The organism is Micromonospora siamensis (assembly GCF_900090305.1).
Lineage (GTDB): Bacteria > Actinomycetota > Actinomycetes > Mycobacteriales > Micromonosporaceae > Micromonospora > Micromonospora siamensis.
On record NZ_LT607751.1, the window covers coordinates 5,441,707 to 5,553,603 of the forward strand.

Consider the following 111,897-nt stretch of genomic DNA (forward strand, 5'->3'; position numbering starts at 1 on the left):
CTTCACCCGGGCCGCGCAGGAGCTGGGGCTGGCCCAGCCGTCCCTGTCGGCCCGGGTCCGCGCCCTGGAGGCGGAGCTGGGCGTGGAGCTGTTCTCCCGGGCCCGCCGGCAGGTCGAGCTGACCGACGCCGGCCGGGAGTTCCTCGACCACGCCCAGCGGCTCCTCGCCGCGGCCGACGAGGCGGTGCGCTCCACCGCCCGGGCGGCCGGCGGGGCCACCGGCCGGCGGATGGCGCTGACCACCCTGGCGGCGAGCATCGACGAGGGCAAGGCCGGGGTGGTGGTGGCACTGCGCCGGCGCGCCCCGCAGCTGCGGGTGACGCTTTCCGGCGTACCCTTCGCCGACCATGTCCGGGCGGTCCGCGACGGGCGGGCGGACGCGGCGTACGTGTGGCCGCCCTACACCGCCGCGACCCTGGCCGGCCTGCACGTGGAGCCGCTGCGTGACCACCCGCGCCTGCTGGCCGTCGCCGACCGGCACCCGCTGGCCCGGGCCGGGGCGGTACGCGTCGACGACCTGGCCGGACTGCCGCAGGTCCCGCTCCCCGACGACGTCGACCCGGTCTTCGTGGCCGCCTGGCGGCTGGTGCCCGCGCCCCCGCTCGCCGCCGTCGCCCCGGCGCCCACGGTGGCCGCCCTGCTGGACGCGGTGGCCGCGGACGCCGGCTGCGCGCCGGTGCCCGCCCCGCTCGCCGCCACCGCCGCCACGCCCGGCGTCAGCTTCGTGCCGATCGACGACGCTCCCCCGGCGACGCTGGCGCTGGCCTGGCGGCGGGACGCGGCCGGGCCGGCGCACGCGCTGCTCCACGACGTCGCCCGCGAGCTGCTGGCCGGCTGAGAACCGCCTCAGCGGCAGAGCATCGGCCCCAGCGGGGCGCCACCGAGCAGGTGGGCGTGGACGTGGAAGACCTCCTGGCCGCCGTGCGCGCCGGTGTTGAACATCAGCCGGAAGCCGTCGGCGTCCAGCCCCTCCTCCTCGGCGACGGCCGCGGCGGTGGCCAGCAGCTCCCCGGCCAGCTCCTGGTCGTCCAGGGCGAGGGTCGCCACGTCGGCGTAGTGCTCCTTGGGGATCACCAGCACGTGGATGGGCGCCTTCGGGTCGATGTCCCGGAAGGCGAGGGTGCGGTCGGTCTCCCGCACGATGGTGGCCGGGATCTCCCCGGCGACGATCCGGCAGAACAGGCAGTCGGTTCCCATCGGGGCATCGTAGGTCCCCCTGCGGCATGATGTGCCGCGTGACTTCACGAGCGGTACTGGTGACGGGGGCCTCGCGCGGCATCGGCGCGGCGGTGGCGCGGGCGTTCGCGGCGGGCGGGGACCGGGTGGCGATCCACCACCGGGACTCGGCGGAGCTGGCCGAGAAGGTGCGGGCCGAACTGCCCGGCGACGGGCACGTCGTGGTCCGCGCCGACCTGGCCGACGCCGACGGCGTACGGGCCATGGTGGACGCGGCGGCGCAGGCCCTGGGCGGGCTGGACGTGCTGGTCAACAACGCCGGCGTGTACGGCCCGCGGGAACTGCCGCACCCGGTCTTCGGCAACACCTACGAGCAGTGGCGGGAACAGTGGCGGCTGGTCGTGGAGACCAACCTGACCGGCGCCGCCAACGTCACCTGGTGCGCCGCGCAGCACATGCGGGAGCGGGGTGGCCGGATCGTCAACGTGTCGTCCCGGGGCGCCTTCCGGGGCGAGCCGGAGCAGCCCGCGTACGGGGCGAGCAAGGCCGGCCTGAACGCGCTCGGCCAGTCGCTGGCGCTGGCCCTGGCGCCGTACGGGATCGCGGTGGCGACCGTCGCGCCCGGCTTCGTCGAGACGGACATGACCACGACGCACCTGGCCGGTGAGCGGGGCGACGCGATCCGGGCCCAGTCGCCGTTCAACCGGGTGGCCCGTCCGGACGAGATCGCCGCCGCCGTGCACTGGCTGGCCAGCCCGCAGGCGGAGTGGGCGTCCGGGACCATCGTGGACCTCAACGGCGCCTCCTACCTGCGCAGCTGAACGCTCAGCGAACGGTCAGGGTCGCCGCCGGGAGGACGCCCGATCGCGGGTGAGGGTCACCGGCATGACGGAGACCGCCCCGCTGCACCTCACCGCCGACCCGTCCCCGTCTTCCCCCGCCCCTGACCGGGCGGCCCGCTCACCAGCGGCGCAGGCGGGTGGCCAGCACGCTCAGGGCGGCGACGCCGGCGGTGGAGGTGCGCAGCACCGTCGGGCCCAGCCGGACCGGCCGGGCGCCGGCCTCGCGGAACGCTGCCAGTTCGGCCGGGGCGATGCCGCCTTCCGGGCCGACCACCAGCACGACCTCCCCCGCGTCGGGCAGCTCGACGGCGGTCAGCCGCTCCTGCGCCTCCTCGTGCAGCACGAACCCGGCGGCGGCCCCAGCCAGCCGGCGTACCACCGTGGTGGTGGACTCGTCGGGCGTCCCGGCCACCACCGGCAGCCACGCCCGGCGGGCCTGCTTGGCGGCCTCCCGGGCGGTCGCCGCCCACTTGTCCCGGGCCCGTACGCCCCGATCGCCGCGCCACTGCACCACGGAGCGGGACGCCGCCCAGGGCACGATCTCGTCCACGCCGACCTCGGTCATCGCCTGTACGGCCAGCTCGCCCCGGTCGCCCTTGGCGATGCCCTGCACCACCACGATCCGGGGGACGGAGGCGTCGACGTACCCCCGGGAGGTGACCCGGAGGTCGAGGGTGCCCTTGCCGACGGCGGTGACCTCGGCGGCGGCCGTGCCGCCCCGCCCGTCGGCGAGCAGCAGCTCCTCGCCGACCCGCAGCCGCTGCACGGTGGCGGCGTGGTGGCCCTCCGGTCCGTCCAGGGTCAGCGTGTCCGCGGTGGGCAGCGCCTCGACCAGGAACAGCGGCGCCGACACCTCAGGCGTGCCCGTTGAAGGCGTCGCGCATCCGGGAGAAGAAGCCGCCCTGCTTGGTCAGCTCGGCGACCTCCTCGCCGCGGGTCTTGGCGAAGTCGCGGAGCATCTTCTCCTGGTCGGCGTCGAGCTTGGTGGGGGTGCGGACGTCCAGGTGGACGTAGAGGTCGCCCCGGCCGGTGCCACGCAGGTGCGGCACGCCCCGGGCCCGCAGCCGCAGCGTGCTGCCCGGCTGGGTGCCCGGCTTCACGTCGACCGGCTCCTCGCTGTCCAGGGTCTTGATGGTGAGCCGGGTGCCGAGCGCCGCGGCCGTCATCGGCACGGTCACCCGGCAGTGCAGGTCGTCGCCCTTGCGGGAGTAGACGTCGTGCGGGCGCTCGTGGATCTCGACGTAGAGGTCGCCGGCGGTGCCGCCACCCGGGCCGACCTCACCCTGCTGGGCCAGCCGGATCCGCATGCCGTCCTCGACCCCGGCGGGGATCTTGACGGTCAGCGAGCGGCGGGTCCGGACCCGGCCGTCACCGGCGCAGGTCGGGCAGGGGTGCGGGATGGTGGTGCCGTAGCCCTGGCAGACGGTGCACGGGCGGGCCGAGACGACCTGGCCGAGGAAGGTGCGCTGCACCGACTGGACCTCGCCCCGACCGCCGCACGCCTCGCAGGTGGCCAGGTGGGTGCCGGCCGCCGTGCCGGCGCCGGAGCAGGTGGTGCAGAGCACCGCCGTGTCGACGGTGATCGGCGCCTCGACGCCGAAGGCCGTCTCGTGCAGGTCGAGCTCCAGGCGCAGGATCGCGTCGGCGCCCGGCCGGGTACGCGGGCGCGGCCCCCGGGCGCCGCCACCGGCCGCGCCGCCGAAGAACGCGTCCATGATGTCCTGGAAGCCGACGAACGGGCCGGCCCCGCCCGGGCCACCCGGCCCGCCGGCGCCCCCGCCGCCCGGGGCGAGCGGGTCGCCACCCAGGTCGACGATCTGCCGTTTCCGGTCGTCCGAGAGGACCTCGTACGCGGCGTTGATGTCCTTGAACTTCTCCTGTGCCTCCGGGTCCGGATTGACGTCCGGGTGGAACTGCCGCGCCAGCTTGCGGTAGGCGCGCTTGATCTCGTCGTCGGAGGCTTCCCGGCTCACGCCGAGAATGCCGTAGTAGTCCCTGGCCACTGCGTTCCGTGTCCTCATGTTCGTGTCGCGTTGCGCGGTCGTCGGCCGGAGCCATCTGCCGGCCCGGTGTCGGGGATCAGTTCTGGGCCAGCAGCTCGCCCACGTAGCGTGCCACGGCCCTCACCGTGGCGATGGTGCCGGGGTAGTCCATCCGGGTCGGCCCCAACACGCCGAGCCCGCCGAGCGCGGTCGCCCCCGGGCCGTATCCGGTGCTGACCACGGAGGCGGCCCGCAGGTTGTCGATCTCGTTCTCGTCGCCGATCAGCACCCGGGTGGTGGTCGACTCGGCCTCGCCGATGAGCTTGAGCATCACCACCTCCTCCTCGAGCGCCTCGAGGATGGGTCGCAGCGAGCCCTGGAAGTCGAGCAGGCCACCCCGGGTGAGGTTGGCGGTGCCGGCCAGCGCGATGCGCTCCTCGTGCCGTTCGACGAGGGTCTCCAGCAGCACCGTGGAGAGGGTGGTCATGGCGCCGCGCAGCTGCGGGGTGGCCTCGTCGACCAGCGCCTGCACCAGCGGCGGGGTGTCGGTCAGCTGGCTGCCGACCAGCTTCTCGTTGACCAGCCGGCGCAGGTCGGTGACGTCGTCGGCGGGGATCGGGCCGGGCAGCTCGACCAGCCGCTGCTCGACCCGGCCGGTGTCGGCGATCATGACCAGCATCAGCCGGGTGGTGGAGATCGGCACCAGCTCCAGGTGGCGCACCTTGGAGCGGGCCAGCGACGGGTACTGCACCACGGCCACCTGGCGGGTGAGCTGGGCCAGCAGCCGCACGGTGCGGTGCACCACGTCGTCCAGGTCGACCGCGCCGACCAGGAACCGCTCGATGGCCCGCCGCTCGGCGGGGCTGAGCGGCTTGACCCGGGAGAGCCGGTCGACGAAGAGCCGGTAGCCGCGGTCGGTGGGCACCCGGCCGGCACTGGTGTGCGGCTGCCGGATGTACCCCTCCTCCTCCAGCACCGCCATGTCGTTGCGCACGGTGGCCGGCGAGACGCCCAGCTGGTGCCGCTCGACCAGCGCCCTGCTGCCCACCGGCTCCTGCGTGGCGACGTAGTCCTCGACGATCGCGCGCAGCACGGCGAGCTTGCGGTCGTCGAGACCCATCTCCCCACCTCCTCGCGCGCCCGCCCGGGGCCTGCGGCGCACCGGGGCGAGCATCTTGGCACTCGACTGTAGCGAGTGCCAGTCTACGTCGGCACCCCCGCCGACGCGATGATCACGACCCACCGGCCCGTCCACCGGCGTCCGCCCGTCGTGGATCCACGCCTGGCCGATCGGCGCGCCGAGGGGACCAGTGTCCCCTGGTGTCCCCTTGTCACCAGCCCCTACCGTGACGTCATGACTGAGCCACCTCGCCCACCGGGATCGGGGGAACCCGGCCCGTACCAGCCGGAACCGACCCCGCCCTCGGCCCCGTTCGGCCCGCCCGCAGGCGGCGAGCCCACCGCACCGCTGTCCGGGGCTCCCGGGCAGCCCACAGCCGGCGACTCTCCCCCGCCCGCCGGTGGTTACCCGCCGCCCGGTGGCCACCCTCCGCCGGGCGTCGGCTATCCGACCGGCGGGGCGTACGGCCCACCGGTCGGCTACGCCAACGGCGAGGACAAGACCTGGGCGCTGGTCGCCCACTGGGGTGGCGCCGCCGCCACCTTCTTCACCGCCTGGCTGGGGTTCCTGCCACCACTGATCGCCATGATGGGCCGCGGCGCGCAGTCCCCGACCGTCCGGGCGCACGCCGTGGAGGCGCTCAACTTCCAGCTCACCTGGCTGGGCGCGTCGGTCGCGCTGTCGATCGTGCTGTGCTGCGGCACGGTGGTCACCCTCGGCCTCGGCAGCGTGCTGTTCGTCCTGCTCGGCGGGCCCTGGCTGGTCGGGGTGATCTTCGGTGTGATCGCCGGGGTCAAGGCCGGTGAGGGGCAGCTCTACCGCTACCCGATGTCGATCCGCCTGGTGAAGTGACCCCGCACGGCGGGGCCCCGGCGTGAGGCGGGGCCCCGCCGGCTCAGGGCAGCAGGTCGCGGACCACCGCGTCGGCCAGCAGCCGGCCGCGCAGGGTGAGCACCGCCTGCCCACCCGCGTACCGGTCGGCGTCCAGCAGGCCGGCCGCCCGGGCCCGTTCCGCCCCGGCCCGGCCCGCGTCGTCCAGCGCGGAAAGCGGCAGGCCGGAGGCCAACCGCAGTCGCAGCATCACGTCCTCCATGTGCGCCTCGTCCGGCGTGAGCAGCTCGCGGGCCAGGCCGGGTGACTCCCCGGCGGCGAGCCGCTTCGCGTACGCGGTCGGGTGCTTGACGTTCCACCAGCGCACCCCGCCGACGTGGCTGTGCGCCCCCGAGCCGAGGCCCCACCAGTCGGCGCCGGTCCAGTAGAGCAGGTTGTGCCGGCACCGGGCGGCCTCCGAGCGGGCCCAGTTGGAGACCTCGTACCAGGCGAAACCGGCCGCGTCGAGGGCGGCCTCCGCGGCCAGGTAGCGGTCCGCCGCCACGTCGTCGGAGGGGTACGGCAGCTCGCCCCGGCGCATCCGGGCGGCCAGCCGGGTGCCGTCCTCCACGATCAGGGCGTACGCGCTGACGTGGTCCACCCCGGCGGCCACCACCTGCGCCAGCGAGGCGGCGAAGTCGTCGGCGCTCTCCCCCGGCGTGCCGTAGATCAGGTCCAGGTTGACGTGGTCGAAGCCGGCGTCCCGGGCCTCCAGGGCGGCGGCGGTGGCCCGGCCGGCGCTGTGCTTCCGGTCGAGGATCGCCAGCACCCCCGGCGCGGCGGACTGCATGCCCAGCGAGATCCGGGTGTAGCCGGCGGCCCGCAGCGTCCGCAGCGACTCCGGGGTCACCGACTCGGGGTTGGCCTCGGTGGTCACCTCGGCGTCGGCGGCCAGCCCCCAGGTGCGGTCGATGCCGTCGAGGATCCGGGCCAGGTCGCCGGCGGGGAGCAGGGTCGGGGTGCCACCGCCGACGAAGACGGTGTCCACCCGGCGCGGCGGGGTGTCGCCCAGGACCCGGGCGGCCAGCGCCAGCTCGGCGAGCACCGTGTCGGCGTACGACTCGCGGTCGGCGCCACCACCCAGCTCCGCCGAGGTGTACGTGTTGAAGTCGCAGTAGCCGCAGCGGCTGGCGCAGAAGGGGACGTGGACGTAGACGCCGAAGCCTCGCGCGCCGACGGCGCGGGTGGCGGTGGCGGGCAGCGAACCGTCCGCGGGGACGGCTTCGCCTTCTGGAAGAGCGCCGGGCATGGCCACTAGTGTGCCCGGCATGACCTCCTCCGACGCGCTCGTGCGGGTCTCCACGGCCCGCGGGGTGACCACCCTCACCCTGGACAGCCCGCACAACCGCAACGCGCTCTCCACCGCGCTGATGACCCAGCTGCTGGACGGGCTGGCCGCCGCCGTGGCCGACGACACGGTCCGGGTGATCGTGCTGGACCACACCGGGCCGGTCTTCTGCTCCGGTGCGGACCTGAAGGAGACCGCCGCCGCGTACGCCTCCGGCACGGTCCCGGCCGGGAAGCTGGGCGACGTGCTTGCCGCGGTCTGGGAGTGCCCGAAGCCGGTGGTGGCCCGGGTGGCCGGCCCGGCGCGGGCCGGTGGGCTGGGCCTGATCGCGGCGGCCGACCTGGCGGTCTGCGCCGAGGAGGCGACGTTCGCCTTCACCGAGGTGCGGATCGGGGTGATCCCGGCGGTCATCTCCGCCACCGTGCTGCCCCGGCTGCACCCGCGCGCCGCCGCCGAGCTCTACCTCACCGGGGACACCTTCGACGGCCGGCGGGCCGCCGAGGTCGGGCTGGTCACCGCCGCCGTGCCGGCGGACGGGCTGGACGAGGCGGTGGCGCGGTACTGCGCGTCGCTGGTCAAGGGTGCCCCGAAGGCGCTGGCCGGGGCGAAGGAGCTGCTGCGCCGGCCGGCCGACACCGACCTGCGGGCCGAGATCGCCGACCTGGCCGCCCGCTCCACCGGCTACTTCCTCTCCGAGGAGGGCCGGGAAGGGGTGCTGGCCTTCCGGGAGAAGCGCGCCGCCGCCTGGGTGCCCGCCGAGTGAGTTTCTGCGTCGCCGGCCGGGGGAACTCCTCCGCCCGGCGGCGCGAACACGCGGTGCGACCGGTCGGTCACGTAGCGCAGCTCGGCCGGTCGGACGACCCGAACGGTGGTTTTGGAGACGTACTCTTGTCGGACTGATGAACGGGAGGTGCGGGTGCGAACTCGGGCAATCGTGGCGGCCGGCGTGGCTCTGGTCGTCGTCGCCGTCATCGGGGTCTGGGTCGTCGCCCGTCACGTGGCCGACAACCTGCGCCTTCCCGTCGCCGACCGGTCGTGCACCGTACAGGCCGACGGCCGGGTCGTGCTGGACGGCGACCAGATGGCCAACGCGGCGACCATCGCGGCGATCGGCACCCAGCAGCGGCTGCCCGAGCGGGCCGTGGTGGTCGCGCTGGCCGCCGCGTACCAGGAATCAGGGCTGCGCAACCTGGCCGGCGGCGACCGCGACTCGGTCGGCCTGTTCCAGCAGCGCCCCAGCCAGGGTTGGGGCACCCCGACGCAGATCCGCGACCCGAGGTACGCCGCCAAGCGGTTCTACACGGCGCTGGGCAAGGTGCGCGGCTGGGAGCGGATGCGGGTCACCGACGCCGCCCAGGCGGTGCAGCGGTCGGCCTTCCCGGAGGCGTACGAGAAGTGGTCGGACGAGTCCCAGGTGCTGACCCGGGCGCTGCTCGGCGAGGCCACCGGGGCGGTGGCCTGCGCGGTCGGGCCGTACCCGACGATGCGCGGCCAGGCCGCGGCCGTGGCGCTGACCCAGGGGCTGACCCTGGACTGGGGGCTCGGCCTGGGCAGCGCCGCCGCCACCGACCTGACCGGCCTCGCCGTTCCCGCCCCCGACCTGCGCGACGGCTGGCGGTACGCGCACTGGCTGGTCTCGCACGCCCACGACCACGGGGTCAAGCGGGTGCGCTTCGGCGACCTGGAGTGGACCGCGACGGCCGGCAAGTGGAACAAGATCACCGATGACCGGCCGGACGACGCACGGGTGCTCGCCGAGGTCTTCGCCGACGCGTGACCCCGCCGCGGCGCGGCGACGTCAGGGGCGGGTGCCGGCGAGCCGGCGGCGGGCCTTCTCGCGCAGTTGCTCGGGCAGCTCGGTGGCCTCGACCAGCCGGGGCAGCAGCTCCGGCTCCAGGCTCATCGCCCGGAACACCTCGCCGATGGTGACCCCGTGCGCGGGCCGCTCCACCACCTCGACCGGGTCACCGGGGCCGAACTCGCCCTCGCGGAGCACCCGCAGGTACGCCCCCGGCAGGGCCCGCACGGTGAACCGCTTGATCAGGTCCGGCACCCCCCAGAAGCCGGCGAAGGTCGTGCACGGGGTGCGCGGCTTGGTCACCTGGAGCAGCGCCGAGCCGACCGCCCACTGCTCGCCGATCACCGCGCCGGTGACGTCCACGGCGTACGTGGTGAGGTTCTCGCCGAACGCGCCGGCCGGGACCGCCCGGCCCAGCTCGGCCGCCCACCAGCCGGCGTCCTCCTCGGCGTACGCGTAGACCGCCTGGTCGAGGCCGCCGTGGTGGGCCCGCTCGGCGATGAAGTCGCCGACCAGCCCGTCGCGGCGGACCGGCACCGGCCCGTCGGCCGGACGCTTGTCGATGCCGCTGCGACCGCTCGCGTCGCCCGCCCACTCCGCCTCGGTCACCGTGCCGAGGTTCACCGCCGCCAGCCTGCCCGTCATGCCGGTGAGCCTAGTGCGGCGGGTTCGCGGCGGGAAATGCGTTGGACGGGCCCCCTGCCGCACCGGAGGCGTCGAGAAGGGCCCTCCCACGTCCCTCAGCCCTTGACGGCGCCGGCGACCAGCCCGGAGACCATCCGGCGCTGCACCAGCAGAAAGAACACGATCACCGGGAGGGTGAAGAGCGTCGACGCGGCCATCACCGACCCCCAGGCCGTGTCGTCCCGGCCGAAGAAGAAGGTCATGGCGACCGGCAGGGTGTAGCGGCTCTGGTCGTTGATGAAGGTCAACGCGAAGATCAGCTCGTTCCAGGCGGTGATGAAGGAGAAGATGCTGGTCGCGACCAGGCCGGGCGCCACCAGCGGGAAGAGGATCCGGCGGAAGGTCTGCATCCGGCTGGCGCCGTCGATCGCCGCCGCCTCCTCCAGCTCCTTGGGCACGGCCGCGACGAAACCGCGCAGCATCCACACCGCGAACGGCAGCGAGAAGCCGAGGTACGTGAGGATCAGGCTGGGCAGCGTGTTGTAGAGGCCGAGCCGCTGGATCATCAGGAACAGCGGGATGACCAGCGCCTCCAACGGGATCATCTGCACCACCAGCAGCATGATCAGGAAGCTGGTCCGCAGCTTGAACCGGAACCGCGCCACCGCCGTCGCGGCGAGCAGCGCCACCAGCCCGCTGAGCAGCACGGTCGCCACCGCGACCAGCACGCTGTTCAGGAAGAAGTCGAGGAACGTCACGCCCGGGATCAGGTTGCCGGTGAGGATCTCCCGGTAGTGCTCCAGGGTCGGCTGGGCGGGCACCGGGCGCGGCGTCGACGCGAAGATCTCGCGGTTCGGCTTGAGCGAGGTGGCGACCATCCAGTAGACCGGGAAGGCGGCGAAGAGCGCGACCAGCAGACCGGCTCCGTTGAGCGCGATGCGCTTCACGCTTCCTCCTCCTGCCGGAGCACCATGCGGACGTAGATCCCGGTGACCATGAGCAGGATCAGGGTCAGGATGACCGCGATCGCCGCGCCCAGGCCGTACTTCGGCGGCGGCGAGAACGCCTCCGCGTAGGAGTAGATGGAGAGCATGAAGGTCGTCCGGTCCTGGGTGCCGCCGGCCAGCACGAACTGCTGGGTGAAGACCTTGAAGTCCCAGATGGTGGAGAGCACCACCAGGATCCCGAAGACCGGCCGGAGCATCGGGAAGGTCACCGACCAGAAGACCCGCCACGGGCCCGCGCCGTCGACCCGGGCCGCCTCGTGCAGCTCACTGGGTACGCTCTTCAGCCCGGCCAGCACACTGACCGCGATGAACGGGAACGAGTGCCAGACCACCACCAGGGTGAGGATGGCGAAGAAGAGCAGCGGCGAGTTGAACCAGCCGTACCCGGTCCAGTCGCTGCGCCCGAACACGGCGTTGGACAGCCCGTCGGGCAGCTTGTTGAACAACCAGGTGACCAGGCCACTGGTGTCGTCGAAGATCCACTTCCAGACGATGGTGCCGGTCAGCGCCGGGGTGGCCCAGGCCAGCATCACGCAGCTGGCGACGAAGGTGGCCATCTTCTTGCCGAGCCGGTTGAGCAGCAGTCCGACCAGGGTGCCGAAGACCATCGTCAGCAGCACGTTCGCGGCGGCGAAGAGCACCGTGTTGCGCAGCACCTTGAGGAAGAACGGGTCGCCGAGGATCTGGACGTAGTTGTCCAGCCCGACCCACGGCCACTCGCGCGTACCCCGTAGCTGCCGGACGTTGTTGAGCTTGTAGAACGACATCGCCACCACCTGGCCGAGCGGCCAGAGCAGCAGCACCGCGATGATCGCCAGGCAGGGCAGGAGCAGCAGGTACGGCAGGCGGTCGACGCGGGGCCGCCGCCGCGCGGGGGTGTCCCGCGCGGCGGCCGACTCCGGAGCCTCGGTCAGGGTGCTCACTTGGCGTTGAGGATGCTTTCCATCTCGGTGGCCGCGTCGGCGGTTGCCTGCTCGACCGTCTTCTGGCCCTTGATGACCGAGCTGTTCATCGCCTGGGTGACCGTCTTGGTCCGGCTGACCTCGACCCACTTCGGCGTGAGCGGCGTCAGCTTGGTCTTCTGCATCGCGGTGGCGAACGCGGCCATCACCTTGTCGTTGGTGTACTCACTGCCGCCGACCAGGTCGCTGTAGACCGGGAAGAAGCCCAGGCTGCTGGCGAACTCCTTGTCCTTCTGCTTGCTCAGCAGCACGGTGGTGTAGTCCCAGGCCAGGTCCTGGCGCTCGCTGTCCTTCCAGATGGCGATGTCGGAGCCACCGGCGAAGGCGGGGGCCGCCTGACCGTCCGGGCCGGGGATGGGGAAGGTGCCCCAGACCTTCTCGATCTCCGGGTTGTCCTTCTTCATCGCGCCACCCTGCCAGCTGCCGGCGAACGCCATCGCGGCCTTGCCGGTGGCGAACTGGGTCCGGGCGTCGACCTCGTTCCAGCCGGCGGCGGCCGGCGGGGCGACCTTGTGCACGGTGACCAGGTCGGTCCAGAACTTGACCGCCTTCTGGGCCTCCGGCGTGTTGTAGCCGGACTTCCAGGTGTCGCCCTGCTTGGTGGCGATCTCCGCGCCGGCACCCCAGAGGAAGGAGTAGAACGGCAGCTCGGAGTTGCCGGGCAGGGCGATGCCGTAGGTGCCGGGCTTCTTGGCCTGGACGGCCTTGGCGACGGTGACCAGCTCGTCCCAGGTCTTCGGCGGCTGCACGCCGGCCTCGGCGAACCAGTCGGTGCGGTAGTAGATGCCGCGCACGCCCGCGTACCACGGCACGCCGTACTGCTTGCCGTCGAGCTGGGCGTTCTTGACCAGGTCGGGAAGGATGTCCTTGCCCTCGGACCAGCCGTTGAACTTGTCGCTGACGTCGGCGAGCGCCTCCTGGGCGGCCCAGCCCTGGGTCTCGGTGTTGCCCAGCTCGGTGACGTCCGGACCCTCCCCGCCGGCGAGCGCCGCCTGGAACTTCTTCGGCGCCTCGAGCCAGGGGATGTACTGGACGACCACGTCGGTGTCCGGGTGCTTCTTGCGGAACTCGGTCTCGACGGTGTCGAGGAACGCGTTCTGCGCGTCCCCACCCTCACCCATCATCCAGACCGTCAGCTTGCTGTCGTCGGCGGCCTCGTCCTTGTCCGAGCCCCCACAACCGGTCAGCACCATCGCGGCCGACGCCACGAAGGCGGTGACCGGAGCCAGCCGCTTCCACCTGTTCACGCCACATCTCCCTCGCGCCGTCCTGGCACTAACCTTCTCCGCCGCACCTTAGTAGGAAAAATTCCTTTACGACAGGGGGTGGACGGGAAGCCACGGCGAGGCGACCGTACCGCAGCTCGCGGGGCCCCCGGCAGATCGGGACGAGTCACCACGGGACCGGCGGCACCGGTGCCGCGGTGTTATCGGAACGGAACCTGGACGGACCGCCACGAGAGCCGCTCGGGCCCGGATGCGCGCTTCCGTGGCCCCACGATCCGGCGGCGACCCCTGCGGTCCGGCGATGACCCTGCGGCCCACGGTGACCCCGCGGGCCTGACGGTGCGCTGCGGGCCGGGCCCCCGCCGCCGGCGGGGCGCGACCGGGTGGCGGACGCAACGCGAGCGGGCGCCCGACCCGGAGGTCGGACGCCCGCTGAGGTTGCGAGTGGATCAGTAGCGCGAGACGCTCCGGCGGCGGCCCACCCCGGCGACCAGCGCCACGGCGATGGCGGCCAGCACGACCTGGACGAACAGCTCACGCCAGTCGATGCCGGCGGTCTCGGTCGCGATGCCCATGGCCCGAGCCAGAACCGTACCGAGCAGCGCGGCGCCGACGCCGATCAGCATGTGCAGCCACATCGGCATGTTCTGCCGGCCCGGAACGACCAGGCGGCCCAGCGCGCCGACGATGAGACCGACGACGAGCGCGGTGATGATGCCCCAGACGGTGAGCTCCATGGTCGCCCTCCTCCTTCGAAGTTTCGTCACACGTTTTCGTGTGGTTCCTGTCGTGACCGCTTAGTTCCCGACCCGCCGAAAAACCAAACCGACTTTCGCCCCAGGAGGTCCGCAGATCCCCCGTTCGGGGACGAAGCAACCGCGTCCGCCCAGCTCACGAACCCGGCCCGGGCACCGCCGCACCACCCGCCCCCATTGACGCACGCCATCCTCACCCGCCAGTGGAGCCACAACTCCCCCGCCTGCCGGCGGTCGAACTCGCAGGATCCGACGAGTTCCCGCTGCCGCTACCCGGAACCGCAGGAAGCCACAGCTTCGGGGATGTCGTCGGCTCGGATCCGCAGGAGGCGACAACATCCCCGGTGCAGTGCGCCCGGCCCGCACGAGGCCCCAACATCGCTGACGCAGTGAGCGCGGATCGACAGGAGGCCACAAGATCCCTGAAGTTGTCGGCTCCGACCTACGGGAGGCGACAACTTCCCCGATGTAGTGGGCTCGGCCCGCACGAGCCCACAACTTCCCGGTGTAGTGCGCCCGGCCCGCACGAGGCCCCAACATCCCTGAAGCTGTCGGCTCAGGCCAGCAGAAGGACACGACATCCTTGATGTTGTGGCCTGGGTGGGGGCACGACGCGAGCGGGCGCCCGACCGTGATGGTCGGGCGCCCGCTCGAAGTCGCAAGGTGTCGCGAAATTACCGGGTGACGTGGTGGCGACGACGACCCACACCGGCCACCAGGGCGACGGCGATGGCGGCCAGCACGACCTGGACGAACAGCTCACGCCAGTCGATGCCGGCGGTCTCGGTCGCGATGCCCATGGCCCGAGCCAGAACCGTACCGAGCAGCGCGGCGCCGACGCCGATCAGCATGTGCAGCCACATCGGCATGTTCTGCCGGCCCGGAACGACCAGGCGGCCCAGCGCGCCGACGATGAGACCGACGACGAGCGCGGTGATGATGCCCCAAACGGTGAGCTCCATGGTCGCTCCTCCTTCTAAAAGATCCCGTTCACACGTTTTCGTGTGGTTCTTGTCGTGACCGCTAGATGCCCGAAGCGCCGAAAAGCCAAACCGACTCATCTGGCGGGAGACCGCCGTACGTCGATGGCCGAGGCTGCGTCGATCCGACAGGACCGCAGGTCGGGAAGGGTGCGACCGATCGATGGACGGCGTGCCGGAGACGTCAAAATTTCTTCGCCGGACCCGGGTTCAACCCCCGTTCCGCCACCAGGATGACCGCATCCCGGGGGTGCGAGACGCGTCGGAGGCCACGAGATGCCGCACTCAGCGACGGGGCGCAGCGCGGCCCGGAGCGCCGCACTCGGGCATGGGCCAGCTGGAAGCCCCGGGATGACCGCATCTCGGGCCGACGGGGCGGCGGGAGGCAAGGCCGCAGGAGGGCCAGGCGGCCGGACAGCGGGAGGCAAGGCCGCAGGAGGGCCAGGCGGCCGGACAGCGGGAGGCAAGGCCGCAGGAGGGCCAGGCGGCCGGACAGCGGGAGGGCGAGGCGAGGCCGCGCGAGGGCGTACGCCGAAAAGGCCGGCGCCGGAGGCGGTGCGGGACCGTCGCGGTCCGTGGCACCACCTCCGGCGCCGGCCCTGGAACGACCGGGTGCCTACTTCTTGCCGGCGGCCTTGGCGTCGCCGGAGTCGGACGAGAGGGCGGCGATGAAGGCCTCCTGCGGAACCTCCACCCGGCCGACCATCTTCATCCGCTTCTTGCCTTCCTTCTGCTTCTCCAGCAGCTTGCGCTTCCGGCTGATGTCACCGCCGTAGCACTTGGCCAGCACGTCCTTGCGGATCGCCCGGATGGTCTCCCGGGCGATCACCCGGCTGCCGATGGCCGCCTGGATCGGCACCTCGAACTGCTGGCGCGGGATCAGGTTGCGCAGCTTCGCCGCGATCGACGTGCCGTAGTTGTACGCCTTGTCCTTGTGCACGATGGCGCTGAACGCGTCCACCGGCTCGCCGTGCAGCAGGATGTCCACCTTCACCAGGTCGGACGCCTGCTCGCCGGAGGGCTCGTAGTCCAGCGAGGCGTAGCCCTTGGTACGGCTCTTCAACTGGTCGAAGAAGTCGAAGATGATCTCCGCGAGCGGGAGCGTGTAGCGCAGTTCCACCCGGTCGGCGGAGAGGTAGTCCATGCCGAGCAGGTTGCCCCGGCGCCCCTGGCAGAGCTCCATCACCGCGCCGACGTAGTCGTTCGGGGTGAGCACGGTGGCCCGCACGACCGGCTCGTACACCTCGGCGATCTTGCCGGTCGGGTACTCGCTCGGGTTGGTCACCACGATCTCCTGGCCGTCCTCCGTGATGGCCCGGTAGACCACGTTCGGCGCGGTGGAGATCAGGTCGAGGTTGTACTCGCGCTCCAGCCGCTCCCGGATGATCTCCAGGTGCAGCAGGCCGAGGAAGCCGCAGCGGAAACCGAAGCCGAGCGCGCCGGAGGTCTCCGGCTCGTAGTCCAGCGCGGCGTCGTTGAGCTTGAGCTTGTCCAGCGCCTCGCGCAGGTTGGGGTAGTCCGAGCCGTCGATCGGGTAGAGGCCGGAGTAGACCATCGGCTTCGGGTCCTTGTAGCCGCCGAGCGCCTCCTTGGCCGGGTTGCCGTTGATGGTGACCGTGTCACCGACCCGGGACTGGCGGACGTCCTTCACGCCGGTGATCAGGTAACCCACCTCGCCGACGCCGAGCGCCTCGGCCTTCACCATCTCCGGCGAGATGACGCCGATCTCCAGCAGCTCGTGCACCGCGCCGGTGGACATCATCTTGATCCGGTCCCGGGCGCTGATCCGCCCATCGACCACCCGGACGTAGGTGACCACGCCCCGATAGACGTCGTACACCGAGTCGAAGATCATCGCCCGGGCCGGGGAGTCGGCCTCCCCGGTGGGCGGGACGAACTGCCGGACGATCTCGTCGAGCAGGTACGGCACACCCTCGCCGGTCTTGCCGGAGACCCGGATGCAGTCCGCCGGGTCGCCGCCGATCAGGTGGGCCAACTCCTCGGCGTACTTCTCCGGCTGGGCGGCCGGCAGGTCGATCTTGTTGAGCACCGGGATGATGCGCAGGTCGTTCTCGAGCGCCAGGTAGAGGTTGGCCAGCGTCTGCGCCTCGATCCCCTGGGCGGCGTCGACCAGCAGGATCGCGCCCTCGCAGGCGGCCAGCGAACGGGACACCTCGTAGGTGAAGTCCACGTGGCCCGGGGTGTCGATCATGTTGAGTACGGCGGCCTCGCCGGCCCGGTCGCCCTCCCGGATCGTCCACGGCATGCGGACGGCCTGGCTCTTGATGGTGATGCCGCGCTCGCGCTCGATGTCCATCCGGTCCAGGTACTGCGCGCGCATCTGCCGGGGATCGACCACACCGGTGAGCTGCAACATCCGGTCGGCCAACGTCGACTTTCCGTGGTCGATGTGGGCGATGATGCCGAAGTTCCTGATGCGCGCCGGGTCGGTGGCACCAGGAGCGTTCGCGCCGGGATCGAGCGTCGGTGGCACAGCGGTCCGTTCTGGTCGGCTGACGTGAGCGGGCCGGCGTGCCGCCGGCCCCCTCTATGCTCCCACGTCGCTCCGGACGCGGTCGGATCACTCCTGGGGTGCGCGGCCGGTAACCCCGGCTCACTCCATCGGCGGCTCGACGAAGAGGGCCGCGAGCTTCGGCAGCCGGCGACGGGCCTCGTCCTCGTCGTCGAAGTCCCAGAAGTCGTTCAGGTCCGGCTCGGCGGCCGTGAAGGGCTCCGCCGGCAGCTCGGCCGCTGTCGCCTTCCGGTACGCGTCCCAGGCCACCGTGAGCATCGGCTCGCACTGGAACTCCTCGCCGCTGAGCGCGGCAGCCCGCACCCGGGGCAGCTCGGCCAGGGAGTCCGGCTGCCCCACCGCCCCGGCGAAGACCGCCCGGCCCTGGGTCATCAACCAGCCCCGGAAGTACGCGAAGCCGTCGGCCGAGACGCCACCGTTGATCAGGTACGCCGCGCCCCAGAGGTCGACCTTGTGCGAGGCGGTCAGCACCCGCCGCTGGTGCTCCGCGTACCCGGCGATCTCCTCCGGGTCGCGCTCGGCGAGCAGCGCGACCGCCCGGGCGGCGACCGCGTCGGCCTCTCCCCCGGCCCCGGCCCGGGCGTCGTCGATCAGCTGCCAGAACTCGTCGGTCCTCATGGTCAGGCAGTGTCGCAGAGCGGGCCGACATCCCGGACGCGGCACGACGCGGCCGGCGGCCGGTACGGCCCGACACGGCCGGTGCGGGAGCATGACGGGTGTGCGCGAGCCCGTCCTGCCCCCGGTGCCGTACGACGCCACCGCCGCCCGGCCGCACTGGCCGGAGCTGCCGGCGGAGCTGCGCGCCGCGGTGGCCGGCCGGCTCGGCGGCCCGGTGGTGGCGGCGCGGACCGCCGGGGCGGGCTTCACCCGCGGCTTCGCCGGCCTGCTGGAGACCGCCGGCGGCCGGGTGTTCGTCAAGGCGGCCGACCTGTCCCACCAACGGCACCTGGCCGACTGGTACCACCGGGAGGCGCTGGTGCTGGCCCGGCTCCCCGCCGGACTGCCGGTCCCCCGGCCGCACTGGGCGCTCGACGCCGCCGGCTGGTACGCGGTCGCCCTGGACGCCGTCGACGGCGAGCTGCCCCGGCTGCCCTGGAACCCGGCCGAGCTGACCGCCACCCTCGCCGGGTACGCCGAGGTGGCCGCCGCGCTCGCCGACCCACCACCGGAGCTGGTCGCCCTCGGCCTGCCGCACCTGGCCGACCTGGCCCGGACGGACATCCTGCGCTGGGGCGAGGTGGCCGCCGGCCGGGAGCCGACGCCCCGGCTACCGGACTGGGCCGTCCCGCGGCTGCCGGAGCTGGCCGCGCTGGAGGCCCGACTGCCGGCGTACGCGGCCACCGCGCGCGGGTTGATCCACTGCGACCTGCGACTGGACAACGTGCTGATCGACCCCGCCGGCCGGGCCTGGTTCTGCGACTGGAACTGGCTCTGCCACGGGCCGGCCTGGTTCGACCTGGCCGGACTGCTGATCACCGCGTACGCGAGCGGGCTGGACGTCGACGTGGCCTACGCCACCCACCCCGCCACCGCGGGCGCACCGCCGGACTCGCTCGACGTGACCCTGGCCGCGCTCGCCGGCTACCTTCTCACCAGCGCCGCCCACGGCCCCTCCACCGCCTCCCCGCACCTGCGGGCGCACCAGCGGTTCAGCGGTGGTCAGGCACTCGACTGGCTGGCTGCCCGCCGCGGCTGGGCGTGAGCGTTTTGGCTCGTCCGGGCCGACCTGGTAGCCTGGCTCTTCGCGCAGCGATGACGCATGCTCGTCGCGCGCGGAAGCAGACCAAACCGAGCTATCAAGACGAGGCTGTCGCGTGGCGAACATCAAGTCCCAGATCAAGCGCAACCGGCAGAACGAGAAGCGCCGGCTGCGTAACAAGTCGGTCAAGTCGTCGCTGAAGACCGCCATCCGCAAGTTCCAGGAGGCTGCGGAGGCCGGTGACACCGAGAAGGCCACCGTCCTCATGCAGGACGCCGCCCGCAAGCTGGACAAGGCTGCCAGCAAGGGCGTCATCCACGCCAACCAGGCGGCCAACCGGAAGTCGGCGATCGCCAAGCGCGTGGCGTCGTTCTCCGCCTGATCGGCCGAGTTCAGACCTGAACCGGAAGCCCCGGGGTGACCCCCGGGGCTTCCGGTCGTCTGTGTTCCACCGGACAGGTCGATCGCCCAACCGGCCCTCGTGCCGCGGTGCAGCACCGGCCTCGGGCGCGGTCCGGCCGGACCGCGCCGTCGGCTGGGTCCTGGGAGGCGGCCCGGTCAGCGGCGGAGGTCGCGCCGGTCGGTGAGGTCGTGGGTGGCAGGCAGCTCGCGTACCGGTCCGGCCGCGTGGAACGTCGGGTGGCTCGCCACCACCACGCCGGGGACCGTCCAGTCCACCCGCGCCCGCCCCACCACCGGCTCCATCTGCCGCCGGAACCGGTCGCGCTCCTGCTCCGGCACGAGGGCCGCGGAGCGGACCACCACCTCGGCGACCATGTCGTTGAGCTTCACCATCAGCGCCACGGCGGCCGGCAGCACCAGCACGGCCCACCAGCTGACCAGCTCGGCGAGGGCGAGCAGAGCGGCCAGCGCGACGGCGCCCTCGAAGAAGAGGAAGCAGAGCACTCCGCCCGGGTTGACGAAACGCAGCCCGAGCACCCGGGCGTAGAGCGGCCGGAAGCGCTCCTCGTCCGTCGGGATCGTCGCCCACGCCGTCCGCGGCGCCCCGGTCACCGGCCGCCGCCCTGACGTGCGGCGGCGACCGAGAAGACGGCCTTCTCCAGGGCGTACGCCCGGTCGTCCGCCCCGCCCTTGACGGCCGCGTTGCACTCGGCGGCCGCCCGCATCGCCTCGACCAGGCCCTCCGGGGTCCAGCCCCGGGCGCGTTGCTGGGCGTTCTTGATCTTCCAGGCGGGCATCCCGAGCGTGCCGGCGAGCTGGTACGGGTCGCCCCGGCCGGCGGCGGCCACCCGGGCCACCGTGCGTACCCCGTCGGCCAGGGCGTCGGCGATCGGCACCGGGTCGACACCGACGTGCAGGGCCCACCGCAACGCCTCCAGCGCCCCGGCGACGTCCCCGACCGTCGTGGCGTCGGCGACGGTGAAACCGGTCACCTCCACCCGGCCCCGGTAGTAGCGGGCGACGGTGTCCGCGCCGATCCGCCCGTCGGTGTCGGCGAGCAGCTGCGAGCAGGCCGCGGAGAGTTCCCGCAGGTCCGTACCGACCGCGGCGATCAGCGCCTCGGCGGCGTCGTCGGTGCACTTGCCGCCACCCCGGCGGATCTCGTCGCGGACGAACGCCACCCGCTCCCGGTGCCCCTTGAGCTTCGCGGCGGGCACCACGGTGGCCCCCGCGCTGCGCAGGCCGTCGGCGAAGGCCTTGCCCTTGGCCCCGCCGACGTGCAGGGCGACCAGTTGCACGTCCGGGTCGGGGTTCTTCGCGTACGCCAGCAGCGCGGTGACGAGGTCCTTGCGGGCGTCCTGGGCGGAGCGCAGCACGAGGACGCGGCGGCCGCCGAAGAGCGACGGGCTGAGCATCTCGGCGATCTCGCCCACCGTGAGCGCACCCGCCTGGTACTCGCGCACGTCCACCTCGGGGTCGACCCGGCGGGCCGTGGCCACGGCTTCGGAGACCGCGCGCGTGGCGAGCAGTTCCTCGTCACCCAGGACGAGCAGAATGGGAGGGAGGCTGGCGGCGGTCACGCCGCCCATAGTCGCACGGCTCCCGGCCGGATCGTGCCTGCTCATCGGCCGCTCGGGCGGCACAGCCCGCACACAACGCAAAACCCGACATTCACCACAGTCTACGCCTTCCCGGCAAGTCATACGAACTTGCCGCAGTGCGCCGGGCCCGGCACCGGAACAGGGCAGGCCGGGTCCACCCTGCCCGGCCGGGTGGCACGACCGATCGAGGCCAGATCGGGCCCGCGTCCAGCCGGCCAGCCCGGGGCCCTCACTGCCGGCGGCCCGCCGGGATGCCCCGTTTCGCGACCGCCAGCCCGCCCGGGCCGGCCCGCACCGCGACGTCTCCGTCGAGGTCGGTGCGGAGCACCCGGACGCCGCCCCGGGCGAGGCGGTCCAGGATCTCGGGGCTCGGATGGCCGTACATGTTGCCGACGCCGACCTGCACCAGTGCCACGGCCGGCCGGACCGCGTCAAGGAAGGCCGGGTCCTGGTAGGAGCTGCCGTGATGGGCCACCTTCAGCACGTCGGCCCGGAACGTCCCGGGTGGCGACCGCTCCAGCAGGGCCTGCTGCTCCTCGGTCTCCGCGTCGCCGGGCAGCAGGATGCTCACCCCGGCCACCGTGGCGCGCAGGACGATCGAGTTGTTGTTGGGGTCGGAGCGCGTGCCGTGCAGGGCGTACGGCGGGCCCAGCACCGCCAGCTCGACCGCTCCGGCGCGGTACCGCTGCCCGGGCAGGGCCGGCCGGAGCACCGTGCCGCCCCTGGTCGCCGCCGCGGCGACCAGGGCGTGCCCGGTGGCCGGCTCCCACCACCGGGGCACCAGCACGGTCGCCACCCGCCGTCCCCTGAACACCCCGGCCACCCCACCGATGTGGTCGACGTGAAAGTGGCTGAACACCAGCAACGGGACCTCCCGTACGCCGAGGCGGCGCAGGCAGCCGTCCACCGCCCCCGGCTCCGGGCCGGCGTCGACCACCACCGCCCGTCCCGGCCCGGCGGGGAGCACCAGCGCGTCACCCTGCCCGACCGAGCAGGCCACCACCACCCAGCCGCGGGGCGGCCAGCCGGCGGCGACCAGGCGTACCGGCAGGGCGCCCAGCACCGCCGCGACGGCGACCACCGCCACCAGCCGGCGGACGACCGGCCGCCGGACGGCCACCAGCAGCGCCACGGTCAGCGCGGCGAGCAGCAACGCGCCGGGCGTCCCGTCCGGCCAGGGCAGGTTGCCGGCCGGCATTCGGGCACCGTGCCGGGCCACCGTCACCAGCCACCACGCCGGCCAGCTCGCCAGCCAGGCGGCGAACTCGGCCCCGGTCGGCCAGACCGGGGACGCCACGGCGGCCACCACGCCGAGCACCGTGGCGGGTGCGATGGCCGGCACCACGAGCAGGTTCGCCGGTACGGCCACCAGGCTCACCGTCCCCGAGATGCCGGCCACCACCGGCCCGCAGGCCAGTTGGGCCGCCGCCGGCACGGCCAGCGCCTCGGCCAGCCCGGCCGGTACGCCCCGACGGCGCAGCCCGTCCCGCCAACCGGGGGCGAGCAGGAGCAGCCCGGCCGTGGCCAGCACGGAGAGCGCGAAGCCCGGATCGCCGGCCAGGTCAGGGTCGGCCACCACCAGGACGGTCACGGCGGCGGCCAGCGCCGGCAGCGCCGCCCGGGGTCGCCCGGCCGCCAGGGCGGCCAGCCCGATCGCGCCCATGGTGGCGGCCCGGACGACGCTCGGCGACGGCCGGACCAGGATCACGAAGCCCACCAGCGCCACCCCGCAGAGCGCGGTGGCGAGCCGGGGCCCGGCCCGGGCCCAGCGGGCCAGCAGCAGCACCGCGCCCAGGATGATCGCGACGTTGCTGCCGGAGACGGCGTTCAGGTGCGTCATCCCGGTGGCCTGGAAGTCCTCCGCGACGGTGGGTGGCAGTCGACTGACGTCACCCACCACCAGGCCCGGGAGCAGCCCGCCACGATCCTCGGGCAGTGGCGCGCAGGCCCGTTGCAGGCCGGCCCGCAGCACCCCCGCCGCGCGCTGCGGCCAGGACGGCCGGCCCTGCCCCGTCGGCGGGCCGGTCGCGGTCAGCACCAGCGCGGTGAGGTCGCCACCGCGAGGAGCGGCGGTCCGTCCCTGCGTGGTGAGCCGCTGGCCGGGCAGAAGCCCTCGCCAGGCCGGATGGGTGGCGAGCACCAGCACCCGTACCGATGCCGTGACCCGCCGACCGTCCGGGGTGGTGACCGCGCGCAGCTCGGCCGGGACCAGCAGGGTGGCTGGCCGTCCGGTGCCACCACGCAGCGGGCGCGGATCGTCCCGGACCACCAGTTCCGCGGTGACGCTGGTCCGCTCCTGCGCCAGGGCGCGGATCGGAGCGGCGTCCCGGGCGACCAGCCTGGTGGCGGTGACCCCGGCGCCGAGCGCCACGCCGAGAAGGACGGCGACCGCCGTCCAGCCGTGGCGACGGACGATCTCCCCGGGCCGGCCGAGGAGCCCGAGCAGGTGGCCGACGGCCGCGGTCGCGAGCGTGGCGGCGGCGCCGGCCAGCAGCGCCGCGGTCACGGCGGTCAGGTGCAGCGCGGCCAGGGCCGCCAGCCAGGCCGCCACGGCGAGCCCGGCCAACCGCAGGTCCGGTACGTCAGCCGCGGCCGACACCGGACCGGGCTCCTCGGGCGCCGGCGACCGACCTCGTTCGCCGCTCACACCGTCACCAGGTCCTTGAGCTGTTCGTACCGGGCGTCGCCGATGCCCTCGACCTGACGCAGGTCGCCGACCGACCGGAACCCGCCGAGCCGGTCGCGTTCGGCGATGATCCGTTGGGCCAGCACCGGCCCGACCCCGGGCAGCGTGTCGAGCTCGGCCAGGGTGGCGGTGTTCAGGTTGACCCGCCCGCCGGTCCCGGGCCCGACACCACCCGGACCCGCCGCACCGGGCCCCGCCGTGCCGGCTTGCCCGGGTGGGGCAGGTTGCCCGGGTGGGGCGGTGACACCGACCAGGATCAGTTCGCCGTCGCTCACCTTCCGGGCCGGATTGAGCAGTGCCACGTCCACCCCCGGCAGCGCGCCGCCGGCCGCGTCGAGGGCGTCCCCGACACGGGCGCCGGCCGGCACCCGCACCAGGCCGGGGCGGCGTACCTTCCCGGCCACCGCCACCACCAGTTCGGTGGCTGCGGGGGTGGCCTCGGGTGCGCCGGGGCCCGGATCGGCGGGGCCCGGATCGGCGGGATGCTGCGTACCGGTGGAGGGGGCCGTGGCCACCGACGGGCGGACCGGCTCGGCCCGCGGCCGGGACCACCAGGCCCAGAACGCCGCGCCGAGCACCACCAGGACGGCGACCACGGCCAGCGCCCGCACCCCGCGCCGCCCCGGGTCGAAGGCGCCCGGCCCCGGCAGCCGGGACCGGGCAGCGCCCGGCGGGGCTGCCTCCGTCGGAGCCGACGACCGGGACCGGCCGGCAGCCGGCAAGGCGTGCCGACCCGTTCCCGGGGCCGGATCCGGCGCGACGACGGCGGGGAACGGCCCTGGGGGTGGCACGGCGGTGGATCGCTGGGCGAGGCGCGGGACGGGTGGCTCCGGCGCGTCGACGGACCCCGCCGGCCGCTCCCCGGTCACCTGGAACAGCCGTCGCCGCACCCGCGCCTCCTCGTCGTCTGACACGACGCGACGCTAGGGCGGCCCCGGCCGACGCGGCCCACCCCACGACGTCCCCTGTGGACGACGGGGTCGCCTGTGGACGACCGCCTGATCATGAACGGGTCTGCTATGGGGCCGGACGTCACCGCGGGCGGATCATCGGCCGGACGGTCAGCGCGCCTCCGGGTCGAGGCCGAGCACCGCCCGCCCGCCGTCCACCGGCAGGGTCACCCCGTTGACGAAGCTCGCCTCCGTCGACAGCAGGTACGCCACCGCCGCGGCCACCTCGTCCGCCCCGGCTGTCCGGCCGAGCGGATGCAGCCGCGCCAGCTCACCGGAGATCCGTTCCGCCTCGGCCGGGTCCTGTCCGGCGAGGAAGGCGGCGTGCCGCTCGGTCGTCACCGAGCCGAGCGCCACCGCGTTGACCCGGACGCCGTGCGGTCCGTACTCGACGGCGAGGGCCCGGGTCAGACCCTCCACGGCGGCCTTGGCCGTGGCGTACGGCAGGGCGCCGGGGACCGGTCGGGCGGCCTGGTGGGAGGAGACGTTGACGATGGCGCCACCGGTGCCGGCGGCGAGGAACCGGCGTACCGCCGCGGCGGCGCCGGTCACCACGGGCCGCAGGTTCGCGGCGATCAGGGCGAAGACCTCGGCGGCCGGGGTGGTGTGCACGGAGGCGTCCCGGAACACCGCCGCGTTGTTGACCCAGCCGGCCAGCGGGGCGGCCCGCTCGGCCCGGTCGGCGGCGGCCCCGGCGACCTGCTCGTCGGCGGCGTCACCGACCACCACCACGATCCGGTCCCCGGCGGGATGCGTCCGCACCCACTCCACCGCGGCCGGGTCCTGCTCGATGACCACCACGGTGCCGCCGGTCGCGAGCAGCCGTTCCACCACGGCGCGGCCCACTCCCCGACCGCCACCGGTCACCACGTGGGACATCCGCACACCTCCTGACGGACGGAATGCCTCGCTCGCACCTCAGCGGCGGTGGACGACGACGCAGGCGAGGCCAGGGCCGGCGTGCGCGGCGACCACCGCGCCCGCCTCGGTGACGTACGTGTCGGCCAGCCGGTCGCCGAGCCGCTCGGTGAGCACCTGGCGCAGCTGCTCGGCCCGCTCGGGCGCGGCGAGGTGGTGCACGGCCAGGTCGACCGGGCCGTCGCCGGCCGCCTCGACCGCGAGGTCGACCAGCCGGGCCACTCCCCGGCTGGCGGTGCGGACCTTGTCCTTGAGCACGATCGCGCCGTCCGGCATGTGCATGATCGGCTTGACCGACAGGGCGGTGCCGAGCAGCGCCGAGGCGGCGTTGATCCGGCCGCCCCGGCGCATGAACTCGAGCGTGTCGACGTAGAAGTAGATGGTGGTGCGGTCGACGGCGGCCAGCGCCGCGTCGCGTACGCCGGCCAGGTCGGCTCCGGCCTCGGCGGCCGCGGCCGCGGCGAGCACCGGGAAGCCGAGCCCCATGCCGGTGGAGCGGCTGTCCACCACCTCGACCCGCCCGTCGAGCTCGGCGGCGGCCAACCGGGCCGCTTCGACGGTGCCGGAGAGTTCGGCCGACAGGTGGACCGACACCACGCCGTCGGCCCCGGCGTCGAGCAGCTCGCGGTAGGTGTGGGCGAACTGCTCGGGGGCGGGACGGGAGGTGCTCACCGAGACCCGCCGCCCACCCAACGCCTGGGTGGCGTCGGCCGGGGTGGTCTCCACCCCTTCCAGCCCTTCCGCGCCGTTGAGCACGACGGTCAGCGGAACGACGGTCAGCCGGTGCGCGTGCACCAGCTCGGGCGGCAGGTAGGCGGTGGAGTCGGTGACGACCGCGACGGGCATGCCCGGCACGCTAGCGGATCCGGGCCGCGTACGCCCGGGCCGGACGGCTCAGACCGCCTCGGTCGGCGCGCCGCGGGTGATCAGGCCGACATTGTGCGCCCGCAGCTGCCAGCCGCGGGTGTCGTCGAACCGCAGCTCGGTCCAGTGGCAGTTGGCCAGGCCACCGAACGTCCGCAGCACGGCGTGGTCCCAGCCGAGCAGGTGCCCGACGCCCTGCCGGGCCGCTCCACCGTGCGAGGTCACCACGACCGTGCCTCCGGGTGCGGCGGCCGCGGCGTCGACGAAGGCCGCAGCGACCCGCTTGCCGAGGTCGTCCAGGGTCTCCAGGCCGGCGCCGGGGTCCGGGTCACCGGCCCGCCAGCGGGCGAACTCGTCGGGGAACCGCTCGGCGGCCTCGGTGAGGAACAGTCCCTGCCACTGCCCGAAGTGCCGCTCCCGCAGCCGGTCGTCGCTCGTCACCGGCAGGCCGGTGACGCCGGCGAGCGCGGCGGCGGTGTCGGCGGCGCGACGCAGGTCACTGGCCACGATCGCGTCGGGGCGCAGGGCCGCGAGCAGCGGGGCGGCGGCCCGGGCCTGCTCCCGGCCGAGGTCGTTGAGGGGTACGTCGGTCTGGCCCTGGACCCGGCTGGTGGCGTTCCACTCGGTGTTGCCGTGCCGCCAGACGATCAGTCGGGTCATTCGGCGCTGGTGGTGCCGGCTGCCGAGTCGGCGAGGTCCCGGTCGACGAACGGGATCTGCGGGCAGTCCTTCCAGAGCCGGTCGAGGGCGTAGAACTCGCGCTCCTCGGTGTGCTGCACGTGGACCACGATGTCGACGTAGTCGAGCAGCACCCAGCGACCGCCCCGCTCGCCTTCGCGGCGGATCGGCTTGGCCTTCTCGGGCAGCTCGAGCAGGCGCTCCTCGATGGCGTCGACGATGGCCAGCACCTGACGCTCGTTGGGGGCGGAGGCGACCAGGAAGGCGTCCGTGATCGCGAGCTGGTCACCCACGTCGATGATGACGATGTCCTGCGCCTTCTTGTCGGCCGCGGCCTGGGCGGCGGCCATCGCCAGCTCGTGAGCGCGTTCGGAAACTGTCACCGTTCTCCTTCGATCAACCGTGCGACTCTCCAAGCGTCTCACACCCGGCGTTGTCCCGACTTGTCAGTTCTGGCGGGTTACCGGGATGAAAGGGGTCATACCGCCCCGACTTCTCCCTGGTAGAGCCGCCGTTTGGCGATGTACTGCACCACACCGTCGGGCACGAGGTACCAGACAGGCTCGCCCCGGGCCACCCGCGCACGGCAGTCGGTCGACGAGATGGCCATCGCCGGCACCTGGACCAGGCTGACCGTGTCGGCGGGCAGGTGCTTGTCGCTCAGCTCGAAACCGGGCCGGGTCACGCCGATGAAGTGGGCCAGCTCGAGGACCTCGTCCAGGTCCTTCCAGGAGAGGATCCGCTCCAACGCGTCGGCCCCGGTGATGAAGAAGAGCTGCGCCTTCGGGCCGTGTTCGGCGTGCAGGTCGCGCAGGGTGTCGACGGTGTAGGTGGGGCCGCCCCGGTCGATGTCGACCCGGCTGACCTGGAAGCGTGGATTGGAGGCGGTCGCGATGACCGTCATCAGGTAGCGGTCCTCGGCCGGACTGACCGGTTCGTCGGCCTTCTGCCACGGCTGCCCGGTCGGGACGAAGACGACCTCGTCCAGGCCGAACCGGTCCGCCACCTCGCTGGCCGCCACCAGGTGACCGTGGTGGATCGGGTCGAAGGTGCCACCCATGATGCCGATCCGCCGGATGTCTTCCTCCACCCCGCGATCCTAGGCCGGGGCCACCGGTGGCGCGGGACGGGCCGCCCGAGCCCGCCCCGCCCACCACCGGCTCCCGCCGCTCAGGCGCCCGCGGCGGCGACCGCGGTCCGGGCCACCAGGGCTCGACGCAGGTCGTCGTCCAGGTCGACGACCCGTCGGCGCAGCCCCGGGGTGAGGTCGTCGCGGGCCAGCAGCGCCGCGGCCAACTCCCGGGTGGGCTGCGCCACGGTGTAGCGCGGGAAGGCCAGGGCCGCCACCCGGTCGGCCACCCAGGGCGTACGCAGCCGCGCCGCGGCCGGCATGTCGGCGAAGTACCGCTCCACGTACCCGGCGGTCAACTCGACCTGCTCCGGCTGCCAGAACCCCTCGGCGGTCGCCTCCACCATCCGGTTGGACAGCTCGGTGTTGCTCACCACGATCTCCCAGGCGGCCCGCTTGGCGGCGGCGTCGGGGCGGGCTGCCCGGCACCCGGCGGCTCGTTCGGCCCCGGTGGCGCTCTGGTCGGCGGTGGCCTCGGCGGCGATCTCCGGTTCACCGGCTCCCCCGAGCACCACGAGCCGACGCAGCAACGCCCAGCGCAGCTCGGTGTCGACCGCCAGCCCCTCCGGCACGCCCTCCCCGGCCAGCCAGCCGGCCAGCAGTCCGGTGTCGGTGGTGGCGGCGATCAATCCCCGGGCCGCGGCGAGTTGCAGGGAGCCGCCCGCCGGGGCACCCGCCAGCAGCGTCCCGCACGCCCCGGCGATCCGCAGCAGGGCGGCCTCCCGGGCCAGCGGCTCCAGGTAGCGGTCGACCAGATCGCGACCGAGGGTGAGCACGTCCTCGGTGATGATCACCTCGGTCTCGGCGGGGAGCGCCGCACCGATCAGGTCGACGAGGCCGGACACCGGTCGTTCCCCGTCCGTCGCCGCGTCCAGCGCCTCGCGCCAGAGCAGCGCGCGGGCCAGCGGGTCGGCGAGACCGGGCAGCAGCATCGGCACCATCGCCGCCGACGCGGGGTCGAGGCGGATCTTGGCGAAGGTCAGGTCACCGTCGTTGGGCAGCAGCAGCGCGTCCGCCGGCAACCCGGCCAGCTCCGGCAGGACGGTACGACCACCGTCGGCGTCCGGGTCGAGATCGACCTCCAACCGGTTCACCTCGCCGTTCGGGGCGTACCGGCCGACGCCGATGCGGTGCGGGCGCAGCACCGGGTGGGCGGGCACCGCCGTCTGTCGTACCGCCACCTCCGCCCAGCGGCCGTCGGCGTCCACGGTCACCTCGGTGCGCAGCGTGTTGACCTGCGGGCGGCGCAGCCACCGCTGCGCCCAGTCGGTCAGCTCCCGGCCGCTGGCGCCGGCCAGGCTCTCCAGCAGGTCGACCAGGGTGGCGTTGCCGAACCGGTGCCTGGCGAAGTGCGCGTTCAACCCCGCCAGGAAGGCGTCGTCGCCGAGCCAGGCGACCAGCTGACGCAGCACGCTGGCGCCCTTGGCGTACGAGATGCCGTCGAAGTTGAGCAGGCCCTCGGCGGCGTCGGCGACCTCCTCGGGGGCCACCGGGTGGGTGGAGGGACGCTGGTCGGCCGCGTATCCCCAGCCCTTGCGGCGCAGCGCGAAGGTGGTCCAGGCCTGCCCGAAGCGAGTCGCCTCGGCGGTGACCCGGGTGCCCAGATATTCCGCGAAGGACTCGTTGAGCCACAGGTCGTCCCACCAGCGCATGGTGACCAGGTCACCGAACCACTGGTGAGCCATCTCGTGGGCGATGGTGGTGGCGCGCCGCTCGCGCTGGGTGTCGGTGACCGCGGAACGGAAGAGGTGGTCGTCGCGGAAGGTGACCAGGCCCGGGTTCTCCATCGCGCCGGCGTTGAACTCGGGCACGAACGCCTGGTCGTACTTGCCGAACGGGTAGCGCTCGGCGAAGAGCTGGTGGAAGCGGTCGAAGCACTGCCGGGTGACGGTGAGTAGCTCGTCGAGGTCGGCGTCCAGGTGCGGGGCGAGCGACCGACGGCAGTAGAACCCGAGCGGGATGCCGTCGTGGGTGTCCCGCCGGACGTGCCAGGGGCCGGCGATCAGCGAGACGAAGTAGGTGGCCAGTGGTCGCGTGGGCACGAACTCCCACCGGCCGGGGCGCGGGGTGTCGGCCACCTCGCCGTTGGCGGCCACGATCCACTCCGGCGGCGCGGTGACGGAGAGGGTGACCGGCGCCTTGAGGTCGGGCTGGTCGAACGCGGCGAAGATGCCCTGCGCCTCGTCCAGGAAGGACATGGCGTAGAGGTAGGTCTCGCCGTCGGCCGGGTCGACGAACCGGTGCAGCCCCTCCCCCGTGTTCGAGTACGCCATCTCGGCCTCGACGGTCAGCGTGTTGTCCCGGGCGAGCCCGGTCAGCGGCAGCCGGTTGCCGGCCAGCGCGGCCGGGTCCAGCCGCTGCCCGTTGAGGCTCGCCGTCCGCAGCGCGGCCGGTCTGAGCTCCACGAACGTCTCCGCGCCGTGGGTGGCCCGGAACCGGATGGTGGTGCTGGAGCGGAACCGCTCGCCGGGACCGGTCAGGTCCAGGTCCACCTGGTAGGACTCGACGGTAATCAACGCGCCACGCGCGGTTGCCTCTACACGGGTCAGGCTCGGCATCCGCTTATCCTGCCCGATGGGGAACGGAGGCGTTCCCGGACGACGCGTGGTGATGGAGGAACGACAATGGGTGCGCACCCCAAGGGCGACTTCGACCTGTCCCGGGCGGTCTGGCAGCGGGCCGAGGGTGACACCTCCGACAGCGCCGTCGAGGTGGCCTTCGTCGACGACCTGATCGGCATGCGGAACTCCGCCGAGCCGGAGGGACCGGTGCTGGTCTTCACCCAGGCCGAGTGGGACGCCTTCGTCGCCGGCGCGCAGGACGGCGAGTTCGACCTGGACTGAGCGGCGACGCCGGGGCGCCGGGGACGGCTCACCCGTCCCCCTCGCCCCAGCCCAGTCCGCCCGGGCCGGCGGCGTGGTGGAAGCCCGGATGCCCGGCCACGTCGGCGCAGCGCTCGCCGTCGGGACCGACGGCGCCGCAGAAGAGCCGCTCGGCGCGGTGCCAGGCGTCGGCCGGGGAGAGCGCCGCCGCCCCGAGGGCCAGCTCCGGGCGGAGCAGGCCGAGTGCCTCGGCGTACGCGACGGCCAGCTCGCGGGCCTGGTCCGGCCCGTCGGCCTCGAAGCCGAGGTGGGCGGTGAAGTGCCGGCGTGGCCGGGGCGTACGCCGGGCGGGCGCGACCAGCGGTGGGTCCGCCGCCGACGATCCGAGGCGGGCAGCCCGGCTGCCGCCGAGCGCCTCCACCACCCGCCGCGGCCGCCAGTACGGTGCCCCGTTCTCCCGCATCTGCCCCTCGCTCTCCTCGTCGCCCGCCGGCCGGCGGCGCCGGCTGCGGAGTCGAGCCAACCAGCTCACCGGCGTCCTGGGAGGGGCCCGCGGGCCCCTCCCCCGCCCGGCGCTGGCCGGCGGGCGGGATTCAGCCCCCCGGACCTGGGTAGACACGGCTGATCCGGCCGGTCCCGGCCGGCCGTCACCCGCGTCAGGAGAGCCGATGCCGACCCCCGCCGACCGCAGCCCGGACAGCTCCGTGGCCTTCCTGCGCGAGGGGTACCGGTTCATCGGCACCCGCTGCGACCGCTACGGCAGCGACATCTTCACCACGCGGCTGCTGCTCGCGCCGACGATCTGTCTGCGCGGCCGGGCGGCGGCGGAGCTCTTCTACGACCCGGAGCGGTTCGTCCGGGCCGGTGCGATGCCGAAGCGGGCGCAGCGGACGCTCACCGGTGTCGGCGGCGTGCAGGGGTTGGACGGGCCCGCGCACACCGACCGCAAGGCGATGTTCATGTCGCTGATGACCCCGGCCGCGGTGCGCCGGCTCGGCCAGCTCTTCGCCGACGAGTGGCGGGCCCGGATCCCGGTCTGGGAGCGGTCCGGCGTGGTGGGCCTCTACGACGAGGTGGGCCGGATCCTGACCCGGGCGGTCTGCGCCTGGGCCGGGGTGCCCCTGGCCGAACGGGACGTGGTCCGGCGCACCGACGAGCTGCACGCGATGATCGACGGCCCGGCCGCATTGGGGCCCCGGCACTGGCGCGGGCTGCTCGCCCGCCGCCGGGGTGAACGCTGGGCCGGGGAACTGGTCCGCCAGGTCCGGTCGGGCGCGCTTCCGACGCCGGCGGACGGGGCGCTGCGGGTGATCGCGGAGCACCGCGACGCCGGTGGCCGTCCGCTGCCCCGCCGGATCGCGGCCGTGGAGCTGCTGAACGTGCTGCGGCCGACGGTGGCGGTGGACCGGTACGTGGTCTTCGCCGCGCTGGCCCTGCACGACCACCCGCTGTGGCGGGACCGGGTCCGCGCCGGCGACGACGTCACCGAGTGCTTCGTGCAGGAGGTACGCCGGACATACCCGTTCTTCCCGGTGGCCGCCGCCCGGGTCCGGCGCTCCTTCGACTGGCAGGGGCACCACTTCCCCAAGGGCCGGCGGGTCCTGCTCGACCTGTACGGCACCGACCACCACCCGGACGTCTGGCCGGAGCCGGAACGGTTCCATCCGGAACGCTTCACCGGCTGGCGCGACGACGCGTACGGCTTCGTGCCGCAGGGCGGCGGTGACCACCTGGGCGGGCACCGCTGCGCCGGCGAGTGGCTCACCATCGAGTTGATGAAGCAGGCGGTCACCCTGCTCACCACGGCGATGCGCTACGAGGTGCCGCCGCAGGACCTGGCGCTGGACCTGGGCCGGATGCCCACCCTGCCGCCGAGCGGCTTCCGGATCACCGACGTGCGGCGCACCGCCTGACCGGTCGGGTTTCGGCGTACCCCGTACACGACAACTCGCGGCCACTTCCCGGCGAACGCCGGGAGTGACCGCGAGCCGCGGTAGGTGGTGACCCTGGTCAGTACCGCACCTGGTCGCGGGACTGCTGGGCGGAGTCCCTGACATCGTGCGCGGCGGACCGGGTGTCGTCCTTGACCGCGTGCACGGCGTCCTGGGCGGTGGAGCGTACCGACTCGGTGGCGTGCTGCGCCGGCTCACGCAGCTCGTCCTTGATCTCGCTGGTCACCTCGCCCAGCTTCTCCTTGACCGTGTCGGTGTGCTCGGCGGCCCGCTCCTTGACCTGCGACGCCACCTGCTGCTCGCGCCGGGTGGCCGGCAGCAGCGACGAGGCGAGCATGCCCACCCCGAAGGCGATCAGGCCGGCGGCCAGCGGGTTGCCCTGGGACTTCTCCCGCAGCGCGTACGGCGCCCGGTGGGCGGCGTCACTGACGGTGGAGGCCGCCGAGTGCGCCTTGTCGCTGACGGTGGAGGCCGCCGAGTGCGCGTGGTCGCCCACCGAGTGACCGGCGTGGCTGCCGGCGTGGCCCAGGTCCGAAGCGGTGCCCATAACCTTGTCCCTCACATTCTGCAGCGCGTTGCGCGCCCGCTGCTTGCGGTCGTCGACGATGCGGCCGGGGCTGACCTTGTACGCCAGCGCGTCCACGTCGGAGCTCAGGTTGCTGCGGGTGGCCTCGATCTCCCGGCGGATCTGGTCGGGATCGGTGCTCATCGGGTGACTCCCTCCGGGTGCGGCTTCAGCGCGTCGGGAACCCGCTGCACGCTGTCCTTGGTCTGGGTGAGACCGCGTACGGTCTCGGCGTTCTTCTTGGCCTTGGAGTAGAGGACGGCGGCGACCGCGGCCCAGACGACGGCCACGATCAGGGCCGCCAGCCCCTCATCCATCACGTTGTCGAGGAACTGCCAGATCGCGATGGAGACGAAGAGCGCCACCATGTAGCCACCGAAGCCGGCGCCGCCGTACAGGCCGGCGGCCTTGCCGGCCTTCTTGCCCTCCTGGCGGATCTCCGCCTTGGCCAGCTCCACCTCCTGCCGCATCAGCGTCGACATGTCGGTGGTCACCTGGCCCAGCAGCTGACCGATGGAGCTGCCGCGCACCTCGTCCGCGCTGTGCGGCGCGCCCGCGTATCCGGGGTCCACTCCGGGCCCCTGCGTCGGCATGGTCATGCCGTCGCCTCCCTTCGGATGCTCAGGTGGCTCACGGACGGTTCACGCCGCTCGACGGCACGCCCGGCAGCGGGTCGGTCTGGCTCACCGGCGGCAGCGGCTGGCCGGTGCCGGTCGGCTCGGCGTACCCGCCGGCGTAACCGGGCTGCGGGTCGGCGTAGCCGGTCTGCGGGTCCGCGTAGCTGCCCGGCTGCGGGTCGAGGTAGCCACCCGGCGGGACGGCGTCCGGCACGGCGCGGGGCGCGGGCGGGGTCGGGATGACGGCGGTGCGATCCGGGTCGGCGTACCCGCCGTAGACACCCTGGGTGTGCGCCGAATTGTCGCCGAGGGCGCTGATGTTGCGGGTGAGCCGGCCGGCGACCACGCCGAGCAGGGCCGCGCCGACCAGGAAGGTGCCCGGGTTGCGGCGGGCGTAGCTCTTCACCTCGTTGAGCAGGTCGCCCGGCTCACGCTGCTCCAGCCAGCCGGCCACGCCGTGCACCCGGTCCGCGGCCTGGTGGGCCAGTTCGGTCACCGGGCCGGACTGGCCGCTGCTCTGCGCCATCGACCGCATCTCGTCGGCCAGCGAGCGGAGCCCGCCGGCGGCGCGCTGCTGCTGCTGACTGGTCTGGCTGGTGAGCTGGCCACGGGCCTCGCCGTAGAGGTTGCGGGCCTGCCGCCTGGCCTCGCCCACGACCTCCTTGCCCTGCTCCTTGGCGGTCTGCCCGACCGCGCCACCGGCGTTGGCGGCCTCCGTGCCGACCTGGCGCGCCTGGTCGCGGACACCGCCACCGTTCGTCGACTCGTACGTGGAGGTAGTGGGTGAGAGATCGTAAGTCATGATGTCCCTTCCGCTCGGAAGATCGTCGCGGTTGTGCTGGGGGGATGCACCGGTCGTCGATCCGGCGTCGAACAATCACCTACCCTGCGTCGCCGGTTCCATGCCTGATTCGTCATTTCTCCGCACGGAGAGACGGAGCCATCACAGAATGTGAGCAGTGTCCGGCTGCGGTGGGCGGCACCGACGGAGGTGGCAGTGATGGCGCGGAACGCGCGTGGACGGCGCCCGGCGGGCCCGAGACCGCGGGTGCAGCTGGTCGCCGCCGCGGTGGCCGCGGTCTTCGTCCTGCTCGGCATCCTCGGCTTCGTCCCGGGGATCACCACGCACTACGGGGACATGACCTTCGCCGGGCACCACTCGGGAGCGAAGCTGTTCGGCGTCTTCCGGGTGTCGATCCTGCACAACGCCCTGCACCTGATCTTCGGCCTGGCCGGCCTGGTGCTGGCCCGCGGGCTCGCCGGGGCCCGGTTCTTCCTCGCCGGTGGCGGCGCGCTCTACCTGGGGCTGTGGCTGTACGGCTTCGCCGTCGACCGGGAGAGCGCCGCCAACTTCGTCCCGGTCAACGACGCCGACAACTGGCTGCACCTGTTCCTCGGCTTCGGCATGCTCGCGCTGGGCCTGCTGCTCTCCAACGACGCGGGCACCGGCGGCCGGCTGGACACCCCGATCGACCGGCCCTGACCTGCCACGTCACGGTCTTCGAGAACTGGGAGTCGGAGTTCCTCCAGATGGGCGGCTACGTGCTGCTCACCGCGTACCTGGTGCAGAAGAGCTCGGCCGAGTCGAAGCCCGAGGACCAGCCCGACCGCCCGGACGACGAACCCCGCCGGGCGCCCGGCCCGTGCCGCGCCGGACCGGATCACCGTCAGGCGGCGACCGGCAGCCGCTTGGCGAAGCACACGCTGTACGGGTTACCGACGTACTCGCCGTAGACCGGGATCGGCCGGTAACCCGCGGAGGTGTAGAGCCCGATCGCCGCCGGCAGGTACGTCCCGGTCTCCAGGCAGACCACCGTGTGCCCGTGCCGGAAGGCCAACTCCTCCAGGGCGGTGAGCAGCTGCCGGGCGATGCCCCGCCCCCGGTACGCCGGGCGGACGTACATCCGCTTCAGCTCCCCGGTGTCGCGGTCCAACGCCTGGATGCCGCCGCAGGCCACCGCCCGACCGCCCTCGACGACGGCCAGGTAGCGGATGTCGTCGTGGGTGACCGTCGCCTGCCCGTCGAGCCCACCGTCGGCCTGCCGTAGCTCACGCTGCTGGGCGTCGACCAGGGTGGCGATCTCCGGATCGGTGGTGGGACGAGACTCGATCAGCATCCCGTCACGCTAGGCGCGGCGGATTTCCGGCAGGTTTCCGGCCATCGTCGCGAACACGGACGGACAGGGGCTAGTCCCAGTCCTCGTCGTCGTCCGCCTCGACCGCCGCCTCGGCGTCGGCGGGGGCGGCCTCCAGCTCGTCCTCGGGGCGACGCCGCCGGGCCTTGCGGGCCTCCAGCCGCTCCGCCGCCGAGGCACGGGTGGACTTCTCCTCCAGCCGCACGTCGGTGCCCCGGTTGCCCGGCACGAAGTCCGCGCCGGCGTAGAGCGTCGGCTGCCAGTCGAACTCCCGCTCGCCGATCCGCACCAGGTCGCCGGGGTTCGCGCCGGCCTTGGCCAGCTTCTCCTCCACGCCGAGCCGGGCCAGCCGGTCGGCCAGGAAGCCGACGGCCTCGTCGTTGTCGAAGTTGGTCTGCTTGACCCAGCGCTCGGGCCGGCCGCCCCGCACGGTGAACGAGCCGTCGGCCTCGGCCTCGATGGTGAACCCGGCGTCGTCGACCGCCTTGGGCCGGATCACGATCCGGGTCGGCTCGGCCGGCGGCGCCGCCAGGCGGGACTGCTCGACCAGCTCGGCCATCGCGAAGGTGAGCTCCTTGAGCCCCTCTCGGGTGGCGGCGGAGACGTCGAAGACCCGGAAGCCGCGCTCCTCGAGATCCGGCCGGACGATGTCGGCCAGGTCCTTCCCGTCCGGCACGTCGACCTTGTTCAGCGCGACCAGCCGGGGCCGATCGGCCAGGCCGCCGTACTGGGACAGCTCGGCCTCGATGGTGTCGATGTCGGCCAGCGGGTCGCGGCCCGGCTCCAGCGTCGCGGTGTCGACCACGTGCACCAGCACGGCGCACCGCTCGACGTGGCGGAGGAACTCCAGCCCGAGGCCCTTGCCGGTGGCCGCGCCGGGGATCAGGCCCGGCACGTCGGCCACCGTGAAGGTGTGGTTGTCCACCCGCACCACACCCAGGTTGGGCACCAGGGTGGTGAAGGGGTAGTCGGCGATCTTCGGCTTGGCGGCGGAGATCACCGAGATCAGCGACGACTTGCCGGCCGACGGGAACCCGACCAGGCCGACGTCGGCGACGCTCTTGAGCTCCAGCACGACGTCGAGCTTGTCGCCGGGCTCACCGAGCTCGGCGAAGCCGGGGGCCTTGCGCCGGGCGTTGGCCAGCGAGGCGTTGCCCCGGCCACCGCGACCGCCCCGGGCCGCCTCGAAGGTGGTGCCGGCGCCGACCAGGTCGGCCAGCACCTCGCCGTCGAGGCTCTGCACGACGGTGCCGTTCGGCACCTTGATCACCAGGTCGCGGCCGTTGGCCCCGTCCCGGTTCGAGCCGGCGCCGCCCTTGCCGTTGTCGGCCTTGATGTGCGGCCGGAAGTGGAAGTCCAGCAGCGTGGTCACCGCCGGGTCGACGACCAGCGAGACGCTGCCGCCGTGCCCGCCGTTGCCGCCGTCGGGCCCGCCGAAGGGCTTGAACTTCTCCCGGTGGATGGAGACACAGCCGTGCCCGCCGTCGCCGGCCTGCATGTGCAGGACGACCCGGTCAACGAACGTCGTCACGACGCCAATCCTTCCAGCGGGGTACGCCCGCGCGGAGAAGAAAAACGAAGCGGGCCGGGACCCGAGGTCCGCGGCCCGCTTCGGAAGAGAACTACTGCTGGGGCACGATGTTCACGGTCTTGCGACCGCGCTTGGTGCCGAACTGGACCGAACCGGCGGCCAGCGCGAAGAGCGTGTCGTCGCCACCGCGGCCGACCAGGTCACCGGGGTGGAACTTGGTGCCACGCTGACGGATGAGGATCTCACCCGCGCTGACGACCTGACCACCGAAGCGCTTCACGCCGAGTCGCTGGGCCGCGGAGTCACGACCGTTACGCGAGCTGGACGCACCCTTTTTGTGAGCCATTTCCGACGACCTACTTCCCGCTGGAGATGCCGGTCACCTTGATCTGGGTCAGCGGCTGCCGGTGACCCTGACGCTTGTGGTAGCCGGTCTTGTTCTTGAACTTGTGGATCTTGATCTTCGGGCCCTTGGTGTGCGCGGCGATCTCGCCGGACACCGCGACCTTGGCAAGCTTCGCCGCGTCGGTCACCAGGTCGTCACCGTCGACGAGGAGCACCGCGGTGAGCTTCACCGCGTCACCGGGGGCACCGGTGAGCTTCTCGACCTCGATCACGTCGCCCTCGGCGACCTTGTACTGCTTGCCGCCGGTCTTGACGATCGCGTACATCGGAGGCGGACTCCCTGTCGTTGAGGCTGCTGGCGTCTTTCCCACCGTTGCCGGTGGGTCGTCCCCACGGCGGCTCGCCGGGTGGCAGGACACCTGGCCGTGACACCGGCGGCGCGGGCGCGCGGGAACTCGGCACACCAAAGTGCGCCGCAAGATAGCGTACGCCATCGGTGGCCCGGCACCCAAACCGGCCCACCGGCCGGACGGGCGCCGCGCTGGTCACCGGCCCGGCGCGCCACCTCCCAGGGTACGGCGAGGGCCCCTCCCCCGCCGGCGGTCAGCCGGGGGGAAGGGGCCCTCGTCACGTCGTGGTACGGGCCGGCTCAGGGCCGGGTACGCCGCCGCGCGCCGCCGCGCCGGGACCGGCGACGCCCGCCCCCGCCCTCGGTGGCCTCGTCGTCGCTCTCGCCGTCGCCGATGGCGTCTGGGTCGTCCGCCGCCGCCAGCCGGGCCGACTCGCCCTCCTGGCTGTCCGCGACCGCCGGCGCGGCCGGCGTCTCGGTCTCGTAGCGGGACAGGTCGTAGCCCATCGTGTCGTCGTAGTCGCCGCCCGCCGGGGCGTCGGTGGTCTCCACGACGGTCCGCTCCGGGGCGGCGGCCTTGCGGGCCCGCCGTCGGGAGGAGGCGCTGCCGCCCTGCTCGGCGGCAGGGGTGGTGACCGCCGCGGCGACCGCCTTGACCTTCTCCGCGCCGCCGGCGCGGGGCTTCTCCGGCACCGGCTCGGTGTGCACGATCAGGCCCCGGCCCTTGCAGCACTCGCAGGGCTCGCTGAACGACTCCAGCAGGCCCGCGCCGACCCGCTTACGGGTCATCTGGACCAGGCCCAGCGAGGTGATCTCGGTCACCTGGTGCTTGGTGCGGTCCCGGCCCAGGCACTCGGTGAGCCGGCGCAGCACCAGCTCCCGGTTCGACTCCAGCACCATGTCGATGAAGTCGATCACCACGATGCCGCCGATGTCCCGCAGCCGCAGCTGGCGGACGATCTCCTCGGCCGCCTCCAGGTTGTTCCGGGTGACCGTCTCCTCCAGGTTTCCACCGGAGCCGGTGTACTTGCCGGTGTTCACGTCGATGACGGTCATCGCCTCGGTCCGGTCGATCACCAGCGAACCACCGGAGGGGAGGAAGACCTTGCGGTCCAGCCCCTTGATGATCTGCTCGTCGATCCGGTACTCGGCGAAGACGTCCTGCGTGCCGGCGTGGCGGCGCAGCCGCTCGACCAGGTCCGGGGAGACGTGCGAGAGGTAGGACTCGACCATCGAGTACGACTCTTCGCCCTCGATCACCAGCTCCCGGAAGTCCTCGTTGAAGAGGTCCCGGACCACCCGGATGACCAGGTCCGGCTCGCCGTAGAGCAGCGCCGGGGCGCCGCCCTCGGCCGCCTTGACCTGGATGTCCTCCCACTGGGCCTGGAGCCGCTTGACGTCGCGGGCCAGCTCGTCCTCGCTGGCGCCCTCGGCGGCGGTCCGGACGATCACGCCCGCGCCGTCCGGGACCAGCTTCTTGAGGGCGTCGCGCAGCCGCTTGCGCTCGTTGTCCGGCAGCTTGCGGCTGATCCCCGAGGCGTTGCCGTTGGGGACGTAGACCAGGTGCCGCCCGGAGAGCGCGACGTGGCTGGTCAGCCGGGCGCCCTTGTGCCCGATCGGGTCCTTGGTGACCTGCACCAGCACCGAGTCGCCGGAGCGCAGCGCCTGCTCGATCGAGCGGGCCCGCCCCTCCAGGCCGGTGGTGTCCCAGTTGACCTCGCCCGCGTACAGCACGGCGTTGCGGCCCTTGCCGATGTCGACGAACGCCGCCTCCATGCTCGGCAGGACGTTCTGCACCTTGCCCAGGTAGACGTTGCCGGCCATGGTCGCCGACGAGTTGCGGGTCACGTAGTGCTCGACCAGCACGCCGTCCTCCAGGACGGCGATCTGCGTGCGGTCGCCGCGCTGGCGGACGGCCATCACCCGGTCGACCGCCTCGCGGCGGGCCAGGAACTCCGACTCGCTCAGGATCGGCGGGCGGGTTCGGCGCTGCTCGCGGCCGTCCCGGCGACGCTGGCGCTTGGCCTCCAGCCGGGTGGAGCCGGAGACGCCCTGCACCTCGTCGGCGGCCTTGCGCGGCTCACGGATCTTGACCACGGTCGGCACGCCGTCGTCGGCGGCCCCCTCGGCCTCACCCGCGCCACGGCGGCGGCGACGACGCCGGCGCCGGGTCAGCCCGTCGCCCTCGTCACCCTCTTCGGCCTCCTCCGCGGCCTCCTCGTCGGCGCGGGCGGCCTCCTCGGCGTCCTCGTCCTCGGCCTCGTCGGCGCCGCCCTTGCCCCGGCCACGGCCGCGACGGCCCCGGCGGCGGCGACGGCGGGCCGCGGCACTGTCGTCCTCGTCCTCGTCCTCCGCCTCGTCGGCCTCCTCGGCCTCGGCGGTGGGCTCCTCCTCGGCCGGTGCCGACTCGACCGGCTCCGCCTCACGGCGGGCCCGGCGACGCCGGCGACCCGTCTCGACGGGCTCCTCGACCGCCTCGGCCTCCTCGACCGCGGGCACGGCCGGCGGGACCGGGCTGACCCGGGCGACCGGGATCTCCTCCGGCAGCGGGGCCATGAAGAGCACGGTGGGCGCGGAGAGCGCGGCCCGACGCCGCCGGGTGCGCGCCGGCTCGACCGGCGGCTCGACGGTGCCGTCCTCGCCCGTCGCCCGGGCGGCCTCGGCCGGCGTCCGGGCGGGCGGGGTGCCCTCGGCGGCGGCGGCGACGGCGCCGGTCAGGCCCTCGACGTCCGGCGTCGGCTCCTCCTCCTCGGCGGCCTGCTCCGCGGCGGTGGGCTGCTCGGCGGCGGCAGGTTCCTCGGCCACGGCGGGCTCGCCGACGGGCGTGGCGGGGGCCCCGGTGGCGGCACCGGGCTCGGTGGCCCGGCCGGTCGGTGCGGGCGCCTCGGCGGTGGGCGCGGCCGCCTCGGCCGGCGCCTCGGTGACGGACTCGGCGGCCGGCTCCGCCGCGGCCGGGGCCGCCGCCTTCTTGCGGCGCGTCCGGGTCACCTTGACCGGCGGTACGACCTCCGCGGAGGTTTCCTCCGCTCCGGTGGCGACGACCGGCTCCTCGGCCGCCTTTGCCGGGGTGGCCTTGCGGCGCCGGCGGGTGGCCTTGGGCGGCGTCTCCAGCTCACCGGCGACCGGGGCGATCACCTCGGCCTGCTGCGACTCGTCGGTGGCGGACGCCACGGCGGGCGGCGCCTCGGCGGGCGCCTCGACCTGCTCCGGCTGGTTCAGCGGCGCGGCACGGCGGCGGGTGGCCCGCCGGCGGGCCGGCGCGGCCGGAGCGCCGGCCTCGGTGGTGCTGTCGGCGGTCTCGCCGGCCGGCTGTGAACCGGTCCGTTCGCCGCCCTCGGGCTCGTTCTCGAGCATGGACGTTCTCCAGTTCTGGCCGCCCCGGGCGCGGGTGAGCGCTGCCACGCAGGGTTGCCGCAAAGGTGTTTCCGCCGGGCGCGTACGCGACCGTCGAAGTCTGCCTGCCTAGAGCGCTGGCCGTCGGTCAGCGCTCACCGATGGATGTCCCGTCGCGGTCCGCCTCCAACGGATCCACGATCGCCCCCTGCGCGGTCAGCGTGCCCTGCGCCAGCCGGATCACCCGTGGGGAGACCGGCGGCTCCAGGTCGGCCACCGCGCGGAGGCCGGAAAGGACGTCATCGGGTCGTACGGACGGGGTGACCTGCCGCACGACCAGTTCGAGTATCGCACACGGCACGCCCGCGTCCCCGTAAGGCGTCTCCGCGGCCGGTACGACATCGATGCTCATGACGGCGGCGCGGGCGTCGAAGGTGCGCCGCCCCTGCTTGGTCATCCGCTCGACCGGCACCTGCGCCGCGGCCAGGAAGGCCGAAACCGCCTGCTGGAGCAGTTTCGGGTCGACCTCGGGCAGCTCGATGCGCCACCGCGAGGCCTCGATCCGGTCGGCGAGGCTGCCGCCGGCGGCCACCACCGCCTCCAGCACGTCCAGGCCGGGCGAGAGCGCGGCGTCCAGCGCCGCCCGCAGCTCACCCGGGTCGACCTCCTCGCGGAGGCCGATCTCCAGGTATTCCGCCTCGCTGGCCACCCCGGTGGGGGCGGCGCTGGCGTAGGAGATCTTCGGGTGCGGGGTGAAACCCTGGGAGAAGGCGATCGGTACGCCGGCCCGGCGCAACGCGCGCTCGAAGGCCCGGGCGAAGTCCCGGTGCGAGGTGAACCGAAGGGGACCGCGCTTGGCGTACCGGATCCGGACGCGCTGGACGACCGGGGCCTGCCCGCCCTCGGGTTGAGGCTTTCTGGCGATCGTGAGCTCCTCGATCTGGGCACCGCTGATCATGAAGTAGTTACCGGCGACACGCCGTAGTGCTGACAATAACGTCATGATCAACGAGGCGGGAGCGGTCGGTTCCTGCTCCCGCCCCCTGGACGGTCAGTGCTGGTGGGCGCCGGTGGGCACCTTCATGCCGTTGACCGGGGTCAGCGGGAGCAGCTTCTTGCCGGTCGGGCCGATCTGGATCTCGGTGTCCATCGACGGGCAGACGCCGCAGTCGAAGCACGGCGTCCACCGGCAGTCGTCCTGCTCGTACTCCGACAGCGAGTCCTGCCAGTCCTGCCAGAGCCAGTCCTTGTCCAGGCCGGAATCGAGGTGGTCCCAGGGCAGGACCTCCAGCTCCTCGCGCTCCCGGGTGGTGTACCAGTCGAGGTCCACCCCGAAGGTCGGCAGCACCTCGTTCGCGGCGTCCACCCAACGCCGGTACGAGAAGTGCTCGCTCCAGCCGTCGAACCGGCCGCCGCTCTCCCACACCTTGCGGATCACCGCGCCGACCCGGCGGTCACCGCGGGACAGCAGGCCCTCGATCAGCGACGGCTCGCCGTCGTGGTAGCGGAAGCCGATCGCCCGACCCAGCGAGCGGTCGCTGTTGATGGCCTGCTTGAGCAGCTTGAGCCGGTTGTCGATGACCTCCGGGCTCGACATCGACGCCCACTGGAACGGGGTGTGCGGCTTCGGCACGAACCCGCCGATCGACACCGTGCAGCGGATGTCCTTGGAACCGGTGGCGGCCCGGCCGGCCCGGATGACCTCGTGCGCCATGTCGGCGATCTCGAGGACGTCCTCGTCGGTCTCGGTGGGCAGGCCGCACATGAAGTAGAGCTTCACCTGCCGCCAGCCGTTGGTGTACGCCGTGACGACCGTGCGGATCAGGTCTTCCTTCGACACCATCTTGTTGATGACCTTGCGGATCCGCTCCGACCCGCCCTCCGGGGCGAAGGTCAGACCGGTACGCCGCCCGTTGCGGGACAGCTCCTGGGCGAGGTCGATGTTGAAGGCGTCCACCCGGGTCGACGGCAGCGACAGCGACACGTTGGTGCCCGCGTACTGCTCGGCGAGGCCGGAGCACATGTCGCCGATCTCGGAGTGGTCGGCCGACGAGAGCGACAGCAGGCCCACCTCGTGGAAGCCGGAGAACTCCAGCCCCTCCTTGACCATCTGGCCGACGGTGGTGATCGAGCGCTCCCGCACCGGGCGGGTGATCATGCCGGCCTGACAGAACCGGCAGCCCCGGGTGCAGCCCCGGAAGATCTCCACCGCATACCGCTCGTGCACCGTCTCGGCGAGCGGGACCAGGGGCTTCTTCGGGTACGGCCAGGCGTCGAGGTCCATGGTCGTGCGCTTGTGCACCCGGAACGGCACGTCCGGGCGGTTCGGCACGACCCGCTGGATCCGGCCGTCGGGCAGGTAGTCCACGTCGTAGAAGCGCGGCACGTAGACGCTCTCGGTGCGGGCCAGCCGCAGCAGCAGCTCGTCGCGGCCACCGGGCGAGCCCTCGGCCTTCCACTCCCGGACGATCGTGGTGATCTCCAGGACCGCCTCCTCGCCGTCGCCGAGCACGGCGGCGTCGACGAAGTCGGCGATCGGCTCCGGGTTGAACGCGGCGTGCCCGCCGGCCACGATCACCGGGTCGGCGTCGGTGCGGTCGGCGGCGAGCATCGGGATGCCGGCCAGGTCGATCGCGGTGAGCAGGTTGGTGTAGCCCAGCTCGGTGGAGAACGAGACGCCGAACACGTCGAAGTCACGCACCGAGCGGTGGGCGTCGACGGTGAACTGCGGCACGCCGTGGGCGCGCATGAGGGTCTCCAGGTCCGGCCAGACCGCGTACGTCCGCTCGGCGAGCACGTCGGGCAGCTCGTTGAGCACCTCGTAGAGGATCTGCACGCCCTGGTTGGGCAGGCCCACCTCGTACGCGTCGGGGTACATCAGCGCCCAGCGCACGGTCGCGGCGTCCCAGTCCTTGACCACCGCGCCCAGCTCGCCACCGACGTACTGGATGGGCTTGGTCACCTGGGGCAGCAGCGGCTCCAGCCGGGGCCAGATCGAATTGGCCGCGGCGGGGCGCGGCGTCGTGGACGGGGCACTCATGATGCCCAAGGGTACGCGGTCCTCCACCGGCGACCACGGCGCACCGCAGCCCGCGCTCTCCGCCGGGCACGGGATTCGGCGGTGGTGGCGCACCGGTACTAACCTCGCAACCTGGCGCGAGAGGAGATTGCCGCGATGTCGCAGCCGCAGCCGGCAGCAGACCGGCCGGCCGACGGGAGCACTCCGGTCCCCGGCCGGGACCGGGATCCGGCGGTCACCGACGGGGCGACCGCTGTCCCCGTACCGCCGGACGCCGCGCCCGTCGCGGACCCGGCGGACGGGCCCGCCGGTGAGCCGGTCACGGCCCCGACCTCACCCGCGGCGCCGACGGCCGACGAGGCCGCGCCACCCGCCCGGACCACGCCACCCGCTCGGGACGGGGCGCCCGCGGAGCAGGCCGGCCCCCAGCCCACCCGGGTCGAGCCGTCAGGTGCCTCGCCCGACACCGCCCGGCCCGCCGACCCGCAGGAGGCCGGCAACGAACCGGCGGCCGCTCCCGACCCGACCCGGGTCGAGTCGACCCGGGAGGAACCGGCGCCGCGGTGGAGCGGATCGGCCGCCGTCCCGCCCCCACCGCCGCGCAAGCGGGGCTGGGGCGAGTCCGCCGAACCGACGCCGGTCCCCCCGGTGGCGTATCCCGAGCACCAGGTGCCGGTGGACCCGTGGGCCGGTGCCGACACGGGCGGCTGGGACCTGCCCTCGACCGCGTTCCCGGCTCTGCCGCCGACCCTGTCGTACACCGCGCCGCACCCGGCGCCGCCGGTCACCCCGTCACATCCGCCGCCGGTCACCCCACCGCCCGGTGTCCCGGCCGCGCCGGTACCGCCGGTGGTCACCACCCGCCCGGCCCCGGCGCCCCCGCTGCCGGCACCTCCGCTGCCCGCGCCCCCGGCGCCGGCCCGGCCGCCGAAGCAGCGTCGGTCGGCCGCCCCACCGCCGGTCACCCCGCCGCCCGGTTGGCAGGCTCCCCGGGGGTACGTCCCGGTTCCGGTACGCCGCCGGCGCCGCTGGCCCTGGGTGCTCCTGCTCACCGTCGCCTGCTGCTGCGGGGTGCCGCTGTGGTGGGTGCAGCCGCTGACCACCCAGTACCCGGTCAGCGCGGCGCTGCCGGAGCGGGCCCTCGGCCTGAGCCTGCGCGACGACGCGGTCAGCAAGGCCACCGCCCGGAAGCTGGAGGCGGAGGTACGCGCGACGCAGTTGCTCTCCGAGGACACCTTCGCCGGGGTGTACGACACCACCGACGGCAAGCGGGTGACCCTGTTCGGCGGCACCGGCATCCGGTTCACCCCGGAGACCGACGCCGACGACGAGCTGACCCGGCTCACCGAGCGCTACGCGCTGGCCCCGTCGGTGCCGGTGGAGACCGGGGTACGCGGCCGGTACGAGCGCTGCGCGGTGGGACGCGAGGACGGCGACGCGGTGGTGGTCTGCACCTCGGTGGACCACGGCAGCATCGCCACCGCGGTGTTCACCCGGCTGTCGCTGGACGACAGCGCGGCCCTGCTGGACCGGCTGCGGCAGCGGGTCGTCACCCCGGACCAGTCGTCCTGACGGTCGGGCGCACCGGCCGAGGGTCGGAGTCGCCGGGTAGGAGCCGCCCGGGACGGACGCCCCGGCGACGGGATCAGTCGGCCGGGGCCGGGTCTGCCGGGGGCTGCTCGGCGCGCTTCGGGGCGTAGCGCGGCACGTACTCCTGGCCGGTGAGCTTCTGGATCTCCGCCATCAGCTCGTCGGTCATCTCCCGCAGCGAGGTGCGGTCGCCGGAGCGGCCGGTGAAGTCCAACGGCTTGCCGAACCTGATGGTGATCTTGGCCTTGCCCGGTCGGGGCACCCGGGTGCCGATCGGCTGGGCCTTGTCGGTGCCGGTCACCCCGACCGGGATGATCGGTACGCCGGCCGCCACGGCGAGCCGGGCCGCGCCGGTACGTCCCCGGTAGAGCCGCCCGTCCGGGGAGCGGGTGCCCTCCGGGTAGACGGCCACCAGGTCACCGGCCTTGAGCACCGGGATGGCCGCGTCGAACGCGGACAGCGCCGCCCGGCCGCCGGCCCGCTCGACCGGGATGGCGCCCAGCCCGGTGAGCACGAACCTGGAGAACCCGCCCTTGACCCCGGTGCCCGTGAAGTACTCCGACTTGGCCCAGAAGGCCAGGTGGCGGGGGACGACGGTGCCGAGGAGGAGTTCGTCGGCCACCGAGAGGTGGTTGCCGGCGAAGATCGCGCCGCCGGTCGCCGGGATGTGCTCCAACCCCTCCACGGCCGGGCGGAAGGCCAACCGGAGCGCGGGCGCCACGGTGAGCTTGCCGATGGTGTAGAGCAGGGGCACGGGTCCTCCGGCGTGTCGCGTGCTGAACAGGCGGTGTCACGTTAGCGGACCGTGTCACCCCCGACCGATCGGGTGGCCGGCCGTCCACCGGCGCGACCGCCCGACGTCATACCCGGCGGACGGTCACCGTCACCCGCTCGCCGTCGCCGACCTCCCCGGTGAAGCCGTCGAGCGCCTCGGCCAGCTCGACACCGTCGGCCAGCACCTCCCGGGCGACGAACCCGGTGTACGCGGCCACCGCCGCGCGGACGTCCGCCGGACCGGCCACCGCCACCCGGATCCGGTCGGTGACGTCCAGGCCGGCCTCGCGGCGGGCCTGCTGCACCACCCGGACCACGTCCCGGGCCAGTCCCTCGGCGGCCAGTTCTCCGGTGACCTCGGTGTCCAGCACCACCACACCCTCGCCGCCGGGCAGCGGCGCGGAGTGCTCGGCGTCGGCGGCGACCAGGCGCAGCTCGTACTCGCCCTCGGCGAGGGTGACCCCGGCGGCCACGGGCACGCCGTCAACGAGCTCCCACTCCCCCGCCCTGACCGCCTTGATCACCTGCTGCACCGCACTGCCGACCCGGGGGCCGAGCGCCCGCGGCACCACGGTCAGCACCTGCCGGCAGTACGCGGACACCTGGTCGGTGAGGACGACCTCCTTCACGTTCACCTCGTCGGCCAACAGGTCGGCGAAGGGCCGCAGCTGCTCCGCGACCGGGGAGGCCACGGTCAGCCGCGACAACGGCAGCCGGACCCGCAGCCCCTTCGCCTTGCGCAGCGACAGCGCCGCCGACGTGACCGCCCGTACGTCGTCCATCGCGGCCACGAGGTCGTGGCCGGCCGGGAACTCGTCGGCCGACGGCCAGTCGGTCAGGTGCACCGACCGCTCGCCGGTGAGGCCGCGCCAGATCTCCTCGGCGGTCAGCGGGGCCAGCGGCGCCACCACCCGGCAGAGCGTCTCCAGCACCGTCCACAGGGTGTCGAAGGCGTCGGCGTCGCCGGAGGAGAACCGGTCCCGGGAGCGGCGGACGTACCAGTTGGTCAGCGCGTCCAGGTAGGACCGCACGGTCGCGCAGGCGCCGGAGATGTCGTACGCGTCGAGCTGCGTGCCGACCGTCGACACCAGCTCGTTCGTCTTCGCCAGCAGGTACCGGTCGAGCAGGTCGCCGGCGGCTTCGCCGCCGCTGGTCGATCCAGCGTCGGTTCGCCTCTTGGCCTTGTGGCCGGCGGCGTTGGCGTAGAGGGAGAAGAAGTACCAGACGTTCCACAGCGGCAGCAGCACCTGGCGGACCGCGTCCCGGATCAGCGTCTCGGTGACCGCCATGTCGCCGCCGCGCAGCACCGGCGAGGACATCAGCATCCAGCGCATCGCGTCCGACCCGTACGCGTCGAAGACGTGGTAGACGTCCGGATAGTTGCGCAGGCTCTTGGACATCTTGCGCCCGTCCGAGCCGAGCAGGATGCCGTGGCTGAGGCAGTTGCGGAACGCCGGCCGGTCGAACAGGGCGGTGGCCAGCACGTGCATGGTGTAGAACCAGCCGCGGGTCTGTCCGATGTATTCCACGACGAAGTCGCCCGGGTAGTGGTGCTCGAACCACTCGGCGTTCTCGAACGGGTAGTGGACCTGGGCGAACGGCATCGAGCCGGACTCGAACCAGCAGTCCAGCACCTCCGGCACCCGACGCATCATCGAGCGCCCGGTCGGGTCGTCCGGGTTGGGCCGGACCAGCTCGTCGACCACCGGCCGGTGGAGATCGGTGAGCCGTCCGCCGCTGAGCAGGCCGCTTCGGGTCGCAAGCTCCCCGAAGTCCCGCTCGATCTCCGCGAGCGAGCCGTACACGTCGACCCGGGGATAGGTCGGGTCGTCTGACTTCCAGACCGGGATCGGCGAGCCCCAGAACCGGTTCCGGCTGATCGACCAGTCCCGGGCGTTGGCCAGCCACTTGCCGAACGAGCCGTCCCTGATGTGCGCCGGGGTCCAGTTGATCTGCTGGTTCAGCTCGACCATCCGGTCGCGGAACCGCGTCACCGCGACGAACCAGGACGACACCGCCTTGTAGACCAGCGGGGTGTCGCAACGCCAGCAGTGCGGATAGGAATGGGTGTAGGTGTCCTGCCGCAGCACCACCCCCCGCTCCTTCAGCTCCCGGATCACCGGCCGGTTGACGTCGAAGACCTGCTCGCCGGAGTAGGGCGGCACGAGCGAGGTGAACCGGGTGTGGTCGTCGACGGTGACGACGGTCGGGATGCCGGCGGCGTTGCAGGTGTTCTGGTCGTCCTCGCCGAAGGCCGGGGCCAGGTGCACGATCCCGGTGCCGTCCTCGGTGGTGACGAAGTCCGCCCCGAGCACCTGGTACGCGTGCTCCCCGGCCCGCTCGACCAGGAAGTCGTGGAGCGGGGTGTACCGGCGCCCGACCAGGTCCCGGCCGTACACCGTGCCGACCTGCCGGTAACCCTCCAGCTCCTTGGCGTACGCGGCCAGCCGCGCCGCGCCGACCACGTAGCGGTCACCACTGCGCTCGCTGTCGGGGGAACCCCGGTGCTCCAGGACCGCGTACTCGATGTCCGGGCCGACGGCGAGCGCGAGGTTCGACGGCAGGGTCCACGGCGTGGTGGTCCAGACGCCCAGCCGGACCGGCCCGCGCAGCAGCTCGTGGGCGGACTCGTCCGGGGTGAGCGCGAACCAGAGCGTCAGGGTCGGGTCGTGCCGGTCCTTGTAGACGTCGTCCATCCGGGTCTCGGTGTTCGACAACGGCGTCTCGCAGCGCCAGCAGTACGCCAGCACCCGGAAGCCCTCGTAGACCAGACCCTTGTCGTGCAGGGTCCGGAACGCCCACATGACGCTCTCCATGTAGTCCAGGTCGAGGGTCTTGTAGTCGTTGGCGAAGTCCACCCAGCGGGCCTGCCGGGTGACGTAGCGCTGCCAGTCCCGGGTGAACTCCAGCACCGAGCTGCGGCAGACCTCGTTGAACCGGGCCACCCCGAGGTCGAGGATCTCCGCCTTGCTGGCGATGCCGAGCTGCTTCTCGGCCACCACCTCGGCGGGCAGGCCGTGGCAGTCCCAGCCGAACCGCCGCTCGACGCGCCGGCCGCGCATGGTCCGGTAGCGGGGCACCACGTCCTTGACGTACCCGGTGAAGAGGTGGCCGTAGTGCGGCAGGCCGTTGGCGAACGGCGGGCCGTCGTAGAAGACGTACTCGTTCGTCCCGGCCGGCCGGGCCTCGACGGACGCCTCGAAGGTCTGGTCGGCCGCCCAGTGCTCCAGGACCCGGCGCTCGACCGCGGGCAGGTCGGGGCTCGCCGGGACGCCGGCGGCGGTCGGGTCGTGCATCGGGTAGGCCATCGGGCGTCGCTCCTCAGTACCTCACCCTACGCCGCCACGCACTACCCTGACCGGATGATCCGGATCGAGCTGGACGAGCCCACCCTGGCCCGCACCCGGATCGCCACCAGCCCGCTGTGGGAGACGGTGACCAGCCTCTTCCTGCTGCACCGCAACGACACGGCGCCCTGGCCGTACACCGGCTGGGCGCAGGCGGCCCGTCGGGTGCTCGCCGAGGATCCCCGCACCGCCCCGCTGCGGGTCTATCCCGCCTCGCGCGGCCTGCTGCCGGACTGCTTCACGCCGATCCCGGCCACCCCCGCGCCCACCATCGACGAGGAGCTGGCGGTGCTGCGGGCCACCCCCGCCGCGACGCTGCGCGCCCAGCTCGGGACCCTCCTGCCCGGTGCGCCGCCGGAGTGGGCGCGCCCCTACCTGGACGACCCAGCCGGGGCGTTCGGGCGGCTCGCGGACGGGCTGGCCGCGTACTGGCAGGCGGCGATCGCGCCCTGGTGGCCGGCGATGCGGGCGGCGCTGGACGAGGAGGTGCTGCACCGGGCCCGGGCGCTCGCCGCCGCCGGGCCGGACGCCCTGCTGGCCGACCTGCACGAGCGGGTCCGCTGGGAGAGGCCGGTGCTCACCCTGGTCAAGCAGCTGGAACACAGCTTCCGGGCGACCGACCAACGGCTGCTGCTGATCCCGTTGATCTTCTCCCGGGGCGCGCTCTGCTGCTCGACCGACCACCCGGAGATCGTCGCGGTCTCGTACCAGGCCCGGGGGGCGGTGCTGCTCGCCGACCGGCCGGCCGGCGACGCGGCACCGGCGGAGCCGGCCGTCGACCGGCTCGCGGTGCTGGTCGGGCGGGGTCGGGCAGGTGTGCTGCGAGCGCTGACCCGGCCGGCCACCACCGCCGGGGTGGCCGCCACCCTCGGGCTGGCCCCGAGCACCGTCTCCGAGCACCTGGCCGCGCTGCTCGCCGCCGGGGTGGTCCACCGCCGCCGGGTCGGCCGCCGGGTGCTGTACGGCCTGGAACCGGCCGGCCTGGCCCTGGTCACCCTGATCGGCGCGGACCGGGCGACCGCCTCCGCCTGAGGATTCGGCCGACGCCGAATTCGTTTCCCCGCACCGCCCGCCGTCCCTAGATTCAGCGACCATGAGCGAGTACGCGATCGAGGCGGCCGGGCTGCGGCGCACCTACCGCAGCCGGACGGGATGGTTACGACCCCAGCGCCGGGAGGTGGAAGCGGTCCGCGGCGTCGACCTCACGGTCGGCAACGGGGAGCTGTTCGGCCTGCTCGGACCGAACGGCGCCGGGAAGACCACCACCATCAAGCTGCTGAACACACTGCTCATCCCGACCGCCGGCACCGCCCGGATCTGTGGCCACGACGTGGTCACCGACACCCGGGAGGTACGCCGGCGGATCGGGTACGTCTTCGGCGGCGACCGGGGCCTCTACGACCGGCTCTCCGCCCGGGACAACCTGCGCTACTTCGCCGAGCTGTACGGCGTACCGGGGCGGGAGCAGAAGACCCGGATCGCCGAGCTGCTGGAGCTGGTCCGGCTGGCCGGTCGGGAGGACGAGCGGGTCGAGGGCTATTCCCGGGGCATGCGGCAGCGGCTGCACATCGCCCGGGGGCTGCTGCACCGGCCGCGGGTGCTCTTCCTCGACGAGCCGTCCATCGGGGTGGACCCGGTGGCCGCCCGCGAGCTGCGACAGACGGTCGCCGACCTGGCGTCCACCGGGACCACCGTGCTGCTCACCACGCACTACATGGCCGAGGCCGACGAGCTCTGCGGCCGGATCGCGGTGATCGCCGACGGCACCATCCAGGCCCTCGGCACGCCGGCGCAGCTGCGCCACCACGCCGACGGCCGGCAGGTGCTGGAGGTCGAGGCGTACGGGGTGGGTGACGACCGGCTCGCGGCGATCCACGTGCTGCCCGGGGTACGCGAGGCGAGCGTGACCGTCACCGGGGCGGCCCAGCTGCTGACCGTGCAGTCCGACGCGGGGGTGGACGTGCAGGCGGACGTGCTGCGCGAGCTGGACGGGGTGCGGCTGGGCCGGGTCACCGCCCGGCAGCCCACCCTGGAGGACGCGTACGTGGCGATCGTGAACCGGGCGGCCGCGCCGTCCCGGCCGGTCGAGGCGTTGGTCCCATGAGCCTGTTGCGCATGATCGCGGTCGGCGTGGTGCTGCACACCAAGCAGCTCAGCCGCTCCGGGTTCGAGATCGCCACCGCGCTGGTCGTGCCGGTGGTGCAGGCCACCCTGGCGGTCCACCTCTTCCGGGCCGGCGGCGACTCGGGCCGGCTGCTGGAGGCGGCGGTCGGCGCGGGACTGATGGGGGTCTGGTCGTCGGTGCTCTTCGGCTCCGGCGGCGCCGTGCAGCGGCAACGTTGGCAGGGCACCCTGGAGATGATCATGTTGGCGCCCCGCCCGCCCGCGCTGATGATCCTGCCGATCACGCTGGCCACCGCCGTCACCGGCACGTACGCCATGCTCGCCACCCTGCTCTGGGGCCGGCTGCTGTACGGCATCCCGCTCGACTTCGCCCACCCGCTGCTCTTCCTGGTCGCGGTCCCCGGCTGCATCCTCGGCCTGGGCATGTTCGGGCTGCTGCTGGCCTCGACGTTCGTGCTGATGCGCAACGCCAACGCGCTGACCAACACCCTGGAATATCCGATCTGGCTGGTCTCCGGGATGCTCGTCCCGCTCACCGTGCTGCCCGGCTGGACCGGCCCGGTCGCCGCCGCCCTGCCGACCACCTGGGGCGCCCGGGCGGTCCGGGAGGCGGCCACCGGCGGCCCGGTCTGGCCCTCGCTCGGCATCTGCCTGGCGATCAGCCTGGGCTGCCTGCTCGTCGGCGCCGTCACGATGACCCACGTCGAACGGCGGGCCCGCGCCGCCGCGACCCTGGCCCTGGCCTGAGGAGGCGACCATGACGGCACTGTTCCGGCTGATCGGCGTGGGCGGCGTGATCGCCTACCGGGCCCTGTTCAACTGGACCACCCCGGCGATGTTCATCGGCTCGCTGCTGGTCGGGCCGATCTTCCAGCTGCTCTTCTTCGCCTACCTGGGCCGCCAGCTCGGCGTCGCCGACGACCGGTTCTACATCGTCGGCAACGCGGTGCTCGCCGCCTCGCTGTCCTGCGTGTTCGGCGGCACCATGGCGGTGGCCAACGAGCGGCGGTTCGGCACCCTCGGGCACGTGCTGCTCTCGCCGCGCAGCCGCACCGCGGTGTTCCTCGGCCGGGTCCTCCCGTACGCCGGCAACGGCCTGCTGATCGCGGTCAGCACGCTGACCGTCGGCTCGCTACTGCTCGGCCTGCGGGTGCCGCCGCCGGCCCTGCCCGGCCTGCTGCTCACCCTGGCCGTCGGCTCGCTGGCCTGCGGATTCTTCGGGCTGACCCTGGGCGCGCTCGGGCTGCGGTTCCGGGACGTCTGGGTGATCTCCAACGTCTCGGTGGCGCTGCTGCTCCTGCTCACCGGGGTGAACGTGCCCGCCGCCGGGCTACCGGGCTGGATGCGCGCGGTCGGCGAGGTGCTTCCCATCACCCACGCCGCCCGGGCCGCGCGCAGCCTCGCCGCCGGCGACGGCCTCACCGCCGCCCTGCCGGACCTGACGGCGGAGCTGGCCGTCGGCGCCGGCTACGCCCTCCTGGCCGCCGTCCTGCTCAAGGTCTTCGAGGCCGAGTCCCGCCGCCGGGCCTCCCTCGACACCCTCTGACACGCCCCACCCCACTCCACCCCGTTGATCACGAAGTTGGCGGCGATGCGGATCTCCATAACTGCCGCCAACTTCATGATCAACAATCCCCGGTCGGGGCTGGGGTTCGGGCCGGGGTGGGCGGGGTCACAGGGGTGGGGTGTCACGGTCGGGGGTGCGGTGGACGTCGTGTGGGCGGGAAACCGAACCGAGGAGGAGCCCGATGAGTCGGATCGACATGGCGGCGGTCGCGCCGGAGGCGTACCAGGCGGTGCTCGGGCTGGAGAAGTACGCCCGCGCGAACGTCGACCACACGGTGCTCGAGCTGGTCAAGCTGCGGGCGTCGATGCTCAACGGCTGCGCGTTCTGCGTGGACATGCACAGCCGGGAGGCGCTCGGCGCCGGCGAGTCCAGCCGGCGGCTCTTCGCCGTCGCGGCCTGGCGGGAGGCGCCCTTCTTCGACGAACGGGAGCGCACCGCGCTGGCGCTGACCGACGCGGTCACCCGACTGGGTGAGCACGGCGTACCCGACGACGTGTGGGACGCGGCCGTGAAGGTCTGGTCGGAGAAGGAGCTGGCCGACCTGGTGGTCGCCATCGCCACAATCAACGTGTGGAACCGGATCGCGGTGACCAGCCGGACGGCCCCACCGACCGGCGAGTGACCGGTCCGGCAGCGCAGGCGGCCGGTGCGCTCACCGCGCACCGCCCGATGCTGCTCGGGCTGGCGTACCGGCTGCTGGGCAGCCTGGACGACGCCGAGGACGTGCTCCAGGAGGCGTACCTGCGCTGGCTGGCGGTGGACCGGGACGACGTGGCCGAGCCCCGCCGCTACCTGTCGCGGGTGGTCACCCGGCTGGCCCTGGACCGGCTGCGGGCCCGACGGCGCGGCCGGGAGACGTACGTCGGGCCGTGGCTGCCCGAGCCGGTGCCGACCGATCCATCGCCGTTCGGGCCGCTGGACACCGCGGAGCTGCGGGAAAGCGTCTCCACCGCGCTGCTGCACCTGCTGGAACGGCTCACCCCGCCGGAGCGGGCGGTCTACGTGCTGCACACCGCCTTCGCCCTGCCGTACGCCGAGATCGGCGACATCCTGGACCGCTCGGCGGCCGACTGCCGCCAGCTGCACCACCGGGCGGCGGCCCGGATCGCCGAAGGCCGGCGACGCTTCACCGCCGGCCCCGCCGAGCAGCGGCGGCTGCTGGACGCCTTCCTCGCCGCCGCGCGCGACGGAGACCTGCCCCGCCTGGCCGGCCTGGTCGCCGCCGACGCCACCGCCTGGTCCGACGGCGGCGGCCGGGTCAGCGCGGCCCGCAGGCCGGTGCACGGCGCCGACCGCGTCGTGCGGTTCTTCGCCGGCATCCACGCCCGGCGGCCCGGGGTACGCGCCACGCCGGCCACCCTCAACGGCGGCCCGGCCCTGGTGGTGAGCTGGCCGTCGGGTGTCCGGTACACGCTGGCCGTGGCCGCCACCGACGGCCGGATCACCGACCTGTACCTGGTGGCCAACCCGGCCAAGCTGGGCCGGGTCACCGGCTGGTGACATGCGCCGGCCCCGCTCCCGGCGACGGGGGCGGGGCCGTCGACGGTGGGTTCAGCCCAGCTGCGGGAACCAGAGCGCGATCTCGCGCTTGGCGCTGTCCACGGAGTCGGAGGCGTGCACCAGGTTCTCCCGGTTGGACAGGGAAAGGTCGCCCCGGATGGTCCCGGCGGCGGCCTTCCGGCCGTCGGTGCTGCCGATCATGCCGCGGACCACCTCGATGACCTGGTCACCGGAGAGCACCAGGGCGACCAGCGGACCACCGGTCATGAACGCCTTCAGCGGCGGGTAGAACGCCTTGTCGACGTGCTCCGCGTAGTGCTGGTCGGCGAAGTCGCCGTCCAGCGTCCGGGTCTCCATGGCGTCGATCCGCAGGCCCTTGCGCTCGAAGCGGGTGACGATCTCACCGACCAGACCGCGGCGTACGGCGTCGGGCTTGATCAGTACGAGCGTCCGGTCGTCCGGGCTGCTGCTGGACACGCTGGGTTCCTCCTGTGCGCGGAAGACGGTCTGGCTGGGTAACGTCAGCCTAGCGACCCGGTCCCGGCGTCGGCGCGGCGGCTGTGCTTCCCCTACGGCGCCGCTCCGGCCTAGCCTGGCCCTGACCCCTGGGAGGTCCACTGTGGCGAATGGCGGGAGCCGGTCCATCGCACCGGTACGCAAGCTGGTCGGCGCGGTGCTCGGCACCGTGGCGACCTTCGTGGTGCTCTTCGGTCTGGGCATGCCGAGCTGGGCGATCGTCGCGCTCGGGGTGGCCCTGCTGGTGCTGGCGATCGCGCTGGCCACCGTGAAGGGCGGCGGACGGACGTGGGTGGTCGGCGTCGGTCACGTGCACAGCGCCTCCGAGCCCCCCACCCAGTACGCCTTCGGCCGGTGCGAACTCCAACTGGTGATCGACGCGCCGGGCCTGCCGCCCCGGTCCAAGAAGATCATCGAGCCGCGGGTGCCGGTGGCCAAGTGGCCGTCGCTCGGCCAGTCCCTGCCGATCCGGGTGGCCCTGGACGACCAGCGGCACGTCCGCGTCCTCTGGGACGAGGTGCCGACCCACGCCGAGAGCGCCGCCGCGGCCGACCTGCCACCCGAGTTCGCCATGGCCGACCCGATCGACGAGGTGCTCATCGCGCAGGAGGCACCCCCGTGGGCCGACCGCGGCCCGGAGGACGACTTCCGCGACGACTACCCGCCCGCGCCCGACCCGCTCCTCGACGACGAGGTGACGCTGGTGTCGGAGGAGCGCGCGCCGGTGGTGATGCACCAGCGGCCGGGCGGCCCGGTGGTGCTGGAGGGCACCCTGGTGGATCCGGTGGCCGCGAACCCGCTGCCCCGGCGGGCCGCGCCGTCCCCCCGCCCGCCGGTGGAGGAACGCGACACGATGGCGGTCGACCCGATCGACGTCCCGCTGGACGGGCCGGTGGACGAGGAGCCCCCCACCCCGGAGGAGCTCGACGAGGCGATCTTCGGCTACGACCCGGCGGGTGGGCAGGCCGAGGCGGGCGCGCCGATCAACGGGGTGGGGATCACCCTGCTCGTCACCGAACTGGACCGCTCCCTGGAGTTCTACCGGGACATGCTGGGCTTCGAGGAGCTCGACCGGGGCACCGGCAACGCCGTGCTGGTCTCCGGGCCGACCCGGCTGGTGCTGCGGGAGGTGACCGGCGCCGCCCCGATCAGCCGCCGGCTGGTCCACGTCAACCTCGACGTCGACGACATCCAGGCGGCGTACTCACGCCTGCGCGACGCGGGCGTCCGCTTCACCTACGCCCCGCGGGTGGTCAACCGGGGCGCCAAGCTGGAGGTCTGGGCGGCGGCGTTCCGCGACCCGGACGGCCACGGCATCGCCCTCACCCAGTGGCGGTCCCTCGCCGACGCCTGACCGGCGGCGCCCGGTCTGGCCCCGGACCGGGCGACCGCTCAGCCCAGGATCACCTTGCGCACGTGCAGCGCGTACGCCCAGACCAGGGCGAAGATGACGCCCAGCACCAGCAGCGACCAGTGCAGCAGGCCGGAGAGCATCAGCAGGCCCTGGAGCACGGTGCCGGCGTTCCACGCCCACGGCCGGCCCATCCGCCCGGCCAGCACCACGCAGGCGACGGCCAGCGCGACGATCGCGCCGATCGCCGCGCCGCTGAGGTTCCCGCCGACCACCCGGATCGGCTGGATGGCGAGCAGCAGCACCAGCGCCTCCAGGGCGAGCGTCCCCGCGCCGAGGCCGCGTACCGCCTTCGCCGGGTTCCGCAGCCCGGAGCGCCGCTCCCCCGGCCCGTCCCCGCTGCCCGGCCCGTCCCCGCCGCCGGTGGCGTCCGGTCCGGGCACGCCGGCGCCCGGCCCCGAGCCCTCCGGGGCGGTGCCCGGACCGAGCCGGTCCGGCTCCGGGCCGGTCATCGCTTCAACAGCCGACGCGCGTCGGCCACCGTCACCACCGAACCGGTGATCAGCACCCCGACCCCGGCGATCTCGCCCGGCACGTCGGACTCGGCCTCGGCGACGGCCAGCTCGATGGCGTCCGGCATCTCCTCGGCGACCTGCACCCGCTCCGGCCCGAAGACCTCCCGGGCCAGCTCGGCCAGCTCCTCGACCGGCATCGCCCGGGGCGACGTGTTCCGGGTGACCACCAGCGAGTCGAGCACCGGCTCGAGCAGCTCCAGCAGGCTCGCCGCGTCCTTGTCGCCGAGCACGGCCAGCACCCCTACCAGCTTGCTGAACGCGAACTCCTCCTGCAGCGCGGTGACCGTGGCGGCCATCCCGTGCGGGTTGTGCGCCCCGTCGAGCAGGATGGTCGGCGCGTTGCGGACCTTCTCCAGCCGCCCCGGGGAGCTGGTGGCGGCGAAGCCCTCGCGGACGGCCTCGATGTCGAGCTGTCGCTTCGCGCCCGCCCCCAGGAACGCCTCCACGGCGGCGAGCGCCACGGCCGCGTTCTGCGCCTGGTGGGCGCCGTGCAGCGGGATGAAGATCTCCTCGTACACCCCGCCCAGGCCCTGGATGGTGAGCACCTGGCCGCCGACGGCGACCGCCCGGCGCAGCACGCCGAACTCGGATCCCTCCCGGGCGATGGTCGCGCCGACCTCGGCGCAGCGTTCCAGGATCGGCCGGGCGGCCTCCTCCTCCTGGGCCGCGGCGATCACCGTGGCCCCCTTGTGGATGATCCCGGCCTTGTGCAGGGCGATGTCCTCCAGGGTGTCGCCCAGCCACTCGGTGTGGTCCAGCCCGATCGGGGTGAGCACCGCCACCCCGGCCTGGAGCACGTTGGTGGCGTCCTCGGCCCCGCCCAGGCCCACCTCCACCACGGCAACGTCCACCGGCGCGTCGGCGAACGTCGCGAACGCCAGCGCGGTGGTCATGTCGAAGTAGGTCAGCGGCTCCGCCGAGCGCTGGTCGACCAGCTCGGCCAGCGGCGCCACCTCGCGGTACGTCGCGACGAAGCGCTCCTCGCCGACCGGCTCGCCGTCCAGCGCGATCCGCTCCCGGACGGTCTCCAGGTGCGGGCTGGTGTAGCGGCCGGTGTGCAGCCCGAACGCCCGCAGCAGCGAGTCGATCATCCGGGCCGTGGAGGTCTTGCCGTTGGTCCCGGTGAGGTGGATCGACGGGTACGCCCGCTGCGGGCTGCCGAGCAGGTCGAGCAGGGACTCGATCTTCTCCAGCTCGAATGCCATCCGGGTGAAGCCCCGAGCGGCCAGCTCGGCGTCGACGGCGGCGAACTCACTACGGTCGGTGGGGTCGGTCACGATGCGAGCGCCTCCAGGGCGGCGTCGATGCGGACCAGGTCCGCCTCGGCCACCGCCAGCCGTTCACGGATCTTGGCGACCACCGGTTCCGGGGCCTTGCCGACGAACGCCGGGTTGCCGAGCTTCCCGCGGGCCTGCGCGGCCTCCTTCTCGGCAGCCGCCCGGTCCTTGGTGAGCCGGGCCCGCTCGGCCGCCACGTCGATCGAACCCCGGGTGTCCAGCTCGACGCTGACCTCCCCGGGCATGGCCAGGGTGGCGCTGGCCTGGAAGTCGTCGGCCGGGGCGTCGAGGCGGACCAGGGAACGGATCAGCGGCTCGTGCGCCGCGATCCCCGCCACGGCCAGTCCGTCGAGCCGGGCGGCCACCCGCTGGGTGGGCCGCAGGCCCTGGTCCGAGCGGAACCGCCGGATCTCGGTCACCACCCGCTGGAGGGTGCCGACCTCGCCTTCCGCGGCGTCGTCGACTCCGGTACGGTCGGCCGCCGGCCAGGCGGCCGTCATGATCGTCTCGCCGCCGGTCAGCGCGATCCACAGCTCCTCGGTGACGAACGGGATCACCGGGTGCAGCAGCCGCAGCAGCTGGTCCAGCACGTGCCCGAGCACCCGGCGGGTGGCGTCGGCCCCCGCGCCGCCCTCGGCGAGCACCGGCTTGCTCAGCTCCACGTACCAGTCGCAGACGTCGTCCCAGGCGAAGTGGTAGAGCAGGTCACAGACCTTCGCGAACTCGTACGCCTCGAACTGCTCGTCGACCTCGGCGGTGACGTGCGCCAGCCGGGACAGGATCCACCGGTCGACGGTCGACAGGGTGCCGGCCTCCGGGAGCGGACCCTCGGTGTGCGCGCCGTTCATCAGCGCGAACCGGGTGACGTTCCAGAGCTTGTTGCAGAAGTTCCGGGAGCCCTGGCACCAGTCCTCGCTGACCGGCACGTCACCGCCCGGGTTGGCGCCCCGGGCCAGGGTGAAGCGGGTGGCGTCGGCGCCGTACCGGTCGATCCAGTTCAGCGGGTCGACCACGTTGCCGAACGACTTGGACATCTTCTTGCCGTGCTCGTCGCGGACCATGCCGTGCAGGGCCACCGTGTCGAACGGCTGCACCCCGTCCATGGCGTACAGGCCGAACATCATCATCCGGGCGACCCAGAAGAAGAGGATGTCGTAGCCGGTGACCAGCACGCTGGTCGGGTAGAACTTGGCCAGGTCCGGCGTGCGCTCGGGCCAGCCGAGCGTGGAGAACGGCCACAGGCCGCTGGAGAACCAGGTGTCCAGCACGTCCTCGTCCTGCCGCCAGCCCGCGCCGGTCGGCGGCGCCTCGTCCGGGCCGACGCAGACGATCTCGCCGTCCGGGCCGTACCAGACCGGGACGCGGTGGCCCCACCAGAGCTGCCGGGAGATGCACCAGTCGTGCATGTTGTCGACCCAGGCGAAGTAACGCTTGGCCAGCTCCGCCGGCTCGATCTTCACCCGGCCGTCGCGGACGGCGTCGCCGGCGGCCTCGGCCAGCGGGGCGGTGTTGACGAACCACTGGAGCGACAGCCGCGGCTCCACGGTGGTCCGGCACCGCGAGCAGTGCCCCACCGAGTGCAGGTACGGCCGCTTCTCGGCGACGATCCGGCCCTGCTCGCGCAGGGCGGCGACGATCGCCGGGCGGGCCTCGTACCGGTCCAGGCCCTGGAACGGACCGTGGGCGGTGATGACACCACGCTCGTCCATGATCGTCAGGGCGGGCAGGTCGTGCCGCTGGCCGATCTCGAAGTCGTTCGGGTCGTGCGCCGGGGTCACCTTCACCATGCCGGTGCCGAAGGTCGGGTCGACGTGCTCGTCGCCGACGATCGGGATCCGCCGGTCGGTCAGCGGGACGGCCACCTCGGTGCCGATGAGGTGCTTGTAGCGCTCGTCGTCCGGGTGCACGGCCACGGCCGTGTCACCGAGCATCGTCTCGGCCCGGGTGGTGGCGACCACCACGTCGTCGCTGTACCGGATCGAGACCAGCTCGCCCTCGTCGTCGCTGTGCTCCACCTCGATGTCGGACAGGGCGGTCAGGCAGCGCGGACACCAGTTGATGATCCGGTTGGCCCGGTAGATCAGCCCGTCGTCGTACAGCTTCTTGAACATGGTCTGCACGGCCCGGGACAGGCCCTCGTCCATGGTGAAGCGCTCGCGGTCCCAGTCGACGGAGTCACCGAGCCGGCGCATCTGGCCGAGGATCGCCCCACCGGACTCGGCCTTCCACTGCCAGACCCGCTCGACGAACTTCTCCCGGCCCAGGTCGTGCCGGGACAGCCCCTGGCCGGCGAGCTGCCGCTCGACCACGTTCTGGGTGGCGATACCGGCGTGGTCCATGCCGGGCAGCCAGAGCGCCTCGTAGCCCTGCATCCGCTTGCGGCGCACCAGGGCGTCCTGCACGGTGTGGTCGAGGGCGTGGCCCATGTGCAGCGAGCCGGTGACGTTCGGCGGCGGGATGACGATGGTGAAGGGGGGCTTGTCGCTGTCCGCCGTCGCCCGGAAGTGGCCGGCGGCTACCCACTGCTCGTACCGTCGCTGCTCTACCTCGCCGGGCTGGTACTGGCCGGCAAGGGTCGGGACGTCGGGGCGTCGGGCATCCAGTCTCTCGGTCACCCTGAAAGTCTACGGAGCGCTTCCGCGGACCCGACGTGCGCCACCTCCTGTTCGCGTACGGTGGCGAACATGTCCGACGCGCATCTCACCGAGCGGCCGCTCGACGGGGGACCCGAGCCGATCGAGCTGACCGACGAGCCCATCCGGTTGAGCCACCGCGATCCCGAGGAGTACGGCCGGCGTCCCCGGTCCCGCGGTCGCCGGGTGGCCCTGGGGGTAGCCGGTGCGGTGCTGACCGTGGGCGTGGTCGCCTCGGGCGTCTGGGGTTGGCAGGTGCTGCGGGAGAAGGACACCCGGGTGGACACGCCGGCCCGCCTCGCCGGGCTGGAGCGCGACGACAGCGAGCGGGCCCTCAACACCGCCGACTACCTGCGTAGCGGCTTCGCCGCCGACATCGACCTGGACCGTAGCTTCGGCACCGTCTACCGCGAGAAGACGAACGCCGGGGGTACGCCGGCGGCCGGCGCCGGCCGCTCGGTGCTGGTCTTCGGCGGCACCACCCTGCTCTGGCAGCCGGAGCGGGACCTGGACAGCCTGTTCGGTCTGATGGCCGACGAGACCGGCAAGGTGGGCGGGCTGCGGGCGGTGGACGCCGGCGACCTGGGCGGCGTGATGAAGTGCGGGACCACCGAGGGCGACGGCGGGGACTTCGCGATCTGCGGTTGGGCGGACCACGGCAGCGTCGCCATGGCGATGTTCCCCGGCCGCACCGTCGACGACGCGGGCTCGCTCTTCCGGCAGATGCGTGCGGGAATGCAGACCCGCTGACCCCGGTACGCCCGCACCGCGGGCGTACTCCGGCAACAGCGGAAACGCATTCAGGGCCACCCCGGATGGGGTGGCCCTGAATGGAATGTTTGTCCGGCGGCGTCCTACTCTCCCACACCCTCCCGAGTGCAGTACCATCGGCGCTGGAGGGCTTAGCTTCCGGGTTCGGAATGTGACCGGGCGTTTCCCCTCCGCCATGACCGCCGTAACTCTATGAACATGTCAAACACACTCTCGTGGGGTGTTCGGTTGTTCAGAGTTGCACAGTGGACGCGTAGCAGCTTCGTAGTCAAGTCCTCGGCCTATTAGTACCGGTCACCTGAACCCGTTACCGGGCTTACAGTTCCGGCCTATCAACCCAGTCGTCTAGCTGGGGGCCTTACCCACTCAAAGAGTGGTGGGATACCTCATCTTGAAGCGAGCTTCCCGCTTAGATGCTTTCAGCGGTTATCCCTTCCGAACGTAGCTAACCAGCCGTGCCCCTGGCGGGACAACTGGCACACCAGAGGTTCGTCCGTCCCGGTCCTCTCGTACTAGGGACAGCCCTTCTCAAGTATCCTACGCGCACGGCGGATAGGGACCGAACTGTCTCACGACGTTCTAAACCCAGCTCGCGTACCGCTTTAATGGGCGAACAGCCCAACCCTTGGGACCTGCTACAGCCCCAGGATGCGACGAGCCGACATCGAGGTGCCAAACCATCCCGTCGATATGGACTCTTGGGGAAGATCAGCCTGTTATCCCCGGGGTACCTTTTATCCGTTGAGCGACACCGCTTCCACATGCCAGTGCCGGATCACTAGTCCCGACTTTCGTCCCTGCTCGACCTGTCAGTCTCACAGTCAAGCTCCCTTGTGCACTTGCACTCAACACCTGATTGCCAACCAGGCTGAGGGAACCTTTGGGCGCCTCCGTTACCCTTTAGGAGGCAACCGCCCCAGTTAAACTACCCACCAGACACTGTCCCTGAACCGGATAACGGTCCGAAGTTAGATACCCAAATCAACCAGAGTGGTATTTCAAGATTGCCTCCACCCATACTGGCGTATGGACTTCACCGGCTCCCACCTATCCTACACAAGCTCATTCAGATACCAATGTCAAGCTATAGTAAAGGTCCCGGGGTCTTTCCGTCCTGCCGCGCGTAACGAGCATCTTTACTCGTAATGCAATTTCGCCGGGCCTGTGGTTGAGACAGTGGGGAAGTCGTTACGCCATTCGTGCAGGTCGGAACTTACCCGACAAGGAATTTCGCTACCTTAGGATGGTTATAGTTACCACCGCCGTTTACTGGCGCTTAAGTTCTCCGCTTCGCCCTTACGGGCTAACAGGTCCCCTTAACGTTCCAGCACCGGGCAGGCGTCAGTCCATATACATCGAATTACTTCTTCGCATGGACCTGTGTTTTTAGTAAACAGTCGCTTCCCCCTGCTCTCTGCGGCCATACAACGCTCCACCCGCGCGGGGCTTCACGTCTCCGGCCCCCCTTCTCCCTAAGTTACGGGGGCAATTTGCCGAGTTCCTTAACCACAGTTCGCCCGATCGCCTCGGTATTCTCTACCTGACCACCTGTGTCGGTTTGGGGTACGGGCCGCTAAGAACTCGCTAGAGGCTTTTCTCGGCAGCATAGGATCACTGACTTCACCTGAATCGGCTCGGCATCACGTCTCAGCCTATGTGCACCGCGGATTTGCCTACGGTACGGCCTACACGCTTACCCCGGCACAACCACCGGCCGGGCTCAGCTACCTTCCTGCGTCACCCCATCGCTTGACTACTACCCGCCAGGTTCCCACGCTCCCCACCCTCAACCCGAAGGTCTTGGATGGTTTGGGTGGTTAGCACAACGAGGTTCGTCAGGGTCGCTCTTTCGCGGGTACGGGAATATCAACCCGTTGTCCATCGACTACGCCTCTCGGCCTCGCCTTAGGTCCCGACTCACCCAGGGCGGATTAGCCTGGCCCTGGAACCCTTGGTCATCCGGCGGAAGGGTTTCTCACCCTTCTTTCGCTACTCATGCCTGCATTCTCACTCGTGCCGCGTCCACAACTAGGTCACCCCGTTGCTTCACCCCCGGCACGACGCTCCCCTACCCATCCACACACCTGCACCGGATATCAAGACCCGACGAGGTTAAAATGTGAATGCCACAGCTTCGGCGGTGTGCTTGAGCCCCGCTACATTGTCGGCGCGGAACCACTTGACCAGTGAGCTATTACGCACTCTTTAAAGGGTGGCTGCTTCTAAGCCAACCTCCTGGTTGTCTATGCGACCCCACATCCTTTTCCACTTAGCACACGCTTAGGGGCCTTAGCTGGTGATCTGGGCTGTTTCCCTCTCGACTACGAAGCTTATCCCCCGCAGTCTCACTGCCGCGCTCTCACTTACCGGCATTCGGAGTTTGGCTGATTTCGGTAAGCTTGTGGGCCCCCTAGACCATCCAGTGCTCTACCTCCGGCAAGAAACACGCGACGCTGCACCTAAATGCATTTCGGGGAGAACCAGCTATCACGGAGTTTGATTGGCCTTTCACCCCTAACCACAGGTCATCCCCCAACTTTTCAACGTTGGTGGGTTCGGCCCTCCACGCGGTCTTACCCGCGCTTCAGCCTGCCCATGGCTAGATCACTCCGCTTCGGGTCTAGAGCATGCGACTCAAGAGCGCCCTATTCAGACTCGCTTTCGCTACGGCTCCCCCACACGGGTTAACCTCGCCACATGCCACTAACTCGCAGGCTCATTCTTCAAAAGGCACGCCGTCACCCCGCAAGGCTCCGACGGATTGTAGGCGAACGGTTTCAGGTACTATTTCACTCCCCTCCCGGGGTACTTTTCACCATTCCCTCACGGTACTCGTCCGCTATCGGTCACCAGGAAGTATTTAGGCTTACCAGGTGGTCCTGGCAGATTCACGGCAGATTTCAGGGGTCCGCCGCTACTCGGGAACACCCACAGAAGGTCAGCAACTTTCACGTACCGGACTGTCACCGTCTACGGTTGGCTTTTCCACACCATTCGGCTAGCCACTGACTTTGTAACTCCTCAGACAAGTGTCAGCTTGTCTAGCAGGGTCCCACAACCCCGACCACGCAACCCCTGACAGGTATCACACGCAGCCGGTTTAGCCTCGATCCGCTTTCGCTCGCCACTACTCACGGAATCACTAAATTGTTTTCTCTTCCTACGGGTACTGAGATGTTTCACTTCCCCGCGTTCCCCCCATACACCCTATGTGTTCAGGTGCAGGTGACACCACATGACTGGTGCCAGGTTTCCCCATTCGGACACCCTGGGATCACAGCTTGGTTGACAGCTCCCCCAGGCCTATCGCGGCCTCCCACGTCCTTCATCGGCTCCTGGTGCCAAGGCATCCACCGTTCGCCCTTGACAACTTGACCACAAAGATGCTCGCGTCCACTGTGCAATTCTCAACAAACGACCAACCCACAACCCGAACAGCCCCACACCTACGACCCACACAGGATCACGGTTTGCAAGGCCAGGCCGTGCCTGGCGCCTCGACAAGCTTCCGCTCATCATCAAGGCTCTGAAAGACAACCAACGGTTGTTCCTTCAGGACCCAACAGGGTGTTCTGCGCTCCTCCTCAGCCGCACCGAAGGCAAACCGTTCCCACCACCGAAGTGGCTGTACTAGGCGCCCCCGACCGTTGCCGAGGAAAAACTGGCCAGTGTCTCCGCCATCGAGCACCCCACCGCCACATTCGGACGGTGCGGGCTCCATACCAGCTTTCGCTGGATGGTGCTCCTTAGAAAGGAGGTGATCCAGCCGCACCTTCCGGTACGGCTACCTTGTTACGACTTCGTCCCAATCGCCAGCCCCACCTTCGACGGCTCCCTCCACAAGGGTTGGGCCACCGGCTTCGGGTGTTGCCGACTTTCGTGACGTGACGGGCGGTGTGTACAAGGCCCGGGAACGTATTCACCGCAGCGTTGCTGATCTGCGATTACTAGCGACTCCGACTTCACGGGGTCGAGTTGCAGACCCCGATCCGAACTGAGACCGGCTTTTTGGGATTCGCTCCACCTCACGGTATCGCAGCCCATTGTACCGGCCATTGTAGCATGCGTGAAGCCCTGGACATAAGGGGCATGATGACTTGACGTCATCCCCACCTTCCTCCGAGTTGACCCCGGCAGTCTTCGATGAGTCCCCGCCATAACGCGCTGGCAACATCGAACGAGGGTTGCGCTCGTTGCGGGACTTAACCCAACATCTCACGACACGAGCTGACGACAGCCATGCACCACCTGTGACCGCCCCCGAAGGACCCCCCATCTCTGGAGGTTTTGCGGCCATGTCAAACCCAGGTAAGGTTCTTCGCGTTGCATCGAATTAATCCGCATGCTCCGCCGCTTGTGCGGGCCCCCGTCAATTCCTTTGAGTTTTAGCCTTGCGGCCGTACTCCCCAGGCGGGGCGCTTAATGCGTTAGCTGCGGCACAGGGAACCGGAGAGGCCCCCCACACCTAGCGCCCAACGTTTACAGCGTGGACTACCAGGGTATCTAATCCTGTTCGCTCCCCACGCTTTCGCTCCTCAGCGTCAGTATCGGCCCAGAGACCCGCCTTCGCCACCGGTGTTCCTCCTGATATCTGCGCATTTCACCGCTACACCAGGAATTCCAGTCTCCCCTACCGAACTCTAGCCTGCCCGTATCGACCGCAGGCTTGGAGTTGAGCCCCAAGTTTTCACGGTCGACGCGACAAGCCGCCTACGAGCTCTTTACGCCCAATAAATCCGGACAACGCTCGCACCCTACGTCTTACCGCGGCTGCTGGCACGTAGTTGGCCGGTGCTTCTTCTGCAGGTACCGTCACTTACGCTTCGTCCCTGCTGAAAGAGGTTTACAACCCGAAGGCCGTCATCCCTCACGCGGCGTCGCTGCATCAGGCTTCCGCCCATTGTGCAATATTCCCCACTGCTGCCTCCCGTAGGAGTCTGGGCCGTGTCTCAGTCCCAGTGTGGCCGGTCGCCCTCTCAGGCCGGCTACCCGTCGTCGCCTTGGTAGGCCATCACCCCACCAACAAGCTGATAGGCCGCGAGCCCATCCCAGGCCGAAAAACTTTCCACCAAACCTCATGCGAGGAAAGGTCATATTCGGTATTAGCCCCGGTTTCCCGGGGTTATCCCAAAGCCTAGGGCAGGTTGCTCACGTGTTACTCACCCGTTCGCCGCTCGAGTACCCCGAAGGGCCTTTCCGCTCGACTTGCATGTGTTAAGCACGCCGCCAGCGTTCGTCCTGAGCCAGGATCAAACTCTCCAACAAAAACTTTGTTGAACAATCCATCCCGGCAACAAAAGTGTTGCCAAAGGAATCCCAACCAGCCAAGAACCGAAGCCCTCAACCAGTCCGGGGTATAAATCATAATTGGCACTGGCTTATCAAACACCCTGTTGAGTTCTCAAAGAACAACCACACACCATCCAGAAGCCCTACATTCCGTAGAACCCCCGTCCGGGGCAACCTCTCTAACTTACCCGGTCCGTTCCTCGCTGTCAACCTCGTGTCCGAGGCGATCAACTTGGTGCGGTCCGATCCACGCTGACGCACGCCGTACCCGGCGGTCGTTTCTGTCGTGGGAAGCGGCAGACCGGCCGATCGCCGCTTTCGCAGCCATCCGCCCGGCTCCCTGCCGGCTTCAGCACTCTACCCGGTCGGCTTCGCGATCGCAACTCCGGCGTCCGGAGTGTCTCGCACCGCCCAGCTCTTCAGCCCGGTTCGGCATTCCCGCCACCGGCCTGGTGCCTGCTCTCGGCCGGTTTGTCCGGCCTCGCGCTTGCAGAGAGAAAGTTACGCGGGCGGCCGGGAGAAGGCAAATCAACGTTGATCTCTGGGCTCACGCGGTGTGTCGACGGGGTGAACCGGCGCCGCCCCGGCACCCGGTCGGCGGCCTCGTTCCGCAACCTCCGGCGCGCATGGAAGCCGCCGGCGGCAACAGCGTGCCAGAGTGTCAGACATGGATTCCGCGCCCGTGCCACCGGCGACGAACCTCGCCGAGGATGCCCTGCTCGGCCTGCTGCTGCCGTTCTGGCAGCTGGTGATCGGCGGCTTCGTGCTCGTCGTACTGGTGCTGTCGGTGGGACGGCTGGCCCGGCGCGGACGATCCCGGATGACCACCGCGTTGCTGGTGACCGCCGCGGCCATCGCCGGCTTCACCCTGGTGGGCGTGCTGCTCCAGGTCTAGGCGGAGGTCAGGCGCCGGTTCGCCAGACTGGGCAACTCGGCCCGGATGGTGCGCAGCCGGTCGAGGTCGAGCTCCACCACCGTCAGTCCGGAGCCGTCGGGCACCTGGGCCAGCACGGTTCCCCACGGGTCGACGACCATGCTGCGCCCGAAACAGGTACGGCCGGGATCGTGGTCGCCGGTCTGACCGGCCGCCGCGACGAAGCACTGGTTCTCGATCGCCCGGGCCCGCAGCAGGACCTCCCAGTGGTCCCGCCCGGTGTGCATCATGAACGCGGCCGGGACGACCAGCAGCTCCGCTCCCCCACTGGTGGCCAGCTCCCGGTAGAGCTCGGGAAAGCGCAGGTCGTAGCAGATCGACAGGCCCACCCGGAGCCCCTCGACGTCGACCACGACCGGTTGGTCACCGGGGGCGACCGTCGCCGACTCCCGATAGGACACCCGGCCGGGGATCTCCACGTCGTACAGGTGGATCTTCCGGTAGCTGGCGGCGAGCGCGCCCGTGCGGTCGAACACCAGCGAGGTGTTCCAGGTGCGGTCCGGGTCCGGGCCCGCCTCGTGGAAGGAGCCGGCGATCACCCAGATGCCGAGTCGCCGGGCGGTCTCGGCGAAGAAGGTGCCCACCACGCCGTCGACGCCCTCCGGAGCGGGCAGGCCTGCTTCCCGGCCGAGGTAGTCGACGTACTCGGGAAGGAGGGCCAGGTCGGCACCTGCGGCCGCCGCGCGGTCCAGCAGCGCCTCCGCGGCGGCGAGATTCGCCGCCCGGTCGTCGCGGGCGTTGAGCTGGCAGACGGCGACGCGCATGACGCCCAGGGTACGGCCGGACGACGGCTTGCGACAGCCTCGGACGCCCGACACCACCGATGACCCGGTGGGCCGGGAGCGGCGTCGGCACCCGATGGGACCGCACACGCGAAACGCGCCCGGGGATCACCCCCGGGCGCGTTCGGTGCAGCAGGTCAGGCGGACTTCTCCTCGCGGTCCCGGCGGGCCCGTCGGCCGGTGAACTCGCGCGGCACGATCGTCGGGTTGACGTTCTCCAGGACCACCTCACGGGTGATCAGCACGCGGGCGGCATCCGGGTTGCTCGGCACCTCGTACATCACGGAGAGCAGGACCTCCTCCATGATGGCGCGCAGGCCGCGGGCGCCGGTGCCGCGCAGCATGGCCTGGTCGGCGATCGCCTCCAGCGCCGGCTGCTCGAACTCCAGCTCCACACCGTCCAGCTCGAAGAGGCGCTGGTACTGCCGGACCAGGGCGTTGCGCGGCTCGGTGAGGATCCGCACCAGGGCCGACCGGTCCAGGCTGCGCACGTTGGTGATCACCGGCAGCCGGCCGATGAACTCGGGGATCAGCCCGAACTTGAGCATGTCCTCCGGCATCACCTGGCTGAAGATGTCGTCGGTGGAGCGGTCCGAGATGGACCGCAGCCGGGCGCCGAAGCCGGTGCCACCGGAGCCGGTGCGGGCCTCGATGATCTGGTCGAGCCCGGCGAAGGCGCCACCGCAGATGAACAGCACGTTGGTGGTGTCGATCTGGATGAACTCCTGGTGCGGGTGCTTGCGCCCACCCTGCGGCGGCACGTTGGCCACCGTGCCCTCGAGCATCTTCAGCAGCGCCTGCTGCACGCCCTCGCCGGAGACGTCCCGGGTGATCGACGGGTTCTCCGACTTACGGGCGATCTTGTCGACCTCGTCGATGTAGATGATGCCGGTCTCGGCGCGCTTGATGTCGTAGTCCGCGGCCTGGATCAGCTTGAGGAGGATGTTCTCCACGTCCTCACCGACGTAGCCCGCCTCGGTCAGGGCGGTGGCGTCGGCGATCGCGAACGGGACGTTCAACATCCGGGCCAGGGTCTGCGCCAGGTGGGTCTTGCCGCACCCCGTCGGGCCGAGCAGCAGGATGTTGGACTTGGCCAGCTCCACGGCGTCGCTGCCGGAACCCGGCGCGCCGGCCGCCTCGGCCTGGATCCGCTTGTAGTGGTTGTAGACCGCGACCGCGAGCGCCTTCTTGGCCTGGTCCTGGCCGACCACATAGTTGTCGAGGAACTGGCAGATCTCCATCGGCTTGGGAAGCTCTTCCCACTTCACCTCGCCGGACTCGGCCAGCTCCTCCTCGATGATCTCGTTGCAGAGATCGATGCACTCGTCGCAGATGTAGACCCCGGGGCCCGCGATGAGCTTCTTGACCTGCTTCTGCGACTTGCCGCAGAACGAGCACTTCAGTAGGTCGCCGCCGTCACCGATCCGTGCCACCTACGTTCTCCCTGCACTCATCGGCCGGTACGCCGGCCCTGACCCGCGGACGCCGAGCGCCCGTCCGTCTCGATCCGTTACCCGCCGGCCGAACCGGCGAAGCATCCGGACCCGACGTTACCCGCTGGCGGAGGTTTCTCCGACCCCCAAAACGGGTGTGTCAGAGGCCGGTCGGGAACGCGTCCCGGACCGACCTCCGACCCGAACTGCTCAGCTGGCCGCGTTGGCCGCCAGCAGACCCTTCTTGCGGCTGGTGAGGATGGTGTCCACCAGCCCGTACTCCTTGGACTCCTCGGCCGTCATGATCTTGTCACGGTCGATATCCTTGCGAACCTGGTCGATCGGGCGGTTGCAGTGCCGGGAGAGCATGTCCTCCAGCTGGGTCCGCATCCGCAGGATCTCCCGAGCCTGGATCTCGATGTCCGAGCCCTGCCCGTAGCCGCCCTCGGTGGCCGGCTGGTGGATGATGATCCGGGAGTTCGGCAGGGCCATCCGCTTGCCCGGCGTACCCGCCGCCAGCAGCACCGCCGCCGCGCTGGCCGCCTGACCCAGGCACACCGTGGAGATGTCCGGCCGGACGTACTGCATGGTGTCGTAGATCGCCGTCATCGCGGTGAACGAGCCACCCGGCGAGTTGATGTACATGATGATGTCGCGGTCCGGGTCGGTGCCCTCGAGCGTCAGCAGCTGCGCCATCACGTCGTTGGCCGACGCGTCGTCCACCTGGACGCCGAGGAAGATGATCCGGTCCTCGAAGAGCTTGTTGTACGGGTTGGACTCCTTGACCCCGTACGAGGTGCGCTCCACGAACGACGGGAGCACGTAGCGGTTGTGCACCGCCGCGAACTGGGGCGGCAAACTCAGGTCGGTCATCGTCAGCTCCTCAGCTCAGGGTCCCGGCGCCTTCCGGAACCTGGGTGGCTCCGGTGATCACCTTGTCGATGAAGCCGTAGTCCACGGCCTCCTGGGCGGTGAACCAACGGTCGCGGTCCGAGTCGGCCTCGATCTGCGCGGGGCTCTGGCCGGTGTGGTGGGCGACCCGGTCCTGGAACATCCGCTTCGTGTAGAGCATCTGCTCCGCCTGGATCGCGATGTCGGCGGCGGTGCCGCCCATGCCGCCGGACGGCTGGTGCATCATGATCCGCGCGTGCGGGAGGGCGTACCGCTTGCCCTTGGTGCCCGCGCAGAGCAGCAGCTGGCCCATGGAGGCGGCCATGCCCATCGCCACCGTCGACACGTCGTTGTCGATGAACTGCATGGTGTCGTAGATCGCCATGCCGGAGTAGACCGAGCCACCCGGCGAGTTGATCCAGAGGTTGATGTCGCGGTCCGGGTCCTCCGCGGCGAGCAGCAGCAGCTGCGCGCAGATGCGGTTGGCGACCTGGTCGGTCACCTCGCTGCCCAGGAAGATGATCCGCTCCTTGAGCAACCGGTTGTAGACCGAGTCGTCGAGGTTGCCAATTGAGTCGCCACCGCGGGCCTCGATCGCCCGGAGCGGCTTCGCTGGGATGTGCATGTCGGTCATGGCAGCCCTTCGCTCTCCGTACCGTACTACCCGACACTAACCGCTCGGCCCTACGGCAGAGTCCCGGTCGGGGCACTGTTCGCTCTCAGCGCAGCTGCCCTGGGGACGTACCCGAGAAAGGGTTTCGGCCGCCGCCCGGCCGGAAACCGGCGGACGGCGGCCGTACCCGACGATCAGTGCTCGTGGTTGTGCTCGGCCTCGTTGGCGGCCCGCAGCGCGTCGAGGGTGACCTCGTTGCCGGCCGAGTCCTTGATCTTGATCTTCTCCATCACCGACGCGAGCGCCTTGCCGCGACGGACGTCACCGAAGACGGCCGCGGCGGCGCCGGAGCGCACCAGCTGGTCGTAGTACTGCTGCGGCGCCATGCCGGCCCGCTGCGCCCGGTGCACGATCTCGTGACCGAACTCGTCGTCGGAGACCTGGACGTCCTCGGCGTCGGCCAGCGTGTCCAGCAGCAGCTGGATCTTGACGCCGTCGGTCGCCGCCTCGTTCAGCTCGGCGTCGATCTGCTCCTCGGTCTTCTCCTCGGCGGCGAGGTAGTCCTCCAGGGAGGCGCCGATCCGCTCGAGCTGGTCGACCATGGCCGCCTTGCGGCTCTCGACCTCCTCCTTGACGACACCCTCGGGCGCCGGCACCTCGGCCGCCGCCACGAGCTGCTCGAGGGCCTTGTCCCGGGCGGCGTAGATCTGCTCGACCCGCTTGCCCCGCTCGACCCGCTCGCGGACGTCTGCGCGCAGCTCCTCGATGGTGTCGAACTCGCTGGCCATCTGGGCGAACTCGTCGTCCAGCTCCGGCAGCTCCTTCTCCTTGACCGTCCGCACGGTCACCGCCACGTCGGCGTCCCGACCGGCGAAGTCGCCGCCGACCAGCTGGGTGGTGAAGGTGGTGCTCTCCCCGGCGGCGAGGCCGACCACGGCCTCGTCCAGCCCCGGCAGGAGCTGCTTGCTGCCGACCTCGTGCGAGATGTTGCTGGCCGAGCCGCCCGGCACCTCCTCGCCGTCGACGGTGGCGTTGAGGTCGAGCTGGATGTAGTCGCCCTCCTGGGCGGCCCGCTCGACGGTCTTCAGCGTGGCGAAGCGCTCCCGCAGGGTCTTGACCTGCTCGTCGATCTCGCTGTCGTCGATCTGGAGCTCGTCCACGGTCACCTCGACGGTGGCCGGGTCCGGCAGGGTGATCTCCGGGCGTACGTCGACCTCGGCGGTGAAGTTCAGCGAGTCACCGTCGTTGAACTCGGTGATCTCGACCTCGGGACGGCCCAGCGTCTTCAGGTCGTGCTCGCGGACCGCGGCGAGGATGTTCTGCGGGATGGCCTCCTGCACCGCCTCGTTGAGCACGGTGCCCCGGCCGACCCGCTGGTCGATGATCGCGGCCGGGATCTTGCCCCGACGGAAGCCGGGGACCTGGATCTGCTGGCCGATCTCCCGGTACGCCTTCTTGAGGCTCGGCTCGAGCTCGACGAACGGCACCTCGATGGCGAGCCGCACGCGCGTCGGGCTCAGAGTCTCGACGGTGCTCTTCACAGGCGTACTCCTTGACGGATCTCAGTTGAGTCTGGTCGTGATTGCGCGCATCGAGTGTAGGCGAGCCGGCAGGCTGCTCTCGCAGCGCCCGGGGCACCCCGCGGGAAAACGGCGGCACTCCGGGCGACCCGGCCGCGAACGACTGTCGGGGTGGCGGGATTTGAACCCACGGCCCCTCGCTCCCAAAGCGAGTGCGCTACCAAGCTGCGCCACACCCCGTGGCGACGAGCAGTGTATGCCGTCCGCGCCCGCCGAAGGTGCCGGGGCGCGCCCTCCACCACCCTTCAGGCACGACTTGCGGCATTTCGTGGCTTCTCGCGGCAGACAACCGGCACGAGCCGTGACCGGCAGGAGGGGCCGACGCCGGGACCGGGGTGGACATGCCTGTGCGCGCGGAGGCAGCGGACCGGGTAGGCTGTCGGCGCGCCCCGCGCTGTCGGGGCGAACGCGGGCGTAGCTCAATGGTAGAGCTTCAGTCTTCCAAACTGACTACGCGGGTTCGATTCCCGTCGCCCGCTCCACCCACGAAGGCCCCGGTGGACCGCATGATCGCGGTACCCGGGCCCACCCCCTTCGCAGTAGCCGACCTCGCCCGACGGGCGTCGGGTCAGCGAGCGCCTCCGGCCGCCTCGAGATCTGCCGCGATCATCGAGAAGACGGCCAGGTCATGCGCCTCCTCGCCGTCCCACTGGGCCAGCCGCAGCGTGCCCTCCCGCTGGTATCCGGCCTGTTCGGCGACCCGCAGGGAGGCGATGTTGTCAAGACGCGCGTGCAACTGGACCCGCCGCATCCCGCCGTCGGTGAGCGCCCATCGGCCGACCGCGCGGGCCGCCTCGGTCGCATGGCCTCGACCGCGCCGACTGGCGCGCACCCCGTAACCGATCTCGCTGCGGCCAGCCCTCCAGTCGGTGTCCCGCAGCCCGACGCTGCCGACGATCTCGCCGCTGGCCCCTTCCACCACTGCCAGGTGCACACCCTCGCCGTCCAACCTCCGCTGGTGCACCGTCTCGGCCAGCCACCCGTCCACGTCAGCGACGACCCCGGGGGAGCCGGGCGGTAGCGCCGTCCGATCCCCGGCCACCACGAACGCCGCCACCTGAATCGCATCCTGCGATTCGAACTCACGAATCTCCAGACCACCGGAGACGATCTTCACGGGAGGGAACATGGCGAGCAGCGTAGACCTCGGGCGTAGCCGGACCATGTGCTGCCGGATTCCCGTCGCCCGCTCCGATCCTTCCCGGCCCGACGGGCCCGCCCGAGGGCGGACGACCCGGACCGTAGTCGGAGACCCGCCGGCGAACCTGGTCCGCTTCCCCCCTTTTTGTGGAGGCGGGGTTGATCGGTCGGCCCCCACCGGTGAAGCATCTAGGCGACCCGAGGGGAGCCGATGCCAGAGCACGCCGACGATCTCGACCGACTGATGTCGCAGACACTCGACGCCCTGCGTACCGCGGGCGGCGCCGGGGACGGAGTCGACGAGGTGGAGCACCTGCGCGGCGAGGGCGGTGGCCTCGGCGGGCTGATCCGGGTGACGGCTCGCCCCGGGGGCCTGCTGGAGTCGATCGAGTTCGACCCGCGGGCGCTGCGCACCGATTCCGTGACGCTGGCCGAGGAGCTGGTGGCCGCGGCGAACGCGGCGCTGGAGGACCTCCAGGCAAAGGTGCGCCAGGCGGCAGGTGACGGCCTCCCCTCCACCGAGGCGCTGATGGACCGGCTGCGCGAGGTGCAGAACACCGCCGTGCCCCGGCTGGCCGGCTTCCTCGGCACGCTGGAGCAACTGCGCCAGCAGTCGTCGCCGCGGCGGTCGTCGTGACCGGCTTCGAGGTCGACCCGGCCGCCATCCGCGCGGCCGGCACGCGGCTGACCGCCGTCGCGGAGCAGTTCGACGCCGACCTGCGCCTGGCCCTGGCGCGTATCGAGGGCGCCGGGCAACCGTGGGGCAGCGACGACATCGGCGCGCTGATCGGCGAGACCCACGAGGTGGTGGCGGGGGCGCTGGCCGACTTCTTCGTCCGCTCGGGCGAGACCCTGCGCCGGGACGCCGCGGACCTGCTGGCCATGGCGGACGCGTACGACTCGGCCGAGGAATCCGTCGTCGGCGACCTCTCCGCGATCGACGGCCGGCTGGCGGGCTGACGTGGGGCTGCAACTGCCCGGGGAACTGGTCGAGATGCTGGCGCTGATCGGCTTGACCTGGCCGGAGGCCGACGAGGAGAAGCTGTTCGAGCTCGGCCAGGCCTGGCTGGAGCTGTCCCCCGTGCTCCAGACGGCGGCGGCGCAGGGCGGGGCGGCCGCCGAGGCGGTCTGGTCCGGGAACTCCGGTCAGGCGGTCGAGGCGTTCCAGCGCTACTGGACCGAGCACGGCGTGCCGTCGGCCCTCGACCTCAGTGCCGACGGGGTACGAGTGCTGGGGGTAGGGCTGATCGTGTACGCGGCGATCGTGCTCGCACTGAAGATCAACGTCATCGTGCAGCTGACCATCCTCGCCGTCGAGATCGCCCAGGCGGTGGCGACGGCCGCGCCGACGTTCGGCGCGTCCCTGCTGGAGATTCCGGTGTTCCAGCAGCTCACCCGGGCCGTCGTGGAGGAGCTGATCTGGCAGGTGATCGGGGAGATCATCGGTGGCTAGAAAAGGTGGGAAGGGACGCAGCCGGGTCGCCCGGGAGGCGGGCGAGATGGTCGAGGAGGCCGTCGACAAGCTGGTGACCCGCGGTGGGAAGAGGCCCGGCGCCGGCCCTCCGGGGCTGCGCCGCGACGTGCCGCACGGCTTCCGGGACTTCCCGCACTTCCAGGACTACGCCGGCCGGCTCAAGTCCCGGATCCGCGAACGCTACCCGGATGCCGAGATCGCCTTCCAGGGCAGCGCGGTGACCGGCCGCAGCCACGACACGCACGCCCCCTTCGACGAGGGACGGGTCAGCGACTTCGACGTCGCGGTCTCGGGTGACTCGCTGAACCGGGCGGCGCGCGACGCCGGGGTGCCGTACCGGGGCGACGGGGTCTCCACCCCGCCGCTCGGCGCCGACGATCTGCGATCCTTGGGGCTGCGGGACGTGATCGGGGACGCCTCGGACGAGGCCGGCCGGAAGGTCAACGTCATGATCTACCGGACGATGGAAGAGGCCACGGCCCGCAAGCCCAGCATCCGGGTGTGGTTCTGACCGACGCGGCACAGTGGGAGAAAGCCGTCATGGCAAGCGTGTACGACGTGTACGGGCTGCGCAGCCGGGAGCTGGGTGACCAGCTCGACCAGCTCGCGGCCGCCCTCGACGTGCGCTGGGAGGAACGACACAGCGAATACCGCGGCGTCTACCACCACGCACCGGTCGGGGACGGCGAATTCCTGGTGCAGAGCAACGACCTGCGCGACGAGTCGGGCAGCTACCTGCAACTGCCGAACTTCCCCGAGCACCGCTTCCTGCTCTTCGTCAACGAGCACGACTCACCCGACGACGTCCGGCGGCGACTCGGCGGTCTGCCGCAGTGGGAGTTCCTCCGCCGCCGCACGCTGGACTGAAGGCGGTGCGTCCACGGGACGGACGGCCGCAACCGCTGACCTCGGTGACGTACCGCCAGGCCAGGGCGGGCGGTGGGAGCGAGAGCGGCCGGTTGCCGGTCGACCGGCTCGTGGTCGACCGGCTCCCCGCCGGCTGCCGCGCGGTGGTGGTGGCCGGCGACCTGCAGGGCGTCGCCAGCCCGCCCTTCGGCGGCGACCCGGTGCTGCTCGGGGTGGCCCTCGCCGACTACCTGACCGTGTGGGCGGACGCGGGTCTGCTGCCCCCACCGGCAGAGGTCGGCGTGCTGCTGGCCGGTGACCTCTACTCCGCACCCGGGGCGGACCGCCGCGGCGTCTCCGGCGACGTCACCGACGTCTGGCTCGCCTTCGCCGCCGCCGGGTGCCCCTTCGTGGTGGGGGTGGCCGGCAACCACGACGAGGTGGACGCCGCCGAGGTGGCGGCCATGGGGTCCGCGGTCCGGCTGCTGGACGGCGAGCGGTTCAGCGCCGGCGGGGTGACGTTCGGCGGGGTCGGCGGGGTGACCGGCGCGCCGGACCGTCCCGGGCGACGCAGCGAGAAGGCCTTCCTCGCCGAGATCGCCGAGCTGACCGGGACGCCGCCGGTGGACGTCCTGGTGCTCCACGAGGGACCGACCGGTGACGCGCCCGGGCAGCTGGGCAACGCGGCCGTACGCCGCCTGCTGGAGCGGCGCCCGCCGGCGCTGACGGTCTGCGGCCACGTGCACTGGGACGAGCCGGTCGCCGCGCTGGGCGCCGGGCGGACGGTGAACGTCGACGGACGCGTGGTGCTGCTCGTCGAGTGATCACGGCAGCCGCTCAGCAACGGGCGGGGCCCGAGTCGGGCGAGTCGGCGACGTGCAGTTCGAAGACATCCGGCGCCGGAAACGAGAGGCTCACGTACACGGTGTCGCCGTCGAGCCGCCGACTCCCGCACAGGCCGGCTCCGCCCGGATCCGACGGCGCCGGCGCGGCCTCGGTCACCCGCCACGCGTCCCGCTCCGCGGCGGCCCGGTAGAACGAGAGGACGGCCGGTTCGTCGGCCTCGCCGTGGTACTGACGACCCGCGTACGCCACCAGCCGGTCCGCGTCGCATCCCGAGTACGTGTCGCCTCTCAGCACCCCGGGCGGCTGCTCGGCCAGGAGCGGCAGGCCCGCCAGGACGACGGACCGGTGCCGGCAGTCGGTGGACCTGGCGTCCTGCCACCGACCGAATCCCGTGACGCCGCCGACGACCACGAGGGCGCCGGCCGCGGCGACGGCGACAGCGCGGAGCATCAGGTCAGGGTATCGACCCCGGGGCGCGACAGTAAGACGTGACTCGATCCGGGAACCGACGGTGCGGGCCCGCTGCATCCGCGGCGGTCAGCTCCCCGGATCCGCCTCCACGCCGGCGGTGACCCGGTCGGCCAACTGCTCCAGAGCCCGGAGCTGGTCCCGGTCGAGGTGGTCGAGGAAGAGCCGGCGGACCGTGGCGACGTGCCCGGGGGCCGCCGCCTCGATGGCGGCCCTGCCTGCCTCGGTGACCGCCACGAAGGCGCCCCGGGCGTCCTGCGCGCACTCCTGCCGCTCGACCAGCCCGCGGCGCTGCATCCGGGCGAGGTGGTGGGAGAGCCGGCTCTGCTCCCACTGGAGGCAGCGCTGGAGTTCGAAGGGCCGCAGCCGCCCGTCGGCTGCGTCGGTGAGCTGCACCAGCACCTCGTAGTCGGCCAGCGACAGCCCGGCGTCGGCCTGGAGCTGCCGGCCGAGCCGCGCGGTCAGCTGCGCCTGCATCCGCAGGTACGCCCGCCAGGCGCGCTGTTCGTCCTCGTCGAGCCATCGGGTGTCGGTCACGCCGTCCAGCGTACCCGTGATGCATGACACGTCATGCAGGGAATGCATGACGTGTCATGTAGGTTGTGAGGCACGTACATGACACGTCATTCACCGAACGGGAGACCGAGATGAGCACCCCGACCACCACCCCGCTGGCCCAGCTGACCGGCACGTACACCATCGACCCGAGCCACACCCGGATCGGCTTCGTGGCCCGGCACGCCATGGTCACCAAGGTCCGCGGCGCGTTCAACGAGTTCGAGGGCACCGCGGTCTTCGACGGCGCCGACCCGGCGGCCACCGCCGTACGCGTGGCCATCACGGCCGCCAGCATCGACACCCGCAACGCCCAGCGCGACGAGCACCTGCGCAGCAACGACTTCCTCGCGATGGAGACCTTCCCGGAGATCACCTTCGTCTCCACCGCCTTCCGGCAGACCAGCGAGAGCACCTTCGACCTCACCGGCGACCTGACCATCAAGGGCGTCACCAACTCCGTGACCATCCCCTTCGACTACGAGGGCGCCTCGACCGACCCGTTCGGCAACCTGCGGGTGGGCTTCGAGGGCGCGGTGACGATCAACCGCAAGGACTACGGCGTCACCTGGAACGCCGCGCTGGAGACCGGCGGCGTCCTGGTCAGCGACAAGATCACCCTGGAGTTCGAGGTCTCCGCGATCCGCAACGCCTGACCCGTACGCGGCGCCGCCGGCCCGACCGGCGGCGCACACCGGCCCCACTCCCCCGCCTCGCCCGCGAAAGGACCCTTCCGATGACCAACCTGCTCAAGCCCCAGGTGGACGTCCGCCGCGCGGACGACCGGTTCAAGACGAACATCGCCTGGCTCGACTCGAAGCACTCGTTCTCCTTCGGCGGCCACTACGCCCCCGACAACACCCACCACGGCCTGCTGCTGGTCAACAACGACGACATCGTCCGCCCGGGCAGCGGCTTCGAGACCCACCCGCACCGGGACATGGAGATCGTCACCTGGGTGCTCCAGGGCTCGCTGGTGCACCAGGACTCCACCGGCCACTCCGGGGTGATCTATCCCGGCCTGGCCCAGCGGATGAGCGCCGGCACCGGGATCCTGCACTCGGAGAAGAACGACTCGTGGCGGTTGCAGGGCGAGCGGCACAGCGACCCCGTCCACTTCGTGCAGATGTGGGTCGTGCCGGACGAGGCCGGGATCACCCCGGGCTACGAGCAGCTGGAGATCGACGACGCGCTGCTGTCCGGCGCGCTGGTGCCGGTGGCCTCCGGCATGGACAAGCACGACGGGCAGTCCGCCATCCGGATCAGCAACCGGTACGCGGCGCTCTACGCCGCCCGGATGCAGCCCGGGCAGAGCGTCCAGCTGCCCGACGCGCCCTTCCTGCACCTGTTCGTGCCGCGGGGCACGGTGACGCTGGAGGGTTCCGGCGCGCTCGGCACCGGCGACGCGGCGCGCTTCACCGCCACCGGCGGCCAGCGGGTCACCGCCACCGAGCCCGCCGAGATCCTCGTCTGGGAGATGCACGCCACCATCACCGGCTGACCCACCGGCCCGCCGGCCCCGCCCGGGGCCGGCGGGCCCCGCGCGAGCGGCACCCGCTGCCCACGCTGCTGCTGCCGGCCGGGGTGTCGCAGGGCGTCGCCGGCTGAGCCGTCCACCGGAGCCGGAGTCGTGCGGCACCGGGTGCGTACGATGCGGGGCCGGGCATCCCCTCGTCCCCGCGGAGGTATCGGCCGATGGTAGGCCAGCACGACGGTTCGGCCCTCGGCGTCGACCTCGGAACGTCCAACACGGTGGCCGTGTTGCGCTGGCCCGACGGGCGCACCCGGCCGCTGCTCTTCGACGGCCAGCCGATCCTGCCCTCCGGGGTGTACGCCGACGCCGAGGGCGCGCTGCACGTCGGCCGGGACGCGCAACGGCTGGGCCAGGCCGAACCCCGGCGGTACGAGCCGAACCCGAAACGCCGGGTGGACGAGGCGACCGTGCCCCTCGGCGACCGGGAGTACTCCCCGGCGGAACTCCTCGCCGCGACGCTGCGCGCGGTGGCGGACTCGGCGGTCGGCGCGGTGGGTTTCCTGCCGCCGGCCGTGGTGACCTATCCGGCCGCGTGGGACGAGGACCGGCGGCAGGTGCTCCACGACGCGCTGCGGCTGGCCGGTTGGCCGGAGGCCGCCGAGCACACCCTCTCCGGACCGGTCCCGCCCGGCACCCGGCTGCTCAAGGAACCGGTGGCCGCGGCCCGCTACTACACCGAGACGCTGCGCCGGCCGGTGCCGGTGGGAGCCGCCATCGCCGTCTTCGACTTCGGCGGCGGCACCCTCGACGTGGCGGTGGTCCGCAACGAGGGCGCCGACCCGTGGGGTGACTCCGGCTTCCGGGTCGTCTCCACCGGCGGCGTGCCCGACCTCGGCGGGCTGGACCTGGACGCGGCGCTGGTCGAGCTGCTCGGTGAGCTGGTCGGCGCCGACCACCCGCAGGAGTGGGAGCGGCTGAGCAGCCCGGAGACCTCGACCGGCCGACGCGACAGCCAGCAGCTCTGGGAGGCCGTACGCGGGGCCAAGGAGATGCTCTCCCGCGGGCTGATCTCCCCGGTGGCGGTGCCCGGAGTGGAGGAGGCCGCCCAGCTCACCCGCAACGACCTGGAGCGGCTGGCCACGCCGCTGCTCGCCCGGGCGGTGGACGAGACCCGCAAGGTGATCGCCGCGGCCGACCTCGAACCCACCGGCCTGGCCGGCCTGTTCCTGGTCGGCGGCTCGTCCCGGGTGCCGCTGGTCGCCCGGATGCTGCACGCCGAGCTGGGTGTCGCGCCGACCGTGCTGGAGCAGCCCGAACTGCCGGTCGCCGAGGGCGCCCTGACCGACATCCCGCTGCCCCGCAGCGCCCGCCCGGCCGGCCGTTCGGCCACCCCCTCGCCGGCCGCCGGCCCCGCCCGCACACCCACTCCCACCCCGCTGGACGACGACCCCGAGCTGACCGTGCCGGTCGCCTCTCCCCCCGCCCCGGCGCCCGGCGCCGGCTGGCCGGGCGGGCCCGCGGCGGCCCCCGCCACCCGCCGGCGACGGCGGGCGGTGTGGGTCACCCTCGGTGCGGTGCTCGCCCTGGCCGGCGTGGCCGGCGCGGGGGTGCTGTACTGGCTGAACCGGGACCCCTATCCGGCGCTGCGGTTCCGCAACGTCAGCGAGATCGCCCGCACCGAGGCCGCCCCGGAACGACCGACCGGCATGTTCACCGCGATGCTCGACGACCGCGCCTACCTCGCCCAGCAGCTCGACGACGATCGGCTGGACGTCCGGGCGGTCCGGGCCGGCACCGGCGACGAGCTGTGGCGGGTACGCAGCTCGGTCAGCACGCCGCAGTGGGCGTCCATCCAGGCGGTGCCCGGCGGGCTGCTCCTGGTCGGCGGGACGTCCGGCCCCGGCCCCGGCCGCGAACTGCTCTTCCTCGACGGCGACTCGGGCCAGCAGCGGTGGCGGCACCCGATCGGCGACAACGACAAGGTCTTCGTCGGCCCGCGGACGGCGGTCTGGGTGGACCGGGCCGGTGGTCGCCTGGTCGGCCTCGGGGTGACCGACGGCGAACAGAAGTGGGTCAAGGCCAGCCCGCACGACCGGTACGACGACACCGACACCCAGGTGGTGGTGCTGAGCACCGACAAGTCCCTCGGCGGGGCCTCGTACTACACCGGCAAGCCCCGCACCCCGTGGGTGGGTGACGTCGACCGGCTGGTCCAGGTCGGCGCCGACCGGTCCGTCCGGCTGATCGACCTGTCCAGCGGCAAGCTGCTGCGCGAACGGCCCAACGTCGCCGACGTGGACGACCGGGTGGTGGCGTACCAGGACCGGCTGTACGTGACGGAGAACCAGAGCGGCTACCGGCTGCTCTCCTACGACCTGGAGACGCTGGGCGAGCCGACCACGCTGTACACCAGCCCCGACGACCAGCGCCGCCCGCTAGACCTGGTGGCCTGCGGCGAGCACCGGGCGTGCGTACTGGAGGGACGGACCGGCGACGCCGAGCGCACCGAGGTGGTCGCGGCGGCCGAGGGCGAGGCGGTACGCCGGTGGGCGGCGCCGCGGGCCGAGGACCTGGTGCCGCTGGGCGAGCACCTGCTGGCCCGGCGCACCTCCTCGGACCAGTCCGTCACCCTCTACGACCCACGGGGGAAGGCGGTGCTCGCCGACCGGACCGGGGTGGGGGTCCGGGTCGACGGCGGCAACCTGCTGATCTTCGCCGAGCCGCCCAGCACCGTCGAGGACGACCGCAGCGTCGCCGGGATGTCCGTCGACGGCGACATGCCGTTCGAGATGGGCCAGCTCACCGACGTACGCAGCGAGTCCTGCTCGTGGAACGCCGAGGTGATCGCCTGCGGCGCGGAGAAGAACTTCGTGCTGTACCGGTTCGCCGACTGAGTCCGCTCGACCCCCAGCCCGCTCGGCCCCCCGAGCCCGCTCAGCCCTCGACGCCCGGCCCGCGGAAGACGGCCAGGGTCGACGGGTCGTCGATGGTCGCCGGCACCGGCTCGTCGCGCCCCTCCACCAGGGCGCGCATCGTCCGGCGCAGGATCTTGCCGGAGCGGGTCTTCGGCAACGCCGGCACCACGGTCACCCGGCGGAACGCGGCCACCGGGCCGATCCGCTGCCGCACCAGGGCGACGAGCTCACCGGCGAGCGCCTCCTCGTCGACCTCGGCGCCGGCCCGCAGCACCACGTACCCGCTGGGCACCTGGCCCTTGAGCGCGTCGGCCACCCCGATCACCGCGCACTCGGCCACCGCCGGATGCCCGGCCAGCACCTCCTCCATCGCCCCGGTGGAGAGCCGGTGTCCGGCCACGTTGATCACGTCGTCGGTGCGGCCCATCACGTACAGGTAGCCGTCGTCGTCGAACCGGCCGCCGTCGCCGGTCAGGTAGTGACCGGGAAACGTCGTCAGGTAGGAGCGCACGTACCGCTCGTCGTCGCCCCAGAGGGTGGGCAGGCAGCCCGGCGGCAACGGCAGCCGGATCACGATCGAGCCGTCGGTGCCCGCCGGCACCTCCCGGCCGGCCGGGTCGACGACCCGGATGTCGTACCCGGGCACCGGCACCGAGGGCGAGCCGGGCTTGAGCGGCAGCGGCTCCAGGCCGCGCGGGTTCGCCGCCACCGGCCAACCCGTCTCGGTCTGCCACCAGTTGTCCACCACCGGCACGCCCAGCTGCCGCCCCGCCCACTCCCAGGTGTCCGGGTCGAGCCGTTCGCCGGCCAGGAAGAGGGTACGCAGGCAGCTCAGGTCGGACCGGCGGATCAGCTCGCCGTCCGGGTCCTGCCGGCGGATCGCCCGGATCGCGGTCGGCGCGGTGAACAGGGCCGCCACCCGGTGCTGCGCGATCACCCGCCAGAACGCGCCGGCGTCCGGGGTGCCCACCGGCTTGCCCTCGTAGAGCACGGTGGTGGCGCCGGTGAGCAGCGGCGCGTACACGATGTAGGAGTGGCCGACCACCCAGCCCACGTCGGAGGCGGCCCAGAAGACGTCACCCGGCCCGATGTCGTAGACGTTGCGCATCGACCAGCGCAACGCGACCGCGTGCCCGCCGTTGTCCCGGACCACGCCCTTCGGCCGGCCGGTGGTTCCGGAGGTGTACAGGACGTAGAGCGGGTCCGTCGCGGCCACCGGCACGCAGTCGACCGGCTCGGCGTCCGCCACCGCCTCCGCCCAGTCCAGGTCGCGGCCGGCGACCAGCTCGGCCGGACCCTGCGGCCGCTGCACGACCACGCACCGCTGCGGCGCGTGCTCCGCCTCGGCGAGCGCCGCGGACAGGATCGGGTGGTACGCGACCACCCGGTCCACCTCGATGCCGCAGGAGGTGGCCACCACCACCTTCGGCCGGGCGTCGTCGATGCGTACCGCCAGCTCGTGCGCGGCGAAGCCGCCGAACACCACCGAGTGGACCGCGCCGATCCGGGCGCAGGCCAGCATGGCGACCACCGCCTCGGGGACCATGGCCAGGTAGAGCAGCACCCGGTCGCCCCGGCCCACGCCGAGGCGGCGCAGCGCGCCGGCGAACCGGGCCGTCTCGGCCAGCAGCTCGGCGTACGTGAGGGTGCGGGTGGTGCCGGTGACCGGGCTGTCGTGGATCAACGCCGGCCGGTCACCGTGGCCGGCCGCCACGTGCCGGTCCAGCGCGTTGTGGCAGGTGTTCAGCTCGGCGTCCGGGAACCACCGGTACAGCGGCGCCGCGCCGTCGTCGAGGATGCGCTCCGGTGCCCGGAACCAGTCGATGTCCGCCGCCGCCTCCCACCAGAAACCGGCCGGGTCGGCGATGCTCCGCTCGTACGCTGATCGATACGCGCCCATGCCGCCATGCTCGGGCGTCGACCGCCGCCGGCACGACGGCCGACCGGGGTCGGTGCGCCGGACGTACCCGCCGGCTCGCCCAGCGGCCCGCCCCGCCCGGTGGGCGGCGATCCGCGTCGTTTCCGCCGCCCACCCGGGTCAGTTGCCGGTGACCCAGTTCCAGGCCGAGACGACCCACTCGGTCTGCTGGAGGTAGGCGACACCGACCCCGACCAGGAAGACCGCGGTGACCGCGTGGGCACCGCGGGCGCCCCGCCGGACCCGGCCGAGCTGCCGCTCCCAGATCACCCGGCCGACCAGCCGGCAGAGCGCGAAGAGACCGACCGCCACCAGCAGGCTGAACACGAACGCCAGCAGCGGTCCGCCCAGGTCGCCCCGGCCGGAGATCGCCCAGATCCCCCAGCACACGAACGCGAACAGCGCCGCCGCGTAGCTCCACTCCCGGCCCACCCGCAGCTGCGCCAGGTGCCAGCTCAACGGCCGGCGCGGCGCCTCCTCCCGGGCCCAGTCGGCGTTCTCGTCCACCACCGGGAACTGCTCGGTGCGCGGCGGGCGCGGCCGGCCGACCGACGCCCGCCCACGGGAGAAGCCGTCGCGCTGCGGCGGCACCCCGGCGCCGGACTGCGGCGGCACCTCGACGGTCCGTTCCGCCCACGGCTGCGGCTGGTCTGCCATCTCGTCGTCCTCCCCCGGGACCGTGCCGACCGTCGGCCGGCGGTGTCGCTTCGAGGGTAGCCAGCCGGCAAATCGGTCGCCGACCCCCGGTGCGATCGGCTACACACATGCGATGATAGACATCGAGGTGGGCCGCGCCGAGGACTTCGACGAGATCGGCCAACTGCTGGGCACGGCCTTCCACGAGACGCCGGACCCCGAGGTGCACGAGATCGAGCGGGGCGTCTTCGAACCCGACCGGTCCCTGCTGGTCCGCGACGAGGGCAGGATCGTCGCGCACGCCGCGGCGTTCACCCGGGAGCTAGCCGTGCCCGGGGCGAGCGTGCCGGCCGCGCACGTGACGATGGTCTCGGTCGCGCCCACCCACCGGCGGCGTGGCCTGCTCACCGCCCTGATGCGCCGGCAGCTGCGGGAGATCCGGGACGCCGGCCGGGAGCCGGTCGCCGCGCTCTGGGCCAGCGAGGGCCGGATCTACCCCCGGTTCGGGTACGGCTCGGCCGCCCCGCGGCTCACCCTGGAGGCCGACCTCACCGAGCTGCGGCTGCCCGGGCCCGCCCCGGACGAGGGCCGGCTGCGGCTGGCCCGCCCCGACGAATGCCAGGCCGACCTGGCCCGGCTGTACGAGCGGCTGCGCGCCGAACGGCCCGGCTGGTCCGCGCGGGACGGCCGGTGGTGGCACTACGTGCTCAGCGACGTGGCCGCCCGGCGCGGCGGGGCCACCGAGCGGCGGGTGCTGCTGCACGACGGCCCCGACGGGGTGGACGGGTACGCGCTGTACCGGACGAAGGAGCACTGGGAGCGCAGCGGCCCGCGCGGCCAGGTGCTGGTCGAGGAGGTGGTGGCGGCCACGCCGGAGGCGTACCGGGCGATCTGGCGGCTGCTGTTCTCGCTGGACCTGACCCGGCGGCTGGCGTACACCCGGGCGGCGGTGGACGAGCCGCTGCTCCGGCTGGTCGACGAGCCCCGGGCCCTGGCCGGCCAGCTCGTCGACGGGCTCTGGGTGCGGGTGGTGGACGTGCCGGCCGCGCTGGCCGCCCGCCGGTACGCCACCGCCGTCGACACGGTGATCGAGGTCACCGACGGGCTGCTGCCGGAGAACTCCGGCCGCTGGCACCTCGTCGGCGACGGGTCCGGGGCCCGCTGCACGGGGACCGACCGGCCCGCGGAGCTCGCCTGCGACGTCCGCGCCCTCGGTGAGCTCTATCTGGGCGGGACCGGCCTGACCGCCCTGGCCGCCGCCGGACGGGTCCGCGAGCTGCGGCCGGGGGCGCTCGTCGCAGCCGGACCGGGGTTCGGCTGGCACCGCGCCCCCGTAGCGATGGAGATCTTCTGACCGCCGACCGGCGCCGGACGGTACGGTCGGCGGATGGGTGATGCGGAGCGACGGCGACGCCGGTTGCGGCACCACACGGAGCCGGACGCGGTCGGCCGGGAGGCCGACGGGGTGAGCGCGGCGACCGCCGGGGTGCACGACGGCCCGGAGCCGCCACCGAGGGCCCGCCGCGGCGGCCCCGGCGACGACGGCGAACGCGGGCTGCGCGGCCTGGTCGGTTCCGGCTCGTCGCAGGTCGGGACGACCGCCGCCATGCGGGCCCGGGACGCCGCCCGCCCCACCGAGGAGGACCTGGCCGAGGCCGAGGCCCGGGTGGTGGTGGTCCGCCGCAACTGGGTGCCGCGCGAAGACCTGCCCCGCTCGGGTCGCTGACCGGCCCGGACGCGAGGTGCGGCGCCGGCCCGACGAGGGCCGGCGCCGGACGGGTCAGGCCGGCAGGTCGGGCAGCTCGCGGGTCCGCTCGTAGTCGGCCAGCTGGTTGATCCGGCGGGCGTGCCGGGGGTTGCCGGAGAACGGCGTGCCGAGGAACGCCTCGACGATGGCGGTCGCCTCGTCCAGGGTGTGCTGGCGGGCGCCCACCGCCACGACGTTGGCGTCGTTGTGCTCACGGGCCAGCTGCGCGGTGTCGATGTTCCAGGCCAGTGCGGCCCGCACCCCGGCGATCTTGTTGGCGGCGATCTGCTCGCCGTTGCCGGAGCCGCCGATGACCACCCCGAGGCTGCCCGGGTCGCCCACCACCCGGTCCCCGGTGTGCAGGCAGAACGTCGGGTAGTCGTCGTCGGGGTCGTAGGCGTGCGGGCCGACGTCGACCAGCTCGTACCCCTGCTTGGCCAGATGGTTGGCCAGGTGCACCTTCAACTCGAAACCGGCGTGGTCGGATCCCAGGTAGACGCGCATAACGCGCAGTCTGTCAGGCCCGCCGCCGGGCCGCCGCGCGGGCGGCGACCCGGGGCGGATTCGTCACAGCGCCGGGCGCGGCAGCTCGGCCACCACGAGACCACCGCGGGCCTTCGGGGTGAACCAGGTGCTCTTGCGCGGCATCTTCTCCCGGGCCAGGTTCACCGCGACGAAGTCGTCCACGGTCACCGGGGCGATCAGGATCGCCAGCTCGGCCCGGCCCGCGTCGACCTCGCCGGTCAGCCAGGAGGCCGGGTAGTCGCCACCCACGTAGGTGATCCGCTTGTCACCCGGGTCCAGCCCGAGGGCGTCGCGCAGGACGATCCGCTCGACCAGGGCGTGGTCCAGGTTCTCCAGCCGGTCGCCGCCGACGTGCGGCAGGGTGACCGCGTACCCCTGGCCGGCGAGGTGCAGGTGCACGACGCCGCCGGTCGCCGGGACCTCGACCGGGCCGGTGGTCGCGGTGACCTCGGCCCCGGCGGCGCGGAGCCGGTCGAGCAGCTCCTCCGGGCTGCTGGTCAGCTCGCTGACCAGCCGGTTGTAGGGCTGGATCGCCACCGAGGCGGGCGTGGTGACCACCGCGAGGAAGCGGGGCAGGCCGCCGGTCTGCGCGGCCAGGCTGCGGTGGTTGCCGTCGGCCACCACCAGCTCGCCGCCGCCGGCCAACGCGGTCAGCTCGTCCTGCGCCGACCCGGGGCCCAGCAGCCAGATGGCGTGCGTCCGCCCCGACTGGTCGGTGTCGGTGGCGGCGGGCGCCCCGGCCGACTCGGCCGCCGCCGCGAGCGCGGCGTGCAGCTCGTCGCCCCGGCCGGTCTGGAGCAGGAGTACGGGTGAGAGCAGGTGCCCCAGCGCCTCGGCCAGGGCCACCCGCTCCCGCACCTTGGCGATGAAGACGTCCTCGTTGCGGATCACCAGCCCCGGCTCGTCGGCGCTGGTGGAGATCTGGTCGGTGTCGACCATGGCGAACAGCCCGTACGCCGGCTCCTCGCCCGGGGCGGTGATCCGGTAGAGCACCACCACCTGCTCGGCCGGGGTGTAGCTGCCGTCCGCCTTGGCCTCGGTGAGCCGGGCCACCGCGTCCGGGAGCGCGTCGAGGAAGGACTTCCCGAGGCTCTCCGGCGCCCGGTGGGGCATCTCGATGCCCAAAGCGCTGTGCGGGTTCTGCTCGATGATCGCGGTGATCTCCGCGTCGTCGGCGAACTCGTCGTAGTTCTGCGCGCCGGTGCCGCCAGTGGTGATCCAGGCCCGGGCGATCGGATGCACGACCGTCATGCCCGCTGACGCTACCCGCGCCGCCCCGCCGCCCGGCCACGGACCCGCGCGGCGTCCACCAGATGAAAGCAGGGGCCCGGTCAGCGCCTCCGGTGGACACCTCGGGCCGGGACCCGGGCGACTCCGACCACGATCGGCGGGGCCAGCAGGTCGACCAGCTCGGCGGGGAGGGACGGACGGACGGCGGGCCAGTCGGCCTCGGCCACGGACCAGTACGTCGTACCGGTGCCCACGGTCGCCGCCTCGCGCGGGTCGTCGTCGGGCATACGGTGCTTGGCCATCGGGAACGCCTCCACGGGCTGCGGGGATGCGGCCCCCGGTGGGCCGCCGCACGACATGAGGTGGAACGAGGCCCGCGCCACCGGGGTGACGCGGGCCTCGCGTGTCGGTGCGGTGCGCCTCAGTCGAAGATGGGCCCCTGCTCGCGGGTGCGCTTGAGCTCGTAGAAGCCGGGGGTGCCGGCGACCAGCAGGACGCCGTCGTAGAGCCGGCCCGCCGCCTCGCCCTTCGGGGCCGGGGTGATCACCGGGCCGAAGAAGGCGACCATCCGCCCGTCCGGTCCGGGGGCGTGCACCACCGGGGTGCCCACGTCGGTGCCGACCGGCCGCATGCCGGCCTCGTGGCTGGCCCGCAACGCCTCGTCGTACTCGGTGGAGTCGGCGGCGTCGGCGAGCGCCGGGTCGAGCCCGGCGTCGGTGAGCGCGGCGGCGAAGAGCTCGCGGCCCAGCTGCTCCTTGCCCAGGTGGATCCGGGTGCCGAGGGCGGTGTAGAGCTTGCGGACGGCGTCCGGCCCGTGCTGCTGCCCGACGGCGATGCAGACCCGTACCGGACCCCAGCCGGACTTCATCAGCTCCTGGTACTGCTCGGGCAGGTCCCGTCCCTCGTTCAGGACGGAGAGGCTCATGACGTGGAAGCGGATGTCCACGTCCCGGACCTGCTCGACCTCGAGCAGCCAACGGGAAGTGATCCACGCCCACGGACAGATCGGGTCGAACCACATGTCAACGGCGACACGCTCGGCCACGGTGAGGTCCCTTCGCGACGGGAGCGCCGGGATCCGGCGCCACTGCACCGATCCTCACCCCGCTCGGCATCGACCGGCACCGGAATGAGACCGTGACCTCGACCACCGACAGACGTGGTGCATGGAAGACTCGGTCCCGGGACGGCCCGCCACGAGCGGCCGACCGGGACACGCGGCGCCGCGCGGCGGCGGAAGTGGGATGGAGACGAAAAGTGCCGGGAGTGCGCAACCTGACCCAGGTGGAGGCGACCGAGCGGGCCCGCCTGCTCGACGTGACCGGGTACGACATCCGGCTGGACCTGTCGACCGCCGTGCAGGCCGACGCCGAGACCTTCCGCTCGGTCACCGAGGTCCGGTTCCGCTGCGCCGAGCCGGGCGCGAGCACCTTCATCGAGACGGCGGCCGAGTCGGTACGGTCGGCCACCCTCAACGGCACCCCGCTCGACCTGTCCGACTGGTCGGCCGAGAAGGGCCTCACCCTGCCCGGTCTGGCGGCGGAGAACACGCTGGTCGTCGACGCGGACTTCGCGTACTCCAGCAGCGGGCAGGGTCTGCACCGCACGGTCGACCCGGTGGACGGCGAGACCTATCTCTACAGCCAGTTCGAGACGGCGGACGCCCAGAAGGTCTTCGCCTGCTTCGACCAGCCCGACCTGAAGAGCGTCTACACCTGGCACGCCACCGTCCCGGAGCACTGGCGGGTGGTGTCCAACATGCCGGTGCAGCGCGAGGAGCCGGCCGGTGAGGGGTCGAAGACCGTCCACTTCACCGAGTCGGCCCGGATGAGCACCTACATCACCGCGCTCTGCGCCGGGCCGTACCACGAGGTGCGGGACAGCCACGACGGCATCGACCTGGGCGTGTTCTGCCGGGCCTCGATGGCCCCCCACCTCGACTCCGACGACCTGTTCCTGATCACCAAGCAGGGCTTCGACTTCTTCCACGAGAAGTTCGGGGTGCGCTACCCGCTGCCCAAGTACGACCAGCTCTGGGTGCCGGACTTCAACGCCGGCGCGATGGAGAACTTCGGCTGCGTCACGCACGCCGAGTCGCACTACCTCTTCCGCTCGCAGGTCACCGACTACGAGTACGAGCAGCGGGCCAACACCATCCTGCACGAGCTGGCCCACATGTGGTTCGGTGACCTGGTCACCATGCGCTGGTGGAACGACCTGTGGCTGAACGAGTCGTTCGCCGAGTGGGCCAGCCACTGGTGCAACACCCACGCCACCCGGTTCACCGAGGCGTGGACGACGTTCCTGTCGATCCGCAAGAACTGGGGCTACCGGCAGGACCAGCTCTCCTCCACCCACCCGGTCTACACCGAGATGCCGGACCTGGCGGCCGTCGAGGTCAACTTCGACGGCATCACGTACGCCAAGGGCGCCAGCGTCCTCAAGCAGCTGGTGGCGTACGTCGGCGAGGAGCCGTTCGTGGCCGGTCTGCGGGCGTACTTCGGCAAGCACGCCTGGGGCAACGCCACCTTCGACGACCTGCTCACCGAGCTGGAGGCGGCGTCGGGCCGGGAACTGCGCAAGTTCGCCGCGCAGTGGCTGGAGACCGCGCAGGTCAACACGCTGCGTCCGGAGGTGACCATCGGCGCCGACGGCACGTACGAGCGGGTGCTGGTCCGCCAGGAGGCGCCGACCGGATACCCGACGCTGCGTACCCACCGGATCGGCGTGGGCCTGTACGACCTGACCGACGGGCGGCTGGTGCGGCGGGAGCGGCACGAGGTCGACGTCGCCGGTGAGGCCACCGAGCTGTCCGTGCTGCACGGGGTGCGCGCCGCCGACGTGCTGCTGCTCAACGACGAGGACCTGACGTACGCCAAGCTGCGGCTGGACGAGCGGTCGATGGCGACCGTGGTCCAGCACATCGCCGGCCTCGACTCGTCGCTGGCCCGGGCGCTGTGCTGGACGGCCGCCTGGGACATGGTCCGCGACGCGGAGCTGGCCGCCCGGGACTACGTGGCGCTGGTGCTGGCCGGGCTGCCCGCCGAGACCGACATCAACCTGGTGACCGCGACCCTGCGCCAGGCCGCCGCCGCGCTCTCCGCGTACGCGGACCCGGCGTGGGAGCCGACCGGCTGGGCGCAGCTGGCCCGCACCTCCCGCGACGCGCTCGCCGCCGCGGAGCCGGGCAGCGGTTTCCAGCTCGCCTGGGCCCGCGCGTACGCCGCCTCGGCCCGCTCCGACGAGGACCTGGCCGTGCTGCGCGGCTGGCTCGCCGGCGAGGGGGTGCCGGCCGGCCTGACCGTGGCCACCGAGCTGCGCTGGACCGTCCTGCAGGCGTTGGTGGCCAACGGTGCCGCCGGCGCGGCGGAGATCGACGCCGAGCTGGCCGCCGACCGGACGGCCAGCGGTGAGCGGGAGGCCGCGTACGCCCGGGCGCTGATCCCCACCGCCGAGAACAAGGCGGCCGTCTGGGCGGAGCTGACCGGCCCGCGGCAGCTGCCGAACTGGCGGCAGCGGGCGCTGTTGCAGGGCTTCACCCACCCGACGCAGGTCGAGCTGGTCGCCCCGTACGGCGAGCAGTACTTCGCCACCGTCGCGCGAATCTGGGCCAGCCGGGACAGCGAGCCGGCGCAGGAGTTCGCCCTGCTGGCGTACCCGGGCCACCTGGTCACCGACGAGACGGTCGCCGCGACGGACGCCTTCCTGGCCGGCGAGGGACACCCGGGGCCGCTGCGCCGGCTGGTCGCCGAGGGCCGCGACGGGGTGCTCCGGGCGCTGAAGGCCCGGGCGAAGGACGCGCAGAGCGCCTGACGACAAGGGGCACGGCCCGGGGCCGGCGTGGGTGGAAGCCCACGCCGGCCCCGGGCCGTTATCGTGAGCGGAGGAGGTGGACGTGATGGCACAGCCGACCTACGAGTGGCGCCCACCGGAGCGGGGCTGGCGGGAGCAGGACCTGTTCGACCTGCCCGAGGACGGGAACCGCTACGAGGTCATCGACGGGAGCCTGCACGTGACCCCACCCGCAGGGCCGGACCACCACGAGTTGGCCGACGACATCCGGATGGCACTGCGGCAGGCCGCCCCGGCAGGCTGGCGCGTCATCCGGGACATCGGGGTGCGGATCCCGGACGGGAACCTGATTCCCGACATCACCGTGGTGAAGCCGGGGGCGCCCAGGGGCCAGCTGTGGACGGATGCGGCGGACGTCGCGCTCGTCGTCGAGGTGGAGTCGCCGAACAGCCGCCGGCACGACCGGTTCATCAAGCCCGCCCTCTACGCCGAGGCCGGCATCCCGCACTACTGGCGCGTGGAGCGGGGCGACTTCGGCCCGGTCGTCTACCGCTACCAGCTCGTCAAGGACGTCCACTACGACCTGCTCGGCACGGTCGGCCCGGACGACCCGGTGCAGGTCGACGAGCCGTGGCCGATGCGGCTGGACCCGAGCGCCTGGCCGCGCTGACCCCCGGCACACGACAAGGCCCGGCCCGCGGAAACCGCGGACCGGGCCTGTTTCGTACGGGAGTGGGCTCAGCCCTTGCCGGCGTGGCTGGCGAGCTGGTCGAGGCCGTTGATGATGCCGCCGGCCAGGTCGCCGCCGCCGAAGGCGGCCACCATGCTCAGCGCGGCCAGCTTGGCGTAGGTGTCCGGGATGCGCTTGCGGGCGTACCTGCCGGTGACGATCTCCAGCTGGCGCTGGTTCGGGGAGACCGCGATGAGCACGGACTTGTCCGGCTCGGCGAGCTGGCGGTGCAGCCGCCCGGCGTGCTCCCGGATCGGCTCGTCGAGGCCGCCGACGTAGACCGAGAAGACCAGCCCGGTGCCCTGGTCGGCCAGGCGCAGGGCCTCGTCGATCCGCAGCAGCTGGCGGGTCGAGAACGGACCGTCGAGCACCGCGGGCGGGGTGCCCGTCCCGGCCTCGGCCTGCTTCTCACCAACGGTCACTTGCGCCTCCGGTTCCCCCGGCCGGCGCCTCGATGCCGGCCTGCTCCTGCTTGCGGCTGGTCAGCGCGGGCGCCTGCGCCCCCGCGGCCAGGGCGGTGCCGGCCGAGTCGGCCAACTGCTCCGGGCGGCCCAGGAACCAGACCGGAGTGAAGTCGAAGCGGCGGCCCGGCCGGTAGCGCTTGGCGCCACCGTTGCTGCCGCGGTTGCCGGCGAACACCAGTCCGGCGATCACCAGCACGACGGCCGCCGGGATGCCGACGAAGATCAGCAACGTCTCGGTAACAGACAATCCCAACGCCCCCAGGCGGAAGAGAGACCAGGAATTTTCCGGGTCGGATGGACGATCATGACATCGGCCGCCCGACTCCGCTTGTATTCACGTTAGCGGAGTCGACCGCCCGCCAGATTGCGGGGTGGTGATCCCATCCGTCACTCGCGTGCTCGATCTGCGCGGCGACACCGAGCAGTTCGGCGTCCCCGCCGTACCGGCCGGTGAGCAGCACCCCCACCGGCAGGCCCTCGGCGGTGCGGCCGACGGGCAGGGAGACGGACGGTTGTCCTGTCAGGTTGAACACGGCGCAGTACGGCGAGAACTTCCGCTGCCGGTCGAAATCCTCCGCCGGGTCGACCTCGGTGAACCAGCCGACCGGCGCCTGCGGCGCGGCGAGGGTCGGGCAGAGCAGCAGGTCACAGCCGGCGGTGCGGCGGGCGCCGAGGCGTACCTGGCTCTGCAGCTCACCGAGGGCGGACATCAGGGCGCCCGCGCCGATCGCGGCGCCCCGGGCACGGAGGAAGCGGGTCAGCGGCAGCAGGTCCCGCTCGCGCTCGGGCGGCACCGGGGCGAGCGCGAGGACGTACCAGACGGTCTCGAAGAGCGGCCAGACCGCCGGCCCGACCGGCGGGTCCACCTCCACCACCTCGTGACCGGCGGCGGTGAGCAGCGCGGCGGCCCGGTCCACGGCGGCGACGCAGTCCGGGTGGACGGGCGTGTCGGCGAGCATCGGCGCGGTGAACCGGCCGATCCGCAGCGGGCCCGGCGCGGCGGCCCGCACCGCGCCCAGGTGACCGCCGGCCGGCACCGCCGGCGGCAGGTAGGGCTCGCCGGGCACCGGCTGGGCCAGCACGTCGAGCAGCGCGGCCACGTCGGCGACGGTCCGGCCGATCGGCCCGTTGGTGGGCAGGCCGAAGGCGCCGAAGCCGAGCGGCCCGCCGGAGACCAGGCCGCGGCTGGGCTTGTGGCCGACCAGGCCGCACAGGGCCGCCGGGATGCGCAGCGAGCCGCCGCCGTCGGAGCCCTGGGCCACCGGCACCAGGCCCGCGGCGACCGCGGCGGCCGCGCCTCCGCTGGACCCACCCGCGGTGTACGCCAGGTGCCACGGATTACGGGCCGGTGGCGCCACCCGCCCCTCGGAGTAGAGCGAGCAGCCCAGCTCCGACGTGCTGGTCTTGCCGAGGCTGACCAGTCCGGCGGCGGTCATGAAGCGGACCACGTCGGCGTCGACCGGCGGTACGAAGTCGGCGAAGGCGGCCGAGCCGAAGGTGGTGCGTACCCCGGCGGTGAGGGTCAGGTCCTTGATCGCGGTCGGTACGCCGTGCAGCGGTCCCCGTCGCTCGGCGGGGGTGGCGTCGGCGGCGCGGGCGGCGGCGCGGGCGCGGTCCGGGGTGACGGTGACGAAGGCGCCGACGGTGTCGGCGAGCGCGTCGACCCGGCGCAGGTGGTGATCGACCAGCTCTGCGCTGGACAGCTCCCCGCGGGCGATCGCGGCGGCCTGCTCCAGCGCGGTCAGGTCGTGCGGCTCGGCCATCCCCCCATCCTGCCCGCTCGAACCGGACGCAGCCGGTCCGACACAGCCTCGACCCATCAGGTCAGAGTGCCTGCCGGGGAGACCCATTCGCTGTGCGGCCCACCGACGTCGCTGATCAGATCGAAGTCGCGGTCGTAGTGCAGGACCATCGCCGAGTACTCCGCAGCCGTGGCAGCGACCAGGACGTCGACCGGACTCGCGGCGCGGTGGTGGCCTCTGGCAGTCAGCGCCAGTTGCAGATCCCGCGCCCTGGTCGCCACGGCCGGAGTGATAGGAAGGTCGATCATCAGCTCCGCGCGGCGGGTGCGCACGGTCATGGCTTCCCTGAAGTCGCGGGCACTTCGCCCACTCTCGAGATCAAGCGGCACGCAGGTCGCCGCGAGCCGTTCCTCGATGACTGCCATGATCCGTTTGGCGACGGTCGGCTGGCGGAGGCGGCCCCAGGCCGAAGTGTCGATGAGGTAGAGCCCGGCCGGCAGGATCACGCGGCGTCCTGCTCGCCGCGCGGCGTCTTGTCGTCCTCGAGCAGGCCGGTCCAGTCCTGCTCGCTGGAGATCGCAATCAGCTCCCGGATGGCCTCCATCCGCTCACTTCGCTCGGCCACCAGCCGGAGGGCAGCATGGATCGTGTCCTTCTTGCTCTTGGTGCCCAGCTCGCGGCGGGCACGCTCGAGCAGCTCGTCATCAAGATCGATCACAGTCTTCACGAGCCGAATATACATCGACCAAAGGCCCTTATATACCCGACTCGCCGAGGAAGCGCAGGGCGTTGCCGCCGAGCAGCGCGGCGCGCTGGTCGGCGGTGAGGAAGTCGGAGCGGTGCACCACGTCGCCGACCGGCCGCTCCCCCAGCGGGTACGGGTAGTCGCTGCCCACCAGCACCCGGTCGGCGCCCATGGTGTCCACCAGCAGCCGCAGCGCGGCCGGGGTGAAGACCACCGAGTCGACGCTGAACCGGTCGACGTACGAGCTGGGTGGGGCGCTGGACGCGCCGCGTACCAGGTCGCCGCGGCGGTGCCAGGCGTTGTCGGCGCGGCCCAGCCAGAACGGGAAGCTGCCGCCGCCGTGCGCGAAGCAGATCCGCAGCGTGTCGGGGACCTTGTCGAAGACCCCGCCGAGGATCAGGGCCAGCACCGACAGGTGGGTCTCGGCGGGCATCCCGGTCAGCCAGCGGGCCATCCAGCGGTCCAGCCGGGGACCGCCCGGCATGTCCCAGGGGTGCACGAAGACCGGCGCCCCCACCCGGGCGCAGTGGGTCAGGAACTCCACGATGCCGCCGTCGTCCAGGTCGCGGTCGCCGACGTGGTTGCCGATCTCCACCCCGGCGTGCCCGGCGGCCAGACAGCGGTCCAGCTCGGCGCAGGCCAGGTCGGCGTCCTGCAACGGCACCTGGCAGAACGGCACCAGCCGGTCGCCGCCGCCGGCGGTGACCTCCAGGGTGAGGTCGTTGAAGATGCGGGCCACCTTCACCGCCTGGTCGGCCGGGCGGTCGTAGGAGAAGAAGACCGGGGTCGGCGAGACCACCTGCACGTCCACGCCGTCGGCGGCCATGTCGGCGAGCCGGGTGCCGGCGTCCCAGCACTCGGCGCCGACCGGCCGGAACTCCGCCTCCCCCACCATGATCATCGCGGCGCGTTCGGAGTCCAACCGCAGCCACGGCCAGCCGGCCCCGCCGCAGGCCGCGGCGAGGTCCGGCCATCCCCTGGGTACGACGTGCGTGTGCACGTCCACCACCGGACCCGTCATCAGCCCTTGCCCGGGTGCAGCGTGCCGCAGTTGCCGCAGGTGCGGGCCTTGTCGTCGGCGTAGAAGTCGGCGAAGACCGGCGGCAGGTCGGCGGCGATGTCCCGCACCTGGAGTTCCACCTCGTGCACCTTGTGGTGGCACCGCGGGCAGTACCACTGGAACTTCTCCAGGGTGCCCTCCTCGCGGACCCGTTCGATCACCATGCCGATCGAGCCGGCCTCCGGCCGCTGCGGGGAGTGCGGGGTGTTGCGCGGCAGCATCCACATCTGCCCCTCGCGCACGTGCACCGTACGCGGACCGTCGGGCAGCATCAGGTTGACGTGCATGTTGCCCTTGACCTGGTAGAAGAACTCCTCGTACGGGTCGACGTGGAAGTCGGTGCGCTGGTTCGGGCCGCCCACCACCATGACGATGAAGTCGTCGCTGCCGGGGAGCATCTCCTTGTTGCCCACCGGCGGCTTCAACAGGTGCTGGTTCTCGGCGATCCAGCCCGGAAAGCTGAACGGCTCGGCGATCTCACTCATGACGGACCTCCCGACGGCATCAGGGCGACGGCCTGCATCTCGATCAGCAGGTGCGGGTGCGGCAACTGGTGCACCGCCACCGTGGTCCGGGTCGGCCCGGCCACGTCGAAGAACTCCCCCCACACCTCGTTGTAACCCCCGAAGTCGTTCATGTTGACCAGGTAACTGGTGACCTGAACCAGGTCACCCAGGTCGGCGCCGACCGAACGCAGCAGATCGCGGATGTTCTCCACCACCGCCCGGGTCTGCGCCCGGATGTCGAGGTCCGTGGTGCCGAACTCGTCCACCGACACCCCCGCGAACGTGTTGTCGGGCCGCCGCGACGACGTACCGGAGACGAAGACGAAGCCCCCCGCGACCTTGACGTGCGGAAACGCCCCCCGCGGCACCGCCTTCCCGGCCACCACCCTGCTGTCAGCCATGCCCAGCACCCCCCACCGACGCGTGGACGCCAGCCACGACAGGGGTTCCGGGCAGCCCCACCCACTCACTCACGACGAAGCCTTCAAGGAACAGCTGCCGAGCTTCTCGACCACGGCACGAACATGGGAACCGGGACGCAGCGGCACCGCGGCCGTCGCCGCGCCGGCCAGGAAGAGCCAACCCGACCGCAGCCGCACCCCGTGCCGCCCCGCCAGCCGGATCCCCTCGTCCAGCGCCCGGCGCGGGTCGCCGAGGATCGCCGCCGTCGACCCGACCTGGGCCACCCGCCCGTCGACCTCCAGCAGCACGCCGAGGTTGTCCAACCCGTCCGGCACCGGCGACCACGGTCCGACCACGAACGCCGCCGCCGAGGTGTTGTCGGCCACGACGTCCGGCAGGGAGAAGGTGAAGTTCGCGTACCGGGAGTCGATCAGCTCGATCGCCGGGGCGACCGCGCGGACCGCGTCGGTGAACGCGCCGAGCGGTTCGCCGGGCTCGGGGAGCCGGTCCAGCAGGAACGCCACCTCCGGCTCGACCCGGGGGTGGATGAAGTCGCCGTGCTCGACGGTGCCGCCGTCGGGGACCCGCATCGAGTCGGTGAGCCGGCCCCAGATCACCTCGTCGACGCCGACCTGAGCCATCTTGGCCTTGCTGGTCAGCCCCATCTTCAGCCCGACCAGCCGCTCACCCCGGTCGAGGCGGCGCTGCACCAGGGCGGTCTGCACCGCGTACGCGGCGTCGACGTCGAGGCCGGTCTCGGCGGCGAGCTGCGGAATGGCGGTGGCGCCGTCGGCCGCCGCGCCCAGCTTCTCGGCGATCCCCGCGACGTCCGGCCCGATCATGAGTTCTCCTTACCGGCGAGGTCGAGTGCCACGTCCACGATCATGTCCTCCTGGCCGCCGACCATCCGGCGTCGGCCCAGCTCGACCAGGATCGACCGGACGTCCACGCCGTAGCGCGCCGACGCCCGTTCGGCGTGCCGGAGGAAGCTCGAGTAGACGCCCGCGTACCCGAGGGAGAGGGTCTCCCGGTCGACCTGGACCGGCCGGTCCTGGAGTGGCCGGACGACGTCGTCGGCGGCGTCCATCAGCGCGAACACGTCGCAGCCGTGCTTCCAGCCGTGCAGTTCCGCGACCGCCACGAAGACCTCCAGCGGGGCGTTGCCGGCGCCCGCGCCCATGCCGGCCAGCGAGGCGTCCACCCGGACGGTCCGGCCGTGCGGCGCGTCCGCGCCGGCCGGACCGGAGCCGAGGACGCGGCCGTGCTCGACCGCGAGCACGCTGTTCGCCACCCCGAGCGACAGGTTGTGGTGGGCGTGGATGCCGATCTGCGTCTCCGGTTCCAACACCTGCCGGTACGCGTCGACCCGCGCCGCCACGTCGGACATCAGCAGGCGGCCCCCGGAGTCGGTGACGTAGACGCAGTGCGCCCCGTACGACTCCATCAGCTTGGCCTGGGCGGCCAGCCCTGCCGGATCATTCATGTGCGACATCATCAGGAACCCGGAGACGTCCATGCCGTTCTCGCGGGCCCAGGAGATGTGCTGGGCGGAGATGTCCGCCTCGGTGCAGTGGGTGGCGATCCGGACGCTGGTCACCCCGAGCGCCTTCGCCGCCCTCAGGTCGGCGATGGTGCCGATGCCGGGCAGCAGCAGGGTGGTGAGCTTCGCGCTGGTCAGCACCTCGGCGGCGGCGGCGATCCAGTCGGCGTCGGCGGCGGCGCCGTGGCCGTAGTTGACGCTGGAGCCGGCGAGGCCGTCGCCGTGCGCCACCTCGATGGCGGCCACCCCGGCCGCGTCCAGCGCGGCGGCGATGGTCCGCACCTGGTCGACGGTGTAGCGGTGGGCGATGGCGTGCATGCCGTCGCGCAGCGTCACGTCCTGGATGTATAGATCGGTCATCGGGCGGCCACCTCTCGAAGCGCGACCAGGCGCTCGGCGGTGCGCAGCGCGGCCGAGGTCATGATGTCCAGGTTCCCGGCGTACGCGGGCAGGTAGTGCCCGGCGCCGGAGACCTCCAGGAAGACCGAGACCTGGAGTCCGGTGAAGTGCCGCCCCAGCACCGGCGCGTACGTGTCGACCCGGTCGAACTGCACGTCCTGTTTGAGCCGGTAGCCCGGGACGTACTCCTGGACGGTCTTCACCATGTCCGCCACCGAGGCGGCGATCGCCTCCCGGTCGGCGTCGGCGTCCGGGCAGAGGCAGTAGACGGTGTCGCGCATCAGCAGCGGCGGGTCGGCCGGGTTCAGCACGATGATCGCCTTGCCGCGTTCCGCGCCACCGACCACCTCGATGGCCCGGGCCGTCGTCTCGGTGAACTCGTCGATGTTGGCCCGGGTGCCCGGGCCCGCCGACTTCGAGGCGATCGAGGCGACGATCTCCCCGTACGCGACCGGGGTGACCCGGCCGACGGCGTGCACGATCGGCACGGTGGCCTGCCCGCCGCAGGTCACCATGTTGACGTTCGGTTCGTGCAGGTGCTCGTCCAGGTTGACCGGGGGCACCACGTACGGGCCGATGGCCGCCGGGGTCAGGTCGACAACGGTCCGGCCGTGCGCCCGCAGTACCTCGTCGTGCCGCCGGTGGGCGCCGGCCGAGGTGGCGTCGAAGACCAGTTCGACGTCGGCGAACTCGGGCATCGCCACGAGGCCGTCGACGCCCTCGGCGGTGGTGGCCACGCCGAGCCGCCGGGCCCGGGCGAGGCCGTCGGAGTCCGGGTCGATGCCGGCCATCGCCACCATCCGCAGGCTGCCACTCAGCCGCAGCACCTTGATCATCAGGTCGGTGCCGATGTTGCCCGAACCCAGCACCGCCACGCCGACAGTCATGATGCCTCCCGGGAGAAACAGGTCCGGACCGAGCCCAGCCCGGAGATCCGGGCCTCGTACGCGGCGCCGGGCGTCACCGGCACCATCGGGCCGAGCGCCCCGGAGAGCACCACGTCCCCGGCGCGCAGCGGGTCACCGGCGCGGGCCATGGTCCCGGCCAGCCAGGCCAGGGCGTGCAGCGGGTTGCCCAGGCAGGCCGCCCCCGCGCCGACCGACACCGGCTCCCCGGCGTGTTCCAGAACCATCCCGCACAACCGCAGGTCCACGTCGGCGAGCCGGCGCGGCGTGGTGCCGAGCACGAAGAGCCCGCTGGAGGCGTTGTCCGCCACGGTGTCCACGATGGAGATGTCCCAGCCGGCGATCCGCGAGTCGACGATCTCGATGGCCGGCAGCACGTGGTCCACCGCCCGGACCAGGTCGACGGTGGTGGCCCGCTCGTCGGTCAGGCCCGCGCCGAGCACGAAGGCGATCTCCGCCTCCACCCGGGGCTGGAGCAGCCGGTCGACCGGCACCTCCACGCCGTCGCCGACCGCCATCACGTCGGTCAGCACCCCGAAGTCGGGCTGGAAGACCCCGAAGGCCTCCTGCACCGAGCGGGAGGTCAGCCCGATCTTCGCGCCCACCCGGCGCTCCCCCCGGTCCGACCAGGCCCGGGCCTGGCGCCGCTGCACCCGGTACGCGGACTCGACGTCCCCCTCGGGCAGCAGCCGCCCGCGCAGCGGTGGGCAGGGCTTGCCGCTCTCCCGGGCCTCGGTGAGTTCCCGGGACGCGGCTTCGATGTCGACAGTCGTCATGAGAGGTCCACGCAGACGTTGGTGAGTTCGGAGTAGAAGTCGAGCGAGTGCACGCCACCCTCCCGGCCGATCCCGGACGCCTTCACCCCGCCGAACGGGGTACGCAGGTCGCGCAGGAACCAGGTGTTCACCCAGACGATGCCGGCGTCCAGCCGGACCCCGGCCCGGTGCGCCCGGCCCACGTCCCGGGTCCAGACGGTCGCCGCGAGGCCGTACTCGGTGCCGTTGGCCAGCGCGTACGCCTCATCCTCGTCGTCGAAGGGCGCGACGTGCACGACCGGGCCGAAGATCTCCTCGGTGTTGGTCCGGGCGTCCGGGCCCAGCCCGGTCAGCACGGTCGGCTGCACGTACGCGCCGCCGTCGCGGGCGTCGCCGAAGCGTGGCACCCCGCCCCCGGCGACCACCTCGGCGCCCTCGACGCGGGCCAGCTCGTAGTGGCCGAGCACCTTGTCCCGGTGCCCGTGCGAGATGAGCGGCATGTTCGCCGTGGCCTCGTCGGCCGGCCAACCGTACGCCAGCTCGCCGGCCCGCTTCGCCAGCCGCGCGGTGAACTCCTCGAAGACCGGCCGCTGCACGTAGATCCGCTCGGTGCAGAGGCAGACCTGGCCGCCGTTGGTGAAGCTGGACCGGACCGAGCCGGCGACCGCCGCGTCCAGGTCGGCGTCGGCGAAGACCAGGCCCGCGTTCTTGCCGCCCAGCTCGAAGCTCACCGCCTTCACCCCGTCGGCGGCGGCGCGCATGATGGCGCTGCCGGTGGCCGACTCGCCGGTGAAGGTGATCGCGTCGACGCCGGGGTGTCGGGTGAGGAACTCCCCGGCCGAGTCCGGGCCGAAGCCGTGCACCAGGTTGAACACCCCGTCGGGTACGCCCGCGGCGGCCATCACCTCGGCGAGCAGGGTGGCCGACGCCGGGGTCTCCTCGCTGGGCTTCACCACGACCGCGTTGCCGCAGGCCAGCGCCGGGGCGACCTTCCAGGTGAGCAGCAGCAGCGGCAGGTTCCACGGCACGACGACCGCGACCACGCCGACCGGCTTGCGGACCGCGTAGTTCAGCGCCCGGCCGCCGGTCGGGGTGACCGTGGTGAACGACTCGGTCGGCGCGGTCGCCACGATCTCGGCGAACGCCCGGAAGTTGGCCGCGCCGCGCGGGACGTCGAGCGTACGGGCCTGGGAGATCGACTTGCCGGTGTCGGCGACCTCGGCGGCGACCAGGTCGTCGAAGCGGCGTTCCAGCTCGTCGGCGACCCGGCGCAGCACCTCGGCCCGCTCCCGCTCCCCCATCCGGCCCCACGGGCCGCGCAACGCCGCCCGGGCCGCGGCGACCGCGTCGTCCACCGTGGCGGCGTCCGCCTCGGCGACCTCGAAGACCGGCTCGCCGGTGACCGGGCTGCGCTTGGTGAACGGTCGGCCCGCGTCGACGAACTCGCCGCCGACGAAGTTGCGCAGCAGGCCCGGCCCGTCCGGCGCGGTGCCGGCCATCAGCCGCGGATCCCAGCGGGTCATCCTCGCCTCCCTCGGCGGATCAGGGCGCCGGCCGCGCCGGCCAGCAGCGCCACGACGCCGGCTGCGGCCACCCCGACCGCCTGGTGCTGTCGCCGCACCCGGCGGCGCACCTCGGCGTACGGGGTGGTCGAGAAGGACACCAGCTCGTAGCGGGAAACGTACCGGCCGGGCAGCGCCCGTTCCAGAGTGTGTTCGATCCGCTTGCCGGTGCGGAACACCGGCGAGGCGACCTTGTCCCGCATCTCCACGAAGTTCGCCAACGCCATCCGGGCGATCGCCTCCGCGTTGTCCTGCCGTCGCCGCTGGTAGCGGGGCAGCGCCGCGGACCACTCGTCGCCGCACTCGTCGAGGCAGCGGTCCAGCTCCACCACGTCCTCGAAGGCGCAGTTCGCGCCCTGGCCGTAGAACGGCACGATGGCGTGCGCGGCGTCGCCGACCAGCGCCACCCGCCCGTCGACCTGCCACGGCGTGCAGCGGACCGTGCCGAGCACCCCGACCGGGTTGTGCTGGTAATCGTCGACCAGGTTCGGGGCGAGCGGGACGAGGTCCGGGTAGTGCTCGGCGAAGTGCCGCTCGATGGCGGCCGGGCTGCCGAGCGAGGCGAAGCTGGCGGTGCCGTGGGTCGGCCAGAACAAGGTGCAGGTGAACGACCGGTCCGGGTTGGGCAGCGCGATCATCATCGAGGTGCCGCGCGGCCAGATGTGCAGGGCGCCCGGGTCCAGGGCGAACTCGCCGCCGATCGGTGGGATGGTGAGTTCCTTGTAGCCGTAGTCGAGGAAGTCCAGGCTCTCGGTGAGCACGCCGTACCCGAGGAGCTGCCCGCGCACGGCGGAGCCGGCGCCGTCGGCGCCCAGCACCACGGACGCGGCGGCGGTGACCTTGCCCTGCGGGGTCTCGAACGTGAGGTCGCCGCTGGTCGGGTCCAGGCCGACCAGCCGGTGGTCGAACGCGATCCGTACGCCGGGCAGCGCGGCGGCGGCGTCGAGCAGCGCGTTGTTCAGCGCGCCCCGGCTGATCGAGTTGATCGCCCGGTCACCGGAGACGCTGTACGACTGGAACTCCTGGCCACCGGAGACCGGGTGGATCATCCGGCCGCGCATCGGCAGGGCGTCGGCCAGCACCCGGTCGGCGAGCCCGATCCGGCGCAGCGCGTCCAGGCCCCGCTCGGAGAGCGCCAGGTTGATCGAGCGGCCCCGCTCGACCCGGCCGGTACGCGGGTCGGGCCGCCGCTCGTAGAGGGCCACCGGGTAGCCGCGCCGGGCCAGGAAGCACGCCAGCAGGCAGCCGGCCAGCCCGGCCCCGACGACGGCCACCTCGTCCCGTTCCGTCATGGCTTCGCCTCCACGGTCGCGGCCAGCGCGTCGGCGACCCGCCAGCAGTCGTGGTACGTCGAGTAGAGCGGCACCGGCGCGAACCGGACGATGTCCGGTTCCCGGGCGTCGGCGATCACCCCGTGCTCGTGCCGCAGCCGTTTGGTCAGCTCACCGGCGTTGCCGGAGCCGACGCGGACGGAGAGCTGGCAGCCGCGTCGGGCCGGGTCGCGCGGGGTGACCACGGTCAGCGGCCGGTCGGCGGTCACCTCGTCGAGCAGCGACTCCAGCCAGCCGGTGAGCCGCAGGCTGCGTTCGCGCAGCGCCGCCATGCCGACGGTGTCGAAGAGCTCCAGCGAGGTGCGGACCGGGCCCATCGCGAAGATCGGCGGATTGGAGATCTGCCAGGCCTCCACGGTGGCCGGTGGCCGGGAGGTCGGGGTCATCTCGAACCGGGTGGCCGCCTCGGTGCTCCACCAGCCCTCGAACCGGGTCAGGTCGGCCCGGCCCAGGTGCCGCTCGTGGACGAAGACGCCCGCGAGGGCACCCGGACCCGAGTTCAGGTACTTGTAGGAGCACCAGGCGGCGAAGTCGACGTCCCAGTCGTGCAGGGCGAGCGGCACGTTGCCGACCGCGTGCGCCAGGTCCCAGCCGACCACCGCGCCGGCGGCCCGGCCGGCAGCGGTGATCGCCGGGATGTCGAGCAGCTCGCCGGTGAGGTAGTTGACCCCGCCGAGCAGCACCAGCGCGACGGTGTCGCCCTCGGTGGCGAGCAGGTCGACGACGTCGGACGTGCGCAGGGTGTCCTCGCCGGCGCGGGGCTTCAGCCGGAGCACCGTGTCGTCCGGGTCCAGGCCGTGGAAACGGGCCTGGCTGCGTACCGCGTAGCTGTCCGAGGGAAAGGCGCTGTCCTCGATGACGATCCGGGTACGCCGCCCCGCCGGCCGGTAGAAGCTCACCATCAGCAGGTGCAGGTTGACGGTGAGGGAGTTCATCACCACGGTCTCCGTCGGCAGCGCGCCGACCAGTCGGGCGGCCGGCCCGGTCAACAGCTCGTGGTACGGCAGCCAGGGCCGCTCGGCCTCCAGGTGCCCCTCGACACCGAGCCGCCGCCAGGCGTCCAGGTCGGCGAGGAGTTCGTCCCGGGTGGCCCGGGGCGGCAGGCCGAGCGAGTTGCCGGCCAGGTACGCGACCTCCGGGTAGCACCCGCCCTCGGCCGGCGGCACGTGGAACAGGTGCCGGTGCCCGGGGTCCTCGGCGTCGCGGCGGTGGGCTTCCTTCTCCATGTCGTGCATGTCCCGCTCCCCGGTCACATCGCCGTCCGGGCCGACCACAGCTCCGGGAAGACCACCCGGGCCATGCTCCGCTGCAACCAGGCCAGCCCGGCCGAGCCGCCGCTGCCCACCTTCGCGCCCATCGCCCGCTGGACCGCCTTGAGGTGGTGCCAGCGCCAGTCGCCGAACCGCTCGGCGACCTCGGTCAGCGCCTCCCCGAGCAGCCGGAGGTGGTTCTCCGGGGTGCCGTCGGCGTAGATCCGCACCCAGGCCGTCTCGACCGACGGGTGCGCCTCGTGCTCGACGGTCAGGTCCCGGGCGAGCAGTTCGGCGGGGACGTCGAAGCCGCGGCGGGCCAGCAGCGTCACCACGTCGTCCCAGAGGCTCGGCGCGGCCAGGGCGGCGGTCAGCTCCGCGTACACCTCGGTCTGCCGGCGGAACGGGCGGATCAGCGCCGGGTCGCGGAGGCCGAGCAGGAACTCCAGCTGCCGGTACATCGCCGACTGGAAGCCGGAGCCCTCGCCGAGCTGGTTGCGGAACCGGTTGAAGTCCGCCGGCGTCATCCAGCGCAGCCCCTGCCAGGCGGCGTTCAACCCCTCCAGGTGCAGCGCCGCCCGGCGCAGCGGGGGCAGCGCGTCCCAGACCCGGTTGGCGCGCAGCTCGCGCTGGGCGTGGCGCAGCTCGTGGCAGGTCAGCGAGAAGTACAGCTCCATGATCTGGCTGACCATCAGGAAGGACATCTCGCCCGGGTCGTCGGTGATCGGCTGCTGCAACCGGTGCAGCGTGCTCGCCCGCACGTACGCGTCGTAGGGCACCCGTTCGGCGAATTCCAGGGTCGGCTCACCGCCGTTGCGGGCCGCCCGCGCGGCGCGCTGCCGCGCGGTGAGCGGGCGCACGGCGGGGGTCGCCGCGGGCGCCAGCAGGTCCGACTGTTCCACCGTCGTTCTCCCTCCGTGGGCGGGGTAGCGTCATGATTCCGCAGGTGGATCGGTCGGGGGAATGCCGGATCGACGGCGCTGAGCCGGCCTGACCTGCCGAACCGAAAGCCGTACGGGCCTCGGGTTTCACGACGGAAGGTGGAGCGGTGGACGACATGGACTGGGCGCTGCTGCGCGAGCTGCAGGCCGACGCGCGGCTGTCGTTCAGCGAGTTGTCCCGCCGGGTGCACCTCTCCCCACCGGCGGTGGCGGAGCGGGTCCGCCGGCTGGAGGAGTCCGGGGTGATCACCGGCTACCACGCCCACGTCGACCTGGCCCGGGCCGGCCGGGCGGTGGTCGCGCTGATCCGGATGTCCTGTTACGGCTCCCGGTGCATCCTCAACGACCCCGAGGTCGCCGGCTGGGCGGAGATCATGGAGATCCACCGGATCACCGGCGACGCGTGCAGCATGCTCAAGGTCGCCGCCGGCTCGATCACCGAGTTCGAGCGGGTGATCGACCGCCTCGCCCCGTACGGCCAGCCGTCCAGCACGATGGTCCTCTCCACCCCGCTCACCTGGCATCCGGTGGCCCCACTCTGACGGTTTGCCGGCCCGCCAACGGGAAAGCAGCCCCCGCTGCCCGTCAGCAGGATTCCGGTGCGTCGTCACCGGGAGGGGGGAATCATGCGGGGGCTCCACCTGTCACAACGCGCGCTTTCCGCCGCGCTGCTCGTGCTCGGCCTGGTCGGGGCGTTCGTCCTGGTCGGCGGCTCACCGGCGCGGGCCGGCGAGAACGTGTTCGTCGAGGTCACGCCGAACACCGCCCAGGCCGGCACCCGGATCTCCATCCGAGCCAGCTGCGACAACAACAACACCAAGCAGGCCCAGGTCCAGTCGGACGCCTTCGGCCGGGTGATGCTCCGGCCGAACAACGGCTTCCTCACCGGCGCGGTGACCGTCCCGAGCAACAAGCAGCCCGGTGACTACCCGGTCGACCTGCGCTGCGACAACGGGAACACGGCCTCGACCATGCTGACCGTGCTGAACATGGCCCAGCCGAGCAAGGGCCCGGCCACCGGGGGCGGCGGCACGGCCGGCGGCCACGGCGCCGGTTCGCTGCTGCTGGTCGGCGGCCTCGCCCTGGTGGCGGTGGCGGCCGGCGTCGGCGCCCGGCGCAGGACCGCGTCCCGCTTCTGACCCGGGGGTACGGCGATGGCCCGCACACGTAGCCGTGGCGGCCGGACCCGGTCCGCCCTGCGCCGTGGCGGCCGGACCCGGTCCGCCCTGCGCCGCGCCGGACGGGTGGCCCGCCGGTTCACCCGGGCCGCCGGGCACGCCTTCTCGGCCAGCGTGGCGACGGCCGACCCGCACGCCCGCCCGGTCGCACCGGCCGCCGCCCGCGCGCGGCACCGGTACCCGGCCGGCCAGCGCGGTCCCGGCACGCCGGTGCTGCTGGTGGCCGCGGTGATGGTGCTGATCGTGGCGATGCTCGGGGTGCAACGCTTCGCCGGGGTGAACGTGCTGCCCGAGCAGCTCAGCGCCGGGCTGCGTCCGCCGCCGAAGAAGTTCCCGGTGCTGCCGGCGAGCCCACCGACCCAGATCGCGATAGACCGGCTGGGCCTGCGGGCACCCGTGCGCGAGGTGGGGATCGCCGGCGACGGCACCATCGCCGTGCCCGACGTCCACCGCGCCCACGAGGCCGGCTGGTACGACCAGGGCCCCACCCCCGGGCAGTACGGCCCCGCGGTGATCGTCGGGCACGTCGACACCACCACCGGCCCGGCGGTCTTCCACGACCTGAAGAGCCTCGACGACGGCGACCGGGTGGAGGTGACCCGCGAGGACGGCGCGGTGGCGGTCTTCGAGGTCACCTCGTCCCGCCGGTACGGCAAGGAGAAGCTCCCCGCCGACGAGGTCTTCGGCGACTTCAGCCGGCCGAACCTGCGGCTGATCACCTGCGGTGGACGCTGGGTGGGCGGCCGCACCGGTTACGCCGACAACCTGGTCGTCTACGCCCAGCTGGTGACGGCGCGCAACGGGTGAGGTCAGGCCGCCTCGGGCTCGCGCAGGTCGAGCCAGTCCGCCCAGCGCGGGTCGGGCGCCCGGTGGCCGAGCACCCGCCAGGCGTTGCCCTTCGGGGCGGCCGGCAGGCTGTGCAGCCGCCACCCCAGCTCGGCCGGGGTCTTGTCGCCCTTGGTGTGGTTGCACCGGGCGCACGCGGCGACCACGTTCTCCCAGGCGTGCCGGCCGCCCCGGCTGCGCGGGAAGACGTGGTCGATGGTCTCGGCCGGCCCCCGGCAGTACGCGCAGCGCCAACCGTCCCGGGCGAAGATCGCCCGCCGGGAGAGCCCAACGTGGGTGCGGTACGGCACCCGGACGAAGCGGGTCAGCCGCACCACCGACGGCACCGGGAGCGCGTTGCGGGCGCTGTGCAGGATGCCCTCGCCGTCGGCCACGCAGACCGCCTTGGCGGAGAGCACGAGGATCGCGGCCCGACGCACCGACACGACACACAGCGGCTCGTACGTGGCGTTGAGGACCAACGCGCCGGAGCCCGCCGTGGGTCGTATGTCAGGCATCGTGCTCACCCTCCCGGTCCAGCCGTTCCCACCGCTGCCGCGTCGGCGAGGGGCCCACGGGCAGCGGGCGACCACGTCCGACGCCGGCGGGACCACCGACGTCCGATGCGCCAATAGTCCCTGATCGGAACCCGGATTGCACGCACTAATCCGGGGTACCCGGTGAAGCTTCTTCGGCTCGTGGCAGGATGACCGGTTTCGGACCGGTTGACCACCGACCGCGGGACGCGGAGGGTCGGCGGCGGACGGCCGCCCGGCGTGCGGTACGAAGACAGCGTGACTCTGGCCGACCTTCCGATACCCACCGACTTCCTGCCCGAAGGCGTCGGCGACAAGCCGAGCCCGGGCTGCCTGGACGAGCCGTTCTGCAAGTGGGCCTGGGACGTCACCGGATCGGTGTGGTTCGCCGAGGGCAGCTACTGGATCGTGGTGAAGCCGCTGCGGGTGGTGCTCATCCTGCTGCTCGCCCTGGTCGCCCGCTGGGCGCTGCACCGGGCCATCAACCGGCTGGTCCGCACCACCGGCAGCAGCACGGTGCCGACCCTGCTGCGGCCGCTGCGCGAGCGGATCCCCAGCGCGTCGCTGGATCCGGAGGGGTTCGTGCCGGAGCGGCGCCGGCAGCGGGCCGAGGCGATCGGTTCGGTGCTGCGCAGCGTGGTCACGGCGTTCGTCTTCGGCATCGCGCTGCTGATGACCCTGCGCGAGTTCAACTTCGACCTGGCGCCGCTGCTGGCCAGCGCGGGCATCGCCGGCGTCGCCCTCGGCTTCGGCGCGCAGAGCCTGGTCAAGGACCTGCTCGCCGGCCTGTTCATGCTGATCGAGGACCAGTACGGCGTCGGGGACACGGTGGACCTGGGCGAGGCGACCGGCGTGGTCGAGGCGGTCGGGCTGCGGGTCACCACCGTCCGGGACGGCCGCGGCGTGCTCTGGTACATCCGGAACGGCGAGATCATCCGGGTGGGCAACAAGAGCCAGGGCTGGGCGCTGGTCGTGGTGGACCTGCCGATCGGCTTCGCCAGCACCGAGGAGGCGACGGCGGTGCTGCGTACGGCGGCGGCCTCGGTGGCGCTGGACCCGGAGTTGGCGCCGGAGATCGTCGAGACGCCCGACGTGCTCGGCGTCGAGCAGATCACGGTCGACGGCGCGGTGATCCGGACGGTGGTGAAGACGACC

109 protein-coding genes, 2 tRNA genes and 3 rRNA genes (2 of these 114 cut by a window edge) are annotated in these 111,897 nt (G+C 72.5%); 39 read left to right on the forward strand and 75 right to left on the reverse strand.

Annotation, left to right across the window (positions count from 1 at the left end; genetic code table 11):
* Positions 1-838, forward strand: the 3' portion of a protein-coding gene (locus tag GA0074704_RS24765) for a LysR family transcriptional regulator (protein WP_088972709.1). The gene continues 50 nt to the left of window position 1, outside the view; the window shows 838 of its 888 coding nt (coding positions 51-888); its start codon lies beyond the left edge, outside the window; its stop codon occupies positions 836-838.
* Positions 839-846: 8 nt separating this feature from the next.
* On the opposite strand, the gene GA0074704_RS24770 is transcribed toward GA0074704_RS24765, so the two are convergent.
* Positions 847-1,197: a histidine triad nucleotide-binding protein gene (locus tag GA0074704_RS24770; RefSeq protein ID WP_088972710.1), complete on the reverse strand. Its 351-nt coding sequence runs from the start codon at positions 1,195-1,197 to the stop codon at positions 847-849.
* Between the two features lie 38 nt (positions 1,198-1,235).
* Here GA0074704_RS24770 and GA0074704_RS24775 point away from each other — a divergent pair, with 38 nt between their 5' ends.
* Positions 1,236-1,997, forward strand: a complete 762-nt coding sequence (locus GA0074704_RS24775; protein ID WP_088972711.1) for an SDR family NAD(P)-dependent oxidoreductase — start codon at positions 1,236-1,238, stop codon at positions 1,995-1,997.
* A gap of 139 nt (positions 1,998-2,136) precedes the next feature.
* Here GA0074704_RS24775 and GA0074704_RS24780 read toward each other — a convergent pair whose 3' ends face one another.
* From GA0074704_RS24780 to hrcA, 3 genes are all read right to left on the reverse strand, one after another.
* On the reverse strand, positions 2,137-2,871 hold the full coding sequence (locus tag GA0074704_RS24780) for a 16S rRNA (uracil(1498)-N(3))-methyltransferase (RefSeq protein WP_088972712.1): 735 nt from the start codon (positions 2,869-2,871) through the stop codon (positions 2,137-2,139).
* Between the two features lies 1 nt (position 2,872).
* Entirely contained in the window at positions 2,873-4,021 is a 1,149-nt protein-coding gene (gene dnaJ / locus GA0074704_RS24785) for a molecular chaperone DnaJ (protein ID WP_172880983.1), read from the reverse strand.
* A 76-nt stretch (positions 4,022-4,097) separates the two neighbouring features.
* On the reverse strand, positions 4,098-5,120 hold the full coding sequence (hrcA, locus tag GA0074704_RS24790) for a heat-inducible transcriptional repressor HrcA (RefSeq protein ID WP_088972714.1): 1,023 nt from the start codon (positions 5,118-5,120) through the stop codon (positions 4,098-4,100).
* Between the two features lie 234 nt (positions 5,121-5,354).
* On the opposite strand from hrcA, the gene GA0074704_RS24795 reads away from it, so the two are divergent.
* Positions 5,355-5,972, forward strand: coding sequence for a DUF4870 domain-containing protein (locus GA0074704_RS24795; protein WP_088972715.1), 618 nt, complete (start codon positions 5,355-5,357; stop codon positions 5,970-5,972).
* Between the two features lie 43 nt (positions 5,973-6,015).
* On the opposite strand, the gene hemW is transcribed toward GA0074704_RS24795, so the two are convergent.
* Positions 6,016-7,239 (reverse strand): radical SAM family heme chaperone HemW, encoded by a 1,224-nt coding sequence (hemW, locus tag GA0074704_RS24800; RefSeq protein ID WP_172880771.1) that lies wholly within the window; start codon positions 7,237-7,239, stop codon positions 6,016-6,018.
* 19 nt (positions 7,240-7,258) lie between these two features.
* Between hemW and GA0074704_RS24805 the strand changes: the two genes are divergently transcribed.
* Together GA0074704_RS24805 and GA0074704_RS24810 are read left to right on the forward strand one after the other, a co-directional pair.
* Positions 7,259-8,041, forward strand: coding sequence for an enoyl-CoA hydratase family protein (locus GA0074704_RS24805; RefSeq protein WP_088972716.1), 783 nt, complete (start codon positions 7,259-7,261; stop codon positions 8,039-8,041).
* Positions 8,042-8,188: 147 nt separating this feature from the next.
* Complete coding sequence (locus tag GA0074704_RS24810) at positions 8,189-9,055, forward strand: hypothetical protein (protein WP_088972717.1); 867 nt, start codon at positions 8,189-8,191, stop codon at positions 9,053-9,055.
* Positions 9,056-9,076: 21 nt separating this feature from the next.
* On the opposite strand, the gene GA0074704_RS24815 is transcribed toward GA0074704_RS24810, so the two are convergent.
* The 8 genes from GA0074704_RS24815 to GA0074704_RS24850 form a co-directional block, all read right to left on the reverse strand.
* Positions 9,077-9,721, reverse strand: a complete 645-nt coding sequence (locus tag GA0074704_RS24815; RefSeq protein ID WP_088972718.1) for an MOSC domain-containing protein — start codon at positions 9,719-9,721, stop codon at positions 9,077-9,079.
* 95 nt (positions 9,722-9,816) lie between these two features.
* On the reverse strand, positions 9,817-10,647 hold the full coding sequence (locus GA0074704_RS24820) for a carbohydrate ABC transporter permease (protein ID WP_088972719.1): 831 nt from the start codon (positions 10,645-10,647) through the stop codon (positions 9,817-9,819).
* Entirely contained in the window at positions 10,644-11,630 is a 987-nt protein-coding gene (locus GA0074704_RS24825) for a carbohydrate ABC transporter permease (RefSeq protein WP_088972720.1), read from the reverse strand. Before GA0074704_RS24825 ends, GA0074704_RS24820 begins: the two co-directional genes overlap by 4 nt.
* Positions 11,627-12,916, reverse strand: coding sequence for a sugar ABC transporter substrate-binding protein (locus GA0074704_RS24830; RefSeq protein WP_088972721.1), 1,290 nt, complete (start codon positions 12,914-12,916; stop codon positions 11,627-11,629). Before GA0074704_RS24830 ends, GA0074704_RS24825 begins: the two co-directional genes overlap by 4 nt.
* A 428-nt stretch (positions 12,917-13,344) precedes the next feature.
* Positions 13,345-13,632 carry a GlsB/YeaQ/YmgE family stress response membrane protein gene (locus tag GA0074704_RS24835; RefSeq protein ID WP_088972722.1) on the reverse strand — a complete coding sequence of 96 codons (288 nt, stop codon included), beginning with the start codon at positions 13,630-13,632 and terminating at the stop codon, positions 13,345-13,347.
* 692 nt (positions 13,633-14,324) lie between these two features.
* A complete protein-coding gene (locus tag GA0074704_RS24840) occupies positions 14,325-14,612 on the reverse strand; it encodes a GlsB/YeaQ/YmgE family stress response membrane protein (RefSeq protein ID WP_088972723.1) in 288 nt (95 codons plus the stop codon).
* 634 nt (positions 14,613-15,246) lie between these two features.
* Complete coding sequence (gene lepA / locus GA0074704_RS24845; protein ID WP_088972724.1) at positions 15,247-17,124, reverse strand: translation elongation factor 4; 1,878 nt, start codon at positions 17,122-17,124, stop codon at positions 15,247-15,249.
* 120 nt (positions 17,125-17,244) lie between these two features.
* The gene (locus GA0074704_RS24850; protein WP_088972725.1) at positions 17,245-17,781 is read right to left on the reverse strand and encodes a DUF4240 domain-containing protein; all 537 of its coding nucleotides are present in this window, start codon (positions 17,779-17,781) and stop codon (positions 17,245-17,247) included.
* Positions 17,782-17,872: 91 nt separating this feature from the next.
* Between GA0074704_RS24850 and GA0074704_RS24855 the strand changes: the two genes are divergently transcribed.
* Positions 17,873-18,865 (forward strand): aminoglycoside phosphotransferase family protein, encoded by a 993-nt coding sequence (locus GA0074704_RS24855; RefSeq protein ID WP_088972726.1) that lies wholly within the window; start codon positions 17,873-17,875, stop codon positions 18,863-18,865.
* 112 nt (positions 18,866-18,977) lie between these two features.
* The gene (rpsT, locus tag GA0074704_RS24860) at positions 18,978-19,244 is read left to right on the forward strand and encodes a 30S ribosomal protein S20 (protein ID WP_088972727.1); all 267 of its coding nucleotides are present in this window, start codon (positions 18,978-18,980) and stop codon (positions 19,242-19,244) included.
* A gap of 176 nt (positions 19,245-19,420) precedes the next feature.
* Here the strand turns inward: rpsT and GA0074704_RS24865 are convergent, their stop codons facing one another.
* The 10 genes from GA0074704_RS24865 to pepN (GA0074704_RS24910) all read right to left on the reverse strand — a co-directional run bounded on the left by GA0074704_RS24865 (position 19,421) and on the right by pepN (GA0074704_RS24910) (position 30,648).
* Positions 19,421-19,876 (reverse strand): hypothetical protein, encoded by a 456-nt coding sequence (locus GA0074704_RS24865; RefSeq protein WP_231926676.1) that lies wholly within the window; start codon positions 19,874-19,876, stop codon positions 19,421-19,423.
* Positions 19,873-20,853: a DNA polymerase III subunit delta gene (gene holA / locus GA0074704_RS24870; protein WP_088972728.1), complete on the reverse strand. Its 981-nt coding sequence runs from the start codon at positions 20,851-20,853 to the stop codon at positions 19,873-19,875. The genes GA0074704_RS24865 and holA overlap by 4 nt, the downstream gene beginning before the upstream one ends.
* Before the next feature lie 241 nt (positions 20,854-21,094).
* Positions 21,095-23,512, reverse strand: a complete 2,418-nt coding sequence (locus GA0074704_RS24875) for a ComEC/Rec2 family competence protein (protein WP_088972729.1) — start codon at positions 23,510-23,512, stop codon at positions 21,095-21,097.
* Positions 23,509-24,465 carry a ComEA family DNA-binding protein gene (locus GA0074704_RS24880; RefSeq protein ID WP_088972730.1) on the reverse strand — a complete coding sequence of 319 codons (957 nt, stop codon included), beginning with the start codon at positions 24,463-24,465 and terminating at the stop codon, positions 23,509-23,511. The genes GA0074704_RS24875 and GA0074704_RS24880 overlap by 4 nt, the downstream gene beginning before the upstream one ends.
* Positions 24,466-24,612: 147 nt before the next feature.
* Entirely contained in the window at positions 24,613-25,380 is a 768-nt protein-coding gene (locus tag GA0074704_RS24885) for an SDR family NAD(P)-dependent oxidoreductase (RefSeq protein WP_088972731.1), read from the reverse strand.
* A 39-nt stretch (positions 25,381-25,419) separates the two neighbouring features.
* Positions 25,420-26,265, reverse strand: a complete 846-nt coding sequence (locus GA0074704_RS24890) for a DegV family protein (RefSeq protein ID WP_088973960.1) — start codon at positions 26,263-26,265, stop codon at positions 25,420-25,422.
* A 48-nt stretch (positions 26,266-26,313) separates the two neighbouring features.
* Entirely contained in the window at positions 26,314-26,943 is a 630-nt protein-coding gene (locus GA0074704_RS24895) for a histidine phosphatase family protein (RefSeq protein ID WP_088972732.1), read from the reverse strand.
* A complete protein-coding gene (gene rsfS / locus GA0074704_RS24900; protein WP_088972733.1) occupies positions 26,940-27,344 on the reverse strand; it encodes a ribosome silencing factor in 405 nt (134 codons plus the stop codon). Before rsfS ends, GA0074704_RS24895 begins: the two co-directional genes overlap by 4 nt.
* 95 nt (positions 27,345-27,439) lie before the next feature.
* Complete coding sequence (gene nadD, locus GA0074704_RS24905) at positions 27,440-28,051, reverse strand: nicotinate-nucleotide adenylyltransferase (protein WP_088972734.1); 612 nt, start codon at positions 28,049-28,051, stop codon at positions 27,440-27,442.
* 80 nt (positions 28,052-28,131) lie between these two features.
* A complete protein-coding gene (pepN, locus tag GA0074704_RS24910; protein WP_088972735.1) occupies positions 28,132-30,648 on the reverse strand; it encodes an aminopeptidase N in 2,517 nt (838 codons plus the stop codon).
* A 66-nt stretch (positions 30,649-30,714) separates the two neighbouring features.
* Between pepN (GA0074704_RS24910) and GA0074704_RS24915 the strand changes: the two genes are divergently transcribed.
* Positions 30,715-30,933 carry a DUF397 domain-containing protein gene (locus GA0074704_RS24915; RefSeq protein WP_088972736.1) on the forward strand — a complete coding sequence of 73 codons (219 nt, stop codon included), beginning with the start codon at positions 30,715-30,717 and terminating at the stop codon, positions 30,931-30,933.
* Between the two features lie 28 nt (positions 30,934-30,961).
* On the opposite strand, the gene GA0074704_RS24920 is transcribed toward GA0074704_RS24915, so the two are convergent.
* Positions 30,962-31,444: a hypothetical protein gene (locus tag GA0074704_RS24920; protein WP_231926678.1), complete on the reverse strand. Its 483-nt coding sequence runs from the start codon at positions 31,442-31,444 to the stop codon at positions 30,962-30,964.
* Positions 31,445-31,580: 136 nt separating this feature from the next.
* Here GA0074704_RS24920 and GA0074704_RS24925 point away from each other — a divergent pair, with 136 nt between their 5' ends.
* A complete protein-coding gene (locus GA0074704_RS24925; RefSeq protein ID WP_088972738.1) occupies positions 31,581-32,825 on the forward strand; it encodes a cytochrome P450 in 1,245 nt (414 codons plus the stop codon).
* A gap of 97 nt (positions 32,826-32,922) precedes the next feature.
* Here the strand turns inward: GA0074704_RS24925 and GA0074704_RS24930 are convergent, their stop codons facing one another.
* The 3 genes from GA0074704_RS24930 to GA0074704_RS24940 are packed head-to-tail and all read right to left on the reverse strand — an operon-like array spanning position 32,923 to position 34,848.
* Positions 32,923-33,573, reverse strand: a complete 651-nt coding sequence (locus GA0074704_RS24930) for a DUF3618 domain-containing protein (RefSeq protein WP_088972739.1) — start codon at positions 33,571-33,573, stop codon at positions 32,923-32,925.
* Positions 33,570-34,028 (reverse strand): phage holin family protein, encoded by a 459-nt coding sequence (locus GA0074704_RS24935; RefSeq protein ID WP_088972740.1) that lies wholly within the window; start codon positions 34,026-34,028, stop codon positions 33,570-33,572. The genes GA0074704_RS24930 and GA0074704_RS24935 overlap by 4 nt, the downstream gene beginning before the upstream one ends.
* Before the next feature lie 31 nt (positions 34,029-34,059).
* Positions 34,060-34,848 carry a hypothetical protein gene (locus tag GA0074704_RS24940; protein ID WP_088972741.1) on the reverse strand — a complete coding sequence of 263 codons (789 nt, stop codon included), beginning with the start codon at positions 34,846-34,848 and terminating at the stop codon, positions 34,060-34,062.
* Positions 34,849-35,046: 198 nt separating this feature from the next.
* On the opposite strand from GA0074704_RS24940, the gene GA0074704_RS24945 reads away from it, so the two are divergent.
* A complete protein-coding gene (locus GA0074704_RS24945; protein WP_088972742.1) occupies positions 35,047-35,529 on the forward strand; it encodes a DUF4383 domain-containing protein in 483 nt (160 codons plus the stop codon).
* Entirely contained in the window at positions 35,526-35,780 is a 255-nt protein-coding gene (locus GA0074704_RS29795; protein ID WP_331716660.1) for a DUF6766 family protein, read from the forward strand. The genes GA0074704_RS24945 and GA0074704_RS29795 overlap by 4 nt, the downstream gene beginning before the upstream one ends.
* Here the strand turns inward: GA0074704_RS29795 and GA0074704_RS24955 are convergent.
* From GA0074704_RS24955 to GA0074704_RS24985, 7 genes are all read right to left on the reverse strand, one after another.
* Positions 35,714-36,163, reverse strand: coding sequence for a GNAT family N-acetyltransferase (locus GA0074704_RS24955; RefSeq protein ID WP_088972743.1), 450 nt, complete (start codon positions 36,161-36,163; stop codon positions 35,714-35,716). The genes GA0074704_RS29795 and GA0074704_RS24955 overlap by 67 nt on opposite strands.
* Positions 36,164-36,233: 70 nt before the next feature.
* Positions 36,234-37,712, reverse strand: coding sequence for a GTPase ObgE (obgE, locus tag GA0074704_RS24960; protein ID WP_088972744.1), 1,479 nt, complete (start codon positions 37,710-37,712; stop codon positions 36,234-36,236).
* A gap of 91 nt (positions 37,713-37,803) precedes the next feature.
* A complete protein-coding gene (gene rpmA, locus GA0074704_RS24965; RefSeq protein WP_088972745.1) occupies positions 37,804-38,058 on the reverse strand; it encodes a 50S ribosomal protein L27 in 255 nt (84 codons plus the stop codon).
* A 10-nt stretch (positions 38,059-38,068) separates the two neighbouring features.
* On the reverse strand, positions 38,069-38,383 hold the full coding sequence (gene rplU / locus GA0074704_RS24970) for a 50S ribosomal protein L21 (RefSeq protein WP_088972746.1): 315 nt from the start codon (positions 38,381-38,383) through the stop codon (positions 38,069-38,071).
* Positions 38,384-38,706: 323 nt separating this feature from the next.
* On the reverse strand, positions 38,707-41,760 hold the full coding sequence (locus GA0074704_RS24975; protein WP_088972747.1) for an Rne/Rng family ribonuclease: 3,054 nt from the start codon (positions 41,758-41,760) through the stop codon (positions 38,707-38,709).
* A 127-nt stretch (positions 41,761-41,887) separates the two neighbouring features.
* Positions 41,888-42,697, reverse strand: a complete 810-nt coding sequence (locus tag GA0074704_RS24980) for a TIGR03936 family radical SAM-associated protein (protein WP_088972748.1) — start codon at positions 42,695-42,697, stop codon at positions 41,888-41,890.
* Between the two features lie 93 nt (positions 42,698-42,790).
* Positions 42,791-44,779 carry a TIGR03960 family B12-binding radical SAM protein gene (locus tag GA0074704_RS24985; protein WP_088972749.1) on the reverse strand — a complete coding sequence of 663 codons (1,989 nt, stop codon included), beginning with the start codon at positions 44,777-44,779 and terminating at the stop codon, positions 42,791-42,793.
* Positions 44,780-44,914: 135 nt separating this feature from the next.
* Between GA0074704_RS24985 and GA0074704_RS29550 the strand changes: the two genes are divergently transcribed.
* On the forward strand, positions 44,915-46,330 hold the full coding sequence (locus tag GA0074704_RS29550; protein ID WP_231926679.1) for a hypothetical protein: 1,416 nt from the start codon (positions 44,915-44,917) through the stop codon (positions 46,328-46,330).
* Between the two features lie 73 nt (positions 46,331-46,403).
* On the opposite strand, the gene GA0074704_RS24995 is transcribed toward GA0074704_RS29550, so the two are convergent.
* The gene (locus tag GA0074704_RS24995) at positions 46,404-47,102 is read right to left on the reverse strand and encodes a lysophospholipid acyltransferase family protein (RefSeq protein WP_088972750.1); all 699 of its coding nucleotides are present in this window, start codon (positions 47,100-47,102) and stop codon (positions 46,404-46,406) included.
* A 106-nt stretch (positions 47,103-47,208) separates the two neighbouring features.
* Complete coding sequence (gene ileS, locus GA0074704_RS25000; RefSeq protein ID WP_088972751.1) at positions 47,209-50,430, reverse strand: isoleucine--tRNA ligase; 3,222 nt, start codon at positions 50,428-50,430, stop codon at positions 47,209-47,211.
* Positions 50,431-50,484: 54 nt separating this feature from the next.
* Here ileS and GA0074704_RS25005 point away from each other — a divergent pair, with 54 nt between their 5' ends.
* From GA0074704_RS25005 to sigJ, 6 genes are all read left to right on the forward strand, one after another.
* Complete coding sequence (locus GA0074704_RS25005; RefSeq protein ID WP_157743789.1) at positions 50,485-51,501, forward strand: helix-turn-helix domain-containing protein; 1,017 nt, start codon at positions 50,485-50,487, stop codon at positions 51,499-51,501.
* A 61-nt stretch (positions 51,502-51,562) separates the two neighbouring features.
* Positions 51,563-52,573: an ABC transporter ATP-binding protein gene (locus tag GA0074704_RS25010; protein WP_088972753.1), complete on the forward strand. Its 1,011-nt coding sequence runs from the start codon at positions 51,563-51,565 to the stop codon at positions 52,571-52,573.
* Positions 52,570-53,340, forward strand: coding sequence for an ABC transporter permease (locus GA0074704_RS25015; RefSeq protein WP_088972754.1), 771 nt, complete (start codon positions 52,570-52,572; stop codon positions 53,338-53,340). Before GA0074704_RS25010 ends, GA0074704_RS25015 begins: the two co-directional genes overlap by 4 nt.
* A 10-nt stretch (positions 53,341-53,350) precedes the next feature.
* Positions 53,351-54,139 carry an ABC transporter permease gene (locus GA0074704_RS25020; RefSeq protein WP_088972755.1) on the forward strand — a complete coding sequence of 263 codons (789 nt, stop codon included), beginning with the start codon at positions 53,351-53,353 and terminating at the stop codon, positions 54,137-54,139.
* A gap of 202 nt (positions 54,140-54,341) precedes the next feature.
* Positions 54,342-54,782: a carboxymuconolactone decarboxylase family protein gene (locus GA0074704_RS25025; protein ID WP_088972756.1), complete on the forward strand. Its 441-nt coding sequence runs from the start codon at positions 54,342-54,344 to the stop codon at positions 54,780-54,782.
* On the forward strand, positions 54,779-55,660 hold the full coding sequence (gene sigJ, locus GA0074704_RS25030; protein WP_088973962.1) for an RNA polymerase sigma factor SigJ: 882 nt from the start codon (positions 54,779-54,781) through the stop codon (positions 55,658-55,660). The genes GA0074704_RS25025 and sigJ overlap by 4 nt, the downstream gene beginning before the upstream one ends.
* 51 nt (positions 55,661-55,711) lie before the next feature.
* Here the strand turns inward: sigJ and ndk are convergent, their stop codons facing one another.
* Complete coding sequence (gene ndk / locus GA0074704_RS25035) at positions 55,712-56,137, reverse strand: nucleoside-diphosphate kinase (RefSeq protein ID WP_088972757.1); 426 nt, start codon at positions 56,135-56,137, stop codon at positions 55,712-55,714.
* A 142-nt stretch (positions 56,138-56,279) separates the two neighbouring features.
* Here ndk and GA0074704_RS25040 point away from each other — a divergent pair, with 142 nt between their 5' ends.
* On the forward strand, positions 56,280-57,530 hold the full coding sequence (locus GA0074704_RS25040) for a VOC family protein (protein WP_088972758.1): 1,251 nt from the start codon (positions 56,280-56,282) through the stop codon (positions 57,528-57,530).
* 38 nt (positions 57,531-57,568) lie between these two features.
* Here the strand turns inward: GA0074704_RS25040 and GA0074704_RS25045 are convergent, their stop codons facing one another.
* The 3 genes from GA0074704_RS25045 to GA0074704_RS25055 form a co-directional block, all read right to left on the reverse strand.
* Entirely contained in the window at positions 57,569-58,039 is a 471-nt protein-coding gene (locus GA0074704_RS25045; protein ID WP_231926680.1) for a DUF4233 domain-containing protein, read from the reverse strand.
* A complete protein-coding gene (locus tag GA0074704_RS25050) occupies positions 58,036-59,307 on the reverse strand; it encodes a bifunctional folylpolyglutamate synthase/dihydrofolate synthase (RefSeq protein WP_231926955.1) in 1,272 nt (423 codons plus the stop codon). Before GA0074704_RS25050 ends, GA0074704_RS25045 begins: the two co-directional genes overlap by 4 nt.
* Before the next feature lie 68 nt (positions 59,308-59,375).
* Positions 59,376-61,994 (reverse strand): valine--tRNA ligase, encoded by a 2,619-nt coding sequence (locus GA0074704_RS25055; RefSeq protein WP_088972760.1) that lies wholly within the window; start codon positions 61,992-61,994, stop codon positions 59,376-59,378.
* Between the two features lie 69 nt (positions 61,995-62,063).
* Between GA0074704_RS25055 and GA0074704_RS25060 the strand changes: the two genes are divergently transcribed.
* Positions 62,064-62,762 carry a hypothetical protein gene (locus GA0074704_RS25060; protein WP_088972761.1) on the forward strand — a complete coding sequence of 233 codons (699 nt, stop codon included), beginning with the start codon at positions 62,064-62,066 and terminating at the stop codon, positions 62,760-62,762.
* 91 nt (positions 62,763-62,853) lie between these two features.
* On the opposite strand, the gene rrf is transcribed toward GA0074704_RS25060, so the two are convergent.
* From rrf to GA0074704_RS25075, 3 genes are all read right to left on the reverse strand, one after another.
* Positions 62,854-62,970 (reverse strand): 5S ribosomal RNA (gene rrf, locus GA0074704_RS25065).
* Positions 62,971-63,047: 77 nt separating this feature from the next.
* A 23S ribosomal RNA gene (locus GA0074704_RS25070) occupies positions 63,048-66,160 on the reverse strand.
* 373 nt (positions 66,161-66,533) lie between these two features.
* Positions 66,534-68,048: ribosomal RNA gene (locus GA0074704_RS25075) — 16S ribosomal RNA — on the reverse strand.
* Together the 16S, 23S and 5S rRNA genes form the textbook arrangement of a ribosomal RNA operon.
* A 691-nt stretch (positions 68,049-68,739) precedes the next feature.
* On the opposite strand from GA0074704_RS25075, the gene GA0074704_RS25080 reads away from it, so the two are divergent.
* On the forward strand, positions 68,740-68,967 hold the full coding sequence (locus GA0074704_RS25080) for a hypothetical protein (RefSeq protein WP_377471863.1): 228 nt from the start codon (positions 68,740-68,742) through the stop codon (positions 68,965-68,967).
* Here GA0074704_RS25080 and GA0074704_RS25085 read toward each other — a convergent pair.
* The 6 genes from GA0074704_RS25085 to GA0074704_RS25110 form a co-directional block, all read right to left on the reverse strand.
* A complete protein-coding gene (locus GA0074704_RS25085; protein WP_088972763.1) occupies positions 68,964-69,770 on the reverse strand; it encodes a carbon-nitrogen hydrolase family protein in 807 nt (268 codons plus the stop codon). The genes GA0074704_RS25080 and GA0074704_RS25085 overlap by 4 nt on opposite strands.
* A gap of 155 nt (positions 69,771-69,925) precedes the next feature.
* The gene (clpX, locus tag GA0074704_RS25090) at positions 69,926-71,221 is read right to left on the reverse strand and encodes an ATP-dependent Clp protease ATP-binding subunit ClpX (RefSeq protein ID WP_088972764.1); all 1,296 of its coding nucleotides are present in this window, start codon (positions 71,219-71,221) and stop codon (positions 69,926-69,928) included.
* 210 nt (positions 71,222-71,431) lie between these two features.
* Positions 71,432-72,094 carry an ATP-dependent Clp protease proteolytic subunit gene (locus tag GA0074704_RS25095; protein WP_088972765.1) on the reverse strand — a complete coding sequence of 221 codons (663 nt, stop codon included), beginning with the start codon at positions 72,092-72,094 and terminating at the stop codon, positions 71,432-71,434.
* A gap of 10 nt (positions 72,095-72,104) precedes the next feature.
* Entirely contained in the window at positions 72,105-72,746 is a 642-nt protein-coding gene (locus GA0074704_RS25100) for a ClpP family protease (protein WP_088972766.1), read from the reverse strand.
* Positions 72,747-72,919: 173 nt separating this feature from the next.
* Positions 72,920-74,266 (reverse strand): trigger factor, encoded by a 1,347-nt coding sequence (gene tig / locus GA0074704_RS25105; RefSeq protein ID WP_088972767.1) that lies wholly within the window; start codon positions 74,264-74,266, stop codon positions 72,920-72,922.
* Positions 74,267-74,411: 145 nt separating this feature from the next.
* A tRNA-Pro gene (locus GA0074704_RS25110) sits at positions 74,412-74,485 on the reverse strand.
* Positions 74,486-74,713: 228 nt separating this feature from the next.
* Here GA0074704_RS25110 and GA0074704_RS25115 point away from each other — a divergent pair.
* Positions 74,714-74,787, forward strand: a tRNA-Gly gene (locus tag GA0074704_RS25115).
* Positions 74,788-74,873: 86 nt separating this feature from the next.
* Here the strand turns inward: GA0074704_RS25115 and GA0074704_RS25120 are convergent.
* Positions 74,874-75,422, reverse strand: a complete 549-nt coding sequence (locus GA0074704_RS25120; protein WP_157743790.1) for a GNAT family N-acetyltransferase — start codon at positions 75,420-75,422, stop codon at positions 74,874-74,876.
* 234 nt (positions 75,423-75,656) lie between these two features.
* Here GA0074704_RS25120 and GA0074704_RS25125 point away from each other — a divergent pair, with 234 nt between their 5' ends.
* Genes GA0074704_RS25125 through GA0074704_RS25150 form a run of 6 tightly spaced genes read left to right on the forward strand, consistent with a single transcriptional unit; the run spans position 75,657 to position 78,589 of the window.
* Positions 75,657-76,082, forward strand: a complete 426-nt coding sequence (locus GA0074704_RS25125; RefSeq protein WP_088972769.1) for a YbaB/EbfC family nucleoid-associated protein — start codon at positions 75,657-75,659, stop codon at positions 76,080-76,082.
* Positions 76,079-76,405 carry a hypothetical protein gene (locus GA0074704_RS25130; RefSeq protein ID WP_088972770.1) on the forward strand — a complete coding sequence of 109 codons (327 nt, stop codon included), beginning with the start codon at positions 76,079-76,081 and terminating at the stop codon, positions 76,403-76,405. Before GA0074704_RS25125 ends, GA0074704_RS25130 begins: the two co-directional genes overlap by 4 nt.
* A 1-nt stretch (position 76,406) precedes the next feature.
* On the forward strand, positions 76,407-76,898 hold the full coding sequence (locus GA0074704_RS25135; protein WP_088972771.1) for a WXG100-like domain-containing protein: 492 nt from the start codon (positions 76,407-76,409) through the stop codon (positions 76,896-76,898).
* Positions 76,891-77,430: a hypothetical protein gene (locus GA0074704_RS25140; RefSeq protein ID WP_157743791.1), complete on the forward strand. Its 540-nt coding sequence runs from the start codon at positions 76,891-76,893 to the stop codon at positions 77,428-77,430. Before GA0074704_RS25135 ends, GA0074704_RS25140 begins: the two co-directional genes overlap by 8 nt.
* A gap of 29 nt (positions 77,431-77,459) precedes the next feature.
* Complete coding sequence (locus GA0074704_RS25145) at positions 77,460-77,786, forward strand: hypothetical protein (RefSeq protein WP_157743792.1); 327 nt, start codon at positions 77,460-77,462, stop codon at positions 77,784-77,786.
* A 5-nt stretch (positions 77,787-77,791) separates the two neighbouring features.
* Positions 77,792-78,589, forward strand: a complete 798-nt coding sequence (locus GA0074704_RS25150) for a metallophosphoesterase family protein (protein WP_088972774.1) — start codon at positions 77,792-77,794, stop codon at positions 78,587-78,589.
* A 13-nt stretch (positions 78,590-78,602) separates the two neighbouring features.
* Here the strand turns inward: GA0074704_RS25150 and GA0074704_RS25155 are convergent, their stop codons facing one another.
* Together GA0074704_RS25155 and GA0074704_RS25160 are read right to left on the reverse strand one after the other, a co-directional pair.
* Positions 78,603-79,061, reverse strand: coding sequence for a hypothetical protein (locus GA0074704_RS25155; protein WP_088972775.1), 459 nt, complete (start codon positions 79,059-79,061; stop codon positions 78,603-78,605).
* A gap of 87 nt (positions 79,062-79,148) precedes the next feature.
* Complete coding sequence (locus tag GA0074704_RS25160; RefSeq protein ID WP_197697572.1) at positions 79,149-79,616, reverse strand: MarR family winged helix-turn-helix transcriptional regulator; 468 nt, start codon at positions 79,614-79,616, stop codon at positions 79,149-79,151.
* A gap of 110 nt (positions 79,617-79,726) precedes the next feature.
* On the opposite strand from GA0074704_RS25160, the gene GA0074704_RS25165 reads away from it, so the two are divergent.
* From GA0074704_RS25165 to GA0074704_RS25175, 3 genes are all read left to right on the forward strand, one after another.
* Entirely contained in the window at positions 79,727-80,290 is a 564-nt protein-coding gene (locus GA0074704_RS25165) for a YceI family protein (protein ID WP_088972777.1), read from the forward strand.
* An 80-nt stretch (positions 80,291-80,370) separates the two neighbouring features.
* Positions 80,371-81,135, forward strand: coding sequence for a pirin family protein (locus tag GA0074704_RS25170; protein ID WP_088972778.1), 765 nt, complete (start codon positions 80,371-80,373; stop codon positions 81,133-81,135).
* Between the two features lie 194 nt (positions 81,136-81,329).
* The gene (locus GA0074704_RS25175) at positions 81,330-84,002 is read left to right on the forward strand and encodes an Hsp70 family protein (RefSeq protein ID WP_088972779.1); all 2,673 of its coding nucleotides are present in this window, start codon (positions 81,330-81,332) and stop codon (positions 84,000-84,002) included.
* Between the two features lie 40 nt (positions 84,003-84,042).
* On the opposite strand, the gene GA0074704_RS25180 is transcribed toward GA0074704_RS25175, so the two are convergent.
* Together GA0074704_RS25180 and GA0074704_RS25185 are read right to left on the reverse strand one after the other, a co-directional pair.
* Entirely contained in the window at positions 84,043-85,923 is a 1,881-nt protein-coding gene (locus GA0074704_RS25180) for a propionyl-CoA synthetase (protein ID WP_088972780.1), read from the reverse strand.
* A gap of 138 nt (positions 85,924-86,061) precedes the next feature.
* Positions 86,062-86,598 carry a hypothetical protein gene (locus GA0074704_RS25185; RefSeq protein WP_088972781.1) on the reverse strand — a complete coding sequence of 179 codons (537 nt, stop codon included), beginning with the start codon at positions 86,596-86,598 and terminating at the stop codon, positions 86,062-86,064.
* A 112-nt stretch (positions 86,599-86,710) separates the two neighbouring features.
* On the opposite strand from GA0074704_RS25185, the gene GA0074704_RS25190 reads away from it, so the two are divergent.
* Positions 86,711-87,931 (forward strand): GNAT family N-acetyltransferase, encoded by a 1,221-nt coding sequence (locus tag GA0074704_RS25190; RefSeq protein WP_088972782.1) that lies wholly within the window; start codon positions 86,711-86,713, stop codon positions 87,929-87,931.
* A gap of 33 nt (positions 87,932-87,964) precedes the next feature.
* Positions 87,965-88,303, forward strand: coding sequence for a hypothetical protein (locus GA0074704_RS25195; RefSeq protein WP_088972783.1), 339 nt, complete (start codon positions 87,965-87,967; stop codon positions 88,301-88,303).
* 54 nt (positions 88,304-88,357) lie between these two features.
* Here the strand turns inward: GA0074704_RS25195 and GA0074704_RS25200 are convergent, their stop codons facing one another.
* From GA0074704_RS25200 to GA0074704_RS25215, 4 genes are all read right to left on the reverse strand, one after another.
* The gene (locus tag GA0074704_RS25200; RefSeq protein WP_088972784.1) at positions 88,358-88,828 is read right to left on the reverse strand and encodes a ribose-5-phosphate isomerase; all 471 of its coding nucleotides are present in this window, start codon (positions 88,826-88,828) and stop codon (positions 88,358-88,360) included.
* Between the two features lie 63 nt (positions 88,829-88,891).
* On the reverse strand, positions 88,892-90,100 hold the full coding sequence (locus tag GA0074704_RS25205; RefSeq protein WP_088972785.1) for a DUF1015 family protein: 1,209 nt from the start codon (positions 90,098-90,100) through the stop codon (positions 88,892-88,894).
* Between the two features lie 80 nt (positions 90,101-90,180).
* Positions 90,181-90,381, reverse strand: a complete 201-nt coding sequence (locus GA0074704_RS25210; RefSeq protein ID WP_157743793.1) for a hypothetical protein — start codon at positions 90,379-90,381, stop codon at positions 90,181-90,183.
* Between the two features lie 119 nt (positions 90,382-90,500).
* Positions 90,501-91,124: a mycothiol-dependent nitroreductase Rv2466c family protein gene (locus GA0074704_RS25215; RefSeq protein ID WP_088973964.1), complete on the reverse strand. Its 624-nt coding sequence runs from the start codon at positions 91,122-91,124 to the stop codon at positions 90,501-90,503.
* Positions 91,125-91,345: 221 nt separating this feature from the next.
* Between GA0074704_RS25215 and pepN (GA0074704_RS25220) the strand changes: the two genes are divergently transcribed.
* Both pepN (GA0074704_RS25220) and GA0074704_RS25225 read left to right on the forward strand, forming a co-directional pair.
* Entirely contained in the window at positions 91,346-93,892 is a 2,547-nt protein-coding gene (gene pepN / locus GA0074704_RS25220) for an aminopeptidase N (protein ID WP_088972787.1), read from the forward strand.
* An 85-nt stretch (positions 93,893-93,977) separates the two neighbouring features.
* Complete coding sequence (locus GA0074704_RS25225) at positions 93,978-94,541, forward strand: Uma2 family endonuclease (protein ID WP_088973965.1); 564 nt, start codon at positions 93,978-93,980, stop codon at positions 94,539-94,541.
* A gap of 68 nt (positions 94,542-94,609) precedes the next feature.
* Here the strand turns inward: GA0074704_RS25225 and GA0074704_RS25230 are convergent, their stop codons facing one another.
* The 16 genes from GA0074704_RS25230 to GA0074704_RS25305 all read right to left on the reverse strand — a co-directional run bounded on the left by GA0074704_RS25230 (position 94,610) and on the right by GA0074704_RS25305 (position 108,149).
* The gene (locus GA0074704_RS25230; RefSeq protein ID WP_088972788.1) at positions 94,610-95,023 is read right to left on the reverse strand and encodes a DUF5130 family protein; all 414 of its coding nucleotides are present in this window, start codon (positions 95,021-95,023) and stop codon (positions 94,610-94,612) included.
* Positions 95,010-95,312 carry an aa3-type cytochrome oxidase subunit CtaJ gene (gene ctaJ, locus GA0074704_RS25235; protein WP_446686035.1) on the reverse strand — a complete coding sequence of 101 codons (303 nt, stop codon included), beginning with the start codon at positions 95,310-95,312 and terminating at the stop codon, positions 95,010-95,012. The genes GA0074704_RS25230 and ctaJ overlap by 14 nt, the downstream gene beginning before the upstream one ends.
* Before the next feature lie 55 nt (positions 95,313-95,367).
* Positions 95,368-96,828: an amidase gene (locus tag GA0074704_RS25240; RefSeq protein WP_088972790.1), complete on the reverse strand. Its 1,461-nt coding sequence runs from the start codon at positions 96,826-96,828 to the stop codon at positions 95,368-95,370.
* Positions 96,829-96,884: 56 nt separating this feature from the next.
* A complete protein-coding gene (locus GA0074704_RS25245; RefSeq protein WP_157743794.1) occupies positions 96,885-97,313 on the reverse strand; it encodes a PIN domain-containing protein in 429 nt (142 codons plus the stop codon).
* Positions 97,310-97,534: a type II toxin-antitoxin system VapB family antitoxin gene (locus GA0074704_RS25250; protein WP_046570842.1), complete on the reverse strand. Its 225-nt coding sequence runs from the start codon at positions 97,532-97,534 to the stop codon at positions 97,310-97,312. The genes GA0074704_RS25245 and GA0074704_RS25250 overlap by 4 nt, the downstream gene beginning before the upstream one ends.
* 28 nt (positions 97,535-97,562) lie before the next feature.
* Positions 97,563-98,573, reverse strand: coding sequence for an amidohydrolase family protein (locus tag GA0074704_RS25255; RefSeq protein ID WP_088972793.1), 1,011 nt, complete (start codon positions 98,571-98,573; stop codon positions 97,563-97,565).
* Entirely contained in the window at positions 98,573-99,097 is a 525-nt protein-coding gene (locus GA0074704_RS25260) for a 3-hydroxyanthranilate 3,4-dioxygenase (RefSeq protein WP_088972794.1), read from the reverse strand. The genes GA0074704_RS25255 and GA0074704_RS25260 overlap by 1 nt, the downstream gene beginning before the upstream one ends.
* Positions 99,094-99,519 carry a RidA family protein gene (locus tag GA0074704_RS25265; protein WP_088973966.1) on the reverse strand — a complete coding sequence of 142 codons (426 nt, stop codon included), beginning with the start codon at positions 99,517-99,519 and terminating at the stop codon, positions 99,094-99,096. Before GA0074704_RS25265 ends, GA0074704_RS25260 begins: the two co-directional genes overlap by 4 nt.
* 69 nt (positions 99,520-99,588) lie before the next feature.
* Positions 99,589-100,362 carry a 2-keto-4-pentenoate hydratase gene (locus GA0074704_RS25270; RefSeq protein ID WP_088972795.1) on the reverse strand — a complete coding sequence of 258 codons (774 nt, stop codon included), beginning with the start codon at positions 100,360-100,362 and terminating at the stop codon, positions 99,589-99,591.
* Complete coding sequence (gene dmpG, locus GA0074704_RS25275) at positions 100,359-101,420, reverse strand: 4-hydroxy-2-oxovalerate aldolase (protein ID WP_088972796.1); 1,062 nt, start codon at positions 101,418-101,420, stop codon at positions 100,359-100,361. The genes GA0074704_RS25270 and dmpG overlap by 4 nt, the downstream gene beginning before the upstream one ends.
* Positions 101,417-102,346, reverse strand: coding sequence for an acetaldehyde dehydrogenase (acetylating) (locus tag GA0074704_RS25280; RefSeq protein ID WP_088972797.1), 930 nt, complete (start codon positions 102,344-102,346; stop codon positions 101,417-101,419). Before GA0074704_RS25280 ends, dmpG begins: the two co-directional genes overlap by 4 nt.
* Positions 102,343-103,140, reverse strand: a complete 798-nt coding sequence (locus tag GA0074704_RS25285) for a 2-keto-4-pentenoate hydratase (RefSeq protein WP_088972798.1) — start codon at positions 103,138-103,140, stop codon at positions 102,343-102,345. The genes GA0074704_RS25280 and GA0074704_RS25285 overlap by 4 nt, the downstream gene beginning before the upstream one ends.
* Positions 103,137-104,618, reverse strand: coding sequence for a 2-hydroxymuconic semialdehyde dehydrogenase (locus tag GA0074704_RS25290; protein WP_088973967.1), 1,482 nt, complete (start codon positions 104,616-104,618; stop codon positions 103,137-103,139). The genes GA0074704_RS25285 and GA0074704_RS25290 overlap by 4 nt, the downstream gene beginning before the upstream one ends.
* 20 nt (positions 104,619-104,638) lie before the next feature.
* Positions 104,639-105,973 (reverse strand): FAD-dependent oxidoreductase, encoded by a 1,335-nt coding sequence (locus GA0074704_RS25295; protein ID WP_088972799.1) that lies wholly within the window; start codon positions 105,971-105,973, stop codon positions 104,639-104,641.
* The gene (gene kynU / locus GA0074704_RS25300) at positions 105,970-107,247 is read right to left on the reverse strand and encodes a kynureninase (protein WP_088973968.1); all 1,278 of its coding nucleotides are present in this window, start codon (positions 107,245-107,247) and stop codon (positions 105,970-105,972) included. The genes GA0074704_RS25295 and kynU overlap by 4 nt, the downstream gene beginning before the upstream one ends.
* 14 nt (positions 107,248-107,261) lie before the next feature.
* Positions 107,262-108,149 carry a tryptophan 2,3-dioxygenase gene (locus GA0074704_RS25305; protein WP_377471896.1) on the reverse strand — a complete coding sequence of 296 codons (888 nt, stop codon included), beginning with the start codon at positions 108,147-108,149 and terminating at the stop codon, positions 107,262-107,264.
* 161 nt (positions 108,150-108,310) lie between these two features.
* Between GA0074704_RS25305 and GA0074704_RS25310 the strand changes: the two genes are divergently transcribed.
* The 3 genes from GA0074704_RS25310 to GA0074704_RS25320 all read left to right on the forward strand — a co-directional run bounded on the left by GA0074704_RS25310 (position 108,311) and on the right by GA0074704_RS25320 (position 110,188).
* Positions 108,311-108,745 (forward strand): Lrp/AsnC family transcriptional regulator, encoded by a 435-nt coding sequence (locus GA0074704_RS25310; RefSeq protein WP_088972801.1) that lies wholly within the window; start codon positions 108,311-108,313, stop codon positions 108,743-108,745.
* An 84-nt stretch (positions 108,746-108,829) separates the two neighbouring features.
* Complete coding sequence (locus GA0074704_RS25315) at positions 108,830-109,342, forward strand: hypothetical protein (protein ID WP_088972802.1); 513 nt, start codon at positions 108,830-108,832, stop codon at positions 109,340-109,342.
* A 15-nt stretch (positions 109,343-109,357) separates the two neighbouring features.
* Positions 109,358-110,188: a class F sortase gene (locus tag GA0074704_RS25320; protein ID WP_088972803.1), complete on the forward strand. Its 831-nt coding sequence runs from the start codon at positions 109,358-109,360 to the stop codon at positions 110,186-110,188.
* A 2-nt stretch (positions 110,189-110,190) separates the two neighbouring features.
* Here the strand turns inward: GA0074704_RS25320 and GA0074704_RS25325 are convergent, their stop codons facing one another.
* On the reverse strand, positions 110,191-110,724 hold the full coding sequence (locus GA0074704_RS25325; RefSeq protein WP_088973969.1) for an HNH endonuclease: 534 nt from the start codon (positions 110,722-110,724) through the stop codon (positions 110,191-110,193).
* Positions 110,725-111,006: 282 nt separating this feature from the next.
* Here GA0074704_RS25325 and GA0074704_RS25330 point away from each other — a divergent pair, with 282 nt between their 5' ends.
* Positions 111,007-111,897: the 5' portion of a mechanosensitive ion channel family protein gene (locus tag GA0074704_RS25330; RefSeq protein WP_088973970.1), read on the forward strand. It continues 156 nt past the right edge of the window; the window shows 891 of its 1,047 coding nt (coding positions 1-891); it begins with the start codon at positions 111,007-111,009; its stop codon lies off the right edge, out of view.

Coding starts and splice junctions, on each gene's coding strand:
- GA0074704_RS24770 (WP_088972710.1), bottom strand. CDS start 1,197: ATGGGAACCGACTGCCTGTTCTGCCGGATCGTCGCCGGGGAGATCCCG.
- hrcA (WP_088972714.1), bottom strand. CDS start 5,120: ATGGGTCTCGACGACCGCAAGCTCGCCGTGCTGCGCGCGATCGTCGAG.
- GA0074704_RS24795 (WP_088972715.1), top strand. CDS start 5,355: ATGACTGAGCCACCTCGCCCACCGGGATCGGGGGAACCCGGCCCGTAC.
- hemW (WP_172880771.1), bottom strand. CDS start 7,239: ATGCCCGGCGCTCTTCCAGAAGGCGAAGCCGTCCCCGCGGACGGTTCG.
- GA0074704_RS24805 (WP_088972716.1), top strand. CDS start 7,259: ATGACCTCCTCCGACGCGCTCGTGCGGGTCTCCACGGCCCGCGGGGTG.
- GA0074704_RS24815 (WP_088972718.1), bottom strand. CDS start 9,721: ATGACGGGCAGGCTGGCGGCGGTGAACCTCGGCACGGTGACCGAGGCG.
- GA0074704_RS24835 (WP_088972722.1), bottom strand. CDS start 13,632: ATGGAGCTCACCGTCTGGGGCATCATCACCGCGCTCGTCGTCGGTCTC.
- GA0074704_RS24840 (WP_088972723.1), bottom strand. CDS start 14,612: ATGGAGCTCACCGTTTGGGGCATCATCACCGCGCTCGTCGTCGGTCTC.
- GA0074704_RS24850 (WP_088972725.1), bottom strand. CDS start 17,781: ATGAGGACCGACGAGTTCTGGCAGCTGATCGACGACGCCCGGGCCGGG.
- GA0074704_RS24855 (WP_088972726.1), top strand. CDS start 17,873: ATGACGGGTGTGCGCGAGCCCGTCCTGCCCCCGGTGCCGTACGACGCC.
- holA (WP_088972728.1), bottom strand. CDS start 20,853: ATGGGCGGCGTGACCGCCGCCAGCCTCCCTCCCATTCTGCTCGTCCTG.
- GA0074704_RS24885 (WP_088972731.1), bottom strand. CDS start 25,380: ATGTCCCACGTGGTGACCGGTGGCGGTCGGGGAGTGGGCCGCGCCGTG.
- GA0074704_RS24890 (WP_088973960.1), bottom strand. CDS start 26,265: ATGCCCGTCGCGGTCGTCACCGACTCCACCGCCTACCTGCCGCCCGAG.
- GA0074704_RS24895 (WP_088972732.1), bottom strand. CDS start 26,943: ATGACCCGACTGATCGTCTGGCGGCACGGCAACACCGAGTGGAACGCC.
- pepN (WP_088972735.1), bottom strand. CDS start 30,648: ATGCCGAGCCTGACCCGTGTAGAGGCAACCGCGCGTGGCGCGTTGATT.
- GA0074704_RS24915 (WP_088972736.1), top strand. CDS start 30,715: ATGGGTGCGCACCCCAAGGGCGACTTCGACCTGTCCCGGGCGGTCTGG.
- GA0074704_RS24925 (WP_088972738.1), top strand. CDS start 31,581: ATGCCGACCCCCGCCGACCGCAGCCCGGACAGCTCCGTGGCCTTCCTG.
- GA0074704_RS24930 (WP_088972739.1), bottom strand. CDS start 33,573: ATGAGCACCGATCCCGACCAGATCCGCCGGGAGATCGAGGCCACCCGC.
- GA0074704_RS24935 (WP_088972740.1), bottom strand. CDS start 34,028: ATGACCATGCCGACGCAGGGGCCCGGAGTGGACCCCGGATACGCGGGC.
- GA0074704_RS24940 (WP_088972741.1), bottom strand. CDS start 34,848: ATGACTTACGATCTCTCACCCACTACCTCCACGTACGAGTCGACGAAC.
- GA0074704_RS24945 (WP_088972742.1), top strand. CDS start 35,047: ATGGCGCGGAACGCGCGTGGACGGCGCCCGGCGGGCCCGAGACCGCGG.
- GA0074704_RS24955 (WP_088972743.1), bottom strand. CDS start 36,163: ATGCTGATCGAGTCTCGTCCCACCACCGATCCGGAGATCGCCACCCTG.
- rpmA (WP_088972745.1), bottom strand. CDS start 38,058: ATGGCTCACAAAAAGGGTGCGTCCAGCTCGCGTAACGGTCGTGACTCC.
- rplU (WP_088972746.1), bottom strand. CDS start 38,383: ATGTACGCGATCGTCAAGACCGGCGGCAAGCAGTACAAGGTCGCCGAG.
- GA0074704_RS24975 (WP_088972747.1), bottom strand. CDS start 41,760: ATGCTCGAGAACGAGCCCGAGGGCGGCGAACGGACCGGTTCACAGCCG.
- GA0074704_RS24980 (WP_088972748.1), bottom strand. CDS start 42,697: ATGATCAGCGGTGCCCAGATCGAGGAGCTCACGATCGCCAGAAAGCCT.
- GA0074704_RS24985 (WP_088972749.1), bottom strand. CDS start 44,779: ATGAGTGCCCCGTCCACGACGCCGCGCCCCGCCGCGGCCAATTCGATC.
- GA0074704_RS29550 (WP_231926679.1), top strand. CDS start 44,915: ATGTCGCAGCCGCAGCCGGCAGCAGACCGGCCGGCCGACGGGAGCACT.
- ileS (WP_088972751.1), bottom strand. CDS start 50,430: ATGGCCTACCCGATGCACGACCCGACCGCCGCCGGCGTCCCGGCGAGC.
- GA0074704_RS25005 (WP_157743789.1), top strand. CDS start 50,485: ATGATCCGGATCGAGCTGGACGAGCCCACCCTGGCCCGCACCCGGATC.
- GA0074704_RS25010 (WP_088972753.1), top strand. CDS start 51,563: ATGAGCGAGTACGCGATCGAGGCGGCCGGGCTGCGGCGCACCTACCGC.
- GA0074704_RS25015 (WP_088972754.1), top strand. CDS start 52,570: ATGAGCCTGTTGCGCATGATCGCGGTCGGCGTGGTGCTGCACACCAAG.
- GA0074704_RS25020 (WP_088972755.1), top strand. CDS start 53,351: ATGACGGCACTGTTCCGGCTGATCGGCGTGGGCGGCGTGATCGCCTAC.
- GA0074704_RS25025 (WP_088972756.1), top strand. CDS start 54,342: ATGAGTCGGATCGACATGGCGGCGGTCGCGCCGGAGGCGTACCAGGCG.
- GA0074704_RS25045 (WP_231926680.1), bottom strand. CDS start 58,039: ATGACCGGCCCGGAGCCGGACCGGCTCGGTCCGGGCACCGCCCCGGAG.
- GA0074704_RS25050 (WP_231926955.1), bottom strand. CDS start 59,307: ATGGCATTCGAGCTGGAGAAGATCGAGTCCCTGCTCGACCTGCTCGGC.
- GA0074704_RS25060 (WP_088972761.1), top strand. CDS start 62,064: ATGTCCGACGCGCATCTCACCGAGCGGCCGCTCGACGGGGGACCCGAG.
- GA0074704_RS25080 (WP_377471863.1), top strand. CDS start 68,740: ATGGATTCCGCGCCCGTGCCACCGGCGACGAACCTCGCCGAGGATGCC.
- GA0074704_RS25085 (WP_088972763.1), bottom strand. CDS start 69,770: ATGCGCGTCGCCGTCTGCCAGCTCAACGCCCGCGACGACCGGGCGGCG.
- GA0074704_RS25095 (WP_088972765.1), bottom strand. CDS start 72,094: ATGACCGACCTGAGTTTGCCGCCCCAGTTCGCGGCGGTGCACAACCGC.
- GA0074704_RS25100 (WP_088972766.1), bottom strand. CDS start 72,746: ATGACCGACATGCACATCCCAGCGAAGCCGCTCCGGGCGATCGAGGCC.
- GA0074704_RS25125 (WP_088972769.1), top strand. CDS start 75,657: ATGCCAGAGCACGCCGACGATCTCGACCGACTGATGTCGCAGACACTC.
- GA0074704_RS25145 (WP_157743792.1), top strand. CDS start 77,460: ATGGCAAGCGTGTACGACGTGTACGGGCTGCGCAGCCGGGAGCTGGGT.
- GA0074704_RS25155 (WP_088972775.1), bottom strand. CDS start 79,061: ATGCTCCGCGCTGTCGCCGTCGCCGCGGCCGGCGCCCTCGTGGTCGTC.
- GA0074704_RS25165 (WP_088972777.1), top strand. CDS start 79,727: ATGAGCACCCCGACCACCACCCCGCTGGCCCAGCTGACCGGCACGTAC.
- GA0074704_RS25170 (WP_088972778.1), top strand. CDS start 80,371: ATGACCAACCTGCTCAAGCCCCAGGTGGACGTCCGCCGCGCGGACGAC.
- GA0074704_RS25175 (WP_088972779.1), top strand. CDS start 81,330: ATGGTAGGCCAGCACGACGGTTCGGCCCTCGGCGTCGACCTCGGAACG.
- GA0074704_RS25180 (WP_088972780.1), bottom strand. CDS start 85,923: ATGGGCGCGTATCGATCAGCGTACGAGCGGAGCATCGCCGACCCGGCC.
- GA0074704_RS25185 (WP_088972781.1), bottom strand. CDS start 86,598: ATGGCAGACCAGCCGCAGCCGTGGGCGGAACGGACCGTCGAGGTGCCG.
- GA0074704_RS25190 (WP_088972782.1), top strand. CDS start 86,711: ATGATAGACATCGAGGTGGGCCGCGCCGAGGACTTCGACGAGATCGGC.
- GA0074704_RS25195 (WP_088972783.1), top strand. CDS start 87,965: ATGGGTGATGCGGAGCGACGGCGACGCCGGTTGCGGCACCACACGGAG.
- GA0074704_RS25200 (WP_088972784.1), bottom strand. CDS start 88,828: ATGCGCGTCTACCTGGGATCCGACCACGCCGGTTTCGAGTTGAAGGTG.
- GA0074704_RS25205 (WP_088972785.1), bottom strand. CDS start 90,100: ATGACGGTCGTGCATCCGATCGCCCGGGCCTGGATCACCACTGGCGGC.
- GA0074704_RS25210 (WP_157743793.1), bottom strand. CDS start 90,381: ATGGCCAAGCACCGTATGCCCGACGACGACCCGCGCGAGGCGGCGACC.
- GA0074704_RS25225 (WP_088973965.1), top strand. CDS start 93,978: ATGGCACAGCCGACCTACGAGTGGCGCCCACCGGAGCGGGGCTGGCGG.
- GA0074704_RS25240 (WP_088972790.1), bottom strand. CDS start 96,828: ATGGCCGAGCCGCACGACCTGACCGCGCTGGAGCAGGCCGCCGCGATC.
- GA0074704_RS25255 (WP_088972793.1), bottom strand. CDS start 98,573: ATGACGGGTCCGGTGGTGGACGTGCACACGCACGTCGTACCCAGGGGA.
- GA0074704_RS25260 (WP_088972794.1), bottom strand. CDS start 99,097: ATGAGTGAGATCGCCGAGCCGTTCAGCTTTCCGGGCTGGATCGCCGAG.
- GA0074704_RS25265 (WP_088973966.1), bottom strand. CDS start 99,519: ATGGCTGACAGCAGGGTGGTGGCCGGGAAGGCGGTGCCGCGGGGGGCG.
- GA0074704_RS25270 (WP_088972795.1), bottom strand. CDS start 100,362: ATGATCGGGCCGGACGTCGCGGGGATCGCCGAGAAGCTGGGCGCGGCG.
- dmpG (WP_088972796.1), bottom strand. CDS start 101,420: ATGACCGATCTATACATCCAGGACGTGACGCTGCGCGACGGCATGCAC.
- GA0074704_RS25280 (WP_088972797.1), bottom strand. CDS start 102,346: ATGACTGTCGGCGTGGCGGTGCTGGGTTCGGGCAACATCGGCACCGAC.
- GA0074704_RS25285 (WP_088972798.1), bottom strand. CDS start 103,140: ATGACGACTGTCGACATCGAAGCCGCGTCCCGGGAACTCACCGAGGCC.
- GA0074704_RS25290 (WP_088973967.1), bottom strand. CDS start 104,618: ATGGCCGGCACCGCGCCGGACGGGCCGGGCCTGCTGCGCAACTTCGTC.
- GA0074704_RS25295 (WP_088972799.1), bottom strand. CDS start 105,973: ATGACGGAACGGGACGAGGTGGCCGTCGTCGGGGCCGGGCTGGCCGGC.
- kynU (WP_088973968.1), bottom strand. CDS start 107,247: ATGCACGACATGGAGAAGGAAGCCCACCGCCGCGACGCCGAGGACCCC.
- GA0074704_RS25315 (WP_088972802.1), top strand. CDS start 108,830: ATGCGGGGGCTCCACCTGTCACAACGCGCGCTTTCCGCCGCGCTGCTC.
- GA0074704_RS25320 (WP_088972803.1), top strand. CDS start 109,358: ATGGCCCGCACACGTAGCCGTGGCGGCCGGACCCGGTCCGCCCTGCGC.
- GA0074704_RS25325 (WP_088973969.1), bottom strand. CDS start 110,724: ATGCCTGACATACGACCCACGGCGGGCTCCGGCGCGTTGGTCCTCAAC.